The sequence below is a fragment of the Mesorhizobium sp. M0195 genome (genome assembly GCF_040322115.1).
GTDB lineage: Bacteria > Pseudomonadota > Alphaproteobacteria > Rhizobiales > Rhizobiaceae > Mesorhizobium.
This window is the reverse complement of record NZ_JAMYSV010000004.1, coordinates 137,409-248,488: the sequence shown is the minus strand read 5'-3', so window position 1 is coordinate 248,488 and position 111,080 is coordinate 137,409. Positions and strand designations below refer to the sequence as shown.

Here is a 111,080-nt window from a genome sequence, read left to right as displayed (position 1 = left end):
GATCTTTTCGAGATCGCCATTGGTCAGGATTGGCTGGCGCACTTCGAGCCGCTTGCGGCGCGAATTGCCGACCAGGTCGAAGATGTTGGGCCGCGGCCCGATGAAGGACACCAGGCTCATCACCAGTTCCTCGCGGATCGGGTCGATCGGCGGGTTGGTGACCTGGGCGAAATTCTGCTTGAAATAGGTGTAGAGCAGCTTCGATCTGTCCGACATCGCCGAAATCGGCGTGTCGGTGCCCATCGAGCCGACTGCTTCCTGGCCGGTGGTCGCCATCGGCGACATCAGCAGCTTGGTGTCTTCCTGGGTGTAGCCGAACGCCTGCTGGCGGTCGAGCAGGCTGACGTCCCTGCGCAGGGCGCGCGGCTCGACCGGCTTCAAATCTTCGAGGATGAGCTGGGTGTTGGCGAGCCAGCTCTTGTAGGGGTGCCTGGTCGCGATCTCCGACTTGATCTCCTCGTCGGAAACGATGCGGCCCTTGTCCAGGTCGATCAGCAGCATGCGGCCGGGCTGCAGCCGCCACTTCTTGACGATCCTTTCCTCCGGCACCGGCAGCACGCCGGCTTCCGAGGCCATGATGACGCGGTCGTCATCGGTAACGATGTAGCGCGCCGGCCGCAGCCCGTTGCGGTCGAGCGTGGCACCGATCTGGCGGCCGTCGGTGAAGGCAACCGCCGCCGGCCCGTCCCACGGCTCCATCAGGGCTGCGTGATACTCATAGAAGGCTTTGCGGTCCTGACCCATCAGCTTGTTGCCGGCCCAGGCTTCCGGGATCAGCATCATCATGGCGTGGGCGAGCGAATAGCCGCCCTGCGTCAGGAATTCGAGCGCATTGTCGAAGCAGGCGGTGTCCGACTGCCCTTCGTAGGAGATCGGCCACAGTTTCGAGATGTCGTTGCCGAACAGTTCGGAATCGACCGAAGCTTGGCGCGCCGCCATCCAGTTGACGTTGCCGCGCAACGTGTTGATCTCGCCATTGTGGGCGACCATGCGGTAGGGATGCGCCAGCTTCCACGACGGGAACGTGTTGGTCGAGAAGCGCTGGTGGACCAGGATCAGCGCCGTCTCGAAACGCGGGTCGGTGAGGTCCTTGTAGTAGGCTCCGACCTGATAGGCCAGGAACATGCCCTTGTAGACGATGGTCCGCGACGACATCGAGACGACATAGAAGCCGTTGTCGACGCCTTTGGTCTCCTCGTGGATACGTCCGGAAATGACCTTGCGCAGGATGTAGAGCCGCCGCTCGTAATCGTCGTCGTTCTCGATCTCGGCGCCGCGGCCCAGGAACACCTGCCGGTGCACCGGCTCGGAAGCGGCGATGTCGGGCGCCTTGGACAGCGACGAATTGTCGACCGGCACGTCGCGAAAGCCGAGCAGCGGCTGGCCCTCGAGTTGCGCCACCTCGGCGATGATGCCTTCGATATGCGCCTGCAGCTCCGGGTCGCGCGGCATGAACACCTGGCCGACGGCATAGTGGCCGGGCTTCGGCAGTTCGACCCCTTGCTTGGCCATCTCCTCACGGAAGAAGCGGTCCGGCAGTTGCACCAGCACGCCGGCGCCGTCGCCCATCAGCGGATCGGCGCCGACCGCGCCGCGATGCGTCAGGTTTTCGAGCACGGCAAGGCCGTCCTCGACGATCTGGTGCGACTTCACGCCCTTCATGTTGACGATGAAGCCGACGCCGCAGGCATCATGCTCGTTGCGCGGATCGTAGAGGCCGCGCGCGGCATAGCCGGTGTTGGTTCGCCAAATATTGGTCAGAGACGGATTTTTGACGGCTGCCGCTTTCGTCTGCGCGGCCTTCGTCGCAGATGGCGTCATGTCCGTCATCGTCCTGTCCTCCGTTCCGTCCCCTTCGGGCGCTGGTTTCCGTCGGGAAGCGCGTGGCTCCCCTTTCAATCTTGCGGCACGTCTTGCGAAATTCTTGCCGACCGTGCGGCTTTCCGCATCGTTCGCATATGGTATTCGTACAGGCCAGAGCCAGGCTGTCTAGCTGTCGCTCGCGGCAATGGCCGCAGAGGCGCAATCATAATGCCAATGCGGGCAGTTTTGTGCGACAAAATAAGACAGCACTACTGTCCTAAATTTTTATGACAGAAATTTTGGATGCACACAAGACCGATTCACAAAATTCTTGAAGCTTTCGCCACAGAAAATTGCGCGGAACGCGGTATCAGCGTAACCTTTCGTCGCTGCATGTACGCTCATGCGTTTCGCTGGCTTTAGCGGATTTTCGGTGTCTGCCCCTTGCGGCCGGCATGCGAAAGCGGCCAAGCTCGCCCCGATTTCCCCAGCATAGGCAGACGCATGATTTTCGCTTCCGACAATTGGGCAGGCGCCCATCCCCGTATCGCTGCCGGCCTCTCGGCCCATGCCGAGGGCTTCTCCACCGCTTATGGCGACGGCGTCCTCGACAAGGCAGTTTACCAGCGCTTCAATGAGATCTTCGAATGCGAAGTCGCGGTGTTTTTCGTCGCCACCGGCACCGCTGCCAATTCGCTGTCGCTGACTACCTATAACAAGCCAGGCGGCATTTCCTTCTGCCATCGCGAATCGCACGTCATCGAGGACGAATGCGGTGCACCGGAATATTTCACCGGCGGTTCGCGGCTTTATACAGTCGAAGGCGCGCTCGGCAAAATCGATGCCGGCAATCTGGAACGGGCGGTGGACCGTTTCGCACCCGAAAACGTCCATTCCGGGCGGCCGGTTGCCGTTTCGATCACTCAGTCGACCGAGGTCGGAACCGTCTACACGCTGAACGAAATCGCCAGGATTTCGGCGATCGCAAAGCAGCATGGACTGCCGCTGCACATGGACGGGGCCCGCTTTGCCAATGCGCTCGTCGCGCTGGAAACGACGCCGGCCGAAATGACCTGGAAGCACGGTATCGACATCCTCTCCTTCGGCGGCACCAAGAATGGCTGTTGGTGCGCCGAGGCGATCGTGCTGTTCGACCTCGAGCGAGCCAAGGAATTGGCCTTTTTGCGCAAGCGCGCGGCCCAGCTGTTCTCGAAATCGCGTTTCATCGCCGCGCAATTCGATGCTTATTTCAGGGGTGGGCTATGGCTCGATACGGCACGGCACGCCAATGCGATGGCGGCACGGCTTGCCGCGGCGATAGAAGATTCCCCTTCCGCCCGGCTGGCCTGGCTGCCGCAGGCGAACGAGGTCTTCGCGGTCATGAAAAAGGCCGAGGCCGAAAGCATGCAAGCGGCAGGCGCGGCCTTCCACGACTGGCACAGGCCGCTCGGCTACGACGGCCACATCGGCGAGGACGAAGCGCTCTACCGCTTCGTCACCAGCTTCGCGACCACGCCCGACGAGGTCGACCGTTTCGGCTACCTGCTCGCCGGATAGCAAGCCTTACCCAGCAAAAAGAGCGGCGCATTGCTGCACCGCCCTTTCTTCCCGGGGAGTTGGCGTCCCCGGAGAACGTAGCTGCCTGGCTTAGGCGGCAGTCTTGGCCTCGATCTGCTTGGCCTTGGCCGGAGCCGAGGTGATCGCGATCTTGCGCGGCTTCAGCTCTTCGGGGATGTTGCGCTTGAGGTCGACGGAGAGCAGCCCGTTCTTCAGCGCGGCGCCGACAACCTCGACGTGATCGGCAAGCTGGAAGCGGCGCTCGAAGGCTCGGCTGGCGATACCGCGATAGAGCAGTTCGGAGCCTTCGCCATTGCCTTCCTCCTTGCGCTCACCCTTGACGGTCAGCACATTGCGGTGAGCTTCGATCGAAATCTCATCTTCCGAGAAGCCGGCCACAGCCATCGAGATGCGATAGGCATCCTCGCCCGTGCGCTCGATGTTGTAAGGCGGATACGTCTGGCCTTCCGGCTGCGCAAGCGAATCGAGCATGGTGAACAGCCGGTCGAAACCGACGGTCGAACGGTAGAGCGGGGAAAAATCAACGTGACGCATGATGTGTTCTCCTGTTGAGCAACAAGGTTGCGTATGGCCGGTGCGAAACCCGTAACAGCGTTCCGGATGGGCCAGCGGCCCCGACATTGGCGACCGCATGACAAATTTGGGAAGCGGACGACGGCATTTCAAGATTTTCCCGCGTCCAAACAGGACCGGTCCCGGCCGACGTCCCGATGCCGATGAACGGCAGATGAACCGTGGCTTCGGCGAGCGTTCAGCCAAGCGGCATTAAAACTGTTCTCGAGATAACGAACAGGTCGCGAAAAAGGCGACACGACGAGGCCGAACCGGGTGCAACGTCCCTTCCTCCCGGGTCGACAGAGGCCGGGAGTACGCCCAAGGCTGCTTCCGGCCTTATTTCTTCGCTGCCTGTCGAGCTCCCCGGCGTCCCGAATTCCTTTGCTTTTGGCGCATGGGCGTTTATGCCTGACTTGCGCCCGTCGGCCCCGACACCAGCCAAACACCGTATGACCGATCTTTTCCACCAGACCCCCGTCTTCCATGAAACTCCGGGCAATCCGCTGCCGGAAAACGCAGCCGGTGGCTTCTTCACCACGCGCGACGGCAAGAAGATCCGCTATGGGCTGTTTGCCGCGGTTGCCCGCCCCATGAAGGGCACCGTCGTCGTCCTGACCGGCCGCAACGAGTGCATCGAGAAGTATTTCGAGACCATTCGCAACCTTGCCGACCGGGGCTTTGGCGTGGCAACCCTCGACTGGCGCGGCCAGGGCGCTTCCGACCGGATGATCGGCAACCGACAGCGCGGCTACGTCCAGAGCTTCTTCGACTACACCGGCGATCTGGAGCAGTTCTTCGAAGAGATCGTGCTGCCCGATTGCCGAGGACCCTACTACATACTGGCCCATTCGGCTGGCGCGGTGATTGCGCTGCTCGCCGCGCCCTCGATGGCGAACCGCGTGCGCCGCATGGTGCTGATCGCACCGTTCTTCACAGTGCCCGACCTGCCGGTTTCGGTAATAACCGTTCGCCGCATCTGTTCGCTGTTCTGCCTTCTCGGCCTCGGCCGGCTCTATGCCGCATGGGGGCCGCGGCCGAAGGAATCGGTGCCCTTCGCCATGAACAAGCTGACCAGCGACCCGGCGCGCTATCGGCGCAACACGCTGATCTACGAAACCTATCCGCAGCTGGCGCTCGGCGGACCGACGATCCGCTGGCTGAAGGCGGCCACGGAGGCATCCTTGATCGTCAGCGACCCGGATTTCATGGCCAAGATCCAGGTGCCCTTGCTGATGATCGCCGCCGGCGCCGACCAAGTTGTCTCGACCAGGGCAGTCGAAGCCTATGCGAGACGTCTGCGCGTCGGCTCGCTAGTGATGATCGACGGCGCCCGCCATGAGATCCTCCAGGAAGCCGACCTCTATCGCGAGCAGTTGCTTGCGGCATTCGATGCCTTCATCCCCGGAACCGGCGACGCTGTTTGACCGCTTCGCGGCGCCCGCCAACAAAGCCCGCACGGGTCGCTTGTCCGGCGCAGCGTGCCCCCTTATTCCCGTTCAGGCATCGAGCGCTAGCTTGCTGCCAAAGAGGTTGGAGGCCATTCGCCGGGAGAAAAACGACCATGAACGCATCAAACACGCTGTCACGTCAGGGGCATCGGCTACTGCAGATTGGCGTCGCGCTGCTGCTGTTTTCGTCATTCCAAGGGTTTGCAATACCGTATCTCGCCGCACCGCGGCTCGGACTGTCCGCGCACACGCTCGGCGCCCTGGAGGGCGTTCTCTTGCTGGCGCTAGGCCTCACATGGTCTAGGCTCAATCTCGGCGCGGCGACGTCGCGGATTGCATTCTGGCTGCTGATCTATTCGGCTTTGGCGATCCTGGCCGCCTACGTGATCGCCAGCGCCTGGGCGGCCGGCAACGAGACTATGCCGTTAGCGGCCGGAGCCTTCCACGGAAGTGCCCTTCAGGAAGCAGTGATCAAAGGTGTGGCGTATTCGTCCGCGCCGACCGGCCTCATCTCTTTCGTGCTCATTTTGTGGGGCCTGCGTCTCTCGGATGCTTGGCCTGCCGATAGCTAATGCATGTCGCGCAAAAGTGCGCAGCGGTTGTGCGATAACGACATACAAAAAATGCGAGCGCGCGCCATTCAACGCGCGACGCACTTTGGAACCGTACCGCGGTTTCCGTCGGATTTGCGCAAAAACCAGACGCGTGGGTGCACGGATCCCTAGCCGCGCAGCGCCGCCATCGCCGCCGCGTGCAGTTCCGGTGTCGCCGCCGCCAGGATGTCGCCGCCGTTTTCCGCCGGCCCGCCTTCGAAGGTGGTGACAACGCCGCCTGCCTTCTCGATGATCGGGATCAGCGCGACGATGTCGTAGGGTTTCAATCCGGGATCGGCAACGATATCGACGCTGCCCGCCGCCACCATGGCGAAGGCATAGCAGTCGGTGCCGTAACGGGCGAGCTGGACCTGTTGCTCGAACAGGTCGTAGCGCAGGCGCGCGTCTCCCTTGAACAGCGCCGGCGTGGTGGTGAACAGAGTCGCCTCTGCGAGCTTCGTCGTCTTGCGCGTTGCGAGTTTTCGCGAGCCACCCGGACCTTCATAGTGCGAGCCGGAAGCATTGGCGTAGAACAGCTCGCCGGTGAAGGGCTGCGACATCATGCCGGCGACGGCGTCGCCGTCGACCGTCAGCCCGACCAGTGTTCCCCATACCGGCAGGCCGGAGATGAAGGCGCGTGTTCCATCGATCGGATCGATCACCCAGACATGCCGGCTGGAGATGTTTTCGCTGCCATGCTCCTCGCCGAGGATCCCGTGATCGGGGTATTGCGCGTTGATCAGCGCCCGGATGGCCCGCTCGGCCTCGCGGTCGGCCTCGGTGACGGGGTCGAAGCTGCCGCGCTCCTTGTTGGTGACCGCGCCCTGATTGCGGAAGCGCGGCAAGGTCTCCGCCGCGGCGGCATGCGCAACGCGCCGCATAAACTCGATGCTGACGTCCAACTGATTCTCCCGCTCCAGCATGTTTTGAGATGCCCGTTAGCCCACGGTTTTAGGCCGAAACAAGGGCGTTTATGCCGAAACAAGGGCGTTCGGAGCCTTTCGCTGGACGCTAACTGTTGCTCGAATGCAACGCAATCATCGTGGAAATGCAATTTCCACTTCACAGTGAATTAAAAAAGCCGGAACGCGCCTTGACATTTGTGCAGCGCACAATACGTTTGTTCTCGGACAGGGGTTCCCTGTCCATGCCCTCCTTGGGCGTTTCCTCCCTAGACTTCGACCGTGTCGTGCAAACGATGCGGTCTTTTTTTATGCCGCCGCATGAGCGGCGAGTGCCGCGATTCCGCGGCTATTCGGCGGCCAGCGGCAGATCCATGAAATTGTGATCGGGCATCGCCATCAGTTCGGCTGAAAACCGCGCCAGATCGTCCGCCAGGGCGTCGAAACCAGATGATCTCTGGAACGTCCGCTCATTCATGTAGAGCCCGCGATTGACCTCGATCTGCAGCGCATGCAGATGGCGCACTGGGCGGCCATAGTGCTCGGTGATGAAGCCTCCGGCATAGGGCTTGTTGTGGGCGACGCTGTAGCCCATGCCGGTGAGCAGGCCGATCGCGGTCTCGGTCAACGCCGCCGCGGCGGAAATGCCAAAGCGGTCGCCGACGATGAAATCCGGCCGCAATCCGCTGTCGCCGACCCTTATGCTTGCCGGCATCGAGTGGCAGTCAATCAGCACGGCATAGCCGAAGCGCGCATGGGTTCTGGTCAAGAGCCGTTTCAGCGTCTCGTGATAGGGCTTGTAGACCGCTTCGATGCGCGCCACGGCCTCCGCCAGCGGCAAGCGGCCGGAATAGATGTCGAGCCCCTCGCCTACAAGCTTGGGCACGGTGCCGAGTCCGCCGGCCACCCGCGCTGAGCGGATGTTGCAGAATGACGGCACCGGTTCGGCGAACATGCGCGGGTCGAGTTCCCACGGCTCCCGGTTGACGTCGAGATAGGCACGCGGGAAGTTTGCCGCCAGCATCGGCGCCCCTAGCGCGACGGCACCGCCGAACAATTCCTCGACATAGCAGTCCTCGGAGCGACGGATCGCGTTGCGGTCCAGCTTGGCCATCGCCATGAACCGGTCCGGATAGTAGCGGCCGCTATGCGGCGAGTTGAAGAGGAAGGGAACGCGCTGTTCGGCGCCCGATCGGATTTCGAAGGGTGGAACGACCGAAAAATCCTCGGCTGCCGTTTTCAATTTGAACGAACCCGGGAATACCAATGCATCATGATAGGAAAGTGCCACCTCGCCGCCCGCATGTCCAGCCGCCGAAGCGTCAGCCAAATCAGGATTGTGCGCCCAACGTTCACTTGATGTTTACCGTCACCTCCTCATATACAGCATGGTTAACGGGCTTGCCGCACGGCATTGTCGGTTGGGTGATTCGGACGGGACAAGATGGCACGCATTCTGCTGGCGGAAGACGACGACGACATGCGCCGGTTCCTCGTCAAGGCGCTGGAGCGCGCCGGTTATCAGGTCAGCGATTTCGACAATGGCGCCAGTGCCTATGAGCGGCTGCGCGAGGAGCCTTTTTCGCTGCTTTTGACCGACATCGTCATGCCCGAGATGGATGGCATCGAGCTCGCCCGCCGCGCTACCGAGATCGATCCCGACCTCAAGGTGATGTTCATCACCGGCTTCGCCGCGGTCGCCCTGAACCCTGACTCCAAGGCGCCGAAAGACGCCAAGGTGCTATCGAAGCCGTTCCACCTGCGCGACCTCGTCAACGAAGTCGAAAAGATGCTGCAGGCCGCCTGACGCGCTTTTTGTCGCGTCTTGACCAACGCCGCAAGCCAGCCATTCTTTCGCTTTTCCCGCTATTGACGTGCCGAACCAAAAATGGTGTATGCGCGGCTTCGGATGGGCGTGTAGCTCAGCGGGAGAGCACTGCATTGACATTGCAGGGGTCACAGGTTCAATCCCTGTCACGCCCACCATCCAGACAATCCCTCGATTGGCCGTTGGTATTTTTCGTCGACTGACGTTCCCGGCCTATACCAGCCTCAGGCCGCGCCGAGGCGGAGATCACCGGTCTCGACGTGCTCCAGAAACCACGCATAGGTCTGTTCCAATCCGCTGCGCAGCGAGTAGCGCGGGCGCCAGCCGGTGGCGAACAGACGCGACACGTCCATCAGCTTGCGCGGCGTGCCGTCCGGCTTCGTCGCATCGAACGTTATCGCAGCATCGGCGCCGGCGACCGACACGATGGTGCGGGCAAGATCGGCAATGGTGATGTCTTCCCCAGAGCCGACATTGATGTGGCTGTCGCCCGAATAATTCTTCAGCAGCCAGACCAGCGCGTCGGCGGCGTCGTCGACATGCAGGAATTCACGCATCGGCGTGCCTGATCCCCACACCTCCAGGCTCTTGCGGCCGGCGCGCCTGGCCTCGTGCGCCTTGCGCATCAGAGCGGGCACGACATGGCTGGAATTGAGGTCGAAATTGTCGCCCGGACCGTAGAGATTGGTCGGCATCGCCGAGATGTAGTCGACGCCGTACTGGCGCCGATAGGCCTGGCACAGTTTCAGCCCGGCGATCTTGGCGATCGCATACCATTCGTTGGTGGGCTCGAGCGGCCCGGTCAGCAAGGCGTCCTCGGAGATCGGCTGCGCCGCGAATTTGGGATAGATGCAGGATGAACCGAGAAACAGCAGCTTTTGCACCTCGTTGCGGAAGGCGCTGTCGATGACATTGTTCTGCATGACGAGATTGTCCTGCAGAAAATCGACCGGAAGCCTGTTGTTGGCCAGGATACCGCCAACCTTGGCCGCCGCCATCACCACTGCATCCGGCTTGCGGTCGGCCATCCAGTGCCGCACGCCGGACTGGTCGAGAAGATCGAGCTCGGTGCGCGAGGCGGTCAGGATCTCGCAATCCTCGTCGGCCAATCGGCGCAGGATGGCCGAGCCGACCATGCCGCGATGTCCGGCCACGAAAACACGCTTGCCCTGAAGGTCGAAGGTCATCAGCTTACCCCAATGCAGAACGGCAGCTATGCCAGTTTGGCCGGCGGAGCGCCGGATCGGCTTCTCTGTTGCCGGACGCATACCGCATACAGATTTGCCCAGACAAGGCAAATCGCAAAGCCACCCGAAGCAACCTTTGGATCGGACGCTGTAGCGCTCGCGATCAGACGCCCGCTACCGCGCAGAGGCTTGTCATTCTGGCAATGGCAAGCTCGGGGTCGGCCAGCAACCCTGCCTGGTCGGCAAGGCGAAAGACATCGGAATAGTGGCGGATGCCGCGCGCGGATTGCATGCCGCCGATCATCGAAAAATGCTCCTGGTGGCCGTTCAGCCATGCCATGAAGACGATGCCGGCCTTGTAATATTCGGTCGGCGCCTCGAAGATTTTGCGCGACAGCGGCACTGTCGGGGCCATCAGCGCGTCGTAGCCGGCGCGGTCGCCGTCGGCCAGCTTTGCCAGCGCTGCATTGGCGACCGGCGCGATCGCATCGAAAATTCCGAGCAGCGCGTGCGAATGTCTGTCGCCGTTGCCGGCGATCAGCTCGGGGTAATTGAAGTCGTCGCCGGTGAACATCACCACGCCCTCGGGCAGCCGGTCCCTGAGCGCGATCTCCTTGCCGGCATCGAGCATCGATATCTTTATGCCCTCGACCGTGCCGGCGTGGCGTTCGATGATGGCGATCACCGTCTCGAGCGCAGTTTCGAAATCGCTGCTGCCCCAGTAGCCTTTCAGCGCCGGATCGAACACGTCGCCCAGCCAGTGCAGGATAACCTTGCCGGATGCCTGGGACAGGATGCGGTCGTAGACGCTGGCATAATCGTCGGGGCCTTTGGCGATCGCCGCAAGCGCGCGGCTGGCCATCATGATCACCTTGCCGCCAAGCCCTTCGATGAACCCGAACTGCTCCTCATAGGCCGCGATGACATCGTCGAGCGTGCTCGCCGCCCCCGGCGTCAGATGGTCGGTGCCTGCGCCTGACGCGAGAGTGGCGCCCTCGACGCTCCGCGCCTCGGCGATCGAGCGGCGGATCAATTCCCTGGCATTCACCCAGTCGAAGCCCATTCCGCGCTGCGAGGTATCCATCGCTTCGGCGACACGGAAGCCGAGCCGCCAGAGGTGATGGCGAAACGCCATCGTCTTGTCCCAGTCGACCGCGGGCCTCGACCATGGATTGGTCATGGCGAAAGGATCGGCGACGACATGGGCCGCGGCGTAGGCGATACGCGAGAACCGCGCGCTGGCCACAGGCTGCACCGGCTGGCCGATAAGCCGGTAGAGGACGCGGCCGCCGCCTTCCCCGGGCAAGGTGATGTCCATGGCTCTCTCCTTCCCAGCGCCTATTAAATGGAACGTTCCAATAAATCAAGAGACTTTGCCGCCCTGCCTCGCGCAGCTCAAATTGCTGCATCGCAGCAGGTGAAGCCGTATTTAGTAGACGATTGCACCCACTGAGCCGCACTTTTCTCGGGTTCGCAAAAACACGATTGACTCAAATGCCTCGCAGAGATTAGATCGTTCCAATAGAAATCGCATAAGAAACCTCCGGGAGGACAGATCTGGATGGCCAGCCGGGCCAAGGCAACGATACTCGACATCGCCCGTGAGGCGGGCGTGTCCAAATCGACGGTATCGCTGGTGTTGCAAGGCAGCCGGCTGATCCGGCCTGAGACCGCGCTCAAGGTGCGCAAGGCGATCGAGGATGTCGGCTATGTCTACAACCGCGGCGCCGCCAATCTGCGCAAGGCCCATTCCAACGTCATCGGCATGGTCATCAACGATCTTACCAATCCGTTTTTCGCCGAGATGGCGGTCGGCATGGAGCGCGTCTTCCAGTCGGCCGGCATCGTGCCTTTCATCGCCAACACGGCGGAGAGCCCGGTGCGCCAGGAAGAGGTTCTGAAATCGCTGATGGAGCAGGGTGTCGCCGGGCTCGTCGTGTCGCCGGCGCGCGGCACCACGCCTGGCGCGTTCCGCCGCCTTGAGACCGCAGGCGTTCCGGTCGTTTTCGTCATGCGCCGCCTCCCCGAAAGCCGCATCCCGGTGATCACGCCCGACAATCATCGCGGCGCCTATCTTGCCACCGCCCATCTGATCGGCAAGGGCCACCGCCGGCTGGCCTTCTTCGGCGGCTCGTCCGACCTTGTCGTCTATCACGAGCGGCTGGGCGGCTTTCGCGAGGCCTGTGAAGCGCTCGGCATCGCACCAGCCGACAGGCTGGTCTTCGAGGGCGAAACCAGCCGCAAGGGCGGCATTGCCTGCCTGGAAACCGCGCTCGCCATGGCCGCGCCGCCGACCGCGGCCCTTTGCTTCAACGATGCGGTCGCCTTCGGCGTCTTGCTGGCGCTGCGCAAGCGCGGCCTTGAGCCCGGCGCGGACTTTGCCGTCGTCGGCTTCGACGACGTCGCCGAGGCCGAGCACTACATGCCGGCGCTGACCAGCGTCGCGGTGAACACCGCCGGCCTCGGCGAGCGCGCCGCCCATGTCGTGCTGAAGATGATCCAATCGCGCACCACGCGCGCCGAGGATCATATCGGCGCCGTCAACCTCGTGGTCAGGGAAAGCTGCGGTCCCGATCGCAAGGAGCATGGCTGCGCAGGAATGGGAGACGCGGCATGACCGTCAGTTGGGGGCTGATCGGCGCCAGCACGATCGCAAGACAGTTCATGATCGGCGCCATCCGCGCGCAGCCGGACGGCGAGATCGCCGCAGTGATGAGCTCCAGCCCGGAGCGGGCTACCGCCTATGCTCGGGAAAACCGCATTCCGGCGGCGGTCTCGACGCTTGATGAATTGCTCGGCTCCGACATCGACGCCGTCTACATCTCGACCACCAACGAATTGCATCTCGAACAGGCACTCGCCGCCATTGAGGCGGGAAAGCATGTGCTTTGCGAAAAGCCGCTGGCGCTGACCAGCGCCGACGCCCGCAAGATGGTCGCAGCGGCCAGGGCCGCCGGCGTCGTGCTCGGCACCAATCACCATCTGCGCAATGCGGGCTCGCATCGGGCGATGCGCGAAGCGATCGCTGCCGGCCGCATCGGCAGACCGATCGCCGCGCGCGTCTTCCACTCCGTCTATCTGCCGGAAAACCTGCAGGGCTGGCGCATCACCAGGCCGGACGCCGGCGGCGGCGTGGTGCTCGACATCACCGTCCACGATGCCGACACGCTGCGCTTCGTGCTCGGCGACGATCCCGTCGAGATCTCGGCGTTCACGCAATCGGCTGGCATGGCCGCCTGCGGGCTGGAAGACGGCGCCATGTGCCTCTGGCGCTTCGCATCGGGCGTCATCGCCCAGTCGCATGAGGGCTTCACCACCAGATTCGCCGGCACCGGCTTCGAGGTGCATGGCAGCGAAGGCTCGCTGATCGCCAGGGATGTGATGACGCAGAAGCCGGTCGGCTCGGTGTTGCTGCGCACGGCACAGGGCGAGGAGGAATTGAGCTTCGACCGCGAAGATCTCTATGCCCGTTCGCTGCGCCAATTCCACGCGGCGATCCGTGGCGAGGGCCAGCCTTCCGCCACCGGCGAAGACGGCGTCTGGTCGCTGACATCAGCCGAAGCGGCATTGCAGTCGGCCAGGTCCGGCAAGGCCGTTGCCCTCGACCCGAAGCTCGGGAGTGCTGGATGAGCAAGCTCGTTTCCGCGGCTGAGGCTGCCGGCCTGATCAGGGATGGCGTGGTCGTTTCCGTGTCGTCGTCGAGCGGCCTCGGCTGCCCGGATGCGGTGCTTGCCGCGATCGGCGAGCGCTTCGACGCCGAAGGCCATCCCAAGGACATCACGACGCTGCACCCGATCGCCGCCGGCGATATGTACGGCATCAAGGGCATCGATCATTTAGCCAAGCCCGGCCTGTTGAAGCGCACTTTGTGCGGCTCCTATCCATCCGGGCCGTCATCTGCCGAACCGCCGCAGATCTGGAAGATGATCGGCGACAATTCGGTCGCTGCTTACAACGTGCCGTCCGGCATCCTGTTCGACATGCATCGCGAAGCCGCCGCCAAGCGTCCCGGCGTGCTGACCAAGGTCGGGCTCGACACCTTTGCCGACCCGCGCCACCAGGGCTGCGCCATGAATGCGGCCGCCAGCGAGCCGATCGTTTCGGTGCAGCAGTTCGATGGCGAGGAGTGGCTCTATTTCCGCTCGATCGTGCCGCAGGTGGCGATCATCCGCGCCACCACCGCCGATGAGCGCGGCAACCTCACCTATGAGCATGAAGGTGCTTATCTCGGCGGCCTTGAACAGGCGCTGGCCGCCCGCAACAATGGCGGCATCGTCATCGCGCAGGTCAAGCGCGTCGTCGAGAACGGCACGCTGAAGCCACACGATGTGCGCGTGCCCGGCGTGCTGGTCGATCATATCGTCGTGGCGCCCGACCAGTTGCAGACGACGCTGACGCCCTACGATCCGGCCATCTCCGGCGAGATCTTCCGGCCGCTGTCGAGCTTTCGCAACGCCGAGATGAACGTCCAGAAGGTCATCGCCCGCCGCGTCGCCATGGAGCTTGCCGACGGCATGGCGGTCAATATCGGCTTCGGCATCTCGGCCAATGTGCCGCGCATCCTGATCGAGGAAGGCCAGCACGGCAAGATCACCTGGGTCATCGAACAGGGGGCGGTCGGCGGCGTGCCGCTGCTCGACTTCAAGTTCGGCTGCTCGTCGAACGCCGACGCCTTCATGCCTTCGCCGCACCAGTTCATCTACTTCCAGGCCGGCGGCTTCGACGCCTCGCTGCTGTCCTTCCTGCAGATCGACCGCCACGGCTCTGTCAACGTCTCGAAGCTTTCGGCGCGGCCCCACGTCACCGCCGGCGCCGGCGGCTTCGTCGACATCACCGCGCGAGCGAAGAAGATCGTCTTTTCCGGTTTCTTCAACGCCGGCGCCAAGCTGTCGCTTGCCGGTGACGGCATCCGCATCGACCAGGAGGGCAAGGTCAAGAAAGTCGTCGACGAGGTCGAGCATATCTCCTTCTCGGGCAAGCGTGCCGTCGCGCAGGGACAGGATATCACCTATGTCACCGAGCGTTGCGTGATGAAGCTGACGCCGGCGGGGCTGATGGTGACCGAGTTGGCGCCGGGGATCGACCTCGAGCGCGATGTGCTGGCGCAGGCCGAGATCCCGCTCGCCGTCGCCAACGACCTGAAAATCACACCGGATGCGCTCTACCGGGACCGGCCGATCGGCCTGTCGCTCAATGGCGGCGCCTCGCTTGGAGGCGCACATGGGTGAGCGTCTGGTAACCTTTGAAACCGACGGCGCCATAGGCATTGTCACGCTGCGCCGGCCGGAGAAATTCAACGCGCTCGATATTCCGATGCTGCGGGGGTTGGAAGCAGCGCTCGACGAAGCCGAGGCGGCGCAGACCGTCCGCGTCGTGCTGATCTGCGGCGAAGGCAAAGGCTTTTGCGCCGGCGGCGATGTCGAGGCTTGGGCAGAAATGAGCGCCGCCGATTTCCAGGTGCAATGGGTGCGCTACGGCCACCGCGTCTTTGATCGGCTGGCGCGGCTGCGGCAGCCGACGATCGCCGTGCTTGCCGGCCATGCGCTGGGCGGCGGGCTGGAACTGGCGGCGACTGCAGACTTCCGCGTGGCGGAAACACAGGTGAAGCTGGGGTTCCCCGAAACCTCGATCGGCGTCGTTCCCGGCTGGTCCGGCACCCAGCGCGCCGTGCGCCGCTTCGGCGCGCAGGCGGTGCGGCGGATGGCGCTCGGCGGCGAAGTGTTTCTGGCTACCGAGGCTCTTGCTCTGGGGATTGTCGACCGGGTGGTCGAGACCGGTAAGGCGTTCGCCGAAGCCAAGGCCTGGGCCGGCAAGATCGCCGAGCGCGGCCCGCTCGCGACCGAGGCCGCCAAGCTGATGATTGCCATCGCCGAAGGCGAGGACAGTGCTGCCGCGACCGAAGCGCTGGCCAGCGGCTTCATCGCGCTGACAAGCGATCTCAGGACCGGCGTCGAGGCTTTCAGCGCCAAGCAGAAACCGGCGTTCTCAAGATCTTAGGAACCTGAAACTCACATGAACGCACCTCTCAACATCGCCATGCCCGCCGAGGCAGCCGCAGCGCCGAAAAGCTACCGGCTGCTGATCGACGGCAAGTTCGTCGACGCTCGGGACGGCCGCACGCTGGAGCGCAGCAGCCCCGGCCACGGCTTCACCGTCTCGCGCTATGCACAGGCCGGCGCGGCGGACGTCGAGGCTGCGGTACAGGCCGCGCACAGGGCCTTCGAGACCGGCCCGTGGCCGCGCATGAAGGCCGCCGAGCGCGCCGCGATCCTGCTCAAGGCTGCTGACCTGATCGAGGCGCGGCTGGACGAGATTGCCCGGCTCGACGCGCTGGAATCCGGCAAGCCGATTGGCCAGGCGCGCGGCGAGATCGGCGGCGCCGTCGACATCTGGCGCTATGCCGCGGCACTTGCCCGCACGCTTCATGGCGAAAGCTACGCCAATCTCGGCGACGCCATGCTCGGCGTCGTGCTGCGCGAACCGATCGGCGTCGTCTCCATCATCACGCCGTGGAATTTCCCGTTCCTTATCGTCAGCCAGAAACTGCCCTTCGCGCTCGCCGCCGGCTGCACCGCGGTGGTCAAGCCGAGCGAGATGACCTCGGCCTCGACTTTCGTGCTCGGCGAGATCCTGATGCAGGCCGGCCTGCCGGACGGCGTCGTCAACATCCTTGCCGGGCTGGGCGCCGATGTCGGCGCACCGATGGTCAGCCATCCGCTGGTCGAGATGGTGTCGTTCACCGGCTCCACCCGCGTCGGCAGGATGACCATGGCGTCTGCCGCCAACTCGCTGAAGAAAGTCTCGATGGAGCTCGGCGGCAAGAACGGGCAGATCGTCTTTCCCGATGCCGACCTCGATGCCGCCGCCGACGCGGCGGTATTCGGCGGCTTCTTCAACGCCGGCGAATGCTGCAATGCCGGCAGCCGGCTAATCGTCCATGAGGCGATCGCCGATGAGTTCCTCGGCGCCGTCAAAGCCCTCACCGCCAAGGTGACTGTTGGCGACCCGCTCGACGACCGCACCAAGGTCGGCGCGATGATCTCCGCCGACCACATGGCCAAGGTCACCGGCTACGTGACGGCAGCGGAAAACGGCGGCGGCCGGATCTATAGCGGCGGCAAGCAGCTTGCTGCGAGCGCCGGCCAGTATCTTGATCCAACCATCGTTCGCGACGTCACCGAAGACATGGCCATTGCGCGCGAGGAAGTGTTCGGTCCGGTGCTCTCGGTGCTGACTTTTGAATCGATTGAAAGGGCGTTGCACATCGCCAACAACACGCCCTATGGTCTGTCGGCGGGCGTGTGGAGCGCCAGCATCGATACCTGCATGTCGGTGGCGCGGAATGTGCATTCGGGAACCGTTTGGGTGAACACGTTCATGGAAGGTTATCCCGAACTGCCTTTCGGTGGCTACAAGCAGTCCGGTCTCGGACGCGAACTCGGCAAGCGCGCCGTCGAGGATTATACCGAGGAAAAGACAATCCAGCTTCATCGCGGCCAGCGCACCGGATGGTGGGTCGGCTGAGTTGGGAAGAACCCGGTGGCCATCCGCCGGTCGTTGTAAGTTCAACAAGGGAGGAAGTACATGTTGCGCAAACTGCTTATCGGGACGGCTCTCGCAGCGGGCGTTGCGTTCGCGGCCCATGCCGAGGACGTCAAGGAAGTCCAGATGCTGCATTGGTGGACGTCGGGCGGCGAAGCTGCCGCTCTGAACGTGCTCAAGCAGGATCTGGCCAAGGAAGGCTTTGCCTGGAAGGACGTGCCGGTGGCCGGCGGTGGCGGCGACGCCGCCATGACCGCGCTGAAGGCGATGGTGGCGGCCGGCAACTACCCGACCGCCTCGCAGATGCTTGGCTATACCGTGCTCGACTACGCCGCGGCCGGCGTCATGGGCGACCTGACCGAGACGGCGATAAAGGAAGGCTGGGACAAGTCCGTTCCCGCCGCCCTGCAGAAATTCTCCGTCTATGACGGCAAGTGGGTCGCGGCTCCGGTCAACGTCCACTCGGTCAACTGGCTGTGGATCAACAAGGCGGTGATGGACAAGATCGGCGGCACCGAGCCCAAGACCTTCGACGACTTCATCGCGCTGCTCGACAAGGCCAAGGCGGCGGGCGTCATCCCGCTCGCGCTGGGCGGCCAGAACTGGCAGGAAGCGACCATGTTCGACTCGGTCGTGCTGTCGACCGGCGGGCCTGAGTTCTACAAGAAGGCCTTCAACGACCTCGACGAGGAATCCCTCAAGTCCGACACGATGAAGAAGTCGTTCGACAATCTCGCCAAGCTCGTCACCTACGTCGACCCGAACTTCTCGGGCCGCGACTGGAACCTCGCCACCGCCATGGTCATCAAGGGCGATGCCTTGGTGCAGGTGATGGGCGACTGGGCCAAGGGCGAATTCAACGCCGCCAAGAAGGTCCCGGGCACCGACTTTCTCTGCTATCGCTTTCCGGGCACCGACGGCAGCGTGATCTACAACTCCGACATGTTCGGCATGTTCAAGGTTCCGGAAGACCGCAAGGCCGCCCAGATCGCTCTGGCCACCGCAACTCTGTCGAAGAGCTTCCAGTCGGCCTTCAACGTCGTCAAGGGCTCGGTCCCGGCCCGCACCGACGTGCCGGACACCGACTTCGACGCATGCGGCAAGAAGGGCATGGCCGATTTGAAGGCCGCCAATGAAGGCGGCACGCTGTTCGGCTCGCTGGCGCAAGGCTACGGCGCCCCTCCGGCGGTTGCCAACGCCTACAAGGATGTCGTCTCGAAGTTCGTCCACGGCCAGATCAAGACCTCGGACGAGGCGGTGACCCAACTGGTCAGTGCGATCGAAGACGCCAAGTAAGCACGCGCCCATGTGAACGATCTCCCCGGCGCAAGCCGGGGAGATTCCCTGCGGAGGGGTTTTGCGGTTGCGCTGACCGGCACGCTTCGTGCCGCAGAGGCCGCGACGACAGAATTCCGGACCCGCGATACGGAATGGATCGATGAGCATAGTTGCTGAAACCAGTATCACGCTGACGCCGGAGCACGGTGCCCGTCCGGGCGCTTCGGTGCGCTCGCGCCTGCAGGATGCGCTGCCGAAGCTCGTGCTGGCGCCGAGCTTCGCCGCCACCATCGTCTTCGTCTACGGCTTCATCCTGTGGACGATCTATCTGTCCTTCACCAATTCCAAGACCTTTCCCTCCTATGCGATCACCGGGCCACGCGCCTATCAGCGGCTGTGGCGCTGGACTTTCGAAAGCGATCCGCCGTCCTCCTGGTACACCTCGATCACCAATATGGGGATTTTCGGCTTCCTCTATATTTCCATCTGCCTGGCGCTCGGGCTGTTCCTGGCGATCCTGCTTGACCAGAAGATCCGCGGCGAAGGCCTGCTGCGGCCGATCTACCTCTACCCGATGGCTTTGTCGTTCATCGTCACCGGCGTCGCCTGGAAATGGTTTCTCGACCCCGGCCTCGGCCTCGAGCAGACGCTGCACCAATGGGGCTGGACGAGCTTCCATTTCGACTGGATCAAGAACAAGGATTTCGTCATCTACACGGTGGTCATCGCCGGCGTCTGGCAGGCGTCGGGCTTCATCATGGCGATGTTCCTGGCCGGCCTGCGCGGCATCGACGGCGAGATCCTGAAGGCGGCGCAGATCGACGGCGCCACCACGTTCCAGCTTTACCGCCGCATCGTCATCCCGCTGCTGCGGCCGATCTTCCTGTCCGCCTTGATCGTCCTCGCGCATCTCGCCATCAAGTCTTACGATCTGGTCGTCGCGCTGACCAGCGGCGGGCCGGGCGGCTCGGCCTGGCTGCCGTCGAATTTCATGTATGAGTACACCTTCAAGCGCAACGAAATGGCCGTCGGCTCGGCCAGCGCCGTGATCATGCTGATGACTATCACCGCGATCATCGTTCCCTATCTCTATTCCGAGCTTCGGGAGAAGCCGCGATGAGCGCCATAGCCACTCCTGCTCGCCAGAGCACAGGCGGTATCAGCGCCAGGACGGTCAACCGTATCGTCATCTACGGGCTGCTGGCGCTGTTTGCGCTGTTCTATCTGATGCCGCTGTTCGTCATGCTGGTGACCTCGTTCAAGACCATGGACGAGATCCAGAACGGCAACATGCTGGCGCTGCCGCAGGCGCCGACCTTCGCACCCTGGATCAGGGCGTGGAGCGAAGTTTGCTCGGGTCTCACCTGCGTCGGCATGAAGGGCTATTTCTGGAACTCGATCAAGATGGTGGTTCCGGCGGTCATCATCTCGACCCTGCTCGGCGCGCTCAACGGCTATGTGCTGACGAAGTGGCGCTTTCGCGGGGCGACGCTGGTGTTCGGGCTGATGCTGTTTGCCTGCTTCATCCCGTTCCAGTCCGTGCTCTTGCCGATGGCAACGATCCTCGGCAGCCTCGGCCGGTTCGGCGTCAAGCTGCAGAACGCGACCGGCTTCACCTTCGGCTTCGGCAATCCAACCGTGAACCTGGTGTTCGTTCACGTCGTCTACGGCATCGGCTTCACCACCCTGTTCTTCCGCAATTATTACGAAGCGTTTCCGAACGAGCTGGTGAAGGCGGCGCAGATCGACGGCGCCAGCTTCTTCCAGATCTTCCGGCGCATCATGCTGCCCAATTCGCTGCCGATCATCGTGGTGACGGTGATCTACCAGTTCACCAACATCTGGAACGACTTCCTCTTCGCCTCCGCCTATGCCGGCTCAGGCGACGTCATGCCGATGACGGTGGCGCTGAACAACGTCGTCAACACCTCGACCGGCGTCGTCGAATACAACGTCAACATGGCGGCTGCGATGATTGCCGCGCTGCCGACGCTCCTCGTCTATGTGCTCGCCGGCCGCTATTTCGTGCGCGGCCTGATGGCCGGCGCCGTCAAAGGATAATCGCATGGCTTTTCTGGAAATTGACGGGTTGAAGAAGCGTTTCGGAGCGGTCGAGATCCTGAAAGGCATCGATCTCGACCTCGAAAAGGGCGGCTTCCTCGTGCTGGTCGGGCCTTCCGGTTGCGGCAAGTCCACGCTGCTCAACACCATTGCCGGCCTGGAAACCATCACCGAGGGGGAAATCCGTGTCGACGGACGCACGATCAACGATCTCCATCCCTCCAAGCGCGATATCGCCATGGTGTTCCAGAGCTACGCGCTCTATCCGAACATGACGGTGGCCGGGAATATTGCCTTCGGCATGGAGATGCGCGGCGTGCCGGCCGATGAGCGCCAGAAGGCGATCGACAAGGTGGCAAAGGTCCTGCAGATCGGCCATTTGCTGAAGCGCAAGCCAAGCCAGCTTTCCGGCGGCCAGCGCCAGCGGGTCGCCATGGGTCGGGCGCTGGTGCGCGATCCAAAGCTGTTCCTGTTCGATGAGCCTTTGTCCAATCTCGACGCCAAGCTGCGCGTCGACATGCGCATCGAGATCAAGCGCCTGCACGCCACCACCGGCACCACCATCGTCTACGTCACCCACGACCAGATCGAGGCGATGACGCTGGCCACCAAGATCGCGGTGATGCGCGACGGCGAGGTGCAGCAGTTCGGCACACCTGCTGAAATCTATAACAATCCGGTCAACCTGTTTGTTGCCGACTTCATGGGCTCGCCGGCGATGAACCTGATCCCGGCGACGATCGGCAGCAACGGATCCGGCTTCTCGGTCGTCATGGAGCGCGAGGCGCGCCAGCCGATCTCGCTGCCGCTGGCCAATGCGCCGGCCGGCCTGTCGGCATTCCACGGAAAACCGATCATCTTCGGCGTCCGCCCGGAAGCACTGACCGATCCCGAAGGGGCCGAACGCAACGCCTCGAACATCGCCCGCGCCGACTGTCACATCGAGGTCATCGAGCCGGCCGGCTCGGATACGTTCGCGGTCACCAATCTCGGCGGCAAGGCGGTGGTGGCGCGGCTGCGCGCCGATGCCAACATCCAGCCCGGCACGGTCACGCCGCTCGCCTTCAATCTGACCAAGGCGGTGTTCTTCGATCCGGCGACCGAGAAACGCATCGTCTGACCGCCATGACAAATCCAGACATCGTCATCATCGGCTCCGGCATCGGCGGCGCCACGATCGCGTCCGGCCTTGCCGGCAGTGGCGTCTCGATCCTGATGCTGGAGCGCGGTGAAGCCCTGCCGGCAACCCCGCACGCACGCGACACCCGCGCAATCTTCGTCGATGGCCACTATAGGCCGAAGGAGATGTGGCTCGAGGCCGGCGCAGCGCCTTTCAACCCGGGCAATTACTACTATGTCGGCGGCAATTCGAAATTCTACGGCGCGGTGCTGATCCGCTACCGCAGGGAAGACTTTTCGGAGATGGAGCACTATGGCGGCATCTCGCCGGCCTGGCCGTTTTCCTACGAGGAATTCGAACCCTGGTATTCCAGGGCCGAGCAGCTTTTCCGCGTGCGCGGTGCACTCGGCGAAGACCCGACCGAGCCGTTCCACTCGATGCCCTACCCTTTCGGGCCGGTGCCGGACGAGCCGCCGATCGCGCGTGCCCGCGCCGAGCTCAGGAACCTGGGCCTGCACCCGGCATCGCTGCCGCTCGGCGTCGACATCGAAGCCTGGCTGAAAGACGGCAGCACGCCGTGGGACGCTTTTCCCAACACCGGCGTCGGCAAGGTCGACGCGCAAACGGGGCCGCTGGCGTCGGCCCTTGCCGACCAGAACATCAAGCTCGAGACCGGCGCCCACGTCGAACATCTCGAGGCATCGCCGGATGCCCGGACGATCGCGGCCGTCCATTATCGCCAGAACGGTACGCTGAAGAAAGTCGCGCCAAAGCTGGTCGTCCTATCGGCCGGCGCGGTCAATTCCGCCGCCATCCTGCTGCGCTCGCCCACCCCTAACGGCAAAGGCGGTGGCAAAGGCCTGGCCAACCGCTCCGACCAGGTCGGCCGCAACTTCATGAACCACAATTCGAGCGCCATGCTGGCGATCGATCCACGCCGCCGGAACAAATCCGTCTACCAGAAGACGCTGATGCTGAACGATTATTATCTGTCCGACGGCAAGGGCGGCAAGCCGCTCGGCAATGTCCAGCTCCTCGGCAAGATCGACGGCAACATCCTCAAGGCCAATGTCAGGCGCGCGCCCAAATTCGCGCTCGATTTCATGGCCGGCCACGCCGTCGACTGGTATTTGATGTGCGAGGACCTGCCCGATCCCGAGAGCCGCATCATGGTCGACGGCAAGGACATTGTCATGCAGTGGCGGCGCTCCAACATGCAGTCGCTCGACGGACTGACCAAGGTGATGCGCGAGAATTTCCGCGCCTGCGGCTATCCGATCGTGCTGTCGCGGCCGTTTGACAAGCGCACGCCCTCGCATCAGTGCGGCACGGTGAAGATGGGCAACGATCCAGCGACCTCGCCGCTGGATCCGTTCTGCCGCTCCTTCGACCACAGCAATTTGTTCGTCGTCGATGCCGGCTTCCTGCCGAATTCGGCCGCCGTCAATCCGGCGCTGTCGATCGCCGCACAGGCGCTGCGCGTCGCCGATCATATCCGCAAGACGGAGCTTGCAACATGAGCCGCCCAGCAGCGATCGTCACCGGCGGCGCGCGCGGCATCGGCCTTGCTTGCGCCGAGGCGTTGGCCGACGCAGGCTTCGACATCCTCGTCTCCGACCTTGCCGACGAAGCCGCCGACGGGCTCGCCGCCGACATCACCGGGCGCGGCGCGAAATTCGCCTATGTCAGTTGCGACATCGCCGACCTCGACGGCCATGCAGCGCTGATCGATGCCGCGACAAGCGCCTTCGGCCGCATCGACTGCCTGGTCAACAATGCCGGCATCGGCGCCGTCCTGCGCGGCGATCTGCTCGAGCTCAAGCCGGAAAATTTCGACCGGGTGCTCGGCATCAATCTGCGCGGCACGGTGTTCCTCAGCCAGCACGTCGCCAAAGCGATGCTCGGCCTGCCGAGCGATGGTGCGAGATCGATCATCACCATCACCTCGGTCAGTGCCGCCATGGCCTCGCCGGAACGTGCTGATTACTGCATCTCCAAGGCCGGGCTTTCGATGTGGGTGAAGAACCTGGCACTGCGGCTTGCCGCCGAAAACATCGCCGTGTTCGAGGTGCGCCCGGGCATCATCCGCACCGACATGACCGCCGGTGTGACCCCCAAATATGACGGGCTGATCGACGGCGGGCTGGTGCCGGCGATGCGCTGGGGCAAGAGCGAAGATATCGGTGCAGCCGTGGCAGCACTCGCCGGTGGCAAGTTCGGCTTTTCGACCGGCTCGGTTATCAATGTCGACGGCGCGCTGTCGGTGCCGAGGCTATGAACAGGTGACGCCATGACCGACTACATCATCGTCGGCGCTGGCCCGGCCGGCTGCGTACTCGCCAACCGGCTGAGCGAAGATCCGTCGCATCAGGTGCTGCTGCTCGAAGCCGGCGGCAAGGACTGGCATCCGCTGATCCACATGCCGGCCGGTTTCGCCAAGATGACCAAGGGCATCGCCGCCTGGGGCTGGTCGACGGTGCCGCAAAAGCACATGCAGGACCGTGTCTTCCGATACACGCAGGCCAAGGTGATCGGCGGCGGCTCGTCGATCAACGCGCAGATCTACACGCGCGGCAACGCCCGCGACTACGACGCCTGGGAGAAGGAAGAAGGTCTTGCCGGCTGGGGCTATCGCGACGTGCTGCCCTATTTCAAACGCGCCGAGAACAATCAGCGTTATGCCAACGATTTTCACGGCGACCAGGGCCCGCTCGGCGTGTCGAACCCGATCGCGCCGCTGCCGATCTGCGAGGCCTATTTCCGTGCCGGACAGGAGATGGGCATCCCCTTCAATCCCGACTTCAACGGGGTAGCCCAGGAGGGCGTCGGTTACTATCAGCTGACGCAGAAGGACGCGAAGCGCTCCTCCGCCTCTGTCGCCTATCTCCGGCCGATCCGCGAGCGAAAGAATCTCACCGTCAGGACCGGCGTTCTGGTGACACGCATCGTCGTCGACAAGGGCCGCGCCGTCGGCGTCGAGATCGTCGACAGGCCGGGCGGCCAGCCAACGATCCTGCGCGCCGAGCGCGAGGTGATCGTCTCGTCCGGCGCTATCGGCTCGCCGAAGCTTCTGATGCAGTCGGGCATCGGCCCGGCCGACCATCTGAAGGCGGTCGGCGTGACACCGGTGCACGATCTGCCCGGCGTCGGCTCCAACCTGCAGGATCATCTCGACCTGTTCGTCATCGCCGAATGCACCGGCGATCACACCTACGACAACTACGCCAAGCTGCACTGGACGGCTTGGGCCGGCCTGCAGTATCTGCTCCTGAAGAAAGGCCCGGTGGCTTCCAGCCTGTTCGAGACCGGCGGCTTCTGGTACGCCGATCCGACCGCCGCCTCTCCCGACATCCAGCTGCATCTCGGCCTCGGCTCCGGCATCGAGGCCGGCGTCGAGAAGCTGAACAATCCGGGCGTGACATTGAACTCGGCCTTCCTGCGTCCGCACTCGCGCGGCACGGTGCGGCTGAACAGCGCCGATCCGGCCGACCGCCCGTTGATCGATCCGAACTATTGGTCCGATCCCTATGACCGCGATATGTCGATCAAGGGGCTGAGGCTGGCGCGCGAGATCATGCGGCAGAAGGCGCTGCAGCCCTATGTGCTGCGCGAGGTATTGCCGGGACCCGACCTGCAGAGCGGCGACGAGCTGTTCGACTACGCCTGCCGCAGTTCCAAGACCGACCACCACCCGGTCGGCACGTGCCGCATGGGCCACGATGCGATGAGCGTGGTAACGCCAGATCTCAGGCTGCGCGGTATCGAGGGCCTGCGCGTCTGCGACGCCTCGGTGATGCCGCGCATCCCCTCCTCCAACACCAATGCCCCGACGATCATGGTTGGCGAAAAAGGCGCCGATCTGATCCTTGGCCGCGAGCCGCTGCCGCCGGCGGTGTTTTCCACCAAGCAAGCGGCATGAGGGACAAAGAATGATCAGGCACTGTGTCTTCGTCAGATTTCGCAACGATGTCGCCGACGCCGACCGCGCGGCAATCCATGCCGATCTCGAAGCGTTGCGGGCGGTGATCGACGGCATGGGCAAGGTCGAATTCAGCGCCAATACCAGCCCGGAACCCTTCGCCCGCGGATTCACGCACGGCTTCACCATCGACTTTCGCGACGCTGCGGCACGCGATGCCTATCTGGAGCATGAAGCGCATCAGCGAGCCGGCGCAAAACTGGTGGCGGCGCTCGAAGGCGGCACGGACGGGCTGATGGTGTTCGACCTGGAGATCGCGTGACTATCCCATTCTCAGCGCAACGACGCCGGCAACGATGCTGAGCACCGCGGCACCTCGCCATGCGGTCATCTTCTCGCCGAGCGCGAACACCGAGATCATCATGGCGAACAGGATCGATGTTTCGCGCAGCGACGCCACCGAGGCGATCGGCGCCTTGGTCATCGCCCACATCACGATCCAGTAGGCGCCGCCACTGAGCACGCCGGTATAGATTCCTGCCTTCCAGTCGCGCGCCAGCACCGGCAGCGCCTGTGGGCCGCGAAAGACGACGCAAAGCACCAGCGCCCACAGCGCATCGCAGACGAACAGCCAGGCCGCATAGCTCGATGCGGTGGCGGCCAGCCGCGCGCCGCTGCCGTCCGACAGCGTATAGCTGGCGATGAAGATCGATGTGCCCAACGCGAAACCGACAGCGCGCAGGTTCAATTTCTCCAGATGCGCACCGCCGCGAAACGACAGCACCAGCGTGCCCGCCGACAACAAGAGAATGCCGAGAATGGCGAGCGGTGCCGGCATCTCGGCAACCACCACAACGCCCCCCAAAGCGGCCAGCAATGGCGCGGTGCCGCGCGCCAGCGGATAGGTCTGGGCGAAATCGCCGGCCTTGTAAGCGCCGATCAGGAACGTCCGGTAGCCCATGTGGAAGACAACCGAGGCGAGGATGTATGGCCACACTTCCGGCTTCGGCACCTCGACGAAGGGCAACGTCACCAGCGCGGCGGCACCCATGCCGAGCGTCATCAGCGTTATCGACAGGAAACGGTCGAGATGGACCTTGACCAGCGCATTCCAGATCGCATGCATGGAAGCGGCGGCGAGCACCGCGAAAAAGACAAACAGGCTCATCGGCGGTTCATCCGCCGCCCGTCCCTATGGCGATAGGCGTCTCCAGGTCGATATCGACCCAGAGCGGAAAATGGTCGGAGGCGACTTGGCCGATTTCGGCGCTGACCGAGCGCACGCGCCCCGCAAACATGCCGCCGACGAAGCAATGGTCGAGCCGGCGCTTTGCGATCCTGCCGTCGATGGTCTTCACATGGGTGTGGAAGTCCGACGTCGGTTCGTTGGCGACGGCGGCGGCGTCGACAAAACCGTCGAGATAGGCGGCACCGCGATGATAGGGCGCGCTGCCGACGATGCGGCGGTACTCGGCGCTACCCGGCTCCATATTGAAGTCGCCCAACCAGATCGCCGCTACGGGGTTTTCTGGCTCTTGTTCGCCATTGCTCCAATTGCGCGCCGGCTCGTCGTCGGTGCCGCTCCATGGGCCGCCCTCGGACGGCGCGCGGCGATGCTCGGCCAGCAAATAGTCGATCTGCTCCAGCCGCTCCTCGGCCGCGATATGCGCCAGATGCAGCGAAAAGAACCGCACCGGGCCGGCAGGGGTGCGGATCATGCATTCAAGTGCGGCGTTGCGGGTGTTGAGCGGACGCAGCGTGCGCCTGAGCGGCAGCGCGTGCAGCCGCGACCAGACGATCGGCAGCTTCGACAGAACCATGGTGCCGAATTGCCGCCGCCGGTTGACGATGCGGCCGTCACGCCTGTGGCTGGCATCCATGTCGAAGGCCGGGCCGTAGACCCAATGGTAGTCGGGCAGCAATCGCGAAAGAAGTTCCGGCTGGTCGTCCTCGTTGCTGCGTAACCAGTGCCGCTCGACTTCCTGCAAGGCGATGATGTCGGCACCGGCGACGACCTTGGCGCAACGCGCCAGATCGTAGCGGCCATCGCCGCCGAAGCCGTACTGGATGTTATAGCTGACCAGCTTCATTGCTTATCCGGCTCAGTTTCCTGCTGGCAGTAGCCGTTCGGTGGATTGGTTGCAATGTGCAGCCGGACGGAGGGAGCTTGGGCCAGATGCTAAGTCGTCAGTGGCTGGAACCGCCCGGGCGGGGATGCCGCCAGTTCCGACCAGTCGATCTCTTCCTCGAGGCGGTGGTAGGCCTCGTCGCCGATCGTTCCGTCGATGCGCAGGCGCTCCAGTGCATCGCGCTGGCTCTTGATGGCATAAAGACGCAACCTGTCATACTCGGTCGCCGCCTGGGCATCCTCCGGGTTCTCGGCGATGGCGCGCTGGGCGGCATATTGCTCGCGCACCGCCCCCGCGGCGCTCGACGTCTTGCCGCTGAGCACGTCGAGCGCAGCCTGCATGATGGCGACGCGCGCCTGCGCCACCTCCCGGTCGACCGTCTGGTCGGGCTTGAGATTGAGCACGCTGAGCAACGGCTTCAGGCTGACGCCTTGCAGCACCAGCGTGCCGAGCACGACCGTGAAAGCGGCGAGCACGATCGGATCACGGCCTGGAAAGTCGGCCGGCAAGGCGAAGGCTGCCGCAAGCGTCACCAGGCCGCGCATGCCGCACCAGCCGATAAGCACGCCGCCGCGAAATGTCGGTGCGTCCTTCCGCCTGTCCTCGTCGCCCAGACGTGCCAGCGCTCTGAGGATCGCGCCGCAGCCCAGCACCCAGACGAGCCGCGATACGATGACAATGGCCAGCACCGCCAGGGCAAAGACGAACGCCTCGCTTTGTCCTTGCTCGGCAAGTCGACCGACAATCGATCGCGCTTGCAGGCCCATCAGGACGAAGGCCAGGACGTTGAGCACGAACACCGCCGTCTCCCAGACCGAGTAGGAACTGACACGATTCCTTGCCGGCATGCGGCGCGGCGATGTACGGGCGATCGTCATGGCATAGACGACGATCGTGATGATGGCGGACAGCCCTATCCTGTCGGCCAGGATCCAGACGCCAAAGGTTGAGGCGAATTGCACCACGGTGCCGCTCGCCGGGTCGTCGATACGGCCGAGTATGGCGAGAGACAACCGGCCTAGCACATAGCCTGCGGCAAGGCTGCCGACCGTCGACAGCAGGATCATTGGTACGGCACTGCTCAACAGGATGGAGCCGGCGGCTGCGGAAACCGACATTCGGTAGATCAGCAGTGCCGTCGCGTCATTGAGAAGGCTCTCGCCTTCCAGGATGGCGGTGATGCGGTGCGGTACCTTGAACTGCCCGAGCACGGCCGCCGCTGCCACCGCATCGGGCGGCGCCACAATCGCGCCAAGCGCTATGGCGGCGGCGACGGGCAGGCCTGCCATCGTCCAGCCCACCAGAGCGACCGCCACCGTGGTGAAGATGACGGCGCCAAGCGCCAGCAGGATGAGCGAAACCTTGTAGCGGTTGAGATCGCGCAGCGACGTGTCGTAGGCCGCGTCGAGCAGAACCGGCGCGATGAACAGAGCGAGCGCCAGCTCCGGGTCGATCTCGATGGTCGGGGCAAACGGCAGGAAGGCGATGCCAGCGCCGGCCAGCGCCAACAATGAAGGATAGGGAATCTGCAGACGCCGCGACAGCGCGGTCAGGACGACCGCGATGAGAAGCAGGACAAGGGTGAGTTCAAAAAGCGCCATGCCTTATCGTAGCGGTGAAGCCGGGCGATTGGCACTGCAAAAACGGCAACGGCTTTGGCTGATGGTGAGTGGTGATTGGTGAATGGTGAATGGCTGCGTGTAGAGGAATTTGGCGCGTAAAGCGCATTCTCACTATTCACTATTCACTATTCCCTCTTCCCTCTTCCCTAATGCAGCACCAGCATGTCGCCCGACGAGAACGAAATTTCGGCCTTTTCGCCGACGGCCGGCGGCGGCGTGGCCGGGCTGTTGAACGTGTCGAGCGAGACCGTGGCGCCGCCGATGCCGACGCGCACGCGGATGACCGAGCCGAGGAAATGCACTTCGGCGATTTCGCCCGAAAGGCTGGAGTCGCGGCCGGGGTGGCGCCCCAGCGAAATCGCTTCCGGACGCAGTGCCAACGACAGCGTGTCGCCGGATTTCGAGCCGTTGAGCTTGCCCTTGAGCGAAACCTCTTGCGAATTGACGCGCACCTTGCCCGAAGCCGCGTCGGTGACCGTGCCTTCAAGCACGTTCAGCGTGCCGACGAAATTGGCAACGAATTTGGTTGCCGGTCGGTTGTAGATCTCGAACGGCGTGCCTACTTGCTCGGCCTTGCCGCCATACATGACAGCAATGCGGTCGGAGATCGACAGCGCCTCTTCCTGGTCGTGGGTGACGAAGATGGTGGTGATGCCGAGCTTCTTCTGGATCGAACGGATTTCCTCGCGCAGCGACACGCGCACCTTCGCGTCGAGCGCCGACAGCGGCTCGTCGAGCAGCAACAGCTTCGGCTTCGGCGCAATCGCCCGCGCCAGCGCGATGCGCTGCTGCTGGCCGCCGGAAAGCTGGTAGGGATAGCGGTCGCCCATCTGCGGCAGCTTGATGATATCGAGCATTTCGGCAATGCGCCTGTCGGCATCGGCCTTTGGCATGCCGGCGACCTTCAGCCCGAAGCCGATATTCTGCGCCACGGTGAGGTTCGGAAACAGCGCATAGGCCTGGAACACCATGCCGACATTGCGCTGATTGGGCTTCAGCCGGGTGATGTCCTTGCCGGCCACGACGATCTTGCCGGCGGACGGCTCTTCGAAACCAGCGACCATGCGCAGCACCGTCGTCTTGCCGCAGCCCGATGGCCCAAGGAAAGAGACGAATTCGCCCGGCTCGACGTCGAGGTTGAAATCCTGCACCACGGTGATGGGGCCGAAGGATTTTCGCACATGCTGGATTGAGAGGAAGGGCTCGGTCATGGCTTTTTCCTTCGGGTCAGTTCGGACGGTTCGCCGATCGCGGCGCGAAACGCGACAGGATCTGGATCAGCGACATGCAGCCCCAGGTGATGGCGAAGGCGATGATGGCAAGCGCCGCCGGCTCGTAGGCTCGGTTAGCGCCGACGTTCTGCAGATAGGGTCCGAAGGCAGGCCGGTTGAGCAGGCTAGCCATGGTGAATTCGCCTATCACGATGGCGAAGGTCAGGAAGGCGCCCGACAGCACCGCGATCAGCACATTGGGCAGGATGACCCGGGTGATGATCGTGCCCCAGCCGGCGCCGAGAATCTGCGCCGCCTCGGTCAGTGTCCGCACGTCGATCGTGCGAAGTCCGGTGTCGACGGCGCGATACATGTAGGGCAGTGCTAGTGTCGCATAACCGATGACCAGCAAGGCATTGGCTCCTGTCTCGCTGCCCAGGAACGGCAGCGGTGAGTTCGACCCGTACATTCTAATGTAGCCGAAGACGATGACGATGGCGGGAATGACCAGCGGCAGCAGCGTGATGAACTCGACGACGGGCCTGAGCTGCGGCATCCGCAGGCGGATCCAATAAGCGGTAGGCACCACGATCAGCACGCCGAGAATGATGGTGAAAACAGCAGCGAGTACGGAATAGCCGAAGGTCGCCTGGAAACGGGGGTCGCCAAACACGACTTTGTACGCATCGAAGGAATAGGCGCCGCGCCGCATGCGCATGGAAAATTCCACCGTCGCGATAAGCGGAATGAAGAAGTAGGCAGCGCCCAGCGCGAAGACGACCCAGGCCCAGAAACGTCCGCTCTTCATTTAAGCCACCTTTCCGAGCGCGTCCGGAACCAGATGTAGAAGACATTGGCAAGCCCGGTGATGACGATCATACCGAAGGCAATGGCATAGCCGAGATGGGCATTGTGCAGCACGTCACCGCGGATCTGCGCGTAGAGCAGGATAGGGACGATGTTAAGCGAGGAGCCGGTCAGAGCGTAAGCGGTGGCGATGGCACCGAAGGCGTTGGCGAACAAGAGGATGACGGTGCCGAGGAAGCTTGGCCAGATCACCGGAATGACGACCATACGCCAGAACTGCGCCTGGGTCGCGCCAAGCGTTGCTGCCGCTTCGCCCCATTCCTTCTTCAGCCCGTCGATCGCTGGCACGATGATCACCACCATCAGCGGGATCTGGAAATAGACATAGGTCAGTGTCAGGCCCCAGAACGACAGAATGTTGAAACCATGGGCATAAATGTTGAAGCCGACCAAGACGTTGAGCAGCACCGTGGCGAGCCCGAGCCGGCCGAGCGTCGCGAGAAAGGCGAAGGCCAGCGGCACGCCGGCAAAATTGGAGGCCACGCCGGAGAAGGTCAGTGTCGCCGAGCGTATCCATTCCGGCAGTCCGCCGCGCACGATGGCGATGGCAATGGCAAGCCCCGCGAAAGCACCGATCAGCGACGAGGCGAGGCTGACCTTGATTGAGATCCAGTAGGCGGCAACGATCGACGGCTGCGCCAAGGCCGCTATGTTTTCGAAAGTGAATTCGCCGGCATCGTTCCGGAATGCGCCCAGCATCAGATAGAGCGTGGGCAGGATCAGGAACATGATGGCGAAGATGAAGAAAGGCGCAACGCCAAGCCATTGTGTCGGCAGCCTCATACTGCGGGCGTCGGCAGGAGGCGCGGTCTTCCCGGCAACAGCGTGATCGGACAACGAGATATCGGTCATGCGCCGGCTACCGTCCTGGAGGTATGCCGGGCGGCGATCTAAGCCGCCCGGCTGATCTCAAGTCTTACTTGACGTTGGCGCCGACGACGGCATCCCAGTTCTTGGTGATGGCTTCCTTGGCCTTGCCCTGCTCGTCGAGCGTCGGGAACACCGCGGCTGCATAGGACTCGGCCGGCGGCAGCTTGGCCATCACGTCAGCCGGGAGCTTGCCATTCTTGGCGAGGTCGTTGAAGCGGATCGGGTGACAATAGCCCTTCAGCCAGCCGATCTGGCCTTCGTCGGAATAGAGATATTCCAGCCATAGCTTGGCAGCATTGGGATGCGGCGCGTAGGCGCTGATCGCCTGAACATAGACGCCGGCGACGACACCGGTCTTCGGCACGACGACGTCGACCGGCGGATTGCCCTTCAGCGTGTCGCGGCCGGCAAGCGCGTTATAATCCCAGGTCACCAGGATTGGCGTCTGGCCTTGGGCAAGCGTCGCGGGCTTGCCGATGACCGGCACGAAATTGCCGGCGGCGTTGAGCTTCTTGAAGAAGTCGAGACCAGCCGTGCCGGCGGCTTCGCCGGCAGCCGCACCGCCGGAAAGGCCGGCGGCATAGACGGCCTGGATGGCCTGGTTCGAAGCGCGCGGGTCACCGGCGAGCGCCACGGTATTGGCGAATTCCGGCTTCAGCAGGTCGGCCCAGTCTGCCGGCGCTTCCTTGACCAGGTCCTTGTTCACCAGGAACGAAAGCACGCCATAATAGTCGCCGGTCCAGAAGCCATCGGCATCTTTGGCGCTGTCCGGGATCGAGTCCCAGGTTGATACTTTATAAGCCTGGATCAGGCCATCCTTCTTTGCGGTCGGACCGAAGCTCAGGCCGACGTCGATAACGTCGGGCGCCTGCGGGCCCTTGTTGTCCTTGTTGGCCTTGATCGCCTCGACCTCGTCGCCGGAGCCGGCATCGGGGTTGAGCTCGTTGACGGTGATCCCAGGATATTTTGCCTTGAAGCCGTCGATGACCGCGCCGTAGCCGCACCAGTCATGCGGCAGCGCGATGGTGGTGAGCTGGCCTTCAGCCTTGGCTGCGGCGACCAGTTCATCCATGGACTGGGCCGACGAGATGGCAGAGGTCGCCATCAGGGCGACGGCCGAAAGGGAAAGCAGTTTTCCCGTGAATTTGAACATGTGTTCTCTCCGTTGAACTGACGCCGTTGGACGCCTGCGATGCGGTATCGTTTTCGTGTGACAGCCAGATGAAAGCTTTGTGAAAGCGATGCCCCGCAGTATGAAAAAGTAAACTCTTTTTAACCGGCTGTAGCAATCGCTTCGCGATTCTTTTTCCGGCTAACTAGTTTCGATCTTGCCTTTCATCTTTCCCCCTTTCCTTTGCCTCTTTTCCCAAGTCGATTTCCGATGCGAAAATTGTCTCAGACGGTGCCGGCGATGGCGTTTTCGAGCAGCGTCAGCGCCGCCTTTTTGGTCAGCTTGACCGGGTTGCCGCCGGCGGTCGGATCGACCACCGCCATGTCGGCGATCAGGCCCTTGCGTCTCTTGTCCATGTCGAGCCCCTTGATCAGGCTGGGCAGCGCATGCGGCACCTTGAGCTCCTTGCGCAGCTTGATGATCGCCTTGGCAAAACCGTCGAAGCCGCCCTTGATGCCGCAATAGTCGGCGAGCCGGGCTATGCGCGGCTCGATCGCCTCGCGGTTGAAGGCCAGCACATAGGGCATGAACACGGCGTTGGTCATGCCGTGGTGGGTGTCGTAGAGCGCGCCGATGGGATGCGACAGCGAATGGATGGCGCCAAGCCCTTTCTGGAAGGCGGCCGCTCCCATGGCGGCGGCGCTCATCATGTTGGCGCGGGCGACCAGATCCTTGCCGTTGGCATAGGCTTTCGGCAGGTTTTCGAAGACCAGCCTTATGCCTTCCACGGCGATGCCGTCGGCCATCGGGTGATAGCCCGGCGCGCAATAGGCTTCGAGGCAATGGGCCAGCGCATCCATGCCGCTGCCGGCGGTGATGAAGCCCGGCATGCCGACCGACAGTTCCGGATCGGCAATGACGATCGCCGGCAAAAGCTTTGGATGGAAGATGACCTTCTTGGTATGGGTCGCTTCATTGGTGATGACGCCGGCGCGGCCGACTTCCGAGCCGGTGCCGGCCGTGGTCGGCACGGCGATGATCGGCGCGATCGCATCGGCATCGGCGCGCGTCCACCAGTCGCCGACATCCTCGAAATCCCAGACCGGCCGTGTCTGCCCGGCCTGGAAGGCGATCAGCTTGCCGAGGTCGAGCGCCGAGCCGCCGCCAAAGGCAATGACGCCGTCATGCTTGCCCTTCTTGAACACGGCAATGCCGGCGGTCAGGTTGGAATCCACCGGGTTCGGCTTGACCTCGGAAAATACGCCATACGGCACCTTGGCGTCGTCGAGGATCTTCAGCGTCGAGGCCACCACCGGCAGCCTGGCCAGTCCCGGATCGGTGACGAACAGCGGCCGCTTGATGCCGGTCGCCGCCAGCACCTCCGGCAGCTCCTTGATGCGTCCGGCGCCGAAGCGGACGGTCGTCGGGTAATTCCATTTGGAAACGAGTTTTGTCATTTCGACCTTCTTGACTGCTTTCGTGCTCTCGGATGTCATTAGTTCACAAAGGTATTGGCCACACGGTCTGACCGCATCATGTACGGAATCCAGATGGCTGCGGCCCAGACGGAGCGGTAAATTCCGCGCATCGTTTCTCTGTCGAACGCATCAGCCAAGGTTGGAAAGCTCTCGCGAAAAACCAGATGCGCGGCCCATGGGTCGAGGATGGCATATACCGGCATCGCGACTGCCCAAATCATGTACCAGCCCGGGAATATCTCCCAGCGCTTGAACATGAAGAACAATAACAGGACCGGGGCTGTAAGGCTTAGAACGCCTGCTGTCACCAGTTCGGCAACGAGCAGCGCACCTTGAGAAAAACTGAAGGCCTGCCAGTCGAAGCCGAGATAGTCCGTATTGTGCAGTTGTACCAACCCCAGTATCGGCGTGAGCATCAACCCGAGCATCGGCAGGACAAGCCATCCGCCGATACCCTCGGGACCCTCACCATCTGGCAAAGCCGATTTTTGTGTATCCGCCACTACTCCCCCTCAACAGCGATCGCATGCTTGTCGATCGGCACCTTAGATCACCTCGCGCAAATGGTATGATTTCGGCCTGGTCAGATTGTCGTAGCCGATGGCCGACAATGCCGCGCCCTTGCCGGTATCCTTGACGCCGGTCCAGACCAGCGCCGGATCGAGATAGTCGCAGCGGTTCATGAACACCGTGCCGGTCTCGACACGATCGCCGATCGCCGCCGCATGCTCAATGTCGCGCGTCCAGATCGAGGCCGTCAGCCCATAGGGGCTGTCGTTCATCAGCGCGATCGCTTCCTCGTCGTTGCGCACCTTCATGATGCCGACGATCGGGCCAAAGCTTTCCTCGCGCATAACGCTCATCTGGTGGTCGACCTGGGTCAGCACTTCCGGCGTCAGATAGGGGGAACCTTGCCTGTCGTTGGCCACCTTCATATTGATGTGTGCCCTGGCGCCCTTGCGCAACGCCTCGGCCTTCTGCTCGCGGATCAGGTCGGCGAAGCGCGCCTGCGCCATCGGCCCCATGGTGGTCGCCTGGTCGAGCGGATTGCCGACGACGTAATTCCCAGTCTCGGCGATGAAGCCCTCGACGAATTCATCGTAGACCTTCTCGTGGACATAGACGCGCTCGATGCCGCAGCAGCACTGGCCGGAATTGTAGAAGGCGCCGTCGACCAGATTGGCAACGGCATGGTCCATCTTTGCGTCCGGCAGCACATAGGCCGGATCCTTGCCGCCGAGTTCGAGGCCGAGCGTCATGAAGGTGCCCGCCGCCGCCTTTTCGATGGCGCGGCCGCCGGCGACCGAGCCGGTGAAGTTGACATGGTCGATCTTGCCGGAGCCGAGCAGCCTTTCAGTCTGCGCGTGGTTCAGGACGAGGTTCTGGAACAGGCCCTTGGGCAGGCCGGCCTTATCAAACGCCTGCTGAAACCGTTCGCCGACCAACAATGTCTGTGCCGCATGCTTGAGGATGACGGCGCTGCCCGCCATCAGCGCCGGGACGATGGTGTTGACGGCGGTGAGATAGGGATAGTTCCACGGCGCGATCACCATGACGACGCCGAGCGGCATCTTCTTCACATAGCGCCGAAAGCCGTCCTTCGGGTTGGAGGCCATGACCGGCTTCAAGGCCGCCTCGGCGATCTCGACCATGTAGCTGACGCGTTCCCTGACGCCGCCGAACTCGCCGCCATAGCGCACCGGCCGGCCCATCTGCCAGGCGATCTCCGGCACGATCTCGTCGGTCATGGCGACCAGCGCTTCCAGCATGGCAAGCATGTACTTGCCGCGCTCGACGACCGGCGTCTCAGCCCACTTCTCCTGCGCCGCCTTGGCACGTTCGACCGCGGCACCGATCGCCTGGTCGGTGGCAAGAGGCCGTTCGGCATAGATCGAACCGTCGACGGGGGATTTTATCTTCACGGTTTCCAAAGAGGTCTCCAAATCAACAAGGCACTGTTTTGACGAAGCCGGCCGCGCCATAGGCAAGGATTGCGCGATCGCGGGTGATGATCTCGAGGTTTTTCGAGCGCGCCGTGGCTATGATGATCCGATCCGTTGGATCGTTGTGAACGACGCCGGGCAGGAACGAAGACTCGACCAAAAGCTCACTGTCGATCCCCTCGACGCTCGCTGCCCCGGTCTGCACGAACCGTTCGAACCATGCGAGCGGTGACTTGATGAATGGCAACCGGCCCTTGGCTACAAGCATGCCGATTTCCCAGGCGGACATCACGGAAACGGCGATCACGCTGCCATTTTTGCGTGCGCTGGTCACCTTCTCGACCGCAGCCCTCGTGACCGGCTGCTCCGTTGACAGCCACAGCATGAAGCATGTGTCGAGCAGAACCCCCTCACTCGTCATAGACATTGCCCCAATCCGGATCGGCGGGCGCGGTATAGTCGACGTCCGGAAGCAGGGTGAGCGTCCCGGCCATGCATCCAAACAACGGATCGGCACCCCGAGGCGGCACGATGTACTCTTCCTTGTTGCCGTTCATGTCGTCCACGAAATCCACTTGCCCCTCCTTGAAACCAGACCGGCGATCAGGCTCCGACGGCCTCGCCGCATGATTGGACCTTCCGAGGTGCACCAATATCTCGCTCTCCTGCCGGTCGAGAATTTCAGCGATCTTGCGTATCTCGTCGACCTGCATACGCCGCTCACCGTTCAGTGTCCGCGACAAGGCGCTGTAGTGTATGTTCATGCGGCCGGCCATGCTGCGTACCGTGAGCTTGCGCTCGTTCATTCGACTCATAAACCACGCCTTGTCGACATGGGCTCTACCTTTGGGCAAACGCTGCCTCCTGCGTGTTGCTGGTGCGATACCCGCAACAATATTGCGTAAAGCGCAACGCCGTCAATACCGCTCGAACCCCCTGTGCAGTTCCCAGTCCGTAATCCGGCGGTCGTACTCCAACTGTTCCCAGTGTGCCGTGTGGACGTAATGTTCCAGCACATCGTCGCCGAGCGCCTGCCTCAGCATTTTCGATTCCGCCAGCGTCGCGGTGGCGTCGCGCAATGTCTTTGGAATTTCAGGCAGCTGCGAGGCCTGGTAGGCATCACCGACGAAGGGCTTCTGCAGTTCAAGCTTTTCATCGATGCCGGCAAGCCCGGCCGCGATCAGCGCGGCGAAAGCCAGATAGGGGTTCAAATCGGCGCCGCCGATGCGGCATTCCATGCGGATGCCCTTGGAGCCTTCGCCGCAAAGACGGAAGCCGGCAGTGCGGTTGTCTTCGCTCCACGTGATCTTGGTCGGCGCGAACGTGCCGGCCTGGAAGCGCTTGTAGGAGTTGATGTAGGGCGCCAGGAACCAGGTGAATTCCTTGGCATATTTGAGCTGGCCGGCCGCCCATTGCTGGCCGAGCGTCGACAGCGTCCACTCGGCATTTTTGTCGTAGAACAACGGCGTCTTGCCGTCGGCGCTCCACAACGAATTATGGATGTGGCTGGAATTGCCGGCGAGCCCGTAATTGTACTTGGCCATGAACGAGATCGCCTTGCCTTCGGACTCGGCGATTTCCTTGGCGCCGTTCTTCAGGATGACGTGGCGGTCGGCCATGTCGAGCGCCTCGGCGTAGCGGACATTGATCTCTTCCTGGCCTGGCCCCCACTCGCCCTTCGAATTCTCGATCGGGATGCCGGCCGCCTCCATCTCGTTGCGCAGCCGGCGCATGACGCCTTCTTCCTTGGTGGTGATGCCGATCTGGTAGTCGCCGATATAGGGCGATGCCGTCTCGAGGCCCTGCCAGTGCTTCTTGCGGGCGGAATCGTAGGTTTCGCTGAACAGATAGAATTCGAGCTCGGAAGCGAAATAGCCGATATAGCCGCGATCCTGCAGCCGCTTGACCTGCTTCTTCAGCATGGCGCGCGGCGAATGCGCCAGGTCGTCATGGGTATGGTGGTCGAGCACGTCGCAGATCACCAGCGCCGTCTTTTCCAGCCACGGAACGCGCCGCAGCGTCGCAAGGTCCGGCTTCATGACGAAATCGCCATAACCCTTCGACCAGCTCGCCGCCTTGTAGCCGGGCACCGGTTCCATATCGATGTCTGCCGCCAAGAGATAGTTGCAGCCATGCGTCTCGTCATGCGCGGAATCGACGAAATAACGGGCCAGGAACCGCTTTCCCGCGAGCCGCCCCTGCATATCGACGATGCAGGCCAGCACCGTGTCGACCTCGCCGCTGGAGACCGCTTGCTTCAACTGATCGAACGAGAAATTTCCGGCCATTCCTTTGGCACTCCAGCGCTTGTCGTTTCGGGCTTGTCACTTTGAAAAGGAAACGAAAACCACGGCCGGCGCGAATGCCGGCCATGGTCATGAGAGGGGGTCAGGCGCCGGCTTCGCCGACAGCTATCTCGGCTGCCTTGATCGCCGCCTGACGCTTTGCGATCTGGTCGCCGATGGGCGGACCCTGGAAGCGGCGGTTCTCGAAACCGAACCAAAGCACCGCGGTCAGCACAATGAAGCCCAGGGTGATATAGAGCACTTTGTCGTTCGGCGGCTGGATGGCGATGTAGAAGATGATCGCCATGCCGATGACCGACAGGATGCAAAACAGCTTGAACAGGTCGGCGCCGAGGTTCCATGGGCCGGGGTTCGGCCATTTTTCCGTTCCGAAAGCCATCATGCCGAGCACGATCGGAATGATGAAGGACAGAAACAGGAACACCAATGTCGAATTGACGACGATGGTATAGATGTTCGTGCCGCCGACCGAGATGAACTGGGCAAGAAAGACATAGATGATCTCGAGCACAGCAGCCGTCCAAATCGCATTGACCGGCGTGCGCCAGGTCGGGCTGACCTTGGCTAGCGAGGCCGAGCCGACCGGCATGCCGCCGTCACGCGAGAAGGCGAAAAGCATGCGCGAGGCAGAGGTGACCGTTGCCAGACCGCAGAGGAACTGCGCGATCAGGATGCCCAGATAGAGCAGTGTCTTCAGCCACGCCGGCAAGATCGCGTCCATCGTGGCGAAGAACACGCTCCAGCCCTGCTTGGCGCCGGCCGCCAGATCCGGAATCGCCAGTACGATCGCGCACAGCATCACCCAGCCGATCAGCGACGACCAGACTACGGACGAAACGATTGCCCGCGGAACCGAGTGCGCCGCCCTCAACGTTTCTTCCGAAGTATGCGCCGACGCGTCATAGCCAGTGATGGTGTAAACCGGCAGCAGCAGGCAGAGCAGGAAGAGATACGTCATGGAATCGGACTGCGGGAAAACACCGCCGCCCGCGTCGCCCGAATAGTTCGTGAACGTCCACAGCCGCGTGATGTCGATCGCTGGAGCAAACATCAGGCAGGCGACGATCAGCACGGCTGTCGTTGCCAGGATCAGGAAGCCGGAGGCGTCCGTCAACATAGCCGTCAATTTGATGCCGAAATGATTGAGCAGCGCCTGCAACACGGTGATGGAGGCGACAAACCCGACGATCTCACCAGGCGTGCCAGTCATGCCGAAGGCTCCGCCGAAAGTGCCGACGAAGAAGAAAGCAGTACCGATGTTGATGGCGCCGAGCACGGTGATCAGGCCGAGCAGGTTGAGCCATGCGGTGAGCCAGCCAGTGAACCGGTTCCCTAGGATGGATGCCCAGTGATAGAGGCCGCCGGCGGTCGGAAATGCAGAGGCGATCTGGGCCATGGCGAGCGCGAAAAATCCCGAAACCATGCACCCGACGATCCAGCCGATGCCAGCGCCGGCGCCACCGATGGACGACGTCGCTTGCGCGAAGGAATTGATGCCGCCTGAGAGGATGCAGATGATCGAGAACGAGATCGCGAAATTCGAGAAGCGGCTCATGCTTCGCGACAGTTCCTGAGCATAGCCCATTCCGTGGAGAACTTTCAGGTCCTCCTTCTTGTCAACTTCGCTGTAACCCGGTGCTACCATTTTTAGTCCCCTTCTGGTTTCTTAGCTGGCCGATTGAACTGACTTTCCGACTGCGCTTGGTCTGGAGGCCTTGGCCGCCTCGGGCTCCAGATTGAGAAAAATACTCGCGAGCAGATCCGCCCATTTCCGCTGCCCGGCTGCGCCGGCGATCTCGTCGTTGCGGATTTCGATCATCGCGCAAAGCAGCCCGCGCGAGCGCGCATGGCGTTCCAGCGTGAAATAGACCCGGTCGGCCGGCGAATAGGGTTCATTGACGCCGACGGTGACGCCGGCAAGCCGCTGCAGCGCCGCGATCAGCGGCGCCGCCAGCCGGCGATCCTCATCATGGATGATGCCGATGTGCCACGGCCGGCTTTTGCCTTTATAGAGCGGCGTGAAGGAATGGATCGAGACCAGCCTGGTGTCCCGCCCGGCCGCCTGGCGTTCGTCGATGATCGTCGCGATCCGCTCGTGAAACGGTCGCCACGCCAGCGCGATGCGCGCCTCCCGCTGGTCGGCCGAAAGTCCCTGGTTGGCCGGGACCACGGTTTTTTCGCTGGCGCTGACCGTCACTATCAGGTCCGGCGCGTCGAGCGGCCGGTTGCAGTCGATGACGAGCCGCGAGATGCAGGTCTCGACCAGCGTCGCATCGAGTGCCTCGGCCATGCGGCGCGCCACCGGCAAGGCGCCGGGATCCCAGGCGATGTGGCGGGAAAGATCCTCGGCGGCAAGGCCGAGCGTTCCGAATTCCGGTGGCAGGAAATTGGAGGCGTGGTCGCAGGTCAGCACGAAGGGGCTCGATCCGCCGGGGTTCGTCACCCTTACGGTTTCAGGCGATGCAAGGCTGGCGGGCCGTGCTGTCTCCATTGTCTGCTGTCCCCGGGGAGCGCTGTATCGTATGTTACGTATTTTGCCTCATTGCGTCCCTGCGGATGATTTCATACAGTTTGGCCGGCTTTGTCAAACGCGATTTCGATAATGCGGTAACGGCACGGCCAGGGTGGGGAAAAACATGGTTTCCAGCATTGCCGAACTGATCTCCGACCGCATCGGCGCCATGCCGGCCGGCGAGCGGCGCGCTGCACAAACACTGATCGCCAGCTATCCGCTGATCGGGCTGAAGACGGTCGCCGAATTCTCGGCTGCCGCCGGCGTGTCGTCGCCGACGATCCTGCGTTTCGTCGCCCGGCTCGGCTTCCAGAACTATCCGGAATTCCAGTCGACGCTGCAAGACGAGCTGGCGGCGCAATTGCAGTCGCCGGCCTCGCGCACGCTCAATCCGCCATCGCAGGGCGCCAGCGCCGTCTCGCCGATGCTGGAGGCGACGCTCGACAATATGCGCGAGACATTCCGGCATCTCTCGGACAAGCAGCTTGCCGACATCGTCGCCAAGCTTGCCGACCGGCGCGGCAAGACATTCCTGATCGGCGGCCGCTTCACCGATCCGCTGGCGCGCTATATGGCGGCCCACCTTGCTATCATCAAACCCAACGTCTTCCATCTGGCCGGCCAGGAAAGCGTCTGGCGCGACCGGCTGATCGACATGGGCAAGCGAGACGTGCTGGTGATCTTCGACATCAGGCGCTATCAGGACAGCCTCGTCCGCTTTGCCGAGACCGCCAACCAGCGCGGCGTGCAGATCGTGCTGTTTACCGACCAGTGGCTGTCGCCGATCGCTCGCTTTGCCCGCCATGTCATCGCCGGGCGCACCGCCGTGCCTTCGGCCTGGGACTCATCCGCCGCCCTTTTCGTCGTTGCCGAAGCGCTGATCGGCGCCGTTACAAGGCAGCTCGAGGCCGACGGCGCCAAACGCATCCGCGAGCTGGAAAGCCTGCGGTAGCGCAGGCTTTTGGAAAAGCACGCTCCTGGCCGTGCCTAGTCAACCAAAAAACTGACCATCTGCAGGATCAGGATCAGCAACAAAACGCCAAAGGCAGACGCCAAAACAGCTGCCAGCAGGACGATGCGTTGTTTCTTACCCACAGCTCCCCCGGGAAAGCATAGCTCCAGTCCACGAACGAATGTCAGTCCTGCCCTATCGCTCGGCCACCGTCCCACGTCATCAAGACCCGCCTGCGGCTTGGCGGAGGAGTAATGACGACTTGCTTCACGCGCGAAATGAACCGCTGGGGCCAAGGTGCTCGCTTAGAGGGACGGCTGCATCATTCATCCGACCCATGTCACGGCCGAATGACCACCTTGCCGTTCGGGCTTAACCATTTCAGCCGCAAACCGTGCCATTGCCCCAATCCGGATACTTTAGCCGTGGCAAGGATAATCGTAGTTCGGCTAGCCTTGTCGAGGCGAAGCCGCTCCTTGAACCATCAGTCAAACAGCGGTGAACTGCGCGGAGGAAATCGATGAGCTATCTGGACGAGCTGTTCTCAGTCGCCGGCAAGACGGCGCTGGTCACCGGCGCCGCGACCGGCATCGGGCGCATGGCGGCGACCGCTCTGGTCAAGGCCGGCGCCACCGTGATGATCGCCTCGCGCAAGGGCGAGGATTGCGTCGGGGTAGCCGGCGAGTTGAACGGCCTTGGCGCGCCCGGCAGGGCGGAAGGTTTTGCCGGCGACGTCTCCAGCGAGGCCGGCATTGCGGCGCTTGTGGCCGAGGTCAGGGCGCGGACCGAGCGGCTGCATATCCTGGTCAACAATGCCGGCATCTCCTGGGGGGCGCCGCTGGAAAGCTTTCCCTACCATGCCTGGGCCAAGGTGTTCGGCGTCAATGTGACCGCGGTCTTCCACCTGACGCGCGAGTTGCTGCCACTGCTCGAGGCCGCCGCCAGCGATGCCGACCCGGCCCGGGTGATCAACCTCGGATCGGTGATGGGCACGCAGCCTTTGGCCGAAGATGCCTACTCCTACTCGGCCTCGAAGGCCGCGGTTCACCACCTGACGCGCATCCTGGCGATCGAATTCGCCGCCCGCCGCATCACGGTCAACGCCTTTGCGCCTGGCCCTTTCCGGAGCCGGATGACGGCCTTCGCTACCGGCACCGAAGACCAGGCAAGACATGTCGGCAATCATGTTCCGATCGGCCGCATCGGCGCACCGGATGACATTGCCGGCGCAACGCTCTATTTGTGCAGCAGGGCCGGCAGCTATGTCACCGGCGCCATCCTGCCGATCGATGGCGGGCAGTCGGTGCAACACGGGCTGACATTGTTCAAGGAATGAGACGCACGCCATCCGGCGAGTGAAATGCCGGGGGTGAAGATGGAGGACATCAGCGTGGAACCGATCAGTCTCGATGTGCTTCTGGCCAACGTCGGCAAGGAAGTCGGCGTGTCGCCATGGCGGGTCGTCACCCAGCGCATGATCGACCAGTTCGCCGATGCCACCGACGACCATCAGTTCATCCATTGCGATCCGGAACGCGCCAGCCGCGAAACGCCGTTCGGCGGCACCATCGCGCATGGCTTCCTGTCGCTTTCGCTGTTGTCGGCGATGACCTTCGAAACCATGCCGCCGCTGGAAAACAGCAAGATGGGCGTCAATCACGGCTTCGATTCGCTGCGCTTCCTGGCGCCGGTGAAGACCGGCTCGCGCATCCGCACCCGTTTCGTGCTGGCCGACGTCAAGGTCAGGCCGTCGGGGTGGGTGCAGACGGCGCACGACGTGACGATCGAGATCGAGGGCTCGAAAAAACCGGCGCTGACCGCGCGCTGGCTGACGCTGACGCTGATCGAACGCCAACCGGAAGCGGTTTGACTGGCATCCAAGCCGGGGAACCTAAATCTGTTTGGCTTCGGCCGCGACATACTTCATATGGCGGCTGACCTGCAGCCCAATGTAGACGACCAGTGAGCAGCCGATTGGGAACACGATCTCGTTGAGGCCGGTTGCGATCGCCTGCGGCAGTGCGAGAGCAGCGTCATTTGCCGCGGCCGTGTCGATGGTCAGCACCGTGGTGCTGCCGCCGAATACCGCGCCTATCAGGACGCCTGCCAGCGCGAAATGGAGCGGACGCGGTTCTTCCTTCGATGCCAGCGACGCCAGTATCCAGCCGAGCAGCCTGTATTCGATCGCCCGCAGTACACCCAGGGTCGTGAGCGACAGGATGGCCGGCTTTGCCGCCGCGTCCAGCGCGCTGACCATGACCTTTTGCGTCCCTTTGGCGATGCCCATCGCCAGTGGCGCTGAAATCGCGCTGATCAAGCCGCCGAGCGAGGCTCGCACCTTGGTGAGTGCCGTGCCGAGGCTGACGCCGGCGCAGACGAAGAACGACCAGGTCACGCCTTGCGCCAGTTCGATCAGAACCTGCGTCGTCGCGGGGTAGGCACCTGCCGCAAATCTGACGGTCAGAATGAGAGCTTCCATGGCAAAGCCGAGCGCGATCGCCAGCCATGCGACCATGACGACGCGCCTGAGCGCCATCCTGGCGCGATGGGAAAGCGGGTCCACGTCCGGCACGCCGGACGAAAGCTCAGTTCCGGTCATAACGCCTCTCGAAACGAAATTCTTGCAGAGCCGCGAATTAGTCTTTGTCTGTAACAGTCCGATGTTGCCGTCTTTATTGCCGGGTTACATGGGTATTGCGACAGTCAACCTTCTGCTTGGTGCCACCCTTGCCCGACGCCGTACAGCGTATATATGCTGCATCCAGCCATCGGTCATAAGGCAGTAGAAAGTTGCAGCTAAGCGTCCAGGAGCGCCGCGAAAAACAAAAGGCCGAACTGCGTTCCGAACTTGTCGACGCCGCGCACAAGCTTGTCCAGGAAGAAGGCTATGGCGGCCTCACCATCCGCAAGCTCGCCAAGCGCGTTGGCTATGCGCCGATGTCGGTCTATTCCTATTTCGCCGACAAGCAGGACATCCTGTTCGCGCTGGCCGAGGATGCCTTCGAGACCTTGGCCAGGCGCATCGCAAACCATACGGCCGACGACCCGATCGAGGCGCTCAAGGCGGTGCTTGTCGAATACGCCGCCTTTGGGCTGGAAAATCCCAACGAATACCGCACCGTCTTCATGACCGAAAAAGTCAGGCCGCCAGCCGGAAAGACCTTCGCCGAAATGGAGAGCGGCAACCCGGCGATGAAAGTGCTGATCGCGAGGGTCGAAGCCTGCGTTGCCGCCGGCAGGCTCAGAGGCGATCCACGCGCCATCGCCACCATGCTGTGGGCGGTCGGCCACGGCGCCATCTCGCTGCTGATCACCTTCCCGTTCTACCCGTTCGGCGACCAGACGACGTTCATCACACGGATCGGCGACATCATGCTCGAAGCCATCGCCGCGCACGAGATTGCGCCGCTCACGCCGGTCAACTGCTGAAGAGCGGCGCTCCTCCCGATCTGCAGGATCTTCTCCAAACGTTCTGCGCTGCGGCGCCGAGCGTTCGGCAATTCTCCGTACGCGTACGATTTTGCTTGAACACCGGGAGTCAAGGGCGTATCTGTACGCAGTTCCGTACACGTACGAGAAATTCAATAGCTGAACCGGAGACCGACGATGAAGAAGGCAGTCCTCACGCTCGCCGCCCTGCTGGCGCTCTCTGGCGCCGCATTTGCCGGCAGCAGTCAGCCAGCCAAGCAAGAAGCGGCCTGCATCGACACCAAGACCGGTGCTAAGCTCGATTGCGCGCCGACCGGATCGCTTGAAAAGGCGGACGCCGCGGCCCACAAGGCCGGCAGCAAGGGCCCGAGGCTCGGCATCGGCATCGACCCGTGGATCGTGCCAAGCAGCTTCTGAGCCGGTCGGGCGACAATACGCGGTGAGGAACCGAAATGGCGGCAGGAATTTCCGGCCGCCGATCTTGTCTGCTTCAGCCCTGCTTTATCGCGGCGTGCAGATCACTTCTTACGCTTCTGTCCCGCCACGTTTTTACGCTTGCCGGGTCTTGCCGGTGCGCCGGGAATGGCCGTTCCGGTGATCGACACCGGATCGCTGGCCGGGAATGTATCCTCGAGGCCTTCCTCGAGTTCCTCTTCGATATCCGTCCCAGTGCGCTGCTCGTCTTCAAAAGAGCGCACGGCCGGCGTCTTGACCGGCGACTTCGGCGCGGAGTTCGGCGGCATTTGCATTCTCCCTCGGCTCGCTGTCGCAGAACGGTCAGGCGCGGCGAACATGCCTATGCTGCCGCGTCGCGCGCTGCCTCGGACAGAAAAGTAAAGACATAATCGGAAAAGGAACGCCAGCATTCGACGCGGAACGCGTCGGCCGCCGTGCGCAACAGCACAATTTCGACCTTGCCGAGAATGCTACGCGACGCCGCCCCGACCGGAAAGGCGTCGAGCGACAGATCCTGCGGGCAGCCGGCATTGATCGTCGCCGCGGCAGCCGGACCGATAACCGATATGGCGACGTTGCGGTGCGAGATGCCGACCGCCGAATGCAGTACGGAAATGCTGGCGCAGTCGGCGAGCGGATCTTTTCCGTTCTCGTCGATGACCAGCCATTCGTCCGGCCCGAGCCACAAGGCCGTGCGTCCGGCCTTTACCGCCGAGGTCTTCGGCCTTTGCGGCAGGACGACACCGAGCGCTTTCGAAAGTGCCGCAATCGAGGCTTCCGGCGCGCGCAGCGATATGCGCTCGGCCGGCGGCAGCACGGCAAGTGTAACGCCGGCGGCGGAAAGCGACTGGCCGGCGAGAGCCGGACGGCGTTCGACTGAGGGTCCGGCGGCGCCGGTTTTCACGGCGGCCTTAGCCATTGAGGCGCTCCCCCTTCTCGTCGAAGAACACCATGCCGGTGACCTCCACCTCGATCACCCCGTTCGGCATCGGCACATAGAGCGTCTCGCCCGTGCGATCGCGGCCGCCGGCGACCAGCCCCAGCGCGATCGAGCGGCCGCAATTTTGCGACCAATAGCTCGACGTGACATGGCCAATCATCTTCATCGGGATTGCCTGCTTCGGGTCCGCGACGATCTGCGCGCCCTCCTCCAGCACCACCTTGGGATCCCTGGTCTTCAGGCCGACAAGCTGCTTGCGGCCCTTGGCGACCAGATCCGGCCGCGCCAGGCCGCGAATGCCGACGAAGTCGGTCTTCTTCTTGCCGACCGCCCAGTCGAGCCCGGCGTCGTTCGGCGTCACCGTGCCGTCGGTATCCTGGCCGACGATGATGTAGCCCTTTTCGGCGCGCAGCACATGCATAGACTCTGTGCCATAGGCACAGGCGCCATGCTTCTGGCCCTCGGCCCACAACGCTTCCCAGACCGCTTCGCCGTAGTCGGCCGGCACGTTGACCTCGAAGCCGCGCTCACCGCTGAACGACATGCGAAACAGCCTGGTCGGCACGCCGCAAATCCGGCCTTCGCGCACCGACATATGCGGCAGCGCCTCATCCGACATGTCGATGCCCTCGACCAGCGGCGCAATGATGTCGCGAGACTTCGGTCCCTGCACGGCAATCACCGCCCATTGCTCGGTGATCGAGGTCAGCCAGACGTTGAGATGTGGGAACTCGGTCTGGAGATAGTCTTCCATATGGTTCATGACCCGCGGCGCACCGCCGGTCGTCGTCGTCACATGGAAACGGTCGGGTGCAAGCCTGCCGACGACACCGTCGTCATAGATGAAGCCGTCCTCGCGCAGCATGATGCCGTAACGGCAGCGGCCGGGCTCAAGCTTTTCCCATGGATTGGTGTAGAGCAGTTCCATGAATTTAGCCGCATCCGGCCCGACCACCTCGATCTTGCCCAGCGTCGAGGCGTCAAACAGGCCGGCTGTCTTGCGCACCGTGACGCATTCGCGGTCGACGGCGGCATGTATGTCCTCGCCCGGCTTCGGGAAATACCAGGCGCGCTTCCACTGACCGACATCCTCGAATACAGCGCCCTGGCGCTCGGCCCAGGGATGGATCGCCGTCTTGCGGGTCGGGTCGAACAGGGGACCCCGCGCATGCCCGACGATCGAGCCGAATGTCACCGGCGTGTAGGGCGCCCGGAACGTCGTCAGCCCGACCTGCGGGATCGGCTTGCCCAACGTCTCGGCGGCAATCGCCAGGCCGTGCATATTGGAGGTCTTGCCCTGGTCGGTCGCCATGCCATTGGTGGTGAAGCGTTTGACGTGCTCGATCGAGCGCATGCCCTCATGCACTGCCTGGCGGATGTCCTTGGCGGTGACGTCGTTCTGGAAGTCGACGAACGCCTTCACCGTCGTGTCGGCGCCGGCACCGGGTGCGGCACCCAGCATGCCGCGCGACCAGCTTTCGCCGGCGTCGATCTTCGGCTTGGTGCCCTTGGCCGGCTTGCCGCCGGCGTCTTTGGCCGCCTTGGCGCCGGCGGCGTAGGCTTCGTCGATGGTCGCCGACAGCCCGTCGGTGCCGTTGCAGGCGCCGACCGAGACGCAGTCCTGCGCATAAATTCCGGGCACAAAGCGCTTGGTCTCGTCATTGAAGGCGACCTTGCCGCGTGATTGCGAGAACAGGTGCACCGACGGCGTCCAGCCGGCCGACATCAAGATCGCGTCCACCGGAATGGTGCGTTCGCCGCCGCCATTCTTCGGCTGCACGGTCATCGACGACACCCGCAATTTGCCGCCGGCCCGGATCACCGCGCGGCCGAAATTGACCTCGATGCCGAGCGCCCTCGCCTCGTCGATCACCGGCCCGGTCGGGTTGTCGCGCAGATCGATGATCGCCGCCACGTTGATGCCGGCCTTTTTCAGGTCGATCGCCGCCGCGTAGGCGGAATCGTTTGCCGTATAGACGCCGACATTCCTGCCGACGGCGACGCCGTAATGGTTGAGATAGGTGCGCGCCGCCGACGCCAGCATGATGCCGGGGCGGTCGTTTTCGGCAAATACCATGTGGCGCTCGATGGCGCCGGTCGCCAGCACCACCCGTTTGGCACGAACCTGCCACAGCCGCTCGCGCGGCAGGTCGCGGCCGGGGTTCTGCAGATGGTCGCTGACGCGCTCGACCAGCCCGACGAAATTCTGCGCGTAATAGCCGAACGCCGTGGTGCGCGGCAGCACGCGGACATTGTCCATCGACTTCAACTTGGCGACGGCGGACTGCGCCCAGGCAAAACCGTCCTGGCCATCGATACTGGCGCCGCTCTCGAAATGAAGGCTGCCGCCGAATTCCGCCTGCTCGTCGGCAAGGATGACACGCGCCCCGGTTTCAGCCGCGGCCAATGCCGCGGCGATACCCGCGGCACCGCCGCCCAGCACCAGCACATCGCAGTGGGCGAAGCGCGCCGAATAATGGTCGGGGTCCGGCTGGTCGGGAGCGACGCCAAGGCCGGCGGCGGCCCTAATCTTGGGTTCGTAGAGGTTTTTCCACGCGGTCTTCGGCCACATGAACGTCTTGTAGTAGAAGCCGGCCGAAAGCATCGGCGAGGCGATACTGCTGACGGCGCCGACGTCGAAGGCGAGCGACGGCCAGCGGTTCTGTGACTGCGCGGTCAGCCCGTCATAGAGCTCCTGCACCGTAGCTCGGACGTTCGGCGTCTTGCGTGCCGCGTCGCGCTTGATCTCGACCAGCGCGTTCGGCTCTTCGGCGCCGGCCGACAGGAAGCCGCGCGGCCTGTGGTACTTGAACGAGCGGCCGACAAGATGGACGCCATTGGCAAGCAGCGCCGAGGCCAGCGTGTCGCCCTCGATACCGGTATAGGGACGGCCATCGAAGCTGAAGCCAGCTATCTTTGCCTGTTTGAGCCGCCCGGCGCCAGCAATGCGGAATGTCGCGCTCATTTTGCGGCTCCCGGCAGCTTCGTGGGCTTCGGCTCGCCGGCCTTGTAGGTCATCAGGAACCTGTCGCTGACGGTGTCGCGCACCGCGTTGAAGAACCGCGCGCAGCCGTGCATGTGCCGCCAGCGCTCATAGATGATCCCCTTGGGATTTGAGCGGATGAAGAAGAACTTTTCGAAATCGTCGTCGCTCTCCCCGGCGATGTTGGGGGAACGCGCAATATGCGCCTCGCCGGCGTTGCGGAACTCGAGCTCCGGACGCTCTTCCTCGCAATAGGGGCAGCGGATGAGAAGCATGGTTGGTCCTACAATTCGCCGTGGCCGACGCGGGCGCCGGCCGGTTGGTCGCAAAGCCTCTGGCCCAAGGTCACGAAGGGCGCGACGAGCCGGATGCGCTCCTCGATGCTTGCCGCAGGGCTGAAGAGGTCGCGGTTGGCCATGTTGCCGATCGTCAGCAGGACCGGATCGACCGTGACGATGACGACGCGCGGCTCGAACGGCTCGTCGTCGTCCAAGTCCGCCGGCCGGCCTTCAAGAAACGAGACGACCCTTTGTCCGCCGCTCCAGACGCAGGCCAGAATGCCGTCGTCGACGGAAAACGGCCATTCGGTCTCGTTTTCGGCGCGGCTGATCGGCTGCGTGCGCACCTCGTCCGGCGACGGAAAATGGAACAGGCCTTGCTCGCCGGCGAGCATCAGCGGCATGGCGACGGCCATCTCGGTCATCATCAGTGCGCCACCGCTGCCGCCGCCGCCTCGTCGATGAGGCGGCCGGTGCGGAAGCGCTCGATGGTGAAGGGCGCGTTAATCGGGTGCGGATCGTCCCTGGCGATGGTATGGGCAAAGACATGGCCCGAACCCGGCGTCGCCTTGAAACCGCCCGTGCCCCAGCCGCAATTGACATAGAGGCCGGGCACCGGCGTCTTGGCCAGGATCGGCGAACGGTCCGGCGTCACGTCGACGATGCCGCCCCATGAGCGCAGCATCTTCATCCGCGTGAAGATCGGGAACATCTCGCAGATCGCATCGAGCGTATGTTGCAAAATGTGCAGCCCGCCGGTCTGCGAATAGGAGACATACTGGTCGGTGCCGGCGCCGATTACCAGTTCGCCCTTGTCGGATTGCGAGATATAGGCATGTACCGTGTTCGACATGACTACGCAGGGCACCACCGGCTTGACCGGCTCCGACACCAGCGCCTGCAGCGGATAGCTTTCCAGCGGCATACGCACGCCGGCCATGTTCATGATCACCGAGGAGTGGCCGGCGGCGACCACGCCGACCTTCCTGCCGCCGATGAAGCCGCGCGTCGTCTCGACGCCCGTGACCGCGCCGTTCGGCGCCCGCTTGACGCCGGTGACCTCGCAATTCTGGATGATGTGGACGCCGCGCGCCGAGGCGCCGCGCGCATAGCCCCAGGCGACCGCATCGTGACGCGCCGTGCCGCCGCGGCGCTGCAGGGAGGCGCCCATCACCGGATAGCGCGCATTGCGCGAAATGTTGAGCGGCGGGCAGAATTCCTTGGCCTGCTCCGGCGTCAGCCATTCATTGTCGATGCCGTTCAGCCGGTTGGCATGGACGTGGCGCTTCAGCACCTGGATGTCGTGGATGTTATGGGCCAGCATCATGACGCCGCGCGGCGAATACATGACGTTGTAGTTGAGTTCCTGGCTGAGCCCGTCCCACAGCTTCAGCGCGTGGTCGTAGATGCCGGCGCTCTCGTCGTAGAGATAGTTCGAGCGGATAATGGTGGTGTTGCGGCCGGTATTGCCGCCGCCGAGCCAGCCTTTTTCCAATACCGCGACGTTGGTGATGCCGTGCACGGTGGCGAGATAATAGGCGGTGGCCAGGCCGTGGCCGCCGGCGCCGACGATGATGACGTCGTACTCCTTCTTCGGCTCCGGCGAGGACCACTGCTCCTCCCAACCCTTATGGCCGCGCATGGCCTCGCGGGCGATGGCGAATACCGAGTATTTCTTCAACGTCGCAGGCCTCGCAAATGACGGCCGGGCAGATCAGCCAACCCCGGCGCGCGAGCTTGTATCACTAGCGAAACGGCGCTGCCAGCCTTGCACTGTTTGCGACGGCGCTTGCCGTTTTGCGCCATGGTGGAGAAGAGGCATGCGGGCAGGTTGATGCAATTGCCTTCGAGCGCTATCCGTTGACTGACGATCGGAGGATTATGGCGGTGGGTAACGTCTGGTGGAATCTGACATTGCGCTTCCTGCTGGAGCTCGCCGCTTTGCTCGGCCTCGGCATGGCGGGCTGGAGCCTCTCAGCGGGCATGTGGCGTTGGATCCTTGCCGTGGCATTGCCGTTCGGCGCCGCCGCGCTCTGGGGAATCTTCGCGGTGCCGAACGATCCGAGCCGCTCGGGGCGGGCGCCGGTTCCGGTGCCGGGCGGTTTGCGGCTGGTGCTCGAACTCGTCATCCTGTTCGGCGGCGCTGCCGGATTCCACCTGGCCGGTTGCACGACAGCCGGCATAGCCGTCGCACTGCTGATCGCCGTCAGCTACGCATTTTCGCTCGATCGGCTCGGCTGGCTGCTTAGGCAATAGTCCAGGCCGACACGACCTCGCAGGTATCGGGTGGCTCGCGCCGCCTCGATTTGCGACCAAGCATCCCGATTGCCGGCAAGGGCCGGCGCGAAAAGGATGCAGGAAAATGCTCACACTTGCCAACAAAGTTGCCCTCGTCACAGGCGCCAGTTCCGGGATCGGCCGCGCCACGGCCAAGCTGTTTGCGGAGGAAGGCGCCAAGGTGGTCGTCGCTGCCCGCCGCAAGGCGGAGCTTGACGCGCTCGTTGCCGAAATCGAAGACGCCGACGGCACCGCCATCGCCCTTGCCGGCGATGTCCGCGACGAAGCCTACGCGAAGGCCCTGGTCGACCTCGCGGTCGAGAAATTCGGCGGGCTGGACATCGCCTTCAACAATGCCGGTTCGGTCGGCAAGACAGGGCCGGTTTCGGAGCTGTCGCTGGAGGGCTGGCGCGAGACGCTCGACACCAACCTGACCAGCGCCTTTCTCGGCGCAAAATATCAGGTGCCGGCGATGGTCGACCGCGGCGGCGGATCGCTGATCTTCACCTCCACCTTTGTCGGCCACACGGTCGGCATGCCCGGCATGACCAGCTATGCCGCGAGCAAGGCCGGACTGATCGGATTGACGCAGGTGCTGGCCGCCGAATATGGCGCTAGGGGCGTCCGGGTCAACGCGCTGTTGCCGGGCGGCACCGACACGCCTTCGGCAACGTTCAAGACCCCTGAATCGCGAGCCTTCGTCGAAAACCTGCATGCCTTGAAGCGCGTCGCCGAGCCTGACGAGATTGCCCGCTCGGCGCTCTATCTGGCTTCCGATGCATCGAGCTTCACCACCGGCACGGCGTTGTTCGCCGACGGCGGCGTCTCGATCACCCGCACGTGAAGCGTTTCGCGGTCGGCGTAGGCCCGCCAGCCGCAATGCCTGAAAACCGGTCTTGCTTTTCCCGGCGATTTGACGATTCCGTCTTCTCCTCGAAAACGGGTTGGAAACATGCTGCTGATCAGGACCTATATCGCTGCAAGCGCAATCGAAGGCGTCGGCGTGTTCGCCGCCGAGCCGATCCGGAAAGGGGCGCAGATCTGGCGGCTCGATCCGGATTTCGACCGGCTGATCCCGGTGGAAAGATACGAGACGGCGCCGCCGCACCTCAAGGAATTGCTCGACAGATATGCCTATCCCAGTCCGGACCGGCCGGGCTTCATGGTCTATGAGGTCGACAATGGCCGCTTCATGAACCACGCCGACAAACCGAACACCGACTTTTCGCAATATGGCGGGGCCACTGCGACCCGCGACATCGCCGCCGGCGAGGAGATAACCTGCGACTACGGCGAGTTCTTCGAGGGTTTCGAGCAGCTCCACCTGGCCACGGCGTAGCGTCGCCTATCTGGCCCAAGGCGAATTTTGTTCTTGCTTTGTGCCGGCAGCTATGCTAGTAATCTCCTATGGTGCTGATTCAGACCAACGACCCGCCGCTGAGGCGGGTTTTTCGTTTCGGGGTCGGCACCACCTCTCAATCGGCAGTGGACAGAGCGCCTTGATTCTGCTATCAGCCGCCCCAATTCGTGGTGTAACGCGCCGCGGAGGCTTGTGGCTATGGCCGCTTGCCTATTGATTTCAAACCCGAAAGACAGGATTGCCCGTGCAGGTACTCGTCCGCGACAACAATGTTGATCAGGCGCTTCGCGCGCTCAAGAAAAAGATGCAGCGCGAAGGCATCTTCCGCGAAATGAAGATGCGCGGACATTACGAGAAGCCCTCCGAGAAGCGCGCCCGTGAAAAGGCGGAAGCCGTCCGCCGCGCCCGCAAGCTGGCCCGCAAGCGTGCCCAGCGCGAAGGCCTGCTGCCGATGACGCCGCGTCCGGTCGCGGCCGGTGCTGCCGGTGCCGGTGCCCCGCGTCCGCCGCGGTTCTAACGCCAATTTTTCGTCCTTTTCCAAGGATATCCAGGGTGGCGCGATGCGGAATCGCCGCCACCTTTTTGTTGTGATTTAGACCCGGTCCGAAAGGACCGGTTGGGAGAGATGCCGGTTCGGAGGGGGAACGGACCAGACGGCGCAGTAAGGACAGGGCAGACATGGACGCAATTACCGTAGAGCGCAGAACCGCGTGGCGCGGCCTCGCCCTGACGGCAGCCCTGCTTTCCGGGATGGCGCTTGCCAGCTGCCAGAGCGTTCCGACCGGCGAGTTCAACAACATCGACAAGGCGCAAGCCTCGAGCGAGAACATCTCCTCGCTGTCGGCGGTGATCCAGCGCAACCCCCAGGATCCGGAAGCCTACAATGTGCGCGGCTCGGCCTATGGCCGTGGCGGCCAGTACCAGGCGGCGCTGAAGGACTTCAACACCGCCATCCAGCTCAATCCGAATTTTTACCAGGCCTATTCGAATCGCGCGCTCATCCAGCGCTTCCTCGGCGATCAGGCGAGCGCGCTTGCCGACTACAACCGCTCGATCCAGATCAATCCCAACTATGACGCCGCCTATATCGGCCGCGGCAATCTCTACCGCAGGGCCGGCCGGGTGCAGGAAGCCTTCAACGATTTCCAGAAGGCCATCCAGCTCGACACGACCGACGCGCGCGCCTATCACAATCGCGGCCTGATCTACCAGAGCCAGGGCCAGCACGCCTTTGCCATCGAGGACTTCTCGACCGCCATTTCGTTGGCGCCGGACGCCTCCGAGCCCTACAATGGACGCGGCCTCTCCTACCTGGCCATGAACGACGAGGACAATGCCTTCGCCGACTTCAACATGGCCATCAAGCTCGACGGCAAGAACGCCGAGGCCTGGTCCAACCAGGCGTTGATCTACGAGCGGCGCGGCGACAAGGCCAGGGCCGCAAAATCCTACCGCGAGGCCGTGCACCTCAATCCGACCTACCAGCCGGCCAAGGACGGCCTGGCCCGCACCAGCACCGGCTGAGCGGCCGGTTAATCGGCCGGCCCTTTCCGCGCCCCGACAACCCTGCGTTTACCCTTGCCTTGCTGGCGCCAGGTTTTCGGCGGAACGCTCGGCGTGCTCAGCCGTTTGTACAAGGTAATTTCGAAAGGACCCTGCCATGATCAAGAAACTCGCTTGTGCCGCCGCTCTCGCGACGACCGTCGTTGCCGCTCCCGCCAGCGCCAGCAAGCTCCAGCTCGGCGTGCTCGACTGCACCATCGACGGCGGCACGGCCTATCTCGTCACCTCCAACAAGGGTGTTTCCTGTGTCTTTCGTCCACATCGTGGCGGCCCCTCCGAAGTCTATACCGGGGTGATTTCCAAGCTCGGCGTCGATGTCGGCCGGACGCATCAGGGCCAGCTGGTATGGGCGGTTCTGGCGGCGACCCGCAACCACGATGAAGGCGACCTTGCCGGCAGCTACTATGGCGTGAACGCCGAGGCCAGCGTGGTCACCGGTGGCGGCGCCAATCTCCTGGTCGGCGGCCTCGACAGCGCCTTTTCGCTGCAGCCGCTCAGTGTCCAGGCACAGACGGGCGTCAACCTGGCGGTCGCCGTCACCTCGCTGGATCTGATCCACTCGTTGAAATAGCGGCGTAGCATGGCTCCCGAGCGGCGGGGAGCGCAGGTGTCGGCCTGCGAATAGCTGCCGAAGGCTTATAGTTTCCGGCAGGCCCACTCCGCGGAGGATGGGCCGCCGTGATGTTCAAAGTTGCGGCGCTCGAAGATCACGTCTTCGGTCTGACCAGAATCTCAACGCCTCGTGATCGTCCCCATCGCACAACTTTGAAATCCGCCACGTCAACGGCGATCAAAGCCGCTTGATCTCAACTGCGGTTGAGGTTCTAGAAGTCCTCCCATACTGCGGCATGTACTCACTTGGACGTGAAGAACGCTTCAATACTTTAGACCAGCGTCTAAGAAAAGCCTAGGGGGCCGGATGACCAAGACAAGCACAAACAGGGTCGACTGGCGCGCGCTGTGGGCGAGCGGCGATCTGGCGCGCTTCTGCTTCATCAGCCTCGGCATCCTGCTGCACGCCACCAACGAAACGATGGTGGCAACGGTCATGCCGGCCATGGTCGGCGAGCTCGCCGGCGTGCAACTGGTGGGCTGGTCGCTGGCGATCTACGAGCTCGGCGCCATCGTTGCCGGTGCGGCCGCCGGACGGCTGGTGAGCTATGTCGCGCTGCGCACCAACATGATGGTCGCCGCGATGCTCTATGCCGGCGGCGCGCTGGTTTGCGCCACCGCGCCTTTGATGCCGCTGTTCCTCTGCGGCCGCCTGATCGAGGGGCTCGGTGGCGGCGCGCTGGTGTCGCTGGCCTTCGTCTCGGTCGAGCGGCTGTTTGCCCGGGCGATCTGGCCGCAGCTTTTCGGCGTCATGTCGGCGATCTGGGGTGTCGCCGCCTTCAGCGGACCGGTGCTCGGCGCGGTCATGACCGACTTGCTGTCCTGGCGCTGGGCCTTCGGCGTCTTCACCCTCGGCGGCACGGCCATGGCGCTGGCAAGCTTCCTTGTGCTCGATACACCTGAAGCAACAAGGCCGCAGGCGACCGGCGGCTCGGCGCCGCCCTTCCCCTTGGCGGCTCTTGGCTGCCTCGCCGTTAGCGTCGTGCTGATCGCCACCGCCGGCGTCGACATCGCCCTGCTGCGCTCGTCGCTGCTGCTCAGCCTCGGCCTGATCGGCCTGGCGCTGTTTATCTATATCGACGCACTGAAGCCGCGCTCGCGCCTGTTCCCGTCGCGGCTGTTCTCATGGCGCTCGCCGGTCGGCGCGGGCATGACCATGGTCGCGGCATTTTCGGTGGCGACCTGCTCGTTCGCGGTCTACGGGCCACTGCTCCTGACCAGCCTGCACGGCATCCCGATCCTGACCACCGGCTACATCATCGCCGCCGAATCGATCGCCTGGTCGATCCTGTCGATCCTCGTCGCCAATGCGCCGCCGGAACGCGAGCGGCTGATCATTGTCGGCGGTGCGCTGATGATCGCCACGGGCGTTGCCGGTTTCGCCTATACTGTGCCGGCGGGCTCGATCCCGCTGATCCTGCTTTGTGCCTTGTTGCAAGGCGGCGGCTTCGGCATCGCCTTGCCGTTCGTCACGCGCGTAATCGTGGCATCGGCGCGGGAGGGCGAGCAGACGATCGCCTCGGCCGCCGTGCCGACCATGCAGCGCATCGGCTATGCCGTGGGTGCGGCATTGACCGGCATCGTAGCCAACGCCAGCGGCTTTTCAGAGGGCCTGAACCGCGAGGCCGCGGCAAACGTCGCTGCCTGGCTGTTCCTGGCGTTTATCCCGCTCGGGATCCTGGGATGCCTTGCCGCCTTGCGGATTTCGGGGGCGCCGCCAGCGAAGCTGCCGATCTCCCCCCTCGCAGGGGAGATTGACTAGACGAAGACCGTCTTCAGCCGCTCGGCGATCAGTGCCGCGAGCCGCGTCGCCACCTCATCCTTGCTCATCTCCGGCCATTCCTCGACGCCGGCCTTTGAGACGATCCGCACCTTGTTGCGGTCGCCGCCCATCACGCCCGGAGCACCATCTTCATGCGAGACATCATTGGCGACGATAAGATCGGCCCCCTTTTTTGCAAGCTTGGCCTCGGCATTCCTGACCAGATCCTGCGTCTCCGCAGCGAAACCGACCACCAGCATCGGCCGCTTTTTGTGATGCCCGACACCGGCAAGAATATCGGGATTTTCCACCATCTGCAGCGCCGGCGGCCCCTCGCCCGCCACCTTCTTGATCTTTTCCCCGGCCGAACTTTGAGAGCGCCAGTCGGCGACAGCCGCGACGAACACTGCCGCGTCGGCCGGCAGCAGCTGCTCGACAGCGTCCTTCATCTCGACGGCCGTTTCGACATGCAGCGTGGCGACGCCGGCCGGATCGGCAATGCCAACCGGACCGGAGACGAGACGCACATCGGCGCCGAGCCTGGCCAGCGCCGCCGCAATGGCGTGGCCCTGCTTGCCCGACGACCGGTTGGCGATGTAGCGGACCGGGTCGATCGGCTCATGCGTCGGCCCGGAGGTGACAATGATCTTCCTGCCTGCCAGCGGCTTTGGCCGGCCGTCGAGCAGCGCCTCGATCGCGGCGACGATCTCCAGCGGCTCGGCCATGCGGCCCTCGCCCACCTCGTTGCTCTCGGCCATCTCGCCCTTCGCCGGGCCGACGAATGCGACGCCGTCCTTGCTCAGCGCCGCACGGTTGCGGCGGACCGCCGGATGCGCCCACATTTTCGGGTTCATCGCCGGCGCCATCAAAACTCGCTTGTCGGTGGCGATGAGCACGGTCGAGGCAAGGTCGTTGGCATGGCCATTGGCGAGCTTTGCCATCAGGTCGGCGGTGGCCGGCGCCACGACCACAAGGTCGGCCTCGCGCGACAGCCTGATATGGCCGATATCGTGCTCGTCCTGCCGGTCGAACAGTTCGGTGAAAACATGGTCGGCGGACAGCGCCCCGGCCGACAGCGTGGTGACGAATTCCTGCGCCGCGGCGGTCATCACCACCCGCACTGCCGCACCGCGCTCGCGCAGCCGACGGATCAGGTCGAGCGCCTTGTAGGCAGCAATGCCTCCGCCGATGATGAGCAGGATGCGCTTGCCGGAGAGGGTCATGCCCGAGGCCAGTTCTTGTCCAATGTCATGCCGGCTTCAGCGCCGATTCGATGTCGGTATGGATGAAATCGTCACCCTTGAAAAGTAGCGGCAGGTTTCGGGTCTTGGCCAGGGCATAGGCGAAACAGTCGCCCATGTTGAGGTCAGCACGATGGCGGGATCCGCGACCGTACCGAGAGTAGGCAAGTCGTGCGACCTCGAGCTGAGCCAGATCAAAAGGAACGACCGTCAGTTCGAGGCGATCGATGAGCACCTGAAGTTCGGCGGGGTTGATGCCACCGCCGGACCGGTTCGCCACACAATGTGCCTCCAGAAGTGTTGCAGTGCTTATCAGTACAGCAGATGAGGTGCCGAAAACATCGACGAATGCAGCCGCATCCGGCTCTGCGCCGATGATTGCGATTAACGCAGACGTATCAACTGCAACGGTCACAGAAGTCCCTCATCCCACATGTGATCAGTAAGCGCCTTGAGGTCAATGGGGTGTTCTGATTTCCGTCCGAGCGCCAAGATCTCGTCACGTGACGCTTTCAGCCGCCACTCCCCGTTCTGGAGCTTGCTCTCGGGGATCGTCACTTTGCGCAAGGCATCCCGCGCTTCCTGCTCCATTGAAACGCCGCGCGCGGCAGCGCGTTCGCGCAGCACCTGCTTCACTTCGTCATCAAGATTACGGATTGTGATAGTGCTCATAGCGTAGCTCCTCGCCGTTAACATAAGCGACAAGCGGCGTGATTGCAATGACAGCACTGCTGTCATTGCAATCAGAGCAGCTTCCAGGCGATATACACCAGCGTCAGCGCGATCACCCACAGCGCCAGCCGGCCGGAGCGGGTGTGGCGCGCCTCGGCTTTGCCGATCGCGTCCGCCGTCCCCTCGTCGAAGCGCAGGCCGTTTTCGGCCATCAGGTCGATCTCACGCGACAGCCGCTCGGTACGGGCTGCGAGGTCCGGCGCCTGACGGGCCAGCGCCAGCAGCGCGTTGGCGCCGTCGCGCGCATCGGCCAGCAGCGCGCGCGGGCCGAGATTGCGCGCAATCCAGCCGCTGACCACCGGCTCCGACGTCTTCCACATGTTGAAGGCCGGATCGAGTGTGCGGGCGACGCCTTCGACAACGACCATGGTCTTCTGCAGCAGCACCAGTTCGGATCGCGTCGCCATGTCGAACAGGTCGGTCACCTCGAACAGCAGCGTCAACAGCTTGGCCATCGAGATGGTCTCGGCCGGCTGGCCGTGTATGGGTTCGCCGATCGCCCGGATCGCCTGGGCGAAAGCTGCGACGTTGTGCTGGCGCGGCACGTAGCCGGCCTCGAAATGCACTTCGGCGACGCGCTGGTAATCGCGCGTGATGAAGCCGTAGAGGATTTCGGCGAGGAACCGGCGCTCCTTCCTGCCGAGCCGGCCGGCAATGCCGAGATCGACGGCGACGATGGTGCCGTCGGCTTCTATAAACAGGTTGCCCGGGTGCATGTCGGCATGGAAGAAACCGTCGCGCAGCGTATGGCGCAGAAACGACTGAACGAGGTTGGCGGCAATCGCCTTCAGGTCGTGGCCGGCGGCGGCTAGGCCGGCAATATCGTTCATCTTGATGCCGTCGACCCATTCCATGGTCAGCACGTCACGACCGGTGCGCTCCCAGTCGACCGACGGCACACGGAAGCCGGGATCGTCCTTGGTATTCTCGCCGAGCTCCGAAAAAGCCGCCGCCTCCAGCCTCAGGTCCATTTCGATTTTGGTCGTCTGGGCCAGTGTCTCGGTCACCTCGACGGGCCGCAGTCGGCGCGACGACGGGATGTATTTTTCCTGCAGCCGGGCGGCGAGAAAATAGCTCTCGAGATCGCGAAAGAAGCGGCGGCGCACGCCCGGCCGGATGACCTTCACCGCCACCCGGGTAACGACGCCGTTCTGCAGGATTTCGGCGGTATGGACCTGGGCGATCGAGGCGGCGGCGACGGCCTCGCCAAAACTGACATAGAGCTCGTCGACCCTGCGTCCGAGCGAGGCCTCTATCGCGGCGACAGCCTCGGCCTTCGGAAACGTCTGCATCTTGTCCTGCAGCATGGCAAGATCAAGCGCGATATCGTTTCCGACGACATCCGGCCGTGTCGCCAGGAACTGGCCGAGCTTGACGTAAGACGGGCCGAGCCGCACGACCGCCTTGGCCAGCCTGTCGCCACGCTCATAGGCAAGCGCGTGACGGCGGGTGAACAGCCGGGCCATGCGCCAGCCGAATTTCGGCAAGCCGAAGAGCTCGTCACCGGGCAAAGCCGCGATGACACCCTCGCGGACCAGCACCCAGCCGGCCCGCACGAGCCTGAAACCAGCGCCGATGCTGCTCATGGCTGGCTTTGCCTCGCCGATTTCCTAGACCGGCGAAGAGCACATTGAGTACGAAAGATACGGGCCAGCCTCAAAGCTTCCAGCCCGAATGGAGCGCGGCGATGCCGCCGGAGTAGTTGCGAAATGAGACGCGCTCGAAGCCGGCGCGCGAAATCATCGCCGCGAAATTCTGCTGATTGGGAAATTTGCGGATCGATTCGACCAGATAGGAATATGGCTCGCCATCGCCGGTCACCACCTTGCCGATCCGCGGGATGGCGTTGAACGACCATGCTTCGTAGACCTTGTCGAGCAGCGGCATCTCGACCTCGGAGAATTCAAGGCAGAGAAAGCGCCCGCCCGGCTTCAGCACGCGATAGGCTTCGGCGAGCGCCACATCGATGCGGGGCACGTTGCGGATGCCGAAAGCGATGGTGTAGGCGTCGAAAGTAGCGTCGGCAAAAGGCAGTTCCTCGGCATTGGCTTCGACGAAATCGGTATTTGCCGACAGGCCCTTTTTCTCGGCCCGGTCGCGGCCGACGGCGAGCATCGAGCCGTTGATATCGAGAACCGTTGCATGAGCGTGCCTGCCGCTCGCCTCGACGATGCGGAAGGCGACATCGCCGGTGCCGCCGGCAACGTCGAGAACGCTCCAGCCCGGCCGCTTCGGTGGATTGAGCCAGGCAACCATGGCGTCCTTCCACAACCGATGCAACCCGGCCGACATCAGGTCGTTCATCAGGTCGTAGCGGTTCGCCACCTTGTGGAAAACATCATTGACCAGGGACTGCTTGTCGCCTGGTCCTACCCGCTTGAAACCATAGGAGGTTTCCATGCCGCCCGCAGCAGTGGTTCTTTCAACCGACATCGTTTTGATCCGCCATAAAATCGGCGGGACCATAGCCGATCGATGGTGCGGGCGCTATTGTTTAAGGCGCGGTGTTCGGCCGCGCTTCGAAGCCGGTTCCGGAAAAGTGTCATACGGTTCCGACAGGAACTTGCGTCATAAGAAAAAAAGCCTGACGGGATAATTGAATGCCTTTGAAAGCAGAACTGCACTGCCACATCGAAGGGGCAGCGGCGCCTGAACTCGTCCTCCGCCAGGCTGAGAAATACGGCAAGGATGCCTCGCCCTACATCCAGGACGGCTCCTTCGTGTGGCACGACTTCACCTCTTTCCTCGCCGCCTACGACTTCTCGTCGGACCTGTTCCGCACCGAAGAAGACTATGCGCGGCTGGCCGATCACTACCTGACCAGCCTCGCCCGCGACGGCGCCATCTATTCCGAGGTTTTCACCTCGCCCGACCATGCCAGCAAGGCTGGGCTGTCGCCGAAGGCCTATACCGACGCGCTCGGCGAAGGCATGGCCCGCGCCAAGGCGAAGACCGGCATCGAAGGCCGCATGATCGTCACCGGCGTGCGCAATTTCGGTGTCGAATCGATCGAACGGGCGGCACGTTTCGCCGCCCGGTGTGGGCATCCGCTGGTCACCGGTTTCGGCGTCGCCGGCGACGAGCGGATAGGTGATCTGGAAGATTATGTCAGGGCCTTCGAGATCGCCCGCGAGGCCGGCCTCGGCATCACCGTGCATGCCGGCGAATTGATGGGCTGGGAGAGCGTCGAGGCGGCACTCGACCACATCCGCCCGTCTCGCATCGGCCATGGCGTGCGCGCCATCGAGAACCCCGATCTCGTGCGGCGCATCGCCGACGAAGGCGTCGTGCTCGAATGCTGCCCCGGCTCCAACATCGCGCTGAAAATCTTTGACAGCTTCGCTGACCATCCCTTTCCTGCATTGCGGGCGGCGGGCTGCAAGGTGACGCTCAACTCCGATGACCCGCCCTATTTCTGGACCTCGCTGAAACGCGAATACGACATCGCCGCCGAGCATTTTTCTATGGATGACAAGGCGCTCACCGCCGTCACCAGGACGGCCATCGAGGCAGCCTTCGTCGACAGGAAGACCAAGGCGGCGCTGCTCGGCAGGCTCGGCGCCAAGGGCAGGTGAATGGTGAATGGCTCACCCGGCGCTTCGGTCCGTCAGCCGCGAGCTTTGCCGCGCAACCAAGGACTCGCAAACCAGTTCACTATTCACTATTCACCATTCACCATTCACTTGCGCAGTTGGAGAACACCATGAAGGGCGTCACCGTCGTCGACCATCCGCTTGTCCAGCACAAGCTGACCATCATGCGCAAGAAAGAGACTTCGACGGCCGGCTTCCGGCGGCTGCTGCGCGAGATCTCGCTGCTGCTCGGCTACGAGGTCACCCGCAACCTGGAACTGACGACGACGACGATCGAGACGCCGATCGAGACGATGGAGGCGCCGACGCTGGAGGGCAAGAAACTGGTTTTCGCCTCGGTGTTGCGCGCCGGCAACGGCTTGCTCGAAGGCCTGCTCGATCTGGTGCCGGCGGCGCGTGTCGCCCATATCGGCCTCTACCGCGACCATGAGACGCTGGAAGCGGTCGAGTATTTCTTCAAGGCGCCGGGCGACCTCGCCGACCGGCTGGTGATCGTCGTCGACCCGATGCTGGCGACCGCCAATTCGGCGATCGCGGCGATCGACAAGCTGAAAGGCCGCGGTGCCACCAACATCCGCTTCCTCTGCTTGTTGGCGGCACCAGAGGGCCTTGAGCGGTTCACCCACGCGCATCCCGATGTTCCCGTCTTCACCGCTTCCATCGACCGCCAGCTCAACGAGAAGGGCTACATCATGCCCGGCCTTGGCGATGCCGGCGACCGCATGTACGGCACCAAATAGATCCGTTTACCGACTGTTTACGCAAACGGCTGGTTTCCGCATTCGTTAAAGCGGCAAACACCATGTCGGACTAAGGATCGGCAACCACAAAGGCCGGTCCATGCTGCGCAAGCTTCTCATCCTTGGCGTGTTTGCCGGAACGTCGGCATCGCTGCCGATCGTATATCAGTCCAATTCACAGGTAATCGAGCGGCTGTTGAAATCCGCCATCGGAGCCAGGCCGGCCGACACCCAAACCGACCTGAATCTCGCCGCCGTTCGGGACAGGCCGGCGACGCCGCAGCCGCTCGGCCGCAAGGTCGTCGTCACCGCGGACGCGCGCGGGCATTTCATGTCGGTCTTCAAGTTGAACGGCCGACAGATCGACGGCATGATCGATACCGGCGCGACGCTCGTCGCCATCAACAGTTCGACCGCGCGCAGGATCGGCATCTCGCTCAATCCGACGGACTTCAGCCATCAGGTCAACACCGCCAACGGTGCGATCAAGGCAGCATTGGTCACGATCGACCGCCTGCAGATCGGCAGGATCACCGTCGAGGGCGTCGAGGCCGTCGTGCTCGACGACAGGGCGCTGCACACCAATCTGATCGGCATGAGCTTTCTGCAGCGGCTCGAAAAATACCAGGTCGAAGATGGCACGCTGCTGCTGGTCCAGTAGGCCGTGATCCCGAACCGCAGGTCCACGCCAGCAAAAGGGGACCGGTCGTCGGACAAGATCATGGTCCAAGAAAGATAGAGCCCACTCGATACCATCGGAATGGGCTCTATCCGCGCGGCAGGATCCGCCGGATGACGGTTTTCTCCGTGGCCGGTTTGGAAGGGCCGACCATATAGGCCGAAAGCACGGTGGCCGCGGCCGCTTCGGCATCCCCGGTATTGCGGGCATGGACTAGCGCCAGCGCTTCGCCGGCCCGCACTTCGGCGCCGATCGGCAACAGTCTGGTGATGCCGACGGCGTGATCGATCCTGTCGTCGGGCCGCGTCCGCCCGCCGCCAAGCCCGACCACGGCAAGCCCGATCTCGCGCGTCGCGATGCCGGAGACAAAGCCGTTCGCGCTCGCCTTGACCGCGAATTCCGTTACCGCTTTCGGCAGATATTTTTCCGGATTGTCGACAAAGTCGGCGGGACCACCCAGTGCCGCCACCATGCGCGCGAAGATGGAAGCGGCGCGGCCGCCGGCCAACGTCTCGGCGGCGCGGCGCAGGCCGTCCTGGTTGGACGACACCAGGCCTGCCGATTGCAGCATCTCGGCGGCCAACGCCAGCGTCAAGTCCTCCAGCCGCCGGTCGCGAAAGCGGCCGGTGAGAAAATCGACGGCGTTGCGCACCTCGACCGCATTGCCGGCGGCGGAGGCCAGCGGCTCGTTCATGCCGGTGACCAGCGCCGATGCCTTCAGGCCGGCGCCATTGGCGACCTCGACGAGGCTGTTGGCCAGCGCGGTTGCGTCGCGCGATTTCTCCATGAAGGCGCCGTTGCCGACCTTGACGTCGAGCACCAGCGAACCAAGGCCGGCCGCCAGCTTCTTCGATAGGATCGAGGCGGTGATCAGCGGCACCGATTCGACCGTTCCCGTCACATCGCGGATCGCGTAGAGCCTGGCGTCGGCAGGTGCGAGGTCTGCGGTCTGGCCGATAATGGCGCAGCCGGTTTCGACCACGGTCTTGCGGAAGCGCGCAACATCCGGCTGGCTGACATAGCCGGGGATGGCATCCATCTTGTCCAGCGTGCCGCCGGTATGGCCCAGACCCCTGCCGGAAATCATCGGCACATAGGCGCCGCAGGCAGCGACGATCGGCGCCAGCATCAAGGAGACATTGTCGCCGACGCCGCCCGTCGAATGCTTGTCGGTGACCGGTCCGGGCAGATCCGACCAGTCGAGCACATCGCCGGAATCGCGCATCGCCATAGTCAGCGCAACCGCCTCGTCGCGGCTCATGCCGTTGAAGAATATCGCCATGGCCAGGGCGCCGACCTGCGCGTCGGTAACGGTGCCGGCGGTCAGGCCCTCGATGAAGAACGCGATCTCCTCAGCCGACAGCTTCTGCCCGTCGCGCTTGCGGCGGATGATTTCCTGGGGAAGCATCAGGCGTCGACCCTGTGCTCCGGAAGCCCGTCTTGAAAAACACGCCGCAGGATGGTCGCCAGCCGCGCACCGCCGACCGGCGCCATGTCCTTGGTCTCCTGGTGCGACAGCTCGGCTCCGGTCATGCCAGCGGCAAGGTTGGTCACGACCGAACACGCGGCGACGCGCAGCCCGAGGAAGCGCGCGAGAATGACCTCCGGCACCGTCGACATGCCGACCGCGTTGGCGCCCATGACGCGCGCCATGCGGATCTCGGCGGGCGTCTCGAAGCATGGGCCGGAGAACCACATATAGACGCCCTTGTGCAGGGTGGTACCGGTGGCCTTCGCCGCCTGCTCTATGGCGGAGCGGAGACCGGCGTCATAGGCTTCGGTCAGGCCGACGAAACGGCGGTCGCTCGGTTCGCCGATCAGCGGGTTGGACCCCGAGAAATTGATGTGGTCGGTGACCAGCATTACCGAGCCCGGCCCCATCCCGGGATCGACCGAACCGGCGGCGTTGGTGAGGATCAGCCGGGAGATGCCGAGGCCGGCGAGCACTTCCAGCGCCGGCCGCATCGCCGCCGCGTTGCCGTGCTCGTAGTAGTGTGCGCGGCCGGACAGCATCAGCACCGGCGTGCCGGCAAAGAGCCCCGCCACCACCTCGCCGGCATGGCCGCTGACGCCGCTTCGGGGAAACCCCGGCAAGTCGGCGTAGGAGATGCGCACCGCATCCTCGACCTGGTCGACGAGCCCGCCAAGCCCTGACCCCAGCACCAAGGCGGTGGTCGGCGCCAGCCCATCCAGCCTTTCGACGAGTTGATCGAGCGCTTCCTTCATTTCAGCACATCGCCTTCAAACCCGTATGGCAACAACTCGCCCATGGTCACGGTCTCGACCACGCCGCTGTCATCGCAGAGATAGAACTTCGTTTCCGGCAGGCAGAATTCGGCCAGCCGCTGCCGGCAGCCGCCGCAGGGCGAGCATTTTGCCACGCGTTCGGCAATCACGGCGATTTCCGTGATCTTGCCGCCGCCGCCCATGACGTAGTGGCCGAGCGCGGTGGTTTCGGCGCACCAGCCCTCCGGATAGGACGCGATCTCGACATTGGCGCCGGTGAAGACACGGCCGTCCTCGGTGCGCAACGCCGCGCCGACCGGAAATTTCGAATAGGGCGCATAGGCCTTGGCCATGGCGGCTTTCGCCGCTTCGAACAGATCATGAGCCATGATAGATTAGCGTTCCTTGACATAAGGCACGCCGCCGGCGCGCGGCGGGATTGCCTTGCCGATGAAGCCGGCAAGCAGGATGACGGTCAGCACATAGGGCAGCGCCTGCATGAATTGCACCGGCACCTTGCCGATCAGCGGCAGCGGCGTGCCTTGCAGGCGGATCGACGCGGCGTCGAGGAAGCCGAACAGCAGGCAGGCGAACATGGCGTTGACCGGTTTCCATTTGGCGAAGATCAGCGCGGCCAGCGCGATATAGCCCTTGCCGGCGGTCATGTCCTTCACGAAGCCGCCATTCTGCACCATCGACAGATAGGCGCCGGCAATGCCGGTGAGCACGCCGGTGCAAATCAGCGCCCGGTAGCGCAGCCAGGCGACCGAGATGCCGGCGGTGTCGACCGCAGCCGGGTTCTCGCCGACAGCGCGCAGGCGGAGCCCAAAGCGGGTGCGAAACAGTACCCACCAGGTGAACGGCACGGCCAGGAAGGCGAGATAGACCAGCACGGAGTGGCCGGAGATGAGTTCCGAATAGATCGGCCCGAGAATCGGAACGCCCCTGAGCGCATCCGCGCCCGGCCAGATGATTGCTTCGAAGCGCTCGCCGGCGGCCAGCGCCGGCGTGCGCCCGCCTTGCTGGAACCAGGCCTGGCCGAGCATGATCGTCGATCCGGCGGCAATGAAATTGATCGCGACGCCGGAAACGATCTGGTTGCCGCGATGGGTGATCGAGGCAAAGCCGTGGATCAGCGCGAAGGCAACCGAGATGAGGATGGCCATGCCGAGGCCGAGATAGGCCGAGTGGAAGACCGAGGCGGCGGCCGCACCGGCGAAGGCGCCGACAAGCATCTTGCCCTCGAGCCCGATGTCGAAGACGCCGGCCCGCTCCGAATAGAGGCCGGCGAGGCAGGCGAGCAGCAAGGGGACCGAAAGGCGGATGGTCGAGTCCAGGACTTGTACGATGGCGTTGAAGAAATCCATCTCAGGCGCCCTTCCCTTTGACCGCTTCCATGCCGACCGATTTCGGGCTGAGCGAGGCGAACAACGCCTGGACATAGGGCCGGAACATATGCTCGAGCGCGCCGGCGAACAGGATGACGAGGCCCTGGATGATGACGATCATGTCGCGGCTGATCGCCGGCATTTCGAAGGCGAGTTCGGCGCCCCCCTGGTAGAGCATGCCGAACAGGATCGCCGCCAGCACGATGCCGACCGGGTGCAGGCGACCCATCAGCGCCACCGCGATGCCGACGAAACCGGCGCCCGAAACGAATTCGAGCGCGACATTGTGCTGGTCGCCCATCGTCGGGTTGAGCGCCATCATGCCGGCCAGCGCGCCCGAGATCATCATCGCAATGATGATGATGCGTATCTCCGAAATCCCGGCATAACGCGCCGCTTTCGGGCTGTGGCCATAGGTGCGCATCTCGTAACCGAGCTTCGTGCGCCAGATCAGCACCCACACCAGAAAGGCCATGGCTAGCGCCAGCAGGGAACTGACGTTGAATGGCGCCGAACGGATTTTGGCGCCGAACAATTCGAGGACCCAGTTGAGCTTCGGCAATTGCGCGCCTTCGAGGAAGGTGCGCGTCTGCGGCGCCATCGAGCCGGGCGGCTTCAGCATCCCCACCAGCGCATAGACCATGACGCTGGCGGCGATGAAGTTGAACATGATGGTGGTTATGACGATGTGCGAGCCGCGCTTGGCCTGCAGATAGGCCGGGACCAGCGCCCACAGCGCGCCCATCGCCGCGGCGGCGATAATGGCGATCGGGAAGGTCAGCCACCAGGGCAGCACGCTGTCGAAGGCCAGGCAAACGATGCCGATACCGAGACCGGCGATATAGCCCTGGCCCTCGCCACCGATGTTGAACAGGCCGCAATGCGCCGCAACCGCCACCGAAAGCCCGCTGAAGATGAAGGTGGTGGCATAGAAAAGTGTAAACGCGATGCCTTGGCCGCGACCGAAGGCGCCCTCGACCAGGATGACAGCCGCGCGCAACGGGTTCTCACCGACCAATATGACGACGAAGCCGGCAACGACGAAGGCGACGAACAGATTGATCAGCGGGATCAGGACGTAGTCGGCCCAGGCCGGGAGCTTGGCATAGGGAGTGCTCATTCCGCCGCCTCGCGCTGCTCGACGCCGGCCATCAGCAGGCCGAGCTCGCCCTCGGTCGCGTCGGGGCCGCGTTCGCCGACGATGCGGCCGGCAAACATCACCAGGATGCGGTCGGACAGCGAGCGGATCTCGTCGAGTTCGACCGAAACCACCAGCACCGCCTTGCCCTGGTCGCGCATGGCGATGAGGCGCTTGTGGATGAATTCGATGGCGCCGACATCGACGCCGCGCGTCGGCTGGCCGACGATCAACACGCCGGGATCTTGTTCCATTTCCCGCGCCAGCACGATCTTCTGCTGGTTGCCGCCGGAGAAATTGGCGGTCTTGAGGCGGCAGTCCGCCGGGCGGATGTCATATTTGACGATCTTGTCCCGGGCATCGTCACGGATGGCGTCGATGTCGAGAAACGGCCCCTTCAGATAGCGCTCATCGTCCTGGTAGCCGAGGATCGAATTCTCGTTCTCCTCGAAGGCCAGCACCAGCCCGACGTGATGGCGGTCCTCCGGCACATGAGCAAGGCCGCGCTCGCGCAGCTCGCCAGGGTCGGCGGCGCCGGTGAGGTCGATCGGCTTGCCGTCGAGCATGACCGAGCCCGAAACGGCATGCCTGATGCCGGAAATCGCCTCGAGCAATTCGGACTGCCCGTTGCCGGCGACGCCGGCAATGCCGACGATCTCGCCGGCATGGACGTCGAAGGAGACGTCGTCGACCATGGTGACGCCGCGGGAATCCTTGACCGTCAGGTTCTTGACCGCGAGCTTGACGCCGCCGGCCTTCGCCTCGCCCTTCTCGACGCGCAGCAGCACGCGCCGGCCGACCATCAGCTCCGCCAGTTCCTCGACCGTGGTCTTCCTAGTTTCGCGTGTCGCCACCATCGTGCCCTGGCGCATCACCGAGACGGTGTCGGTGATCGCCATGATCTCGCGCAGCTTGTGGGTGATCAGCACGATCGTCTTGCCCTGCTCCTTCAGCTGCCTGAGGATGCGGAACAGATGGTCGGCCTCGGCCGGCGTCAGCACGCCCGTTGGCTCGTCGAGGATCAGGATTTCGGCGCCGCGATAGAGCGCCTTGAGGATTTCGACGCGTTGTTGCAGGCCGACCGGCAACTCCTCGATGATGGCGTCGGGATCGACTTCGAGCCCGTATTCGCGCTCGAGCCGCTCCAGCTCGGAACGCGCCTTGGCGATGCTCTTCTTCAGCAGTGCATCGCTTTCGGCGCCGAGAATGACGTTTTCCAGGACCGAGAAATTGTCGACCAGCATGAAATGCTGATGGACCATGCCGATGCCGAGCGCGATCGCATCATTCGGTGTCTTGATCGATGCCGGCTGGCCGCCGACACGGATTTCGCCGGAATCGGCCTGGTAGAAACCATAGAGGATCGACATCAGCGTCGACTTGCCGGCGCCGTTCTCACCGACGATGCCATGGATGGTGCCCCGCATAATCTCCAGATTGATGTCGCGGTTGGCGCGCACGGCGCCAAAGCTCTTGTCGATGCCGATCAGCTCGATTGCGGCTTGCGCCATGCAGCCTGTTCCCACTGTTATTTTTTTACCGCTTGGTCAAACGCCTAGCATGACGCCCAGTCTGTGCCAATTGGGTCTATGTCAATTGCCCGGAGCAGGGTTCACTCTCGACAAATCCCGCCATGCTTGTCAATTTCCAACGTGGCCGCAGCCTGCACAATCGCCTGATCGAGGATTTGAGATGACCATGCCCGCCCACATGCCCGACCACCGGCTGACGACGCTGGAAATCCGCGCCGCCGAGCAGGAGAAGACAATCGAGGAACTGTCAGGCCAGATCGCCGAGCAGTGGAAGGTGATCGAGCGCATGCAGCGCAAGCTCGACGCGCTGGCCGAGCGCTTCCTGGCGCTGGAGGAACAGGCCGCACCCGACGTGCCGGTGACCAAGCCGCCGCACTGGTGAGCGGCTGACAATGCAAAACCGCCGGGCTTTCACCCCGCGGCTCGTCAGTCTTCAATGTCGATCAATCAATACGGGCAGGCATTGTCCGACATGTAGTCGTGCACCTTGATGGTGCCGGCGATGATGTCGGCCTTGGCCTTTTCGACCGCTGCCTTCATCGCGTCGTCGACAAGCGCCTTGTTGTTGTCGTCCATGGCGTAGTCGACGCCGCCTTCCTTGAGGCCGAGATCGTTGACGCCGGCCGTGAACTTGCCGTTCTTGGCATCCATGAAGGTGTTGTAGACGGCAACGTCGACGCGCTTGACCATGGAGGTCAACACCTTGCCGGGTTGCAGGCCGTTCTGGTTGGAATCGACGCCGATGCCGAGCTTGCCGGCGTCGGCCGCTGCCTGCAGCACGCCGACACCGGTGCCGCCTGCCGCCGCGTAGATTACGTCGGCGCCCTGGTCGATCTGCGTCTTGGCGATCTCGCCGCCCTTGGCCGGATCGTTCCAGGCTGCCGGCGTATCGCCGGTCATGTTCTGGATGACGTCGGTGGCGCCGGCCGCCTTGGCGCCGCCTACATAGCCGCAGCCGAACCTGCGGATCAGCGGAATATCCATGCCGCCGACGAAGCCGACCTTCTTGGTCTTGGAAGCCATCGCCGCCATCACGCCGACGAGGTACGAGCCTTCCTGCTCCTTATAGACCAGGGAGCGGACATTGGGCTTGTCGACGACCATATCGATGATGGCGAATTTGGTGTCGGGGAACTCGGTGGCGATCTTGTCAAGCGCGTCGGCCCAGGAGAAGCCAGCCATGACGATCGGATTGCGGCCGTCCTCGGCGAAGCGGCGCAGCGCCTGCTCGCGCTGGGTGGCGTTGCTGACCTCGAATTCCACATAGGGGATGCCGGTCTCGGTCTTGAACTTTTCGGCGCCGTTGAAGGACGCTTCGTTGAACGACTTGTCGAACTTGCCGCCGAGATCATAGAGGATCGCGGGTTGAATGTCCGCGGCGAAGGCCGGGAGAACCATTGCAGCTGCGGCCATAAGGCCGAGAACGATACGTTTCATGTGATCCACACCCCTGTCGGTTATTTGTCCATTATGCACCGCATGCCGGCCCGGTTCTCCGGCAGGCATGCAGCGTCAGGCAGGAGTGTCTTCCTCCCGCTTCGGGTCAATCTGGCACGGCCCGAAACAAAATTCACGTGGAATTTTGACCCTTTGGAAAAGCATGGCGCCGCATCGCGGCGCCACAGCATATTCCTTGCGTCAGGGGCATAATCAGGCGGAGACGGCGGCCGGAATGGCGCAGGAGACGCCGGTTCCCCGCAGGCCGCAATAGCCGTAGGGGTTCTTCGCCAGATATTGCTGGTGGTCTTCCTCGGCGAAGTAGAATTCCGGCGCCGGTGCGATCTCGGTGGTGATCTTGCCGCGTCCGGCACCGCGCAGCGAAGCCTCGTAGGCATCGCGCGAGGCGAGCGCCGCCTGGTACTGCGCGTCGTTGAACGTATAGATCGCCGAGCGGTAGGTGGTGCCGACATCATTGCCCTGGCGCATGCCTTGCGTCGGGTCGTGACTTTCCCAGAACAGCTTCAAAAGCTCGGCATAGGACACGATCTTGGGATCGTAGACGACGAGCACGACTTCGGCATGGCCTGTGAGCCCGGTGCAGGTTTCCTGATAGGTCGGGTTGGGCGTGACGCCGCCGGCATAGCCGGCCGCCGTGACCCAGACGCCCTCGACCTGCCAGAACAGGCGCTCGGCGCCCCAGAAGCAACCCAGCCCGAACATCGCCGTTTCCAGCCCTTCGGGATAAGGACCCTTGAGCGGCCTGTTCGAGACGAAGTGCTTCGATGCAGTCGGGATCGGCCGGTCGCGGCCGGGCAGCGCCTCGGAGGGCTTCGGCAGGTTGAGCTTCTTGTTCAGCATGTCGCTGAGAAACATAGTGCGGTTTCCTTTTCTTCTTGGTTGAGCCTTCCCCGGCACGGGAACACCGGGTCAGGCTGGAAATGTCAGGTCGCGGCGAACCGCCCGCTGGGGCGCGGCCGCCTGTAGCCGATGGCGTAAAGAATGAACGCCAGCACCGCGAACACGGCGAAGCCGGGCTGGCTGAGCACCCAGGCGATGGCGCCATCCCACAGCAGCGGATTGACCTTGTCGCGGACGAAGCTTTCGAAGGCGCTGCGCGTATCCGGCGAGACCGCGAGCCAGCTGGAATTAAGCGGTGTCATCACCAGCGCCGAAGCCGCCACCGACCGTGTCGCATCGAGCACGGCCATGATGACCGAAACCGACAGCGCGACCATTGCAGCGAGACGAAAGATGAAGCGGAACATCCAGACCCTTCCTCCCCAGGAGATTATCAGAATGTCGTATCGGACTGTTAGATAGGATCTACTTGCTCGCCTGCAATCGCGACACGCGAAGTTGAACCGGCGACCGCCGGTTCGCTGGAACCGGCGGCGCGCCGGACGGCGAGCACACCTCGGCCGCCCCTTTCGATAGGCTCCCTACGGGTGCTCCGGTAACATGGGGTGAGCATCCGTATCCGGCAAAGCGAATAGACTATCGTTATGTCTTGGCATTCGGCACCGGATCGACTAGATGAGCCCCGCGCCTGTTGCTTTGACGGCTCAGGTGTGGGGAAAGGGTATCCGCTGGTCGACGGCGCCCACGGCCGGAATTCCGGTCCGGAATCCCAAAGGAGATGCATCTCCCCAACCCGCGCGGCGAAACCGGCCGCGTCGAAAATGCTAAAGACGGAGAGGTGGCCGAGTGGTTGAAGGCGCACGCCTGGAAAGTGTGTTTACGGGAAACCGTAACGCGGGTTCGAATCCCGCTCTCTCCGCCAGATACCCACTTAAGCGTCTGTTATTGTTTCGCTTTGTGAGTTGCGGCCTTTCCGTTCCTAACGTCCGCAAACGATGAAGCTCGGCCACCATGCCGCCGCCCCTTTGTTGACTTTGCTTGGGAATCGGAGTGTCCGGAAAAAACCGCAGGGCAGCCCGCAGGATTCGCGTCTGCGGACCCCAATCCGCCCCGCCGGCGCCTACAGGCAATCTACCCCAACGCCCCCCAAGCGGCGCCGGCCACTTTCAGCCCCTTCGTTCGAAAGTTGGCTTCCAGTCGCGATTGCGCGCCCGCTGATGGCCTTCGTAGTCAGGAATGCATGCGAAGAAGGTCGGTCACGGCCGGCAGCCTTGCAATTTGAGCAGACAAAGAGCCCGACCAAGTCGTCATGCATCGAGCCGTGGTCATGGCCGAGCCTGTCAATCAGCGCCTGGATGTCAAGTTTCGTCGATTTGCAGCACATCGGGTGCGCACAATTGACTTAGATGGGTTCGCGGGCGGACAGAGTGTCGGCGAGGGTCTTTCGAGTCATGGCGATTCTCCGTTGAAGGGGCTCGCCGCAACGGGAGGATTATATTCCTTAATGCTGATCCCCTGCATTGTCTCGTGCGGAATGGGCTCTCCGGCATTAGACAGGGATATCCGGAGTTCGCCGTCTCGGGTGGTGGCTTCGACCTTAATGGGCATGCCCGCGGCACAAAGTTACAGGTTCGAATCCTGTCGGGCGCAGCATTGCCGCGGTTCGCTTGCCGACAACTATTCCTGCTGGAATTGACAGGGCCAATCTTCAGGCCTCGTCAGGCCAGAAGGCAACTCGGTCCGGGCGTCTCCGCAAGCCATGTTGAGCTGCCACTGGGACAGACCCACCGAATTGGAAAGGTCGACGCCCTCGATACGGGTCAGAAAGAAAAAGGCGCGGTCAAAGTCTATCGGCGCGGTGAACGTCGCTCCTCGGAAGTCCGCCCGTGCGAGATTGGCAAACGAGAAGCGGCTGCCGCTGATATCGGCGTCATGGAACTGCGCACGCCCCAATTCTGCCTTTGTGAAATCAACATTGGTCAGATTGGCGTCCTGGAAATTCGAGCGCTGCATTTCCGCGCTCGCAAACACAGCGCCCTGCGCGTCCATACGGCTGAAGTCGGTCCTGTAGGCCTCGATTCTGTCGAACCGGGCGCCTTTGGCGGTCGAGTCGGCCAGGGAAGCACGCACAAGCGTTGCCTTCTCAAGATTTGCCGCACGGAGATTGGTGTTCCTGAGGTCGGTCGAAGTGAAATCAACACCGAACAGGTTCGCCCCGCTCAGGTCCTGTCCGTCTAGGATGAGAAGCTTCTTGTCACACTCTTGCCAATTGACGCCAGGCGTCGCGGCGGCGTCGCAATTTTGAGCGGCAGCGGCGTTCTGCCAAGCAAACACAGTGCAAACCGCTAGAACCAAGCCGGATGTGCCGTAAGCTCTGGTTCGCCTCAAAGTCATTGTTGCTGGACCTCTGCTACTCGCCGACACTCACCCTTACCACATCTGCTGACACTCGAGCCACGGTGACCACATGGCTGTGCTCGCGGCGCAGTGGGTCAAGCCTGGCGTGAAGCTCCGCGTCAAACAGCTTCGCGGCGAATTCTAGGCGGCCAGCTTACATTAGCCAGAGTGAACAGAACGTGATTACGGGCCAGGCCTTCACACCTTCGCCTTGCACCAGCCCGCCCACCTAGCATGCCCCGCCATCGCGAACGGCCCAGCACGGGCGAAAGACAAGCTCCTTCCTGGCGCTGCGCCGCGTGCAGTCGGAACAAATGGGATCGACGCCGGTTAACAATCGAAGGGACCGCAAACGAAGCGGTATGATGATGATTGATATTTTTAGCTTCGAACTGGCCAATGCCAGGCTGCGCGTTAAACGGGCCGAGCGCTCGCTGAAGCGTGCGAATGAACTGTTGTTGAACGATGGCTGTGTCGCCGTCAATCTCGCGTTGTGCGACCGCATACGGTCTGAGCAAAAACGCGTGATTGAGGCCCGGGAACGCATGACGAAGATCGATCGGAAGAATTGACCCATGATGCTCGCGACCCTCCACCTTGAAACTGCGAGATACGGCGACGAATATCGCGTCGCAAGGCTAGCGCTGCTGAGGCAGCAAATGATACGGCACATCAAGCGCACAGACGCCTCGGCGCAGAAAGTCGAACAATCGCTGGCAAGATTGGCCGAAGCAAACACGCTCGGGGACCGGCTCGCGCAACAGTAGGTCCGCGCGCTCTACCGTCGTTTGACGATGACCCCGTCATGCTGCGTCGCCAACAACAAGGCTGCATCAACGTCGCACCTGCGCTCGCTGGGCGTCGCGCCCCAAAAGCACAAGGCAGTCGTTTCGGCGAAGATCCAAGAAGTGTCGATATTTTCACCTTCCTGGGGACGCAGGCACAACGCCAAAATGAAGGCGGCGATAAGCAGCATGGCAGGTAGAGGGGCGCGCGAAGGCTACTGAGCGGCTTTCATCTCGCCGCACTCTTGCCTCAGATCAGCCTACAACCAATCGGCCCGCGCTTCACCAGAAGCACGGGCATTGATAGGCTCGGCACTATCGCCGCCCCGTCTACCGCGGGACCGCTGGTATTCCCGAGACTGAGCGCTCTGTTTCGGCGGAGAAAACCACGAAGGCAAAGATCAGCACGGCGACAGCGACAATCATCGAGCCGGTGGCGACGATCGGCTCGAGCGCCGGATTTCCCTGCAGCATCAGGTAAAGCGCCGGCAGCATCACGACCAGGCCGAGATTGTAGACGCCGTAGTGGATCATCGCCGTCCTGCGGGCAGCCTTTACCGGGTTCAGCGCATAATAGCCGCCGAATATTGCACTGGTGACCCACCCCAGCAGGTTGATGTGCGCGTGAGCCGGAAACGCGCCGTGATCGCCTGAAATTGCCATCTGCAGGCCAGCTGCAATTCCCAGAATAAGAAAGACGATGGCTGTCTTGAAAAAAAGCTCCGAAACCTTAGGCATGTCATTCCCCCAAACCCGTTTTGCCGCCGCATCATGCTCTGGTTCCGGCGATCTTGCCAAGGGGACCGTCGGGCCTGCGGCACCATTTGCCGCCGGCCTGACGGCCCGTCGGCAGCCGGGCCTGGCCGGTTGCGAGTCCAGCCGGCAAAAAATATGCGCTCACCCTAATTTAATTGCAATATCACCCGCCAGGCTTCCATGTCGTTCTCACTAAGGAAGTCCTGCACAATCGTGGTGCCATACGCGCCAAAGGTCTGCCCGTCAGTGTTCCAGCAAGGCCTCGCCGAACTTCTCCCACAGCTGAGCGCAATCTGTAGCTCTGAGGCTGGGGGTTCCGAGTGGGCCATATCTGATGACGGCGGCGTGAACATCATAGCCAACGATAGGTGCATTGGCGACAAAGTAGATAGCCTCACCCAATCGGCGAGAGCCAATTGGCGCGTCGGTTTTGTTGGTGATGTCGAAGACACCACGAATGTCCGCTTCCTGGTTCCTGGCTGCCAACGCAGCCGCCATTTCCCTTTCGTGCATCATCGAAATCTCTCCGATCGGTCTAAGTCTAAGAACCGCGGCTTGTGCCGGTCCGGCAGCTGGCAACCGGCAAATTGAAGTGCCTTTTGCAGCATCTCGATTGGCTCTTGCTGCGAGCCACTCCGCCCGCTGCCGCGGCAAGCCGATAAGGCAACTGCCAGCGAAATCCGCAGGCACGTCCACGGTCGCATCAAACACGGCCCACGTGCCAGTCGGCTCCTGAACGGGCAAAAACCTCATAACAGCGCCTGCTAATATACTATGCCGACTGTGAGGACGAGACTTTTTCCTGCATCCACTAAACGAATGAGAGATGGTGTCGAAGTGCCGGGCGACGCTCGTCGAAAACAATCGTCTGCGACATCGCCAGGATCGGAGATGGGCCTGAGCCGGCCGCATTTTGGGAGTCGCCGCAAGGGACAAGCACAAGACGCAGCACACAAACGCGGCCAAATGTTCATCCAGAATCGCGATTTCGTTGCGGATAGATGGTCTCGCCGCGCTTCAGCATCGCCACGAACGCCGCGATCTTCTTCTTGCGCCCGGCTTCGGTCTTCATGTTGTGGATGCGGAAGGCGAGCGCGAAGCGGTTTTGCCCGCTGAGCTTTGCCAGCATCTCTTTCGCCCTGGGCTCGGCGTCTATTGCCGCCTGGAGGTCGTCGGGGATCTTCATCTCCTTGCCGCTCTTGTAGGCGCGCGCCCAGCGGCCGTCGGCCTTGGCCGCATCGACCTGCCTCAGCCCGTGCTCGGTCATCCGGCCCTCCTCGATCAGCCGGGCGACATTGTCGACATTGATCTGGCTCCAGGTGCTCTTCTTGCCGCGCGGGGTGTAGCGCTGCAGATAGCTTTTGCCGTCGAACGCCTTGCGCACCGCGTCGATCCAGCCCCAGCACAACGCCACGTCGATGGCTTGCTTCGGCGTGATCGACGGCAGCCCCGAATCGAGCTTATGGATCTTGATCCAGACTTCGTCCTCGCTGTCGTGATGCTCGCCAAGCCAGGCATGGAAGCTTTCGGCATCCCTGAACTCGCGCACCTTGGCGGGGTCGACCTTCACGGGCGCCATCAGCCGATCCGCCGGTGACCCAGGCGCGTAACCACGCCGAACCGCGCCCTCATATCAGCTCCAAGTCCGATATCCGCAGGCCTGTTGATTCCCGCCGGCACGCATTCAGCCCGCACGATTGGACGCGCCGAGGACGTGGGATTTCCGGCGGCAGCATGACGCCGTCGAATGTCTGCGTGAACATCGCCGCCGCAAAGAAAGCGTCTCTTCGGTGGCGTGGGTGTTGCCAGCCGAGCCGCTTGCCGGACTCGATCTCGTAGACAATGACCGGGGACTGGGTGGTGCCGTGCCCGCCGTAAACCGCGAAAGCGCCGGCCATTTGACCGACGGATCGTCCACTGCCCAAACCGGCGAACGTTCGAGCCTGTCGGATGCGACGACTGCTGTCATGGCTTCGTTCCTCTCAGCGAATTACGAACACGAATCTAGATGATTTTTCTAGTCTGCGTCAGCAAAACTGGCTGGCAACCATTCCCTCGCCCATTGCGCGTGACGATTTGTCGGACCGCGATCCGACCTATTCTACTCTCGGGCCGGATCACTGGGCCGATTCCCCAATGCAACCAAGCCTTTACCCTTTAGCCACTTTTTGAGTTGCCCCTGCGTTGCGTTCGTGGTCCGGTACAACCAGGGCGCTCAATGCGGCATTCGGCAACGGTCGCCTCACCGACCGTCAAGGCAACACACCGTCGAGCCAACACAGGAGATAGCAATGGGCATTTTCGACAGTATCAAAGGTGCGATTTTCGGAAACGCGGTTGCGGCCGAAGCGCCACCGGCGCAACCGTCTCCCGCGCCTGCTTCGAGCACGGCCACCCAGCCGACGGCGCCTACCCGATCCGCCCCGGCTGCAACCCCGGCTCCGGCCGCGCCGGCCGCGCCGTCCTCTGCCCCGGACATCGCTGCCATTCTCGACAAGGCCGTGGCCGCGAAGGGGCAGAAGCTCAACTGGAAGAATTCGATCGTCGACCTGATGAAGGCTCTGAATATCGACAGCAGCCTCGGCGCCCGCAAGGAGCTTGCCCACGAGCTGAACTACACCGGCGATATGAACGACACTGTAACGATGAATCTGTGGCTGCACGACGCACTGATGAAAAAGCTGGCCGAGAATGGCGGCAAGCTTCCGAGCGACCTAGCCGCCTAGAGTCACAAGACAAGCAATTCCAGGAAAACGTGTGAACGGTTTTCCGTCCGGAATTGCGTCAAACAAAAAAAGACAGACCGGTTCGGCGTTTCCGTGAAACGACGAACCGTCCTGGTCCTGCCCGCACGGTGGTTCTTGCTGCGCTGGCTTTCGGGCGCAACCGAGCAGACCACACCGCCAAGCATCAGACTGCCAGTAAATAAAATTGAGACCGATCCCGGCTGCCGGGATTGGGCCTATGGCGAAGTCGCATGGCACAAAAGCGCTGCCGCCTCCCGCCCGGACTGCCTCCCGCAAAACCGACGATTTCGGTCGCTGCCCACGCGCTGGTAGGACCACCATTTTGCTGGCGAAACGCGACGTTCGGCGTATCATTCTCCCCGGAGAGAGTTCATGGTGGGAGGAAGCCAATGAACGTGGTGCAGAGGGTGACTGTCGCTGACTTGACGGCCCAAGAGCTTGTTTCATCTGCGCTTTCACGGTTCGGTGCCGGCGACACCATATCGACGAGGGCGATGCTGGACATCGTTCGCAGGACGGCCCCGGCCTGCGGCAACAGTGACGACGATCTGGTCGAGCTTATCGTCATGACGGCCGTTGGTAGGACCATGGGCGTCGTGTTCGACCATCGGTCCCAATAAAACAATCCGGAACGAATACCAGGCTGCGCCCAGGAGCAGTGGCGGGCGGTTGGCAGCGCCGCCAAAGAGGCCAGCCTATTTGTGCGCGAAGGCCGGCCTGACGCCAAGCCCCTGCTTTGAGCAAAACCGCCGCGCATGCCGGGTCATGCCCGAGGGCAGAGCGACACGCTCGACGGAACTCGCTGAAATCTTGCCCGTTATGCTCTCGTCGAGATGAGGAGAGCTGCCATGGCCGACGACAAAACCAAGACCGACAGTCGCGACCGCTCACGAGTGGCGGGCAGCGAAGACTACGAGGTACGTCACTTCGCCGAGGAAGCGGGCATCACCCCGGATCAGGCACGCACGCTGATCAAGCGTCACGGCACCGACCGCAAGGTGCTGAACGAAATCGCCGAAAGCATAAGAGCGTCGTAATGGCTGACAAGAAAACCGCAATGGCCGACCGCAAGACGCGCGATCCGGACGAAAAGGAGGCTCTGCGTCTGGCCGAAACCACCGACGTTTCGCCGAAGCAGGCGAAGGATCTGATGCGCAAGCACGGCAAGGACAGCCCGAAGGTCGAGAAGGAAGCCAAGAACTTCAAGGCCGAGGGCTGAGCCGCCGAGCCGGTTGGACGCGGCACAGGGTTGTTGCTGCAATCCTGCAGCTTATCGGTTTTCTAACAAATTCGGCCTATCCCTTCCGCTATCGCGGCTCAGGGATGCCATATGCGCGGGATATCTGGTGAGGCGAAGCGGTCGATAGGCGATATACGGCATGTGAGATTGGTATTTTGCCTGCTGGCGGCGGTCGTGATAGCGGCGGCGCTCCTCGCCTTTGCCACCTCCCTCCTGCAGGATCCCGATAGCTGGTGGCACATCAAGGTCGGCATGGATATGCTGGCAAGCCGCACATTCCCTACCGTCGACATCTATTCCTACACTTTTGCCGGCCAGCCATGGATCGCCAAGGAATGGCTTAGCCAGGTTCTCCTTGCAATTGCCTTTGAAGCCGGCGGCTGGAACGGCGTGGTGCTGCTGGCGACTGCAGTAATCGCGCTGACGGTCTTCTTGATGTCGTGGTATCTCAGCGCGTGGTTGAAGCCGACGCTGGCGATAGGACTGACGCTGGTTCTCGCGCTCTTGATCGGGCCAATCTATGTCGCCCGCCCGCACATCTTTACCTTGCCCATCATCGTCGTCTGGACCGCCGGTCTTTTCCAGGCCGCACGCAACGAGAAAGCGCCGCCTTTGTGGCTGCTGACGCTGCTTTGCCTGTGGGCCAATCTCCATGCCACCTTCACCTTCGGTTTCGTGATCGCCGCCTTCGCCGGGCTCGATCTCGTCATGCGCACGCGCTTGTCGAACCCCCGGCTGCTGGCCAAGTGGATCGTTTTCGGGCTGCTTTGCCCGCTGGTCAGCCTGCTCAATCCCTATGGCGTCAAGGCCATACTCGCCACATTCACCGTGGCCTATGGCAATGAGGCGGTGCCTTACATTGCGGAGTGGCAACCCTTCGACGCCTCGCGGCACACCCTCCAGGAGGTGGCCCTGCTGGTGGCGTTTTTCGGGCTGCTCGTGTCGAGATTGCGCATTGGCTGGGCCAAGGCGCTGTTCCTTGTCTTCACGCTGCACGCCTATCTCACCCACATACGGTTCATGTACTTGTTCTTTCTTCTTGTCCCGGTGGTCCTTGCCGTTGAGGTCGCGCAACAATATCCAGCGCTTTCAGCCGAGAAATGGGCGGCGGAAAAGCGCGACGGACTTGAACAATTTTTCGCACGGCAATTTTCCAGGATTTGCGCTGGACTTGCCGTTTTGCTGGTTTTGGCGGCTGCCGCCTTCACGACCTATCCGGTCGCGCCGAGCCAGAAGACCTCGGCCAGCGACGCACTGGCCTTCGCCCAAACCCATAATCTGTCGGGCAATCTGCTGAACTCCTACGATTTTGGCGGTACGCTGATTTTCCATGGCATCAGGACGTTTATCGACGGCCGCGCGGATCAGCTCTTCCTGAATGGCTTTACGGAAACGGATGAGCAGACTGGGCACAGCCGGGGCAAGCCGATCCTGAAAGCCCAACTCGAGAAATATACGATAGGCTGGGCATTGTTGACCGCCGACGACAGCCGCATTCCGTTCTTCGACGAACTGGGCTGGAAGCGGGCCTATGCGGACGACTACGCGGTGATCTACACCCGCGCGGACTGAGCCCCGGCAGCTTCGCTCGCCGGTGCGCACCTCCCTCCTGAAGCTGTGGCCAGCGCCGAGGCGGCGAAATCCTTATGGGATTTTGATTTCTTTGCTCCGCGTCCCGTCTCGAACCTTTATGGCACTTTGATCCATATTCACAGGAGCGGTGTATCCAGCCGCCGATATGATGCGGCGACGCGTTTGGATAGTTTGTTAAAGTAAACAAACAAATACAACATAAGGAAAAATGCGCGGTGGACATAGTTGTTGTCGCGATTGGAATCGCGTTCTTTGCGCTATGCTTCGGCTACATCAAAGCCTGCGACAAGCTGTAAGTTTAGGGGATCGCAACATGCTTTTCGACCATATCCTCGGCGGCGCCGTGACCTTGTTTCTTCTCGCCTACCTGACATACGCCCTCGTTCGCCCGGAACGCTTCTGATCTCCGCTGGCAAGGAGCCAACCCCATGACAATCAACGGATGGCTGCAGATCCTCGTCTATTGCGGGATCGTCGTTCTGCTGGCCAAGCCGCTCGGCGGCTACATGCATCGCGTTTTCAGCGGCGAGCGCACATTCCTGTCGTCAATTCTGGCCCCGCTCGAGCGCGGGCTCTACCGCATATCAGGGACCAGCGAGCGCGAGGAGCAGCACTGGACCTCCTATGCGGCGGCCCTGCTGTTCTTTAACCTGGCCGGCTTCCTGGTGCTCTATTCGCTGCAACGGCTGCAAGGCGGCCTGCCCTACAATCCGGCCGGCATGACCGCAGTCGAACCTGGGCTGGCCTTCAACACCGCCGCCAGCTTCATGACCAACACCAACTGGCAGAACTACGGCGGCGAAAGCACGATGTCCTATCTCGTGCAGATGGCCGGCTTGACCGTGCAGAATTTTCTGTCGGCGGCGACTGGCGTCGCCATTGCGGTCGCATTGATCCGCGGCTTTGCTAGAGCCTCAGGCAAATCGATCGGCAATTTCTGGGTCGATATGACCCGCGGCACGCTCTACCTGCTTTTGCCCTTTTGCATCGTGTTAACTCTGGTCTATGTCTATCTCGGCATGCCGCAGACGCTCGCTGCCTACGTCAACGCGACGACGCTCGAAGGTGCGCAGCAGACCATCGCAGTCGGGCCTGTCGCTTCGCAGATCGCTATCAAAATGCTTGGCACCAATGGCGGCGGCTTCTTCAACGCCAATGCAGCGCATCCCTTCGAAAATCCCGATGCAATTTCCAACCTGATCCAGATGGTGACGATCTTCGCCCTCGGCGCGGCGTTGACCAATGTCTTCGGCCGCATGGTAGGCAACCAGCGCCAGGGCTGGGCAATTCTGTCGGCTATGGGCGTGCTGTTCATCGCCGGCGTTGCCGTCTGCTACTGGGCGGAAGCCGCAGGCAATCCGCTGGTCCATGCGCTGGGCGTCGACGGCGGCAACATGGAGGGCAAGGAGAGCCGTTTCGGCATCGCTCTGTCGGCGCTGTTTGCCGTCATCACCACCGCCGCGTCCTGCGGCGCGGTCAACGCCATGCATGACAGCTTCACCGCACTCGGCGGCATGATCCCCATCATCAATATGCAGCTCGGCGAGGTCATTGTCGGCGGCGTCGGCGCGGGCTTCTACGGTATCCTGATGTTCATCGTCATTGCCGTTTTCGTCGCCGGGCTGATGGTCGGACGCACGCCCGAATATCTCGGCAAGAAGATCGAGGCCAAGGAGGTCAAGATGGCTATGCTGGCCGTGCTCTGCCTGCCGCTTGCAATGCTGATCTTCACCGCTATCGCGGTGGTGCTGCCGACCGGCGTTGCTTCCATCGCCAATGCCGGCCCGCACGGCTTCTCCGAGGTTCTCTATGCCTACACCTCGGCCGCGGCGAACAATGGCTCCGCCTTTGGCGGCCTCAGCGGCAACACGCCCTGGTACAACGTAACGCTCGGCATCGGCATGCTGATGGGCCGGTTCCTGGTCATTATGCCGGCGTTGGCGATTGCTGGCTCGCTAGTTGCGAAGAAGACCGTCCCTGCCTCCGCCGGCACCTTCCCGACGGACGGTCCGCTGTTCGTCGGCCTGCTGGCCGGTGTCATCCTGATCGTCGGCGGCCTGACCTTCTTCCCGGCCCTGGCGGTCGGACCGATCGTCGAGCACCTGGCGATGATTCACGGTCAGACATTCTGAAACGGCCATGCCCTGGTTCAAGATCATACCTCGGAAGGTCCGGCATCGCCCCGAGCCGGAGGGGGAGAAAACGCCCCCTCCTTTCCCGACGCTGTCCACATTCCTCGCTTTTGCGGCAGCCTTGATCATGATCTGGCTGCTGGCTTACGGGCCGCCGCACCTTCGTTCGGCACACGATCGACCGGTCAACAAAATCGACACTGGAGCTACCAAATGAGCCCGTCGAAATCCGTGAGCATCATGGATACCCGCATTCTGTGGCCCGCTATCGGCGGTTCCTTCAGAAAACTGAACCCGCGCACCTTGATGCGAAACCCGGTGATGTTTGTCGTCGCCGTCGTCTCGGCGCTCACCACCGTGCTGTTCGTCAAGGATCTCGTTACCAGCGGCGGCGATCTTGGCTTCACGCTGCAGATCATCATTTGGCTGTGGTTCACCGTGCTCTTCGCCAATTTCGCCGAAGCGGTGGCCGAAGGTCGCGGCAAGGCGCAGGCAGACTCGCTGCGCCGGGCGCGAACCGAGACGCAGGCCAAGCTGTTGAACGATGGCGACCGCAGCAAGTTCAAACTGGTGCCCGGCACCAGCCTGAAGGTCGGCGACATCGTGCTTGTCGAAGCCGGCGACATCATCCCCTCGGACGGCGAGGTGGTCGAAGGCGTGGCGTCGGTCAACGAGGCGGCCATCACCGGCGAATCCGCACCGGTCATCCGCGAATCCGGCGGCGACCGTTCGGCGGTGACCGGCGGCACCCAGGTCTTGTCCGACTGGATCCGCGTGCGCATCACCGCGGCTGCCGGCCATACGTTCCTCGACCGCATGATCTCGTTGGTCGAGGGCGCCGAGCGCCAGAAGACACCCAACGAGATCGCGCTCAATATCCTGCTCGTCGGCATGACGCTGATCTTCGTGCTGGCCACGGCGACGATCCCGAGCTTCGCCTCGTATTCGGGCGGTTATATCTCGGTGACGGTGCTGGTCGCCCTGTTCGTTACCCTGATCCCGACCACAATTGGCGCCCTGCTGTCGGCGATCGGCATTGCCGGCATGGACCGCCTGGTGCGCTTCAACGTGCTGGCCATGTCGGGCCGCGCCGTCGAGGCGGCCGGCGATGTCGACACGCTGCTGCTCGACAAGACCGGAACCATCACGCTGGGCAACCGCCAGGCGACGGCATTCCGTCCGGTCAAGGGCGTCACCGAACAGGAACTGGCCGACGCGGCCCAGCTTGCCTCGCTTGCCGACGAAACGCCGGAAGGCCGCTCGATCGTCGTCCTGGCGAAGGAAAAATACGCCATCCGCGCCCGCGACATGGCAAGCCTGCACGCGACTTTCGTGCCCTTCACCGCGCAAACCCGCATGAGCGGCGTCGATCTGGAAGGCTCCTCGGTCCGCAAGGGCGCAGTCGATGCGGTACTTGCCCACGTCAACCTCTCGACGGTTGCCACAGGCCGTACGCGCAACGACACCGTCCGCGACCTTCAGGCGATCGCCGACGAGATTGCCAAATCGGGTGGCACTCCACTCGCGGTCGAGCGCGACGGGCGCCTCCTCGGCGTCGTCCATCTGAAGGACGTCGTCAAGGGCGGCATCGCAGAACGCTTTGCCGAATTGCGCCGCATGGGCATCCGCACGGTGATGATCACCGGCGATAATCCGATGACCGCGGCGGCGATCGCGGCGGAAGCCGGCGTCGACGACTTCCTTGCCCAAGCGACGCCCGAGGACAAGTTGAAGCTGATCCGCGACGAGCAGGCCAAAGGCAAACTTGTCGCGATGTGCGGCGATGGCACTAACGATGCGCCGGCCCTCGCGCAGGCCGATGTCGGCGTTGCCATGAACACCGGCACGGTCGCGGCGCGCGAGGCCGGCAACATGGTCGATCTCGACAGCGATCCGACCAAGCTGATCGAGATCGTCGAAATCGGCAAGGCGCTGCTGATGACGCGTGGCTCGCTGACCACCTTCTCCATCGCCAACGACGTAGCCAAGTATTTTGCCATCATCCCGGCAATATTCGCCGTCTTCTACATCGCCCCGGGCCAAACTACCGGGCCGCTGCAAGCGCTCAACGTCATGCATCTGGCGACGCCGCAGAGCGCTATCCTCTCGGCCATCATCTTCAACGCGCTGATCATCATCGCGCTGATCCCGCTGTCGCTGAGGGGTGTCAAATACCGCGCGGTCGGCGCCAGTGCGCTGCTCAGCCGCAATCTCATTGTCTATGGCCTCGGCGGCGTCGTCGTCCCCTTCGTCGGCATCAAGGTGATCGACATGGCCATCACCGCTCTCGGTCTCGCCTAAGGAACCACGTCGATGCTCAATCAAATCAGGCCCGCAATCGTCATGATCGTCTTCTTCACCATTCTGACGGGTTTGGTCTATCCGATCGGCATGACCGGCATTGCCCAGGCGCTGTTTTCGCGCCAGGCCAATGGCAGCCTGATCGAGAAGGACGGCAAGCTCGTCGGTTCCGAGCTGATCGGCCAGGCTTTCGAAAGCGACCGCTACTTCCATGGCCGTCTCTCGGCTGCCGGCGACGGCTACAATGCCGCCGCCTCGGGCGGCTCGAATCTCGGCCCGACCAATCCCAAGCTGATCGACCGCATCAAGGTTGACGCCGAAAGGCTGAGGACGGAAAACCCGAACCAGCCGGTACCGATAGATCTGGTCACCACGTCCGGCAGCGGCCTCGATCCGCATATCAGCCCCGACGCGGCCTATTTTCAGGTCGCCAGGGTGGCCAAGGCCAGGGGCGTCGATGAATCCAGGATCAAATCGCTTGTCGACAGCCATGTCGAGGATCGCGAATTGGGATTCATCGGCGAGCCGGTAGTCAATGTGCTGGCCCTCAACCTTGCGCTGGACGATGCGATGAAACGGTAAAGGAACCGGCGCCGGGATCGACACCGAAGCCGGCGCCGTTCATGATTGACCCTTATGCCAGACGACAGCCGCACCGCCGAAACCAGGCCCTCTCCCGACGCGCTGCTCGAGCATGCCGAGCGAGAGGAGCGCGGTCGCCTGAGGATATTTCTCGGCGCCGCCCCCGGTGTCGGCAAGACCTACGAGATGCTGATGTCGGGCCGCGCCAGGCTGGCCGACGGGGTCGACGTAGTAATCGGCATCGTCGAGACGCACGGCCGCAAAGAAACCCAGACGCTGGTCGAAGGCTACGAGGTCATTCCTCGCCTTGAGATCGATTACAAGGGGCGGATCCTTGAGGAGATGGATCTCGACGCCATCCTCGCCCGGCACCCGGCGCTGGTTCTGGTCGACGAACTCGCCCACACCAACGTCGCCGGCAGCCGTCACCCCAAGCGCTACCTCGACGTCCAGGAAATCCTGACGCACGGCATCGATGTCTATACGACCCTGAATATCCAGCACGTCGAGAGCCTGAACGATGTCGTGGCGCAGATCACCCGCGTCAGGGTGCGGGAAACTGTCCCCGACTCCATAATCGACCAGGCCGACGACATCGAGATCATCGACCTCACCCCCGACGATCTGATCAAGCGGCTTGAGGAAGGCAAGGTCTACATCCCCAGCACCGCCCAGCGCGCCATCGAGAACTATTTCTCGCCGGGCAATCTGACGGCGCTCCGGGAATTGGCGCTCCGCCGCACTGCCCAGCGGGTCGACGAGCAGTTGCTGACCCATATGCAGGCCCACGCGATACCCGGGCCCTGGGCGGCGGGGGAAAGGGTTCTCGTCTGCGTCGATGCGCGTCCGGGCGGGGCGGCCCGTGTACGTTATGCGCGGAGGTTGGCCGACCGGCTCCGCGCCCCTTGGACGGCGCTTCATGTCGATACCCCTCGTTCAGCTGCCATGCCCGAGGAGGACAAGGATCGGCTGGCGACGCAGCTGCGCCTTGCCGAGCAGCTCGGTGCCGAGGTGACGACCATTCCGGGTCAGAACGTCGCGCAAGACATCGTTCGGCATGCGACGGCGAACAACTTCACGCATATCGTGATCGGCAGGCCGACCCGATCGCGCTGGCGGGAATTGATCGAAGGCTCGCTCACTTACGATCTCATCCGCAATGCCGGCGACATCAGCGTCCATGTCATTTCGGGAAACGAACGCAACGCCGAGGCGACGTCGAGGACCGTCAAGGCGGCGGACGAGCAGTGGCAGTTCGAGATCTGGCCCTATCTCAGGGCCACGGCCTATGTTGTTGGCTCGCTCGCCTTCGCCGTCCTTCTCGACCAGTTTCTCGACGTCCGCAACCTGGCGGTCATCTTTCTCATTGGGGTCCTGACGTCGGCTGTGACCGGCGGTCTCTGGCCGGCTTTGTATGCCTGCCTCATCAGCGCCATTGCCTTCAACTATTTCTTCCTGGAACCACGCTACACGCTGACGATCGAGGATCCGGAGAGCATCGTTGCGCTGGCTGTCTTCCTAGTTGTTGCGGTCATTGCCAGCAATCTAACAGCGCGCGTGCAGCGTCAGGCGGTCGCTGCGCGCTCGCGGGCACGCGCCACTGAAGATATTTATCTCTTCTCAAAGAAGCTCGCCGGTGCTGGCACGCTCGACGACGTTCTCTGGGCGACTGCCTTCCAGATCGCCTCGATGCTGAAGCTGCGCGTGGTGCTGCTTCTGCCGGAGGACGGTACAATTGCGGTCAAAGCCGGCTACCCACCCGACGACACGCTGGCCGAGGCCGACATTGCAGCAGCCCGCTGGGCCTGGGAGCATAACCGCGCCGCGGGGCGCGGCGCCGACACGCTGCCCGGAGCAAAACGCCTCTATCTGCCCTTGCGAACCGGACGCACGGCGGTGGGCGTTGTCGGCCTCGACAACGATAAGCAAGGTCCGCTGCTGACACCCGAGCAGCAGCGTCTGCTCGATGCGCTCGCCGACCAGGCGGCGGTCGCCATCGAGCGCATCCAGCTCGTCGCCGACGTTGACCGGGCCAAGCTTGCGGCCGAGGCAGACCGTCTGCGCTCGGCCTTGCTCACCTCCATTTCCCACGATTTGAAAACGCCGCTTGCCGCCATCATGGGCGCGGCCGGAACACTCAGGGACTTCGAGGCCGCGCTTCCCGAGCAGGACCGGACGGAACTGCTGTCGACCGTGCTCGATGAGGCGGAGAGGCTTAACCGCTTTATTGCCAATCTGCTCGATATGACCAAGATCGAATCCGGCACGATGGAGCCGAACTACGCCTTTCACTATCTCGGCGACATTGTCGGCTCAGCTCTGCATCGGGCCCGCAAAATCGTCCGCCAGCATAAGACCGAGATCGACATCCCATCGGATCTGCCGATGTTGCGGGTCGACCCCGTTCTGTTCGAACAGGTGCTGTTCAACCTCCTTGATAATGCTGCAAAATACGCGCCGCCAGGTTCGACGATCCGCCTGCAGGCCTGGGCCGATAACGGCTTCATCATCCTGCAGATCATGGACGAGGGACCAGGCATTCCGCCAGCGGACCTGGAGCGCGTTTTCGACACTTTCTACCGTGTGCGCAAGGGTGACCAGGTGCGTGCCGGCACCGGGCTCGGCCTGTCGATTTGCCGCGGCTTCATCGAAGCGATGGGCGGGACGCTCTCGGCGGCAAACAGGTCCGACCGCTCGGGGGCGGTTTTCACGATCAAGATGCAGCTGGTGCCGGCGGAACTGCCCAATCTCGGCGAACCCGAGGCGGGCCATCAAAATATGGACGATCTGCCATGACGAGCCTGGACGTCAGGATATTGGTGGTCGACGACGAACCGCCGATCCGGAAACTGCTTCGCGTCGGGCTTGGCAGCCAAGGCTATGCGATCAGCGAGGCGCCGAACGCCAGGGCGGCGATTGAACTCATCGAGACGGAAAAGCCAGACCTTGTGCTGCTCGATCTCGGTCTGCCCGGCATGAGCGGGCATGAGCTGCTCCGCAAATGGCGGGATGATGGCCTGGACATTCCCGTGGTTATTCTTTCCAGCCGCACTGATGAGGCCGGCATCGTCTCGGCCCTCGAACTCGGCGCCGACGATTATGTAACCAAGCCATTCGGTATGAACGAGCTTGTCGCACGCATCCGCGTCGCGCTTCGCCACAAGTTCCAGCAGCAGGGTGAGAGACCGGTGTTCCAGACCGGCGACCTCTCCGTCGATCTGGTGAAGCGCATCGTCAAGGTCGAGGACAAGGAGATAAAGCTCTCGCCGAAGGAATACGACATCCTCCGCATCCTCGTACAGCATGCCGGTAAGGTTCTCACCCACCAATTCCTGCTGAAGCAGGTCTGGGGCGATTCCACCGACGTTCAATATCTCAGAGTCTACGTCCGGCAGATCAGGCAAAAGATCGAAAAAACGCCCGACCAGCCCCGCTATATCACCACCGAGACCGGCGTTGGATACCGGCTGCGCGAAGTCGATTGACGCGACGAGCATCCGAAGCCGAATGCCTCTTCCAATCCGCTTCAAACCAGCGGCGGCCATGGTGTCGCCGGACAAAAGCCCTATATTACGGAAAGATCGGTTTTGTGCGGGAATGAACGAATGCCACGGCTTCGTCTATTGACGTTTTTAGGGTCGGCAATGCTGACTGCGGCGATGCTGCCGGGCGTAAATCCTGCTGCATCGGCACAGGTCGTCAGTCCCGCCGACCGCAACGTGTTGATCCAGCAGGACCAGTTGCAGATGTTGGAGAACAGGCTGCGGCGCCAGCAATACCAGCAGCAGCAACAGCAGTACCGTGCCCAGGATCGCCAAATCCCAACCCCGCAACGGCAGGAGGTGCCGCAGATGAGACCAACTTGCCAGTTGCTGCCGTCGGGGAGCGGCTTTGTCAGCACCTGCCGCTAACGACGGCCCTTTCATTTATTTAGCCGACTTATATATTGTGGAAACCGCTCCGCTTGCGCCCCATTGAACGCGGCCGACTTTGCAACGCTGCCCTTGCCGTTTGGGCACCGCCTCGACTGGATTATCGAATGGCAGCCAGCAAGAAGAAGGTCGTACGCAAGGCAAGGAAGGGCGACCGGATTCGCCAGGTCGCGGCGATTCCGTTTCGGCTGAACGAGCATGGCGACGTCGAGGTGATGCTGGTCACATCGCGAACGACGAGGCGCTTCATCGTACCGAAGGGCTGGCCGATGAAGGGCAAGAGCAGCCGCAAGGCGGCCACCATCGAAGCACAGGAAGAAGCCGGCGTTCTCGGCAAGACACTGAAACAGCCGGCCGGCACCTATTGCTACTGGAAGCGGCTGGCGAACCGCTTCGTCCGTGTCGACGTCGTCGTCTATTTGCTGGAGGTAACCGAGGAACTTGCCGACTGGGAAGAATCCAAGAGGCGTCAGCGCGCGTGGCTGGCGCCGGCCGACGCGGCGGTGCTCATCGACGAGCCGGATCTCTCGACGCTGGTGAGGAACATCAGGATTCCCGAGCTGGAGTATAATTCCAAAAAACAGAATCCGGCTTTCGGAAAAGATCACGCTCAATAAAAGATCGAGGCTAGCCCGACTGGATCGGGATGGAATTGGCCCCAGCGCCTGCCGCCGTCACACTTGAACCGAAATCTCACTTGCCGCCGTCGCCCTCGGGCAAAGACCGCACCGGCGTGCCGGAATAGGCCCACAGCCATTCGCGCGGCAGCGGCCCCTTGTTGCGGTCGCTTTCCTGCGACTGTTCCCATGCATGGGCGAGGATGCCGACCGAGCGCGACAGCACGAAAAGGCCGCGCGTCAGCGGCGGCGGGAAGCCGAGCTCGCCGTAGATGACGGCCGTGGCGCCGTCGATGTTGAGCGGGATTTTTTTGCCCTTGCGCCGCGCCACCTCGGCCTCGATCGCCTCGGCAATGTCGGCGAAGCGCCCGCTGACGATGCCGCGCGCGGCAAAGTCGCGGGTTAACTCGATGAGGCGGGGCGCCCGCGGGTCGACCGGATGGAAACGATGGCCGAGCCCGGGCACATAGCCGTTTTCCCCGGCAAGGAAACGATCGAGCCGCGCCGACACGGCGTCCGCAAGCGGCATGCCGGCGTCCAGTTCGGCAGCGATGTCTCCGTAGAAGGAAAGCGCCTGTTCGCCGGCGCCGCCATGCACATCGCCAAGCACGTTGACGGCTGATGCCATGGCGCTGTTGATGCCGACGCCGCAGGTGATCGCCATACGGGCGATGGCGATCGACGGCGCCTGCGGCCCATGGTCGACGGCAGCACCCAGCGCGATGCCAAGCAGCGCCGCCTGCTCCTCGCCTGGCAGTTCGCCGCGCAGCATCAGCCAGATCATTGCCGGAAAGCTGACGCGGCCGATCAGATCCTGGATTTCATAGCCGCGCAGCCGGATGACGCCGGGGCGCATCTCGATGATGCCGGTCTGCCACCATTCCTCGCCGCGTGCGCGACCAGTCTTGTTTTGCGTTCCGCTCATGCCTTCGCTCTTTTCCTGGCACGCGGCGGCAGGCCGGCAAAAACCTCGCCCATATGCTCGCCGAGCGCCGGCGGCGGCCTGCTCGGCAAAGGTGCCTCGCCATCGACCATGAAGCCGCAGCGCACCACGGTCAGCGGCTGGTCCATCCCGGACACAGCCGGGAACCGCGCCGTCATGCCGCGCTCGATCACCTGTCGCTCCTGCAGTATCTGCGGGATTGTCAGCACCCGGCCTGCCGGCACGCCGGCGCGATTGAACGTCTCCTCCCAGGCGGCGGCCGAGCCGCTCGTCAAGGCATCCTCGATCAGCGCTTTCAATGCAATGCGGTTCTGCTTGCGCGTTTCTCGCTCGGCAAAGCGGACATCCGACGCCAACTCCGGCCGACCGATCAACCGGCACAGTGTGACGAACTGCTCCTGCTTGTTGGCTGCGATGTTGAGCAAGCCGTCGCCGGTGCGAAACGCGCCAGACGGTGCGGCCGTCATATTTTCATTGCCCATCGGCTGCGGCTCGACGTCCGCCGTCAGATAGTTCGACACCGGCCAGCCGAGCGCAGAAAGCGTGCATTCGAGCATCGAGACGTCGAGGAACGCGCCCTCGCCTGTCGTCTTCTGCTTGACCAGCGCGGCGGTAATGGCGAACGCCCCGACCAGCCCGCCAAGCGTATCGGCGACCGGATAGCCAACACGCAGCGGCGCGGTTTCCGGTGTACCGGTGATGCTCATAATCCCGGAAAGACCCTGGATGATCTGGTCGTAGGCTGGATTGTCGCGCATCGGCCCGGTCTGGCCGAAGCCCGATATCGCACAATAGACAAGGCTTGGCCGGACTTCTTTCAGCCTGGCATGGCCAAGCCCCAGCCGGCCCATTACGCCGGGACGGAAATTCTCGACCAGCGCGTCGGCCGAAGCGACCAGATCGAGGAAGCGTTCGCGGTCGGCGTGCTGCTTGAGATCGAGCGCCACCGAGCGTTTGCCGGCATTCTGCGCCAGGAACGAAGCGCCCATGCCCGCCCGGTTGAGCTCCGGAGAGGCGCCGAGCTGGCGCGCCAGATCGCCGCCTTGCGGCGTCTCAACCTTGATGACGTCGGCCCCGAGCAATGCCAGCTGGTAGGCGCAATAGGGGCCGGCCAACACATTGGTCAGGTCAAGGATGCGGATGCCGGAAAGCAGGTCTGTCATGACGTCACGAACAGCTCAGGCATCGCCCGGCACGTGCTCCGGTCCCCGCATGCGTCTGTGCTCGATGTAGGCCCAGATATGCGGTCCAACCAGCCCGATGAAGGCCAGCGTCAGCAACGTCAGCGACAGCGGATGCTTGTAGAACACCGTCCAATCGCCGTTCGAGATGGTCATCGCGCGGCGGAACTGCGTTTCGGCAAGCGGCCCGAGAATCATGCCGATGATAACCGGCGCGGTCGGAAAATCGAAACGCCGCATCAGGAAACCGGCGGCACCGAGCAGATAGAGGATGACGAGGTCGATCGGCGATTGCGAGATGCCGTAGGTGCCGACTGTTGCGAACACCAGGATGCCGGCATACAGCTGCGGCGCCGGGATCTTCAGCAATCGCACCCAAAGCCCGATTAGCGGCAGGTTAAGGACGACGAGGATGACGTTGGCGATGAACAGGCTGGCGATCAGCCCCCACACTAGGTCGGCCTGCGTCGTCAGCAGCAGCGGCCCCGGATTGATACCGTAGCTCTGGAATGCCGACAGCATGATTGCGGCCGTCGCCGAGGTCGGCAGGCCGAGCGTCAGCATCGGCACCAGCACGCCGGCCGCGGATGCATTGTTGGCTGCTTCCGGTCCGGCAACGCCCTCGATGGCACCGACGGTGCCGAACTCGTCCTTGTGTCTGGAGAGTTTCTTCTCGATGGCATAGGAGAGGAAGGTCGGGATTTCGGCACCGCCGGCCGGCATGGCGCCGATCGGGAAGCCGATCAGGGAGCCGCGCAGCCATGGCCTCCACGAGCGCGACCATTCGGCCGCGGTCATGTAGAGCGACCCTTTCAACGGCACGATGTCGTCCTTGCCGGCATAGCGGCGCGAGGCCATGTAAAGCGTCTCGCCAACGGCGAACAGGCCAACGGCGACGACGATGACGTCGACGCCATCCAGCAATTCGCTCATGCCGAAGGTGAAGCGCGGCTGCCCCGTCTGCAGGTCGACGCCTATCATGCCGACGACGAAGCCGGCGAACAGGCTGGTCAGGCCGCGTACCGACGACGAGCCGAGCACCGCCGAAACCGTGATGAAGGCCAGCACCATCAGCGAGAAATATTCGGCCGGGCCGAAGGCCAGCGCAAATTTGACGACGATCGGCGCCAGAAAGGCAACGCCGATCGTGCCCAGCGTGCCGGCGACGAAGGAACCAATCGCCGAGGTCGCCAGGGCCGCACCGCCACGGCCGGAGCGGGCCATCCTGTTGCCCTCGAGCGCGGTGACGATGGTGGCGCTTTCGCCAGGCGTGTTGAGCAGGATCGATGTCGTCGAGCCGCCATACATGGCGCCGTAATAGATACCGGCAAACAGGATGAAGGATGCCTCCGGCGCCACCTGATAGGTGATCGGCAACAGCAGCGCTATGGTCAGTGCCGGTCCGAGGCCGGGCAGCACGCCGATCGCAGTCCCAAGCGTGGTGCCGACCAGGCACCATATGAGATTGATCGGCGAGAAGGCGACCGAAAATCCGTGCGCGAGATGGCCGAGCGTTTCCATGGCGTCAGCCCCTCAGCATGGTGACAAGCGAATCGACGATCGCGTTCAGCTGGTTTTCGATGAAGCCGGCGCCGATATTGACGCCGAGCGCCCTGGCAAAGCCGAAATAGGCGGCAAGCGCCAGGATCAGCCCGAGCAGCACGTCACGCAGCGGGCGCCGGCTGCCGAAACCGTGGCAGATGAGAACGAACATGATGACAGATGCCGCGGTAAAGCCGAGCGGCTGGATCAGCACGAGGTTGGCGATCAGTCCGAGGGCGACGATGCCCATCGCCTTCCAGTCGGTCGGCGTCGCCTTTTCGTCCTCCGGCTGCCAGCCGCCCCGCAAGGCGGCAATGATGAGCAGCAGCGACAGGATCACCATGCCGGTCATGGTGATGTAGGGAAAGACGGTCGGACCGACCTTGGAATAGAGCGGCGACACCGGGATTGCCAGCGTCTGCCAGGCAACCGCACCCGCACAGGCGAGGAGCCCGACGCCGATCAGCAGTTCGGGCACTGCAAGGCGCGGCGGCGCCGGCTGGTCGCTGGTGCTCATCATCGTCCTCCCAATGTCGGTCCCTTGGGCCCGGTTCTCCTTGGACCGGTCTCACCCGGCCGATCTCGGCGTAGTTTCACCTCCGGCGCCGCGTATGTCCATGCGGCTGGCGAAAGTCGGCAAGGGTTGGCGCAGGCTGCCACCCCTTGCCGAGAGCATCACGCCAGACCGAGGTCCTTGAGTATCGTCCCGATGCGGGCCGTGTCTTCTGCGACGAATTTCGCATAATCGTCACCGGTGAGCAGGATCTGCGTCCAGTTGCGGTTCTTGCATTCGGTGGCCCAGGCGTCGCTCTTGGCCATGGTCTCGATCAGCTTGATCATTGCTGCCTTGTCGGCGTCCGAGACGCCGGGCGGTGCGAAGACGCCACGCCAGTTGAACAGCTCGACATCGATGCCTGCTTCCTTCATCGTCGGCGCATCGATCCCCTCCTGGCGTTTGTCCGCGGAGATGGCCAGCAGCCGCAGCGCACCCGCCTTGACCTGTTCGGCGAACTCGCCGTAGCCGGAGATGCCGGCCGCGACCTGGTTGCCGAGCAGCGCCGAAAGCGCCTCGCCGCCGCCGGCGAACGGCACATAGGAAAGATTGGTGGCCGGAACACCAACGGTCTTGGCGATGAGGCCGAACAATATATGGTCCGAGCCGCCGGCCGAACCGCCAGCAACCGGAACCTGCGTCGGGTCAGCCTTGAGAGCCGCGACAAAGTCCGCGGCCGTCTTGAACGGCGAGGCGGCCGGCACCACAAGCGCCTCGAACTCACCGGTGAGGCGGGCGATCGGCGTGACCTCGGTAAGGTTGTTGGCCGCCTTGTTGGCGATGATGGCGCCTACCATGACCATGCCGGCCACCATCAGCGCATTGCCCTTGCCCTTCCATTGGTTGACGAATTGCGGCAGGCCGACAGTACCGCCGGCGCCGCCGACATTGGTGATCTGCGAGCCGGAAATCAGTTTTTCGCTGCGCAGCACCTGGTCCATGGCGCGCGCCGTCTGGTCCCAGCCGCCGCCCGGCGCCGCCGGCACGAAAATCTGCAGCTGCGGCGCGTCCTGCGCAAAGGCGGGGACAAAATGCGATGCCGTGAGTCCGGCAGCACCTGCTGCCGCGGTGCTCATCAAGAATCGGCGTCTGTTCAGCATGGGATTCCTCCAAATCGCGACACCTCCTCCGGTGCCTGCCAGAAACGTGGCCTGATTTCAGACCCGCTCGATAAAATTCATGCAGAGTTTGCGTCCTCCTGTCAAAGACAGAACACGCCGCATGCGGCACAATCGGACTGTGCGATCTTCAGGCAGGCGAACTTGACGCCGGACGACGTGGCAGGCAGAGGCCAGACGGTGTCCGTCAGGGCTGCCGCTCCAGCAGGATGGTCGGCTTGCCTTGGTAGACGGTTCGAAGCACTTCGCCATAACCACATTTTGCCGCGACGTTTAGCGATCCGGTGTTCTCCGGATCGATGATGCAGACGGTCGTCGCGGCGCCGAACGTTTCGTCGCCCCAGGCAAGCACCCGTGCGACGACTTCGCTGGCCAACCCGTGGCCATGCGCGCCCGAAACCAGAGCCCAGCCGGTCTCCGGAATGCCCTCGATCGACGGCGTCATGTCGCGTTTCAGATCGTGAAAGCCGGCCTCGCCGATGAAGCAGCCGGTCGCCTTATCCTCGATCGCCCAGAAGCCGTAGCCCAGAAGCGACCACAGGCCGGCGTGGCGTAAGAAGCGCATCCAGCTTTCCTCCCGCGTGCGCGGCTTCCCGCCGATAAAGCGGGTGACGACGGGATCGGCCCACATAGCGACATAGGCGTCGAAATCGTCAAGCCGGTGCGGCCGCAGGACCGTGCGCGAGGTCTCAAGCACTGGGGCGACAATTGTATGCGGACTGGCCATGGTCATGTCTCGTTTGTGTTGCCGGTGCCTAACGCAGGTCTTCCAAAAGGGGGACAGCGACACGCACGAGACGGGAAATCCAATCCGTTGTGAAAAACAAGAGCCAAGGCTGTGTAGATCATCTTCCAGGCTGATGTGAATCCTGCCAGGCGGTGTTAGTTTTTCTCCGGTATTGGTTCAGGCGCGTTGGGTTTCGGCGCTGCCGTCCGACAGAGGGAATCCAGCATGGACACCACCGACCTTGTGCTTGCCATCTTCCATCATCTGCTGGTGTTTTCGTTGGCAGGCATCATCGGCGCCGAATTCGTCCTGATCCGCAGCGACTTGTCCGCCGCGACGCTGAAGCGGCTCGTCGGCATCGACCGCCACTACGGCATTATTGCCATGCTGATCATCGTCGTTGGCATCGGCCGCGTCGTCTATGGTCTGAAAGGCTGGGAATTCTACGTCTACAATTGGATGTTCTGGGCAAAGATTGCCGCTTTCGCCATTGTCGGCCTGTTGTCGATTATCCCGACCATCCGTTTCCTATCCTGGAACACGCAGGCGAGCATCAGTCCCGGCTACCAGGTTCCTGCGGCGGAGCTGGCGTCCGTTCGCACCTATGTCCGCACCGAGGCATCGATCTTCCTATTGATCCCGGTGTTCGCGGCGGCGATGACGCGCGGCTACGGCTACTAGAATAGGTTGGAGGAAGGGCATCGCACGGCCCAACCTTGCCACTCATTTGCGCAGAGAAACGTGCGGTTTGCCGTTTGAGCGCGATTGTCATTTGTCGGGTTGCGCTAGTTATTGCTCTATCTACAGTCGGTTTTAGAGGAACCCGCGCAGCGGTTGGCAATCATATCCTGGGAGGAAACACGATGCGAAAACTCATCGCCGCGTTGGCTGCCGCTGCGGCCGCCATGCTTTATCCGTCGGCCGCTGGCGCGCAGACCTACCCCGAACGCACCATCACCATTGTCGTGCCGTTTTCGGCCGGTGGCCCGACCGACACCGTCATGCGTCTTGTCGCGGAAGCTATGTCGAAAGACCTCGGCCAGCAGGTCACCGTCGAGAATGTCGGCGGCGCCGGCGGCACGCTCGGCGCCGGCCGCGTCGCAAATGCCGAGCCTGACGGCTACACGCTGCTCCTCCATCACATCGGCATGGCTACCAGTGCTACGCTCTATAGAAAGCTCGCCTACGACACACTGAACGGCTTCGAATATGTCGGCCTCGTCACCGAGGTGCCGATGACCATCGTCGGCCGCAAGGACCTCGAGCCGACCGATCTGAAGGGGCTGGTCGACTATGCCAAGGCCAACAAGGACAGCATCACCGTTGCCAATGCCGGGATCGGTGCCGCCTCGCATCTGTGCGGCATGCTGTTCATGAGCGCCATCGGCACGCCGCTGGTCACCGTACCCTACAAGGGCACCGGCCCGGCCATGACCGATCTTCTCGGCGGCCAGGTCGATATCATGTGCGACCAGACGACCAATACCACCAAGCAGATCCAGGGCGGCACTATCAAGGCCTATGCCGTAACCTCGCCACAACGCCTCGATGTGCTGCCGGACGTGCCGACGACGATAGAAGCCGGCCTTCCCCAGGTGCAGGTCGGCATCTGGCACGGAATCTATGCCCCCAAGGGCACACCGCCGAGATCACCGAACGCCTTTCGAAATCGCTGCAGGTGGCGCTGAAGGACCAGAATGTCGTCGCCCGATTTGCCGAACTCGGCACCAAGCCGTCGCCGGAGGCCGATGCCACGCCGGCCGCGCTCAAAGCCAAGCTGGAAAGTGAGATCGCGCGCTGGAAGCCGATCATCGAAGCGGCCGGCCAGTACGCCGACTAAAGGTTCTAACGGGGCGCCATCAGCGCCCCGTTTTTTTACACCGGCATCGGCACGCCCATGAGGCGAGCCGGGAGGACGCAATGAAACCTTTCGCAATCGACAGGACCAACGGCATATGCGCCGCGCTGTTGGTCTTTATTGGCGCCTTTTTCGCGCTGCAGTCGCTGGGCCTCGAAATCGGCACCGCCTTTCGCATGGGGCCGGGCTATTTCCCGCTCGTGCTGGCGATCGTGCTGATCCTGCTTGGCGCCGCCATCCTTGTCCAAGCGGTGCGTTTCGAGAGCGAGCCGATCGGTTACATTGCGTGGCGCGGCATGCTGTTTATCCTGCCTGCTCCGATCTTCTTCGGCCTGACGGTGCGCGGCCTCGGCTTCATCCCGTCGATCTTCCTGACGGCGCTGATCGCATCGTTCGGTAGCGGCCGCATGAGGCCGCTGACCGCACTCGTGCTGTCGGCCGGCCTGACGCTGTTCGCATTCATCGTCTTCAGCTACGCACTCGGCCTGCCGTTCCGGCGTTTCGGCCCGTGGTTGCCACTGTCGTTGTGAGGAGATGAAATGGAACTCCTCAACAATCTCGCACTCGGCTTTTCGACAGCCACATCTTTGGCAAATCTCGGTTTCTGCCTGATCGGCGTCCTTCTCGGCACGCTGATTGGCGTCCTGCCCGGCATCGGTGCCACCGCAACCATCGCCATGCTGTTGCCGATCACCTTCCAGATCGGCGACCCGGTTTCCTCTCTCATCATGCTCGCCGGTATCTATTACGGCGCGCAGTATGGCGGCTCGACCACCGCCATTCTCATCAACATGCCCGGCGAATCCTCGTCGGCCGTCACCGCAATCGACGGCTATCAGATGGCCAGGAACGGCCGCGCCGGAGCAGCTCTGGCGACCGCGGCAATAGGCTCGTTCTTTGCCGGCACGGTGTCGACCTTCCTCGTTGCCATCTTCGCCCCACCGCTGACGGCGATAGCGCTGAGATTCGGCGCTGCCGAGTATTTTTCGCTGATGATCGTCGGCCTGGTCTCGTCCGTCGCGCTCGCCCACGGCTCGATCGTCAAGGCGCTGGCCATGGTCGTGCTCGGCCTGCTGCTGGGACTTGTCGGCACCGATATTTACACCGGTACGCCCCGCTTCACGCTCGGCATCCGCGAATATGCCGACGGGCTGAATTTCGTCGCGGTGGCGGTCGGCGTCTTCGGCGTCGCCGAGATATTGCGCAAACTCGAAAACGAGCATGAGCGTTCCGTGCTGATCCGAAGTATCTCCGGCCTTATGCCGAGTAAAGAAGATTTTCGGCGCATGGCGGCTCCCATCGTGCGCGGAACGATCATCGGTTCGGCGCTCGGTATCCTGCCCGGAGGCGGCGCGATCCTTGCCGCCTTTGCGTCCTACACCATCGAAAAGCGCGTCTCGAAAAACCCGGAGGAATTCGGCAAGGGCGCCATCGAAGGCGTCGCCGGACCGGAATCGGCCAACAATGCCGGCGCCCAAACCTCCTTCATCCCAATGCTGACGCTCGGTATTCCGGCCAACCCGGTAATGGCGCTGATGATCGGCGCGATGATCATCCAGGGCATCGTGCCCGGCCCCAATGTCGCCATCGAACAGCCCGCGCTGTTTTGGGGGATCATCACCTCGATGTGGATCGGCAATCTGATGTTGATTGTCTTGAACCTGCCGCTGATCGGGCTCTGGGTGAAACTCCTTACCATCCCCTACTACGTGCTCTTCCCGATTATCATGGCGTTCTGCTCGATCGGCGTTTACAGCGTCAACACCAATGTCTACGACCTCTATGCCGTCGCCTTCTTCGGCTTGCTTGGCTACCTCCTGACCAAGCTGCGCTGCGAACCTGCGCCGCTGCTGCTCGGCTTCGTGCTCGGCCCGCTGCTTGAGGAAAACCTGCGCCGCGCCATGATCCTCTCGCGCGGCGACCCAAGCACCTTCGTGACGCGGCCGATCAGCGCCAGCCTGCTCCTCATCGCGCTCGCCGTGCTCGTCATCGTCTTTCTCCCCGCGGTCAAGAAGAAGCGCGAAGAGGTGTTCGTCGAGGAGAGTTCCTGAACATGGATGTCGCCGCATAACAGGAACTTTAGATTCAGCTAGCGGGCAGTGGTTGCCGCTGCTCGGTCCTGAGCTGCTTCCACTGGCCCGAGCGGCCCGATCTCGACCAGTGGTGCAGGCACGCTGGTCGTCTTTTCCTTGGCCTTGCAGATATCGGCGATGACGCAGGCCGGGCAATCCGGCTTGCGTGCCTTGCAGACATAGCGGCCGTGCAGGATCAGCCAATGATGCGCATGCCGGATATATTCATCCGGAATGATCTTCAGGAAACCTTGCTCTACCTGTTCCGGCGTCTTGCCCGGCGCCAGGCCGAGCCTGTTACCGATGCGGAAGATGTGCGTGTCGACTGCCATCGTGTGCTGGCCGAAGGCGACGTTGAGCACGACATTGGCGGTCTTGCGGCCGACACCCGGTAGCTCGACCAGTTGATCGCGATCCTCAGGCACCTCGCCGCCATGGTCACGGATCAGCGCCGCGGACAGCGCGATGACGTTCTTGGCCTTGTTGCGCCATAGCCCGATGGTGCGGATATGGTCGCCGAGCTTGGCCTCGCCCAGCGCCAGCATCTTTTGCGGCGTGTCGGCAATTTTGAACAGCGCCCGCGTCGCCTTGTTGACGCCGGCGTCCGTCGCCTGCGCCGAAAGCACCACTGCCACCAGCAGCGTGAAGGGGTTGATATGTTCGAGTTCGCCTCTCGGTTTCGGCCGCTGAACGGAAAAACGGCGAAAAATCTCATGCACCTCCGCCGGGCTGTAAAGCGCGCGCGATCTCGCCGGCCGCGGACGCGGCTTGGCGTTCGAGCCATCGCGGCCGGGCAGCAGGTCTTTTTTGAGCGCGGAAGAGTTTTTGGGCTTGGGGCTTGTCATTGCCTTCCTATAATATTCCCCAATGAGCGACACAAACGCCTCATTTCAGGCCGACGAGCCATTCTTCCAGGCGCTGCTGACACCGCACCGGTCGCTGGGCAAGACCGGCTTTGCCATCCTGATGGGCGCACTGCTGTTCGGGTGGCTGGTGACCGGAGCGTTTTTTCTGTCGCGCGGCGCCTGGCCGGTGTTCGGCTTCTTCGGCCTCGACGTGATCGGCGTCTATATCGCCTTCCGTGCGAATTATCGCGCCGCCCGGGCTCGCGAGGAGGTGTCGGTGTCGCGCACCAGCCTCGATATCCGCAAGACTGCCCCGTCAGGCAAATCGGAATCACACCGCTTCAATCCGTTCTGGGCACGCTTTTCGATCGCCCGCCACGCCGAGATCGGCATCACCAGAATGGCGGTCGAGGCGCAAGGAAAAACCGTCTCGATCGGCGCCTTTCTCAACCCCGACGACCGCGAGAGTTTTGCCACCGCATTTTCGCGCGCTCTGGCGACCGCCAAGGCGCGCTGAGCCAGCGTTTCAGAACCGATAGCGCAACAGCCTGCCGATCTTGCGCAATGCTGGAATGTATTTCCAAAAGCGAACAAACAGTTTCGCGAGCCAGCGCATGCGAGCGGCATGTTCCGGCTTATAGGCAGGGATGTCCTCGATGAACCGCAGCTTCGGAACGGCTCGCTCCAATTCATGCGGGTTCTCAATGCTCCAATGGACCTCGGCGCCGGTGGCGCGGAAGGAGGAATTGAGGCGAATTATCTTCAGGCCCAGGCGAGTATAGGCATCGAAAACCAGTTCGCCGCTCGAAAGATGTCCCACCAAACGAGAAAACAGTTGCTGCCCGTCCTCGGCGGCCAGGTAGGGAGTCAGGCCTTCCGCCACGACTATGGCCGGGCGATCCCGAGGTACTTCGTTCAGCCATCCAGGTTCGGTGAGCGACGAAGCGATCAGGTGGTAGCGATCCCGCACGGGATAGAGCCTGCGCCTGAGGTCGATGACTTCGGGATAGTCGACGTCGAACCAGTCCACGCCGGCTGGCGGGTCGATACGGAATATGCGCGTGTCGAGCCCACACCCCAGATGCAGCACGATGGCGTCAGGATTTCGGGCGAGAAAGTCCTGAACGCAGACGTCCAGCGTCTTTGCCCTGATTGCTAGACCGATGCCGAGATTGTTGTCGACCTTGAGCCGTGAGAAATCATAATCGATGTTGCGCACCGCCTCGTCGGCAAAGTAGTCCCTGAGCAGCGAATTGGGCAGCCGGCTCTCCAGCGCCTTGCCGTAAAGTGTCAAAAGCAAAGTCTCCTTTGCCCCGGTCAGGTTTACCTTTTCACCAGCCACGACCGTCCTCCCCATTCAAAGTCAGCTCTATCTGGGTACATGCTGCGGGAAAGCAAGTTTCGGGTGGTGATCGCCGCCGCGAAGGACGATATTCGCACGCAAGGAGATACTGCCATGAACGCCCAAATGCCTCTCAAAACGACAGCAATCCTTCAGAAAGACATCACGCCTGAAGGCGGTGACTACGAAATCGTCCGTCGTGCCATCGAAAAGATCAGCCTCGACTATCGCGACCAGCCTTCGCTGGAAGTGCTGGCCGAGGAGGTCGGCGAAACGCCGACCGGGCTGCAGAAGCTGTTCACCCGCTGGGCCGGCCTGTCGCCCAAGGCTTTTCTGCAGGCCGTTACCCTCGATCATGCGCGCAAGCTGCTCGATGCCGGCATGCCGCTGCTTGAAACCTCGTTCGAGCTCGGCATGTCCGGTCCAGGCCGGCTGCATGATCTGTTCGTCACCCACGAAGCGATGTCGCCGGGCGACTACAAGACCCGCGGCGCCGGGCTCACCATCCGCTACGGCTATCATATCTCACCTTTCGGCATCGCGCTGATCATGGTGACGGACCGCGGCCTCGCCGGCCTCGCCTTCAACGATCCGGGCGGCGAGCGTGCGGCCTTTGCCGACATGTCCAGCCGCTGGCCGAACGCTAGCTATATCGAGGACATGGCTGCAACGGCGCCCTATGCCGCGCGTATTTTCGATCCGACGCTGTGGCGCGCCGACCAGCCGCTCCGCGTCGTCATGATCGGCACCGACTTCCAGGTCCGCGTCTGGGAAGCCTTGCTGCGTATTCCGATGGGCCAGGCCTGCACCTATTCGTCGATCGCCGCGCGCATCGGCGCACCGAGCGCCAGCCGGGCTGTCGGTGCCGCGGTCGGTGCCAATCCGATGTCCTTTGTCGTGCCGTGCCACCGGGCTCTCGGCAAGTCCGGTGCGCTCACCGGCTACCATTGGGGCCTGACCCGCAAACGCGCCATCCTCGGCTGGGAGGCGGGACAGGTCTCTTCGTGAATAGCCAAAGAATGGAACGATAGGAGCGATGTAAGGACCGCTAGGGTGACAAGCAGCGATCTTACGGAGTAGCTTCCCGCATGCGCTAGCGGGAGGCACTTCTTGATCGTCGTCATCGGCTCCATCAATCTCGACCTCATCGCCAGTGTCGACCGCTTGCCCGGTCCCGGCGAGACGGTGCGCGGCTCCGGTTTCGCTACTGCTCCCGGCGGCAAGGGCGCCAACCAGGCGCTGGCCGCCGCCCGCGCCGGGGCCAAGGTGCGCATGGTCGGCGCAGTCGGCAAGGACAGCTTCGCCAGCGAGGCTCTGGCGCTGCTGCGCGACGGCAAGATCGACCTGTCCGGCGTCGGCGAGACCTTTGCCTCTACCGGTACTGCGCTGATCATGGTCGGCGCCGACGGCGAGAACGTGATCGCTGTCGTGCCGGGCGCCAATGATTCGGTCGTGCCGGGTGACCTTTCCAAGGCCTTCCTGAAAAACGGCGACGTCGTGCTGCTGCAACTGGAGATCCCGCTGCAGACCGTCGAGGCAGCACTCGACGCGGCAAGGACGGCCGGCGCGATCACAGTGCTCAACACCGCACCTTTCCACAGCGACGCTGCCGGCTTCCTCGGCAAGGCCGACTATCTCGTCGCCAACGAAACCGAGTTCGACCTCTATGGCGAGGCGCTGTCATTGAGTGGCCGCGACCGCCCGGCGCGGATGCGCGACTATGCCTCGAGAACCGGCCGCACCATCGTCGTCACGCTTGGCCCGGACGGCGTTCTGGCGGCAACGCCGGACGATCTTCTGATGGTTCCGGCGCTGAAGATCACCCCGCTCGACACGGTCGGCGCCGGCGACACGTTCTGCGGCTATTTTGCAGCCGGGCTGGCAGCCGGCCTGCCGCTCGACCAGGCGCTTGCCCGCGCTGCCGCCGCCGGTTCGCTGGCCTGCCTGAAAGCCGGTGCACAGCCGGCCATCCCGCTGGCCAGGGATGTCGATGTCGCCCTGCAGAAATCCGCAGGCTAAAGCGGTATGACAGCCGTGCGCCCGACCACGAAGCATGCGGTACCGCCCGCCGGCGACATCTGCCGCCTGTCTGCCGTGGAGCTTACCGAGAAGATCAGGCACCGGCAGCTTTCGGTGCGCGAAGTGGTCGCGGCATTCCTCGACAGGATCGAGGCGGTGAACCCGCTGGTCAACGCTATCGTTTCATTGCGCGAACATGCCGACATCCTGCGCGAGGCCGACAACGCTGACGCCCATCTGGCGCGAGGAGGAGATACCGGATCGCTGTTCGGCCTGCCGATCGCGATTAAGGATCTTGCGCTGACAAAAGGCCTGAGAACCACCTTCGGCTCGCCGATCTTCGTCGATTTCGTGCCTGAGGAAGACGATTTCTTCGTCGAGCGCGTCCGCAAGGCCGGCGCGATCATCATCGGCAAGACCAACGTTCCCGAATTCGGGCTCGGCTCCAACACCTACAACACCGTGTTCGGACAGACGCTCAACGCATTCGGCCCGGCGCTGACCGCCGGCGGCTCGAGCGGCGGTGCGGCGGTCGCGCTGGCGCTCGACATGGTTCCCGTTGCCGATGGCAGCGATTTTGGCGGCTCGCTACGCAATCCCGCTGCCTACAACAATGTCCATGGCTTCCGCCCGTCGCAGGGATTGGTGCCGGCTGGCCCTGACCTTGATGTGTTTCATGCGCAGATGGGCGTCGAAGGGCCTATGGGGCGTAACGTGCGCGACATGGCGCTGCTGCTCGACGTGCAGGCCGGCTATCATCCTCGCGCGCCGCTGTCGCATGATAAGCCAGGCTCGTTTCTCGAAGGGGTGGAAACGCCGGCGGCCGGAGGGCGTATCGCCTGGCTCGGCGATCTCGGCGGCCATCTGCCGGTTGAAGCAGGCATTCTACAGCTTTGCGAGGCAGCACTCGGCCGGTTCGCGGATGTGACCTTCGAGGCCGAGCCGCTGATGCCGGAATTCGACTTCGAAGCGCTGTGGCAGGCCTTTGTAACGCTTCGGCAGGCGAGCAGCGGTTGTGCGCTCAAGGTGCACTACGATGATCCCTTGAAACGCAGTCTGCTGAAGCCGGAGGCCGTGTGGGAGGTGGAACATGCGCTTCGCCTCACCGCGCCGCAAATCCATGCCGCAACGGTGAGGCGCTCGTCGTGGCATCGAATGCTGCTATCGCTCTTCGAGCGTTTCGACCTGATTGCGCTGCCAGCCGCACAGGTCTTTCCCTTCGATGTCGCCACCCTCTGGCCAAGGGAAGTGGCCGGGCGTGCCATGGACAGCTATCACCGCTGGATGCAGGTCTCAGCGCTCGCCACGCTGGGCGGCTGCCCGGCGATCAATGTGCCGGCGGGCTTCGACTCCAGGGGCAGGCCAATGGGCATGCAATTGATCGGGCGGCCGCGCGGTGACCTCTCCGTGCTAAGGGCGGCTGCCGCCTATGAGGCAACGCTGCCATGGCAGGCCGGCGCCTGCTGAAATCAGCTCCGCATTGTCGGCGCTTGGCCGGCTTGCACACAACTCATCGCCATGCATTGATCGCGACAGCGCGCCGCACGAGCGGCATTCTGTGGAGGGAAAAATGTCGCTGGAACTCTACGCCACCTATGTCGTCGCCTGCATCGTCATCATCCTGGTGCCGGGGCCGACGGTGACGCTGATCATCGCCAACAGCATACGCCATGGCTCCCGCGCCGGCCTCGCCAACGTCGCCGGCACCCAGGCCGGGCTAGCCATCATGATCGCCATCGTCGGCATCGGATTGACTTCGCTGATCGCCGGCATGGGCCACTGGTTCGAATGGGTCCGGCTGATTGGCGCTGCCTACCTGATCTGGATGGGCGTGCAGATGTTTCGCTCGAAAGGCAAGCTGAACGCCGACGGATCGGCAAAAAGGCCGCGCGGCGGCTTCTTTTTGCAGGGCCTGCTGGTGGCGATCAGCAATCCGAAGACGCTGGTGTTCTTCGGCGCCTTCTTTCCGCAGTTCATCGCGCCTGAAGGCAATTACGCGTTACAGATCGGCGTCATGGGTCTCACCGCGATGATCTTCGCCGCCGTCTCGGATTCGACCTACGCGCTGGCCGCCGGCCGCGCCGGGCGCCTGCTGTCGGCCGGCCGCGTCAAGCTGCTGTCGCGGATCAGCGGCAGCTTCCTGGTCGGCGGCGGCCTGTGGCTGGCATTTTCCAAGGCGAAGTAACGGCACCTTTCCCTTCTCCCCTTATGGAGAAGGTGGCCGAGCGAAGCTCGGTTGGATGAGGGGTGTTCCAGCTTGGCAATGACAGCACTCCGCCCAACCCATCAAGGGGGAATGAAAGACGGCCTTAAAGCCGCCCCAGCGTTTCCAGCAACAGCGCGAAAAACGCATCATGGTCGATGTCCCGCATCACGATGGCGTTCTTCGGCCGCTTGGTCACGCCCCACCAGTCGATCACGGTCATGCCCATGGTAAGTTCTGATGCGGTTTCCACAGTGACATTGCAGTTGCGGCCCTTGAACAGCTTCGGCTTCAACAGGTAGGCGATGACGCAAGGATCGTGTAGCGGGCCGCCATCTGTGCCGTATTTCTCCTCGTCAAAGCGTTCGAAGAATTCCAGCATGTCCGCGGTGGCCGTGCCGACCCGGGTGCCGAGCTTGCGGAAGGCCTTCGTGCGCTTGGCGGTGGTCAGCGCCTTGTGGGTGACGTCGAGCGGCATCATAACGATCGGAATGCCGGATTTGAACACGACGTCGGCGGCATGCGGGTCGACATAGATGTTGAATTCCGCGGTCGGCGTGACATTGCCGCCCTCGAAGAAGCCGCCGCCCATCAGCACGATCTCCTTGATCCGCGGTGCGATCTTGGGCTCGCGGATCAGCGCCAGCGCAACATTGGTGAGCGGCCCGAGCGCGCACAGCGTGATCGTGCCGCTCTCCTCCCTCATCAGCGTCTCGACGATGAAATCGACTGCATACTCGTCCTGCAGCTTCATCTTTGGTTCGGGCAGTTGCGGTCCGTTGAGGCCGGTCTTGCCATGCACTTCCTCGGCGGTGACGAGTTCGCGCGCCAGTGGCCGGATGGCGCCTGCATAGACCTTGACGTCCGTCCGGCCGGCCAGTTCGCAGATCTTGCGGGCGTTTTTTTCGGTAAGTTTCAGCGGCACGTTGCCGGCCACCGCGGTGATGCCGACGATCTCCAGCTCGGCGCTGCCGAGCGCCAGCAATATGGCGACGGCATCGTCCTGGCCGGGGTCAGTGTCGATGATGATCCTGCGGGATTGGGGCATTTCAATTCCTTGTTTTGGCAAGTCTTTTTGGGCGGGACGTGTGACGGCTTGAAGTCTGCCGGGCGGCGGACCATATCAAGACCATCGGGAAAAATGCCATCCGGGTTTTTCCACTTTATGTCGCTCTTGAGAGGACACTGTAACATGAGCCGAATGACGCCTTTTTCCAGCCCGCTTCTCCTCGGTTTCGATTCCATGGAAAAGACGCTGGAGCGCTTGGCAAAGTCCGGTGACAGCTATCCTCCCTACAACATCGAGCGCCTCAGCGGTGCCGACGGCAAAACCGAAAGGCTGCGTATCACGCTCGCCGTCGCCGGTTTCGCGGAAAGCGATCTCGATGTCACAACGGAGGAGAACCAGTTGGTCGTGCGCGGCCGTCAGAACGACGACACCGAGCGCGAATTTCTCCACCGGGGCATCGCCGCGCGCCAGTTCCAGCGCTGTTTCGTGCTGGCCGACGGCATGCGGGTGATTGCAGCGGAATTGAAGAACGGCCTTCTGTCGA

At 63.0% G+C, this 111,080-nt stretch carries 114 protein-coding genes, 2 tRNA genes and 1 pseudogene (2 of these 117 cut by a window edge); 60 read left to right on the top strand and 57 right to left on the bottom strand.

The genetic code is table 11. The features are described from left to right. Nucleotides 1–1,830: the start of a glutamate synthase large subunit gene (gltB, locus tag NKJ12_RS11745; RefSeq protein WP_352688028.1), read on the bottom strand. It extends 2,901 nt beyond the left edge of the window; 1,830 of the gene's 4,731 nt are visible here — the first part of the coding sequence; its start codon is at nt 1,828–1,830; its stop codon lies off the left edge, out of view. A gap of 477 nt (nt 1,831–2,307) precedes the next feature. Between gltB and NKJ12_RS11740 the strand changes: the two genes are divergently transcribed. After that, on the top strand, nt 2,308–3,360 hold the full coding sequence (locus NKJ12_RS11740) for a threonine aldolase family protein (RefSeq protein WP_254816920.1): 1,053 nt from the start codon (nt 2,308–2,310) through the stop codon (nt 3,358–3,360). 90 nt (nt 3,361–3,450) lie between these two features. On the opposite strand, the gene NKJ12_RS11735 is transcribed toward NKJ12_RS11740, so the two are convergent. Next, nucleotides 3,451–3,915, bottom strand: coding sequence for an Hsp20 family protein (locus tag NKJ12_RS11735; protein WP_352478207.1), 465 nt, complete (start codon nt 3,913–3,915; stop codon nt 3,451–3,453). 470 nt (nt 3,916–4,385) lie between these two features. Between NKJ12_RS11735 and NKJ12_RS11730 the strand changes: the two genes are divergently transcribed. Then, a complete protein-coding gene (locus NKJ12_RS11730; protein WP_352688026.1) occupies nt 4,386–5,360 on the top strand; it encodes an alpha/beta fold hydrolase in 975 nt (324 codons plus the stop codon). A gap of 137 nt (nt 5,361–5,497) precedes the next feature. Then, entirely contained in the window at nt 5,498–5,956 is a 459-nt protein-coding gene (locus NKJ12_RS11725) for a styrene oxide isomerase (RefSeq protein ID WP_352702774.1), read from the top strand. A gap of 149 nt (nt 5,957–6,105) precedes the next feature. Here NKJ12_RS11725 and hisN read toward each other — a convergent pair whose 3' ends face one another. Continuing rightward, the gene (hisN, locus tag NKJ12_RS11720) at nt 6,106–6,879 is read right to left on the bottom strand and encodes a histidinol-phosphatase (protein ID WP_352647618.1); all 774 of its coding nucleotides are present in this window, start codon (nt 6,877–6,879) and stop codon (nt 6,106–6,108) included. Nucleotides 6,880–7,228: 349 nt separating this feature from the next. Further along, nucleotides 7,229–8,170, bottom strand: a complete 942-nt coding sequence (locus tag NKJ12_RS11715; protein ID WP_254816915.1) for an N-formylglutamate amidohydrolase — start codon at nt 8,168–8,170, stop codon at nt 7,229–7,231. Nucleotides 8,171–8,323: 153 nt separating this feature from the next. Here NKJ12_RS11715 and cpdR point away from each other — a divergent pair, with 153 nt between their 5' ends. Both cpdR and NKJ12_RS11705 read left to right on the top strand, forming a co-directional pair. Next, nucleotides 8,324–8,686, top strand: a complete 363-nt coding sequence (gene cpdR, locus NKJ12_RS11710; RefSeq protein ID WP_006199474.1) for a cell cycle two-component system response regulator CpdR — start codon at nt 8,324–8,326, stop codon at nt 8,684–8,686. A 104-nt stretch (nt 8,687–8,790) separates the two neighbouring features. Continuing rightward, nucleotides 8,791–8,865, top strand: a tRNA-Val gene (locus NKJ12_RS11705). Nucleotides 8,866–8,931: 66 nt separating this feature from the next. On the opposite strand, the gene fcl is transcribed toward NKJ12_RS11705, so the two are convergent. After that, a complete protein-coding gene (fcl, locus tag NKJ12_RS11700) occupies nt 8,932–9,894 on the bottom strand; it encodes a GDP-L-fucose synthase (protein WP_352702772.1) in 963 nt (320 codons plus the stop codon). A 163-nt stretch (nt 9,895–10,057) separates the two neighbouring features. Further along, complete coding sequence (locus NKJ12_RS11695) at nt 10,058–11,212, bottom strand: dihydrodipicolinate synthase family protein (protein WP_352702770.1); 1,155 nt, start codon at nt 11,210–11,212, stop codon at nt 10,058–10,060. Nucleotides 11,213–11,455: 243 nt separating this feature from the next. On the opposite strand from NKJ12_RS11695, the gene NKJ12_RS11690 reads away from it, so the two are divergent. The 13 genes from NKJ12_RS11690 to NKJ12_RS11630 all read left to right on the top strand — a co-directional run bounded on the left by NKJ12_RS11690 (nt 11,456) and on the right by NKJ12_RS11630 (nt 26,136). Next, on the top strand, nt 11,456–12,511 hold the full coding sequence (locus NKJ12_RS11690; RefSeq protein WP_352702768.1) for a LacI family DNA-binding transcriptional regulator: 1,056 nt from the start codon (nt 11,456–11,458) through the stop codon (nt 12,509–12,511). Next, entirely contained in the window at nt 12,508–13,524 is a 1,017-nt protein-coding gene (locus tag NKJ12_RS11685) for a Gfo/Idh/MocA family protein (protein ID WP_352688016.1), read from the top strand. Before NKJ12_RS11690 ends, NKJ12_RS11685 begins: the two co-directional genes overlap by 4 nt. Continuing rightward, the gene (locus NKJ12_RS11680; protein ID WP_352702766.1) at nt 13,521–15,122 is read left to right on the top strand and encodes an acyl CoA:acetate/3-ketoacid CoA transferase; all 1,602 of its coding nucleotides are present in this window, start codon (nt 13,521–13,523) and stop codon (nt 15,120–15,122) included. The genes NKJ12_RS11685 and NKJ12_RS11680 overlap by 4 nt, the downstream gene beginning before the upstream one ends. Next, nucleotides 15,115–15,891: an enoyl-CoA hydratase/isomerase family protein gene (locus NKJ12_RS11675; RefSeq protein WP_352702764.1), complete on the top strand. Its 777-nt coding sequence runs from the start codon at nt 15,115–15,117 to the stop codon at nt 15,889–15,891. The genes NKJ12_RS11680 and NKJ12_RS11675 overlap by 8 nt, the downstream gene beginning before the upstream one ends. Before the next feature lie 15 nt (nt 15,892–15,906). Then, the gene (locus tag NKJ12_RS11670; protein ID WP_352702761.1) at nt 15,907–17,418 is read left to right on the top strand and encodes an aldehyde dehydrogenase family protein; all 1,512 of its coding nucleotides are present in this window, start codon (nt 15,907–15,909) and stop codon (nt 17,416–17,418) included. Nucleotides 17,419–17,478: 60 nt separating this feature from the next. Beyond that, nucleotides 17,479–18,732, top strand: coding sequence for an ABC transporter substrate-binding protein (locus NKJ12_RS11665; protein ID WP_254816907.1), 1,254 nt, complete (start codon nt 17,479–17,481; stop codon nt 18,730–18,732). 142 nt (nt 18,733–18,874) lie between these two features. Then, on the top strand, nt 18,875–19,834 hold the full coding sequence (locus NKJ12_RS11660; protein WP_352702759.1) for a carbohydrate ABC transporter permease: 960 nt from the start codon (nt 18,875–18,877) through the stop codon (nt 19,832–19,834). After that, a complete protein-coding gene (locus NKJ12_RS11655; protein WP_254816905.1) occupies nt 19,831–20,775 on the top strand; it encodes a carbohydrate ABC transporter permease in 945 nt (314 codons plus the stop codon). The genes NKJ12_RS11660 and NKJ12_RS11655 overlap by 4 nt, the downstream gene beginning before the upstream one ends. A 4-nt stretch (nt 20,776–20,779) precedes the next feature. Beyond that, nucleotides 20,780–21,895 (top strand): ABC transporter ATP-binding protein, encoded by a 1,116-nt coding sequence (locus NKJ12_RS11650; RefSeq protein WP_352478183.1) that lies wholly within the window; start codon nt 20,780–20,782, stop codon nt 21,893–21,895. A 5-nt stretch (nt 21,896–21,900) separates the two neighbouring features. Further along, nucleotides 21,901–23,415, top strand: a complete 1,515-nt coding sequence (locus NKJ12_RS11645; RefSeq protein WP_352702758.1) for a GMC oxidoreductase — start codon at nt 21,901–21,903, stop codon at nt 23,413–23,415. Further along, complete coding sequence (locus tag NKJ12_RS11640) at nt 23,412–24,173, top strand: 3-ketoacyl-ACP reductase (protein ID WP_352702756.1); 762 nt, start codon at nt 23,412–23,414, stop codon at nt 24,171–24,173. The genes NKJ12_RS11645 and NKJ12_RS11640 overlap by 4 nt, the downstream gene beginning before the upstream one ends. 12 nt (nt 24,174–24,185) lie before the next feature. Continuing rightward, nucleotides 24,186–25,814 carry a GMC family oxidoreductase gene (locus NKJ12_RS11635; protein ID WP_352702754.1) on the top strand — a complete coding sequence of 543 codons (1,629 nt, stop codon included), beginning with the start codon at nt 24,186–24,188 and terminating at the stop codon, nt 25,812–25,814. Nucleotides 25,815–25,824: 10 nt separating this feature from the next. Further along, nucleotides 25,825–26,136, top strand: a complete 312-nt coding sequence (locus NKJ12_RS11630; protein WP_352506362.1) for a Dabb family protein — start codon at nt 25,825–25,827, stop codon at nt 26,134–26,136. Here the strand turns inward: NKJ12_RS11630 and NKJ12_RS11625 are convergent, their stop codons facing one another. The 15 genes from NKJ12_RS11625 to NKJ12_RS11555 all read right to left on the bottom strand — a co-directional run bounded on the left by NKJ12_RS11625 (nt 26,137) and on the right by NKJ12_RS11555 (nt 41,842). Next, nucleotides 26,137–26,982: an EamA family transporter gene (locus NKJ12_RS11625; RefSeq protein ID WP_023675361.1), complete on the bottom strand. Its 846-nt coding sequence runs from the start codon at nt 26,980–26,982 to the stop codon at nt 26,137–26,139. 7 nt (nt 26,983–26,989) lie between these two features. Next, complete coding sequence (locus NKJ12_RS11620; protein ID WP_352702752.1) at nt 26,990–27,904, bottom strand: endonuclease/exonuclease/phosphatase family protein; 915 nt, start codon at nt 27,902–27,904, stop codon at nt 26,990–26,992. A gap of 89 nt (nt 27,905–27,993) precedes the next feature. After that, the gene (locus tag NKJ12_RS11615) at nt 27,994–29,544 is read right to left on the bottom strand and encodes a cation:proton antiporter (protein WP_352702750.1); all 1,551 of its coding nucleotides are present in this window, start codon (nt 29,542–29,544) and stop codon (nt 27,994–27,996) included. A gap of 167 nt (nt 29,545–29,711) precedes the next feature. After that, the gene (locus NKJ12_RS11610) at nt 29,712–30,776 is read right to left on the bottom strand and encodes an ABC transporter ATP-binding protein (RefSeq protein ID WP_254816897.1); all 1,065 of its coding nucleotides are present in this window, start codon (nt 30,774–30,776) and stop codon (nt 29,712–29,714) included. 16 nt (nt 30,777–30,792) lie between these two features. Next, nucleotides 30,793–31,584, bottom strand: a complete 792-nt coding sequence (locus tag NKJ12_RS11605) for an ABC transporter permease (protein ID WP_352478173.1) — start codon at nt 31,582–31,584, stop codon at nt 30,793–30,795. After that, nucleotides 31,581–32,495, bottom strand: coding sequence for an ABC transporter permease (locus NKJ12_RS11600; RefSeq protein WP_023675356.1), 915 nt, complete (start codon nt 32,493–32,495; stop codon nt 31,581–31,583). Before NKJ12_RS11600 ends, NKJ12_RS11605 begins: the two co-directional genes overlap by 4 nt. 64 nt (nt 32,496–32,559) lie before the next feature. Continuing rightward, nucleotides 32,560–33,666 (bottom strand): ABC transporter substrate-binding protein, encoded by a 1,107-nt coding sequence (locus NKJ12_RS11595; protein WP_352506366.1) that lies wholly within the window; start codon nt 33,664–33,666, stop codon nt 32,560–32,562. 242 nt (nt 33,667–33,908) lie between these two features. Then, entirely contained in the window at nt 33,909–35,081 is a 1,173-nt protein-coding gene (locus tag NKJ12_RS11590) for an iron-containing alcohol dehydrogenase (RefSeq protein WP_352702749.1), read from the bottom strand. A gap of 38 nt (nt 35,082–35,119) precedes the next feature. Next, nucleotides 35,120–35,605, bottom strand: a complete 486-nt coding sequence (locus NKJ12_RS11585) for a DUF2569 domain-containing protein (RefSeq protein ID WP_352506368.1) — start codon at nt 35,603–35,605, stop codon at nt 35,120–35,122. Between the two features lie 42 nt (nt 35,606–35,647). Then, the gene (locus NKJ12_RS11580) at nt 35,648–37,084 is read right to left on the bottom strand and encodes an aldehyde dehydrogenase family protein (RefSeq protein ID WP_352506369.1); all 1,437 of its coding nucleotides are present in this window, start codon (nt 37,082–37,084) and stop codon (nt 35,648–35,650) included. Beyond that, a complete protein-coding gene (locus tag NKJ12_RS11575; RefSeq protein WP_352506370.1) occupies nt 37,047–37,472 on the bottom strand; it encodes a type II toxin-antitoxin system VapC family toxin in 426 nt (141 codons plus the stop codon). Before NKJ12_RS11575 ends, NKJ12_RS11580 begins: the two co-directional genes overlap by 38 nt. After that, nucleotides 37,456–37,860 (bottom strand): helix-turn-helix domain-containing protein, encoded by a 405-nt coding sequence (locus tag NKJ12_RS11570; RefSeq protein ID WP_352506371.1) that lies wholly within the window; start codon nt 37,858–37,860, stop codon nt 37,456–37,458. Before NKJ12_RS11570 ends, NKJ12_RS11575 begins: the two co-directional genes overlap by 17 nt. A gap of 102 nt (nt 37,861–37,962) precedes the next feature. Beyond that, nucleotides 37,963–39,333 (bottom strand): glutamine synthetase family protein, encoded by a 1,371-nt coding sequence (locus tag NKJ12_RS11565; RefSeq protein ID WP_352702747.1) that lies wholly within the window; start codon nt 39,331–39,333, stop codon nt 37,963–37,965. Nucleotides 39,334–39,433: 100 nt separating this feature from the next. Then, entirely contained in the window at nt 39,434–40,996 is a 1,563-nt protein-coding gene (locus NKJ12_RS11560) for an amino acid permease (RefSeq protein WP_352702745.1), read from the bottom strand. A 21-nt stretch (nt 40,997–41,017) separates the two neighbouring features. Next, entirely contained in the window at nt 41,018–41,842 is an 825-nt protein-coding gene (locus NKJ12_RS11555; RefSeq protein WP_352506374.1) for an N-formylglutamate amidohydrolase, read from the bottom strand. A 145-nt stretch (nt 41,843–41,987) separates the two neighbouring features. Between NKJ12_RS11555 and NKJ12_RS11550 the strand changes: the two genes are divergently transcribed. After that, nucleotides 41,988–42,815, top strand: a complete 828-nt coding sequence (locus NKJ12_RS11550; RefSeq protein ID WP_254816889.1) for a MurR/RpiR family transcriptional regulator — start codon at nt 41,988–41,990, stop codon at nt 42,813–42,815. A 35-nt stretch (nt 42,816–42,850) separates the two neighbouring features. Here NKJ12_RS11550 and NKJ12_RS11545 read toward each other — a convergent pair whose 3' ends face one another. Continuing rightward, a complete protein-coding gene (locus NKJ12_RS11545; protein WP_352702741.1) occupies nt 42,851–43,111 on the bottom strand; it encodes a hypothetical protein in 261 nt (86 codons plus the stop codon). Nucleotides 43,112–43,335: 224 nt separating this feature from the next. Here NKJ12_RS11545 and NKJ12_RS11540 point away from each other — a divergent pair, with 224 nt between their 5' ends. Continuing rightward, nucleotides 43,336–44,151 (top strand): SDR family oxidoreductase, encoded by an 816-nt coding sequence (locus NKJ12_RS11540; RefSeq protein WP_352506375.1) that lies wholly within the window; start codon nt 43,336–43,338, stop codon nt 44,149–44,151. 39 nt (nt 44,152–44,190) lie between these two features. Then, entirely contained in the window at nt 44,191–44,685 is a 495-nt protein-coding gene (locus tag NKJ12_RS11535; RefSeq protein WP_031211357.1) for a MaoC family dehydratase, read from the top strand. A gap of 21 nt (nt 44,686–44,706) precedes the next feature. Here the strand turns inward: NKJ12_RS11535 and NKJ12_RS11530 are convergent, their stop codons facing one another. Continuing rightward, complete coding sequence (locus tag NKJ12_RS11530; RefSeq protein ID WP_352702740.1) at nt 44,707–45,414, bottom strand: hypothetical protein; 708 nt, start codon at nt 45,412–45,414, stop codon at nt 44,707–44,709. A gap of 191 nt (nt 45,415–45,605) precedes the next feature. Here NKJ12_RS11530 and NKJ12_RS11525 point away from each other — a divergent pair, with 191 nt between their 5' ends. Further along, entirely contained in the window at nt 45,606–46,244 is a 639-nt protein-coding gene (locus NKJ12_RS11525; RefSeq protein ID WP_352506377.1) for a TetR/AcrR family transcriptional regulator, read from the top strand. Between the two features lie 177 nt (nt 46,245–46,421). After that, a complete protein-coding gene (locus NKJ12_RS11520; RefSeq protein WP_352506378.1) occupies nt 46,422–46,661 on the top strand; it encodes a DUF680 domain-containing protein in 240 nt (79 codons plus the stop codon). A gap of 101 nt (nt 46,662–46,762) precedes the next feature. Here NKJ12_RS11520 and NKJ12_RS11515 read toward each other — a convergent pair whose 3' ends face one another. From NKJ12_RS11515 to NKJ12_RS11490, 6 genes are read right to left on the bottom strand one after another with little or no spacing between them, the layout of a single operon-like run. Beyond that, nucleotides 46,763–46,987 carry a hypothetical protein gene (locus NKJ12_RS11515; protein WP_352506379.1) on the bottom strand — a complete coding sequence of 75 codons (225 nt, stop codon included), beginning with the start codon at nt 46,985–46,987 and terminating at the stop codon, nt 46,763–46,765. Nucleotides 46,988–47,040: 53 nt separating this feature from the next. Beyond that, complete coding sequence (locus tag NKJ12_RS11510; RefSeq protein ID WP_352506380.1) at nt 47,041–47,619, bottom strand: sarcosine oxidase subunit gamma; 579 nt, start codon at nt 47,617–47,619, stop codon at nt 47,041–47,043. Then, nucleotides 47,612–50,605, bottom strand: a complete 2,994-nt coding sequence (locus NKJ12_RS11505) for a sarcosine oxidase subunit alpha (protein ID WP_352702739.1) — start codon at nt 50,603–50,605, stop codon at nt 47,612–47,614. The genes NKJ12_RS11510 and NKJ12_RS11505 overlap by 8 nt, the downstream gene beginning before the upstream one ends. Continuing rightward, nucleotides 50,602–50,898 carry a sarcosine oxidase subunit delta gene (locus NKJ12_RS11500; protein WP_292519105.1) on the bottom strand — a complete coding sequence of 99 codons (297 nt, stop codon included), beginning with the start codon at nt 50,896–50,898 and terminating at the stop codon, nt 50,602–50,604. The genes NKJ12_RS11505 and NKJ12_RS11500 overlap by 4 nt, the downstream gene beginning before the upstream one ends. A gap of 8 nt (nt 50,899–50,906) precedes the next feature. Then, nucleotides 50,907–51,329, bottom strand: coding sequence for a hypothetical protein (locus tag NKJ12_RS11495; RefSeq protein ID WP_352702738.1), 423 nt, complete (start codon nt 51,327–51,329; stop codon nt 50,907–50,909). Next, nucleotides 51,329–52,582: a sarcosine oxidase subunit beta gene (locus NKJ12_RS11490; protein ID WP_352702735.1), complete on the bottom strand. Its 1,254-nt coding sequence runs from the start codon at nt 52,580–52,582 to the stop codon at nt 51,329–51,331. Before NKJ12_RS11490 ends, NKJ12_RS11495 begins: the two co-directional genes overlap by 1 nt. A gap of 200 nt (nt 52,583–52,782) precedes the next feature. Here NKJ12_RS11490 and NKJ12_RS11485 point away from each other — a divergent pair, with 200 nt between their 5' ends. The 7 genes from NKJ12_RS11485 to NKJ12_RS11455 all read left to right on the top strand — a co-directional run bounded on the left by NKJ12_RS11485 (nt 52,783) and on the right by NKJ12_RS11455 (nt 58,475). Next, a complete protein-coding gene (locus tag NKJ12_RS11485; RefSeq protein ID WP_352478142.1) occupies nt 52,783–53,157 on the top strand; it encodes a YrdB family protein in 375 nt (124 codons plus the stop codon). Nucleotides 53,158–53,263: 106 nt separating this feature from the next. After that, nucleotides 53,264–54,022, top strand: a complete 759-nt coding sequence (locus tag NKJ12_RS11480; RefSeq protein ID WP_352702733.1) for an SDR family oxidoreductase — start codon at nt 53,264–53,266, stop codon at nt 54,020–54,022. Between the two features lie 108 nt (nt 54,023–54,130). Then, nucleotides 54,131–54,517, top strand: a complete 387-nt coding sequence (locus tag NKJ12_RS11475; RefSeq protein ID WP_254816877.1) for an SET domain-containing protein — start codon at nt 54,131–54,133, stop codon at nt 54,515–54,517. 265 nt (nt 54,518–54,782) lie between these two features. Next, nucleotides 54,783–55,055, top strand: coding sequence for a 30S ribosomal protein S21 (rpsU, locus tag NKJ12_RS11470; protein ID WP_023675331.1), 273 nt, complete (start codon nt 54,783–54,785; stop codon nt 55,053–55,055). Between the two features lie 161 nt (nt 55,056–55,216). Beyond that, the gene (locus NKJ12_RS11465; protein ID WP_254816876.1) at nt 55,217–56,062 is read left to right on the top strand and encodes a tetratricopeptide repeat protein; all 846 of its coding nucleotides are present in this window, start codon (nt 55,217–55,219) and stop codon (nt 56,060–56,062) included. Between the two features lie 136 nt (nt 56,063–56,198). Next, on the top strand, nt 56,199–56,672 hold the full coding sequence (locus NKJ12_RS11460) for a DUF992 domain-containing protein (RefSeq protein ID WP_254816875.1): 474 nt from the start codon (nt 56,199–56,201) through the stop codon (nt 56,670–56,672). Between the two features lie 348 nt (nt 56,673–57,020). Then, a complete protein-coding gene (locus NKJ12_RS11455) occupies nt 57,021–58,475 on the top strand; it encodes an MFS transporter (protein ID WP_352702731.1) in 1,455 nt (484 codons plus the stop codon). Here NKJ12_RS11455 and coaBC read toward each other — a convergent pair. The 5 genes from coaBC to ubiE form a co-directional block, all read right to left on the bottom strand. Continuing rightward, nucleotides 58,472–59,698 (bottom strand): bifunctional phosphopantothenoylcysteine decarboxylase/phosphopantothenate--cysteine ligase CoaBC, encoded by a 1,227-nt coding sequence (gene coaBC, locus NKJ12_RS11450; protein WP_352702728.1) that lies wholly within the window; start codon nt 59,696–59,698, stop codon nt 58,472–58,474. The genes NKJ12_RS11455 and coaBC overlap by 4 nt on opposite strands. Nucleotides 59,699–59,723: 25 nt before the next feature. Continuing rightward, entirely contained in the window at nt 59,724–60,131 is a 408-nt protein-coding gene (locus NKJ12_RS11445) for a type II toxin-antitoxin system VapC family toxin (RefSeq protein WP_352478132.1), read from the bottom strand. Continuing rightward, nucleotides 60,128–60,388, bottom strand: a complete 261-nt coding sequence (locus NKJ12_RS11440) for a FitA-like ribbon-helix-helix domain-containing protein (protein WP_254816871.1) — start codon at nt 60,386–60,388, stop codon at nt 60,128–60,130. Before NKJ12_RS11440 ends, NKJ12_RS11445 begins: the two co-directional genes overlap by 4 nt. A 71-nt stretch (nt 60,389–60,459) precedes the next feature. Continuing rightward, nucleotides 60,460–62,034, bottom strand: a complete 1,575-nt coding sequence (gene ubiB / locus NKJ12_RS11435; protein WP_352702726.1) for a 2-polyprenylphenol 6-hydroxylase — start codon at nt 62,032–62,034, stop codon at nt 60,460–60,462. Between the two features lie 70 nt (nt 62,035–62,104). Further along, nucleotides 62,105–62,881, bottom strand: a complete 777-nt coding sequence (gene ubiE / locus NKJ12_RS11430) for a bifunctional demethylmenaquinone methyltransferase/2-methoxy-6-polyprenyl-1,4-benzoquinol methylase UbiE (RefSeq protein ID WP_352702723.1) — start codon at nt 62,879–62,881, stop codon at nt 62,105–62,107. 167 nt (nt 62,882–63,048) lie between these two features. Here ubiE and NKJ12_RS11425 point away from each other — a divergent pair, with 167 nt between their 5' ends. From NKJ12_RS11425 to NKJ12_RS11415, 3 genes are all read left to right on the top strand, one after another. After that, nucleotides 63,049–64,023 carry an adenosine deaminase gene (locus NKJ12_RS11425; RefSeq protein WP_352702721.1) on the top strand — a complete coding sequence of 325 codons (975 nt, stop codon included), beginning with the start codon at nt 63,049–63,051 and terminating at the stop codon, nt 64,021–64,023. 128 nt (nt 64,024–64,151) lie between these two features. Next, nucleotides 64,152–64,781, top strand: a complete 630-nt coding sequence (gene upp / locus NKJ12_RS11420; protein WP_254816867.1) for a uracil phosphoribosyltransferase — start codon at nt 64,152–64,154, stop codon at nt 64,779–64,781. A 100-nt stretch (nt 64,782–64,881) separates the two neighbouring features. Next, nucleotides 64,882–65,442 carry a TIGR02281 family clan AA aspartic protease gene (locus NKJ12_RS11415; protein WP_352702720.1) on the top strand — a complete coding sequence of 187 codons (561 nt, stop codon included), beginning with the start codon at nt 64,882–64,884 and terminating at the stop codon, nt 65,440–65,442. A 106-nt stretch (nt 65,443–65,548) separates the two neighbouring features. Here NKJ12_RS11415 and deoA read toward each other — a convergent pair whose 3' ends face one another. From deoA to NKJ12_RS11385, 6 genes are read right to left on the bottom strand one after another with little or no spacing between them, the layout of a single operon-like run. Beyond that, nucleotides 65,549–66,868, bottom strand: a complete 1,320-nt coding sequence (gene deoA, locus NKJ12_RS11410; protein ID WP_352702718.1) for a thymidine phosphorylase — start codon at nt 66,866–66,868, stop codon at nt 65,549–65,551. Then, nucleotides 66,868–67,686 carry a purine-nucleoside phosphorylase gene (locus NKJ12_RS11405; RefSeq protein ID WP_352702716.1) on the bottom strand — a complete coding sequence of 273 codons (819 nt, stop codon included), beginning with the start codon at nt 67,684–67,686 and terminating at the stop codon, nt 66,868–66,870. Before NKJ12_RS11405 ends, deoA begins: the two co-directional genes overlap by 1 nt. Beyond that, nucleotides 67,683–68,075, bottom strand: coding sequence for a cytidine deaminase (cdd, locus tag NKJ12_RS11400; RefSeq protein WP_352702713.1), 393 nt, complete (start codon nt 68,073–68,075; stop codon nt 67,683–67,685). The genes NKJ12_RS11405 and cdd overlap by 4 nt, the downstream gene beginning before the upstream one ends. A 6-nt stretch (nt 68,076–68,081) precedes the next feature. Further along, complete coding sequence (locus NKJ12_RS11395) at nt 68,082–69,053, bottom strand: ABC transporter permease (RefSeq protein WP_352509889.1); 972 nt, start codon at nt 69,051–69,053, stop codon at nt 68,082–68,084. 1 nt (nt 69,054) lies between these two features. Beyond that, nucleotides 69,055–70,194 carry an ABC transporter permease gene (locus NKJ12_RS11390; protein WP_352702711.1) on the bottom strand — a complete coding sequence of 380 codons (1,140 nt, stop codon included), beginning with the start codon at nt 70,192–70,194 and terminating at the stop codon, nt 69,055–69,057. Beyond that, nucleotides 70,191–71,723: an ABC transporter ATP-binding protein gene (locus NKJ12_RS11385; RefSeq protein ID WP_352478115.1), complete on the bottom strand. Its 1,533-nt coding sequence runs from the start codon at nt 71,721–71,723 to the stop codon at nt 70,191–70,193. The genes NKJ12_RS11390 and NKJ12_RS11385 overlap by 4 nt, the downstream gene beginning before the upstream one ends. Before the next feature lie 181 nt (nt 71,724–71,904). Here NKJ12_RS11385 and NKJ12_RS11380 point away from each other — a divergent pair, with 181 nt between their 5' ends. Continuing rightward, complete coding sequence (locus tag NKJ12_RS11380; RefSeq protein WP_352509891.1) at nt 71,905–72,126, top strand: SlyX family protein; 222 nt, start codon at nt 71,905–71,907, stop codon at nt 72,124–72,126. A 65-nt stretch (nt 72,127–72,191) separates the two neighbouring features. Here the strand turns inward: NKJ12_RS11380 and NKJ12_RS11375 are convergent, their stop codons facing one another. The 3 genes from NKJ12_RS11375 to NKJ12_RS11365 all read right to left on the bottom strand — a co-directional run bounded on the left by NKJ12_RS11375 (nt 72,192) and on the right by NKJ12_RS11365 (nt 74,449). Beyond that, complete coding sequence (locus NKJ12_RS11375; RefSeq protein ID WP_254816859.1) at nt 72,192–73,181, bottom strand: BMP family lipoprotein; 990 nt, start codon at nt 73,179–73,181, stop codon at nt 72,192–72,194. Between the two features lie 213 nt (nt 73,182–73,394). Then, nucleotides 73,395–74,057: a peptide-methionine (S)-S-oxide reductase MsrA gene (msrA, locus tag NKJ12_RS11370; RefSeq protein ID WP_352509893.1), complete on the bottom strand. Its 663-nt coding sequence runs from the start codon at nt 74,055–74,057 to the stop codon at nt 73,395–73,397. Between the two features lie 68 nt (nt 74,058–74,125). Continuing rightward, a complete protein-coding gene (locus tag NKJ12_RS11365) occupies nt 74,126–74,449 on the bottom strand; it encodes a hypothetical protein (RefSeq protein WP_352509895.1) in 324 nt (107 codons plus the stop codon). Nucleotides 74,450–74,874: 425 nt separating this feature from the next. Between NKJ12_RS11365 and NKJ12_RS11360 the strand changes: the two genes are divergently transcribed. Beyond that, a tRNA-Ser gene (locus tag NKJ12_RS11360) sits at nt 74,875–74,964 on the top strand. A 755-nt stretch (nt 74,965–75,719) separates the two neighbouring features. Here the strand turns inward: NKJ12_RS11360 and NKJ12_RS11355 are convergent. Next, nucleotides 75,720–76,436, bottom strand: a complete 717-nt coding sequence (locus NKJ12_RS11355) for a pentapeptide repeat-containing protein (protein ID WP_352702708.1) — start codon at nt 76,434–76,436, stop codon at nt 75,720–75,722. A 365-nt stretch (nt 76,437–76,801) separates the two neighbouring features. Here NKJ12_RS11355 and NKJ12_RS11350 point away from each other — a divergent pair, with 365 nt between their 5' ends. Both NKJ12_RS11350 and NKJ12_RS11345 read left to right on the top strand, forming a co-directional pair. Continuing rightward, nucleotides 76,802–77,011, top strand: coding sequence for a hypothetical protein (locus NKJ12_RS11350; protein WP_254816855.1), 210 nt, complete (start codon nt 76,802–76,804; stop codon nt 77,009–77,011). A 3-nt stretch (nt 77,012–77,014) separates the two neighbouring features. Continuing rightward, nucleotides 77,015–77,206, top strand: coding sequence for a hypothetical protein (locus NKJ12_RS11345; protein ID WP_254816854.1), 192 nt, complete (start codon nt 77,015–77,017; stop codon nt 77,204–77,206). Between the two features lie 348 nt (nt 77,207–77,554). On the opposite strand, the gene NKJ12_RS11340 is transcribed toward NKJ12_RS11345, so the two are convergent. The 4 genes from NKJ12_RS11340 to NKJ12_RS11325 form a co-directional block, all read right to left on the bottom strand. Further along, entirely contained in the window at nt 77,555–77,962 is a 408-nt protein-coding gene (locus NKJ12_RS11340) for a hypothetical protein (RefSeq protein WP_352649583.1), read from the bottom strand. Nucleotides 77,963–78,223: 261 nt separating this feature from the next. Further along, on the bottom strand, nt 78,224–78,496 hold the full coding sequence (locus tag NKJ12_RS11335) for a hypothetical protein (protein WP_352702706.1): 273 nt from the start codon (nt 78,494–78,496) through the stop codon (nt 78,224–78,226). 454 nt (nt 78,497–78,950) lie between these two features. After that, nucleotides 78,951–79,559: a YdeI/OmpD-associated family protein gene (locus NKJ12_RS11330; RefSeq protein WP_254816850.1), complete on the bottom strand. Its 609-nt coding sequence runs from the start codon at nt 79,557–79,559 to the stop codon at nt 78,951–78,953. 49 nt (nt 79,560–79,608) lie between these two features. After that, nucleotides 79,609–79,878 carry a hypothetical protein gene (locus NKJ12_RS11325; RefSeq protein ID WP_352702704.1) on the bottom strand — a complete coding sequence of 90 codons (270 nt, stop codon included), beginning with the start codon at nt 79,876–79,878 and terminating at the stop codon, nt 79,609–79,611. A 393-nt stretch (nt 79,879–80,271) separates the two neighbouring features. Between NKJ12_RS11325 and NKJ12_RS11320 the strand changes: the two genes are divergently transcribed. The 13 genes from NKJ12_RS11320 to NKJ12_RS11260 all read left to right on the top strand — a co-directional run bounded on the left by NKJ12_RS11320 (nt 80,272) and on the right by NKJ12_RS11260 (nt 93,124). Continuing rightward, a complete protein-coding gene (locus NKJ12_RS11320) occupies nt 80,272–80,706 on the top strand; it encodes a DUF3597 domain-containing protein (RefSeq protein ID WP_023675304.1) in 435 nt (144 codons plus the stop codon). Between the two features lie 410 nt (nt 80,707–81,116). Continuing rightward, nucleotides 81,117–81,347, top strand: a complete 231-nt coding sequence (locus NKJ12_RS11315; RefSeq protein WP_254816847.1) for a hypothetical protein — start codon at nt 81,117–81,119, stop codon at nt 81,345–81,347. A 228-nt stretch (nt 81,348–81,575) separates the two neighbouring features. Continuing rightward, complete coding sequence (locus NKJ12_RS11310) at nt 81,576–81,764, top strand: DUF3606 domain-containing protein (protein WP_352702701.1); 189 nt, start codon at nt 81,576–81,578, stop codon at nt 81,762–81,764. Then, nucleotides 81,764–81,946 carry a hypothetical protein gene (locus tag NKJ12_RS11305; protein WP_254816845.1) on the top strand — a complete coding sequence of 61 codons (183 nt, stop codon included), beginning with the start codon at nt 81,764–81,766 and terminating at the stop codon, nt 81,944–81,946. Before NKJ12_RS11310 ends, NKJ12_RS11305 begins: the two co-directional genes overlap by 1 nt. A gap of 111 nt (nt 81,947–82,057) precedes the next feature. Beyond that, complete coding sequence (locus tag NKJ12_RS11300) at nt 82,058–83,539, top strand: hypothetical protein (RefSeq protein ID WP_352702699.1); 1,482 nt, start codon at nt 82,058–82,060, stop codon at nt 83,537–83,539. Between the two features lie 334 nt (nt 83,540–83,873). Further along, a complete protein-coding gene (locus tag NKJ12_RS11295; protein ID WP_352702697.1) occupies nt 83,874–83,963 on the top strand; it encodes a K(+)-transporting ATPase subunit F in 90 nt (29 codons plus the stop codon). Between the two features lie 25 nt (nt 83,964–83,988). Further along, nucleotides 83,989–85,692 carry a potassium-transporting ATPase subunit KdpA gene (kdpA, locus tag NKJ12_RS11290; protein WP_352702694.1) on the top strand — a complete coding sequence of 568 codons (1,704 nt, stop codon included), beginning with the start codon at nt 83,989–83,991 and terminating at the stop codon, nt 85,690–85,692. A gap of 213 nt (nt 85,693–85,905) precedes the next feature. Continuing rightward, the gene (kdpB, locus tag NKJ12_RS11285; protein WP_352702692.1) at nt 85,906–87,993 is read left to right on the top strand and encodes a potassium-transporting ATPase subunit KdpB; all 2,088 of its coding nucleotides are present in this window, start codon (nt 85,906–85,908) and stop codon (nt 87,991–87,993) included. Between the two features lie 12 nt (nt 87,994–88,005). Beyond that, on the top strand, nt 88,006–88,575 hold the full coding sequence (gene kdpC / locus NKJ12_RS11280) for a potassium-transporting ATPase subunit KdpC (RefSeq protein ID WP_352506581.1): 570 nt from the start codon (nt 88,006–88,008) through the stop codon (nt 88,573–88,575). Nucleotides 88,576–88,629: 54 nt separating this feature from the next. Beyond that, on the top strand, nt 88,630–91,371 hold the full coding sequence (locus tag NKJ12_RS11275; protein WP_352702690.1) for a DUF4118 domain-containing protein: 2,742 nt from the start codon (nt 88,630–88,632) through the stop codon (nt 91,369–91,371). Next, the gene (locus NKJ12_RS11270) at nt 91,368–92,060 is read left to right on the top strand and encodes a response regulator transcription factor (RefSeq protein ID WP_254816839.1); all 693 of its coding nucleotides are present in this window, start codon (nt 91,368–91,370) and stop codon (nt 92,058–92,060) included. The genes NKJ12_RS11275 and NKJ12_RS11270 overlap by 4 nt, the downstream gene beginning before the upstream one ends. 159 nt (nt 92,061–92,219) lie before the next feature. Beyond that, entirely contained in the window at nt 92,220–92,486 is a 267-nt protein-coding gene (locus NKJ12_RS11265) for a hypothetical protein (protein ID WP_352702688.1), read from the top strand. 128 nt (nt 92,487–92,614) lie between these two features. Next, on the top strand, nt 92,615–93,124 hold the full coding sequence (locus NKJ12_RS11260; RefSeq protein WP_352702686.1) for an NUDIX hydrolase: 510 nt from the start codon (nt 92,615–92,617) through the stop codon (nt 93,122–93,124). Between the two features lie 76 nt (nt 93,125–93,200). Here NKJ12_RS11260 and NKJ12_RS11255 read toward each other — a convergent pair whose 3' ends face one another. The 6 genes from NKJ12_RS11255 to NKJ12_RS11230 form a co-directional block, all read right to left on the bottom strand. Then, nucleotides 93,201–94,049 carry a citryl-CoA lyase gene (locus NKJ12_RS11255; protein ID WP_352702685.1) on the bottom strand — a complete coding sequence of 283 codons (849 nt, stop codon included), beginning with the start codon at nt 94,047–94,049 and terminating at the stop codon, nt 93,201–93,203. Beyond that, nucleotides 94,046–95,230, bottom strand: a complete 1,185-nt coding sequence (locus NKJ12_RS11250; protein WP_352702683.1) for a CaiB/BaiF CoA transferase family protein — start codon at nt 95,228–95,230, stop codon at nt 94,046–94,048. Before NKJ12_RS11250 ends, NKJ12_RS11255 begins: the two co-directional genes overlap by 4 nt. 15 nt (nt 95,231–95,245) lie before the next feature. Next, nucleotides 95,246–96,769, bottom strand: coding sequence for a tripartite tricarboxylate transporter permease (locus NKJ12_RS11245; RefSeq protein ID WP_254816834.1), 1,524 nt, complete (start codon nt 96,767–96,769; stop codon nt 95,246–95,248). 4 nt (nt 96,770–96,773) lie between these two features. Continuing rightward, nucleotides 96,774–97,307 carry a tripartite tricarboxylate transporter TctB family protein gene (locus tag NKJ12_RS11240; protein ID WP_352506588.1) on the bottom strand — a complete coding sequence of 178 codons (534 nt, stop codon included), beginning with the start codon at nt 97,305–97,307 and terminating at the stop codon, nt 96,774–96,776. A gap of 158 nt (nt 97,308–97,465) precedes the next feature. Further along, on the bottom strand, nt 97,466–98,443 hold the full coding sequence (locus NKJ12_RS11235) for a Bug family tripartite tricarboxylate transporter substrate binding protein (protein WP_352506589.1): 978 nt from the start codon (nt 98,441–98,443) through the stop codon (nt 97,466–97,468). Nucleotides 98,444–98,648: 205 nt separating this feature from the next. Then, complete coding sequence (locus NKJ12_RS11230; protein ID WP_352506590.1) at nt 98,649–99,188, bottom strand: GNAT family N-acetyltransferase; 540 nt, start codon at nt 99,186–99,188, stop codon at nt 98,649–98,651. Between the two features lie 225 nt (nt 99,189–99,413). Between NKJ12_RS11230 and NKJ12_RS11225 the strand changes: the two genes are divergently transcribed. From NKJ12_RS11225 to NKJ12_RS11210, 4 genes and pseudogenes are all read left to right on the top strand, one after another. After that, entirely contained in the window at nt 99,414–99,869 is a 456-nt protein-coding gene (locus NKJ12_RS11225; RefSeq protein ID WP_352702679.1) for a DUF2214 family protein, read from the top strand. Between the two features lie 182 nt (nt 99,870–100,051). Further along, a pseudogene (locus NKJ12_RS11220) lies at nt 100,052–101,028 on the top strand (tripartite tricarboxylate transporter substrate-binding protein). An 80-nt stretch (nt 101,029–101,108) separates the two neighbouring features. Beyond that, the gene (locus tag NKJ12_RS11215) at nt 101,109–101,576 is read left to right on the top strand and encodes a tripartite tricarboxylate transporter TctB family protein (protein ID WP_352702678.1); all 468 of its coding nucleotides are present in this window, start codon (nt 101,109–101,111) and stop codon (nt 101,574–101,576) included. A gap of 9 nt (nt 101,577–101,585) precedes the next feature. Beyond that, a complete protein-coding gene (locus NKJ12_RS11210; protein WP_352702676.1) occupies nt 101,586–103,097 on the top strand; it encodes a tripartite tricarboxylate transporter permease in 1,512 nt (503 codons plus the stop codon). 38 nt (nt 103,098–103,135) lie between these two features. Here the strand turns inward: NKJ12_RS11210 and nth are convergent, their stop codons facing one another. Continuing rightward, nucleotides 103,136–103,963, bottom strand: coding sequence for an endonuclease III (gene nth, locus NKJ12_RS11205; RefSeq protein WP_352702674.1), 828 nt, complete (start codon nt 103,961–103,963; stop codon nt 103,136–103,138). Nucleotides 103,964–103,985: 22 nt separating this feature from the next. Here nth and NKJ12_RS11200 point away from each other — a divergent pair, with 22 nt between their 5' ends. Further along, nucleotides 103,986–104,480: a DUF2244 domain-containing protein gene (locus NKJ12_RS11200; RefSeq protein ID WP_352506595.1), complete on the top strand. Its 495-nt coding sequence runs from the start codon at nt 103,986–103,988 to the stop codon at nt 104,478–104,480. Nucleotides 104,481–104,489: 9 nt separating this feature from the next. On the opposite strand, the gene NKJ12_RS11195 is transcribed toward NKJ12_RS11200, so the two are convergent. Beyond that, nucleotides 104,490–105,305, bottom strand: coding sequence for a class I SAM-dependent methyltransferase (locus tag NKJ12_RS11195; RefSeq protein WP_352702672.1), 816 nt, complete (start codon nt 105,303–105,305; stop codon nt 104,490–104,492). A 114-nt stretch (nt 105,306–105,419) separates the two neighbouring features. Here NKJ12_RS11195 and NKJ12_RS11190 point away from each other — a divergent pair, with 114 nt between their 5' ends. From NKJ12_RS11190 to NKJ12_RS11175, 4 genes are all read left to right on the top strand, one after another. Next, nucleotides 105,420–106,313, top strand: coding sequence for a methylated-DNA--[protein]-cysteine S-methyltransferase (locus NKJ12_RS11190; RefSeq protein ID WP_352687961.1), 894 nt, complete (start codon nt 105,420–105,422; stop codon nt 106,311–106,313). A 102-nt stretch (nt 106,314–106,415) separates the two neighbouring features. Continuing rightward, the gene (locus NKJ12_RS11185; RefSeq protein ID WP_352687959.1) at nt 106,416–107,324 is read left to right on the top strand and encodes a ribokinase; all 909 of its coding nucleotides are present in this window, start codon (nt 106,416–106,418) and stop codon (nt 107,322–107,324) included. Nucleotides 107,325–107,330: 6 nt separating this feature from the next. Next, nucleotides 107,331–108,791 carry an amidase gene (locus NKJ12_RS11180; protein ID WP_352702670.1) on the top strand — a complete coding sequence of 487 codons (1,461 nt, stop codon included), beginning with the start codon at nt 107,331–107,333 and terminating at the stop codon, nt 108,789–108,791. Between the two features lie 103 nt (nt 108,792–108,894). Beyond that, nucleotides 108,895–109,509, top strand: a complete 615-nt coding sequence (locus NKJ12_RS11175; protein WP_352465943.1) for a LysE family translocator — start codon at nt 108,895–108,897, stop codon at nt 109,507–109,509. A gap of 124 nt (nt 109,510–109,633) precedes the next feature. On the opposite strand, the gene NKJ12_RS11170 is transcribed toward NKJ12_RS11175, so the two are convergent. Continuing rightward, nucleotides 109,634–110,575, bottom strand: a complete 942-nt coding sequence (locus NKJ12_RS11170; protein ID WP_352702668.1) for a nucleoside hydrolase — start codon at nt 110,573–110,575, stop codon at nt 109,634–109,636. 144 nt (nt 110,576–110,719) lie between these two features. On the opposite strand from NKJ12_RS11170, the gene NKJ12_RS11165 reads away from it, so the two are divergent. After that, nucleotides 110,720–111,080, top strand: the 5' portion of a protein-coding gene (locus tag NKJ12_RS11165) for an Hsp20 family protein (protein WP_023675270.1). 65 nt of this gene lie beyond the right edge of the window; the window shows 361 of its 426 coding nt (coding positions 1–361); it begins with the start codon at nt 110,720–110,722; its stop codon lies off the right edge, out of view.

Coding starts and splice junctions, on each gene's coding strand:
- NKJ12_RS11740 (WP_254816920.1), top strand. CDS start 2,308: ATGATTTTCGCTTCCGACAATTGGGCAGGCGCCCATCCCCGTATCGCT.
- NKJ12_RS11735 (WP_352478207.1), bottom strand. CDS start 3,915: ATGCGTCACGTTGATTTTTCCCCGCTCTACCGTTCGACCGTCGGTTTC.
- NKJ12_RS11730 (WP_352688026.1), top strand. CDS start 4,386: ATGACCGATCTTTTCCACCAGACCCCCGTCTTCCATGAAACTCCGGGC.
- NKJ12_RS11725 (WP_352702774.1), top strand. CDS start 5,498: ATGAACGCATCAAACACGCTGTCACGTCAGGGGCATCGGCTACTGCAG.
- cpdR (WP_006199474.1), top strand. CDS start 8,324: ATGGCACGCATTCTGCTGGCGGAAGACGACGACGACATGCGCCGGTTC.
- fcl (WP_352702772.1), bottom strand. CDS start 9,894: ATGACCTTCGACCTTCAGGGCAAGCGTGTTTTCGTGGCCGGACATCGC.
- NKJ12_RS11695 (WP_352702770.1), bottom strand. CDS start 11,212: ATGGACATCACCTTGCCCGGGGAAGGCGGCGGCCGCGTCCTCTACCGG.
- NKJ12_RS11690 (WP_352702768.1), top strand. CDS start 11,456: ATGGCCAGCCGGGCCAAGGCAACGATACTCGACATCGCCCGTGAGGCG.
- NKJ12_RS11685 (WP_352688016.1), top strand. CDS start 12,508: ATGACCGTCAGTTGGGGGCTGATCGGCGCCAGCACGATCGCAAGACAG.
- NKJ12_RS11680 (WP_352702766.1), top strand. CDS start 13,521: ATGAGCAAGCTCGTTTCCGCGGCTGAGGCTGCCGGCCTGATCAGGGAT.
- NKJ12_RS11675 (WP_352702764.1), top strand. CDS start 15,115: ATGGGTGAGCGTCTGGTAACCTTTGAAACCGACGGCGCCATAGGCATT.
- NKJ12_RS11670 (WP_352702761.1), top strand. CDS start 15,907: ATGAACGCACCTCTCAACATCGCCATGCCCGCCGAGGCAGCCGCAGCG.
- NKJ12_RS11665 (WP_254816907.1), top strand. CDS start 17,479: ATGTTGCGCAAACTGCTTATCGGGACGGCTCTCGCAGCGGGCGTTGCG.
- NKJ12_RS11660 (WP_352702759.1), top strand. CDS start 18,875: ATGAGCATAGTTGCTGAAACCAGTATCACGCTGACGCCGGAGCACGGT.
- NKJ12_RS11655 (WP_254816905.1), top strand. CDS start 19,831: ATGAGCGCCATAGCCACTCCTGCTCGCCAGAGCACAGGCGGTATCAGC.
- NKJ12_RS11650 (WP_352478183.1), top strand. CDS start 20,780: ATGGCTTTTCTGGAAATTGACGGGTTGAAGAAGCGTTTCGGAGCGGTC.
- NKJ12_RS11645 (WP_352702758.1), top strand. CDS start 21,901: ATGACAAATCCAGACATCGTCATCATCGGCTCCGGCATCGGCGGCGCC.
- NKJ12_RS11640 (WP_352702756.1), top strand. CDS start 23,412: ATGAGCCGCCCAGCAGCGATCGTCACCGGCGGCGCGCGCGGCATCGGC.
- NKJ12_RS11635 (WP_352702754.1), top strand. CDS start 24,186: ATGACCGACTACATCATCGTCGGCGCTGGCCCGGCCGGCTGCGTACTC.
- NKJ12_RS11630 (WP_352506362.1), top strand. CDS start 25,825: ATGATCAGGCACTGTGTCTTCGTCAGATTTCGCAACGATGTCGCCGAC.
- NKJ12_RS11625 (WP_023675361.1), bottom strand. CDS start 26,982: ATGAGCCTGTTTGTCTTTTTCGCGGTGCTCGCCGCCGCTTCCATGCAT.
- NKJ12_RS11620 (WP_352702752.1), bottom strand. CDS start 27,904: ATGAAGCTGGTCAGCTATAACATCCAGTACGGCTTCGGCGGCGATGGC.
- NKJ12_RS11615 (WP_352702750.1), bottom strand. CDS start 29,544: ATGGCGCTTTTTGAACTCACCCTTGTCCTGCTTCTCATCGCGGTCGTC.
- NKJ12_RS11610 (WP_254816897.1), bottom strand. CDS start 30,776: ATGACCGAGCCCTTCCTCTCAATCCAGCATGTGCGAAAATCCTTCGGC.
- NKJ12_RS11605 (WP_352478173.1), bottom strand. CDS start 31,584: ATGAAGAGCGGACGTTTCTGGGCCTGGGTCGTCTTCGCGCTGGGCGCT.
- NKJ12_RS11600 (WP_023675356.1), bottom strand. CDS start 32,495: ATGACCGATATCTCGTTGTCCGATCACGCTGTTGCCGGGAAGACCGCG.
- NKJ12_RS11595 (WP_352506366.1), bottom strand. CDS start 33,666: ATGTTCAAATTCACGGGAAAACTGCTTTCCCTTTCGGCCGTCGCCCTG.
- NKJ12_RS11590 (WP_352702749.1), bottom strand. CDS start 35,081: ATGACAAAACTCGTTTCCAAATGGAATTACCCGACGACCGTCCGCTTC.
- NKJ12_RS11580 (WP_352506369.1), bottom strand. CDS start 37,084: ATGGCGCGGCCGGCTTCGTCAAAACAGTGCCTTGTTGATTTGGAGACC.
- NKJ12_RS11575 (WP_352506370.1), bottom strand. CDS start 37,472: ATGTCTATGACGAGTGAGGGGGTTCTGCTCGACACATGCTTCATGCTG.
- NKJ12_RS11570 (WP_352506371.1), bottom strand. CDS start 37,860: ATGAGTCGAATGAACGAGCGCAAGCTCACGGTACGCAGCATGGCCGGC.
- NKJ12_RS11565 (WP_352702747.1), bottom strand. CDS start 39,333: ATGGCCGGAAATTTCTCGTTCGATCAGTTGAAGCAAGCGGTCTCCAGC.
- NKJ12_RS11560 (WP_352702745.1), bottom strand. CDS start 40,996: ATGGTAGCACCGGGTTACAGCGAAGTTGACAAGAAGGAGGACCTGAAA.
- NKJ12_RS11555 (WP_352506374.1), bottom strand. CDS start 41,842: ATGGAGACAGCACGGCCCGCCAGCCTTGCATCGCCTGAAACCGTAAGG.
- NKJ12_RS11550 (WP_254816889.1), top strand. CDS start 41,988: ATGGTTTCCAGCATTGCCGAACTGATCTCCGACCGCATCGGCGCCATG.
- NKJ12_RS11540 (WP_352506375.1), top strand. CDS start 43,336: ATGAGCTATCTGGACGAGCTGTTCTCAGTCGCCGGCAAGACGGCGCTG.
- NKJ12_RS11535 (WP_031211357.1), top strand. CDS start 44,191: ATGGAGGACATCAGCGTGGAACCGATCAGTCTCGATGTGCTTCTGGCC.
- NKJ12_RS11530 (WP_352702740.1), bottom strand. CDS start 45,414: ATGACCGGAACTGAGCTTTCGTCCGGCGTGCCGGACGTGGACCCGCTT.
- NKJ12_RS11520 (WP_352506378.1), top strand. CDS start 46,422: ATGAAGAAGGCAGTCCTCACGCTCGCCGCCCTGCTGGCGCTCTCTGGC.
- NKJ12_RS11515 (WP_352506379.1), bottom strand. CDS start 46,987: ATGCCGCCGAACTCCGCGCCGAAGTCGCCGGTCAAGACGCCGGCCGTG.
- NKJ12_RS11510 (WP_352506380.1), bottom strand. CDS start 47,619: ATGGCTAAGGCCGCCGTGAAAACCGGCGCCGCCGGACCCTCAGTCGAA.
- NKJ12_RS11505 (WP_352702739.1), bottom strand. CDS start 50,605: ATGAGCGCGACATTCCGCATTGCTGGCGCCGGGCGGCTCAAACAGGCA.
- NKJ12_RS11500 (WP_292519105.1), bottom strand. CDS start 50,898: ATGCTTCTCATCCGCTGCCCCTATTGCGAGGAAGAGCGTCCGGAGCTC.
- NKJ12_RS11495 (WP_352702738.1), bottom strand. CDS start 51,329: ATGATGACCGAGATGGCCGTCGCCATGCCGCTGATGCTCGCCGGCGAG.
- NKJ12_RS11485 (WP_352478142.1), top strand. CDS start 52,783: ATGGCGGTGGGTAACGTCTGGTGGAATCTGACATTGCGCTTCCTGCTG.
- NKJ12_RS11480 (WP_352702733.1), top strand. CDS start 53,264: ATGCTCACACTTGCCAACAAAGTTGCCCTCGTCACAGGCGCCAGTTCC.
- NKJ12_RS11475 (WP_254816877.1), top strand. CDS start 54,131: ATGCTGCTGATCAGGACCTATATCGCTGCAAGCGCAATCGAAGGCGTC.
- NKJ12_RS11465 (WP_254816876.1), top strand. CDS start 55,217: ATGGACGCAATTACCGTAGAGCGCAGAACCGCGTGGCGCGGCCTCGCC.
- NKJ12_RS11460 (WP_254816875.1), top strand. CDS start 56,199: ATGATCAAGAAACTCGCTTGTGCCGCCGCTCTCGCGACGACCGTCGTT.
- NKJ12_RS11455 (WP_352702731.1), top strand. CDS start 57,021: ATGACCAAGACAAGCACAAACAGGGTCGACTGGCGCGCGCTGTGGGCG.
- coaBC (WP_352702728.1), bottom strand. CDS start 59,698: ATGACCCTCTCCGGCAAGCGCATCCTGCTCATCATCGGCGGAGGCATT.
- NKJ12_RS11440 (WP_254816871.1), bottom strand. CDS start 60,388: ATGAGCACTATCACAATCCGTAATCTTGATGACGAAGTGAAGCAGGTG.
- ubiB (WP_352702726.1), bottom strand. CDS start 62,034: ATGAGCAGCATCGGCGCTGGTTTCAGGCTCGTGCGGGCCGGCTGGGTG.
- ubiE (WP_352702723.1), bottom strand. CDS start 62,881: ATGTCGGTTGAAAGAACCACTGCTGCGGGCGGCATGGAAACCTCCTAT.
- NKJ12_RS11425 (WP_352702721.1), top strand. CDS start 63,049: ATGCCTTTGAAAGCAGAACTGCACTGCCACATCGAAGGGGCAGCGGCG.
- upp (WP_254816867.1), top strand. CDS start 64,152: ATGAAGGGCGTCACCGTCGTCGACCATCCGCTTGTCCAGCACAAGCTG.
- NKJ12_RS11415 (WP_352702720.1), top strand. CDS start 64,882: ATGCTGCGCAAGCTTCTCATCCTTGGCGTGTTTGCCGGAACGTCGGCA.
- deoA (WP_352702718.1), bottom strand. CDS start 66,868: ATGCTTCCCCAGGAAATCATCCGCCGCAAGCGCGACGGGCAGAAGCTG.
- NKJ12_RS11405 (WP_352702716.1), bottom strand. CDS start 67,686: ATGAAGGAAGCGCTCGATCAACTCGTCGAAAGGCTGGATGGGCTGGCG.
- cdd (WP_352702713.1), bottom strand. CDS start 68,075: ATGGCTCATGATCTGTTCGAAGCGGCGAAAGCCGCCATGGCCAAGGCC.
- NKJ12_RS11395 (WP_352509889.1), bottom strand. CDS start 69,053: ATGGATTTCTTCAACGCCATCGTACAAGTCCTGGACTCGACCATCCGC.
- NKJ12_RS11390 (WP_352702711.1), bottom strand. CDS start 70,194: ATGAGCACTCCCTATGCCAAGCTCCCGGCCTGGGCCGACTACGTCCTG.
- NKJ12_RS11385 (WP_352478115.1), bottom strand. CDS start 71,723: ATGGCGCAAGCCGCAATCGAGCTGATCGGCATCGACAAGAGCTTTGGC.
- NKJ12_RS11380 (WP_352509891.1), top strand. CDS start 71,905: ATGACCATGCCCGCCCACATGCCCGACCACCGGCTGACGACGCTGGAA.
- NKJ12_RS11375 (WP_254816859.1), bottom strand. CDS start 73,181: ATGAAACGTATCGTTCTCGGCCTTATGGCCGCAGCTGCAATGGTTCTC.
- msrA (WP_352509893.1), bottom strand. CDS start 74,057: ATGTTTCTCAGCGACATGCTGAACAAGAAGCTCAACCTGCCGAAGCCC.
- NKJ12_RS11365 (WP_352509895.1), bottom strand. CDS start 74,449: ATGTTCCGCTTCATCTTTCGTCTCGCTGCAATGGTCGCGCTGTCGGTT.
- NKJ12_RS11355 (WP_352702708.1), bottom strand. CDS start 76,436: ATGACTTTGAGGCGAACCAGAGCTTACGGCACATCCGGCTTGGTTCTA.
- NKJ12_RS11350 (WP_254816855.1), top strand. CDS start 76,802: ATGATGATGATTGATATTTTTAGCTTCGAACTGGCCAATGCCAGGCTG.
- NKJ12_RS11345 (WP_254816854.1), top strand. CDS start 77,015: ATGATGCTCGCGACCCTCCACCTTGAAACTGCGAGATACGGCGACGAA.
- NKJ12_RS11340 (WP_352649583.1), bottom strand. CDS start 77,962: ATGCCTAAGGTTTCGGAGCTTTTTTTCAAGACAGCCATCGTCTTTCTT.
- NKJ12_RS11335 (WP_352702706.1), bottom strand. CDS start 78,496: ATGATGCACGAAAGGGAAATGGCGGCTGCGTTGGCAGCCAGGAACCAG.
- NKJ12_RS11330 (WP_254816850.1), bottom strand. CDS start 79,559: ATGGCGCCCGTGAAGGTCGACCCCGCCAAGGTGCGCGAGTTCAGGGAT.
- NKJ12_RS11325 (WP_352702704.1), bottom strand. CDS start 79,878: ATGGCCGGCGCTTTCGCGGTTTACGGCGGGCACGGCACCACCCAGTCC.
- NKJ12_RS11320 (WP_023675304.1), top strand. CDS start 80,272: ATGGGCATTTTCGACAGTATCAAAGGTGCGATTTTCGGAAACGCGGTT.
- NKJ12_RS11315 (WP_254816847.1), top strand. CDS start 81,117: ATGAACGTGGTGCAGAGGGTGACTGTCGCTGACTTGACGGCCCAAGAG.
- NKJ12_RS11310 (WP_352702701.1), top strand. CDS start 81,576: ATGGCCGACGACAAAACCAAGACCGACAGTCGCGACCGCTCACGAGTG.
- NKJ12_RS11305 (WP_254816845.1), top strand. CDS start 81,764: ATGGCTGACAAGAAAACCGCAATGGCCGACCGCAAGACGCGCGATCCG.
- NKJ12_RS11300 (WP_352702699.1), top strand. CDS start 82,058: ATGCGCGGGATATCTGGTGAGGCGAAGCGGTCGATAGGCGATATACGG.
- NKJ12_RS11295 (WP_352702697.1), top strand. CDS start 83,874: ATGCTTTTCGACCATATCCTCGGCGGCGCCGTGACCTTGTTTCTTCTC.
- kdpA (WP_352702694.1), top strand. CDS start 83,989: ATGACAATCAACGGATGGCTGCAGATCCTCGTCTATTGCGGGATCGTC.
- kdpB (WP_352702692.1), top strand. CDS start 85,906: ATGAGCCCGTCGAAATCCGTGAGCATCATGGATACCCGCATTCTGTGG.
- kdpC (WP_352506581.1), top strand. CDS start 88,006: ATGCTCAATCAAATCAGGCCCGCAATCGTCATGATCGTCTTCTTCACC.
- NKJ12_RS11275 (WP_352702690.1), top strand. CDS start 88,630: ATGCCAGACGACAGCCGCACCGCCGAAACCAGGCCCTCTCCCGACGCG.
- NKJ12_RS11270 (WP_254816839.1), top strand. CDS start 91,368: ATGACGAGCCTGGACGTCAGGATATTGGTGGTCGACGACGAACCGCCG.
- NKJ12_RS11265 (WP_352702688.1), top strand. CDS start 92,220: ATGCTGACTGCGGCGATGCTGCCGGGCGTAAATCCTGCTGCATCGGCA.
- NKJ12_RS11260 (WP_352702686.1), top strand. CDS start 92,615: ATGGCAGCCAGCAAGAAGAAGGTCGTACGCAAGGCAAGGAAGGGCGAC.
- NKJ12_RS11255 (WP_352702685.1), bottom strand. CDS start 94,049: ATGAGCGGAACGCAAAACAAGACTGGTCGCGCACGCGGCGAGGAATGG.
- NKJ12_RS11250 (WP_352702683.1), bottom strand. CDS start 95,230: ATGACAGACCTGCTTTCCGGCATCCGCATCCTTGACCTGACCAATGTG.
- NKJ12_RS11245 (WP_254816834.1), bottom strand. CDS start 96,769: ATGGAAACGCTCGGCCATCTCGCGCACGGATTTTCGGTCGCCTTCTCG.
- NKJ12_RS11240 (WP_352506588.1), bottom strand. CDS start 97,307: ATGAGCACCAGCGACCAGCCGGCGCCGCCGCGCCTTGCAGTGCCCGAA.
- NKJ12_RS11235 (WP_352506589.1), bottom strand. CDS start 98,443: ATGCTGAACAGACGCCGATTCTTGATGAGCACCGCGGCAGCAGGTGCT.
- NKJ12_RS11230 (WP_352506590.1), bottom strand. CDS start 99,188: ATGGCCAGTCCGCATACAATTGTCGCCCCAGTGCTTGAGACCTCGCGC.
- NKJ12_RS11225 (WP_352702679.1), top strand. CDS start 99,414: ATGGACACCACCGACCTTGTGCTTGCCATCTTCCATCATCTGCTGGTG.
- NKJ12_RS11215 (WP_352702678.1), top strand. CDS start 101,109: ATGAAACCTTTCGCAATCGACAGGACCAACGGCATATGCGCCGCGCTG.
- NKJ12_RS11210 (WP_352702676.1), top strand. CDS start 101,586: ATGGAACTCCTCAACAATCTCGCACTCGGCTTTTCGACAGCCACATCT.
- nth (WP_352702674.1), bottom strand. CDS start 103,963: ATGACAAGCCCCAAGCCCAAAAACTCTTCCGCGCTCAAAAAAGACCTG.
- NKJ12_RS11200 (WP_352506595.1), top strand. CDS start 103,986: ATGAGCGACACAAACGCCTCATTTCAGGCCGACGAGCCATTCTTCCAG.
- NKJ12_RS11190 (WP_352687961.1), top strand. CDS start 105,420: ATGAACGCCCAAATGCCTCTCAAAACGACAGCAATCCTTCAGAAAGAC.
- NKJ12_RS11180 (WP_352702670.1), top strand. CDS start 107,331: ATGACAGCCGTGCGCCCGACCACGAAGCATGCGGTACCGCCCGCCGGC.
- NKJ12_RS11175 (WP_352465943.1), top strand. CDS start 108,895: ATGTCGCTGGAACTCTACGCCACCTATGTCGTCGCCTGCATCGTCATC.
- NKJ12_RS11170 (WP_352702668.1), bottom strand. CDS start 110,575: ATGCCCCAATCCCGCAGGATCATCATCGACACTGACCCCGGCCAGGAC.